This window comes from Vreelandella azerica, from assembly GCF_013112225.1.
GTDB lineage: Bacteria > Pseudomonadota > Gammaproteobacteria > Pseudomonadales > Halomonadaceae > Vreelandella > Vreelandella azerica.
In genome coordinates, this window is record NZ_JABFHI010000004.1 from 288,357 (window position 1) to 403,699 (window position 115,343).

86 protein-coding genes, 4 tRNA genes, 3 rRNA genes and 18 pseudogenes (2 of these 111 cut by a window edge) are annotated in these 115,343 nt (G+C 55.0%); 58 read left to right on the top strand and 53 right to left on the bottom strand.

Annotated elements, in window-relative coordinates; translation table 11 throughout:
- A protein-coding gene (locus HLB35_RS11445; RefSeq protein ID WP_171702672.1) for a glutamate-5-semialdehyde dehydrogenase crosses the window boundary here: on the bottom strand, positions 1-361 show its 5' end (the start). The gene continues 941 nt to the left of window position 1, outside the view; 361 of the gene's 1,302 nt are visible here — the first part of the coding sequence; its start codon is at positions 359-361; the stop codon falls past the left edge of the window.
- 512 nt (positions 362-873) lie between these two features.
- On the opposite strand from HLB35_RS11445, the gene HLB35_RS11450 reads away from it, so the two are divergent.
- The 3 genes from HLB35_RS11450 to HLB35_RS11460 all read left to right on the top strand — a co-directional run bounded on the left by HLB35_RS11450 (position 874) and on the right by HLB35_RS11460 (position 3,882).
- The gene (locus HLB35_RS11450) at positions 874-1,485 is read left to right on the top strand and encodes a hypothetical protein (protein ID WP_235937144.1); all 612 of its coding nucleotides are present in this window, start codon (positions 874-876) and stop codon (positions 1,483-1,485) included.
- A 113-nt stretch (positions 1,486-1,598) separates the two neighbouring features.
- Positions 1,599-2,426 (top strand): diguanylate cyclase domain-containing protein, encoded by an 828-nt coding sequence (locus HLB35_RS11455; RefSeq protein WP_235937145.1) that lies wholly within the window; start codon positions 1,599-1,601, stop codon positions 2,424-2,426.
- Between the two features lie 70 nt (positions 2,427-2,496).
- On the top strand, positions 2,497-3,882 hold the full coding sequence (locus HLB35_RS11460) for a bifunctional DedA family/phosphatase PAP2 family protein (protein ID WP_171702674.1): 1,386 nt from the start codon (positions 2,497-2,499) through the stop codon (positions 3,880-3,882).
- Between the two features lie 2 nt (positions 3,883-3,884).
- Here the strand turns inward: HLB35_RS11460 and HLB35_RS11465 are convergent.
- From HLB35_RS11465 to mpl, 3 genes and pseudogenes are all read right to left on the bottom strand, one after another.
- Positions 3,885-4,507 (bottom strand): annotated as a pseudogene (locus HLB35_RS11465) (LysE family translocator).
- 42 nt (positions 4,508-4,549) lie between these two features.
- Entirely contained in the window at positions 4,550-5,179 is a 630-nt protein-coding gene (locus HLB35_RS11470) for a flavin prenyltransferase UbiX (protein WP_171702675.1), read from the bottom strand.
- 42 nt (positions 5,180-5,221) lie between these two features.
- Positions 5,222-6,603: pseudogene (gene mpl, locus HLB35_RS11475) on the bottom strand (UDP-N-acetylmuramate:L-alanyl-gamma-D-glutamyl-meso-diaminopimelate ligase).
- A 286-nt stretch (positions 6,604-6,889) separates the two neighbouring features.
- On the opposite strand from mpl, the gene HLB35_RS11480 reads away from it, so the two are divergent.
- From HLB35_RS11480 to HLB35_RS11530, 11 genes and pseudogenes are all read left to right on the top strand, one after another.
- Complete coding sequence (locus HLB35_RS11480) at positions 6,890-7,276, top strand: glutaredoxin family protein (protein WP_171702676.1); 387 nt, start codon at positions 6,890-6,892, stop codon at positions 7,274-7,276.
- Between the two features lie 309 nt (positions 7,277-7,585).
- Positions 7,586-9,190, top strand: coding sequence for an ABC transporter substrate-binding protein (locus tag HLB35_RS11485; protein WP_171702677.1), 1,605 nt, complete (start codon positions 7,586-7,588; stop codon positions 9,188-9,190).
- A gap of 92 nt (positions 9,191-9,282) precedes the next feature.
- Positions 9,283-10,329 carry an ABC transporter permease gene (locus HLB35_RS11490; protein ID WP_171702678.1) on the top strand — a complete coding sequence of 349 codons (1,047 nt, stop codon included), beginning with the start codon at positions 9,283-9,285 and terminating at the stop codon, positions 10,327-10,329.
- Positions 10,326-11,266 (top strand): annotated as a pseudogene (locus HLB35_RS11495) (ABC transporter permease). The gene HLB35_RS11490 and the pseudogene HLB35_RS11495 overlap by 4 nt, the downstream one beginning before the upstream one ends.
- 5 nt (positions 11,267-11,271) lie before the next feature.
- Positions 11,272-12,287, top strand: a pseudogene (locus tag HLB35_RS19115) (ABC transporter ATP-binding protein).
- Positions 12,284-13,351 (top strand): ABC transporter ATP-binding protein, encoded by a 1,068-nt coding sequence (locus tag HLB35_RS11505; RefSeq protein ID WP_171702679.1) that lies wholly within the window; start codon positions 12,284-12,286, stop codon positions 13,349-13,351. The pseudogene HLB35_RS19115 and the gene HLB35_RS11505 overlap by 4 nt, the downstream one beginning before the upstream one ends.
- Positions 13,352-13,388: 37 nt before the next feature.
- On the top strand, positions 13,389-14,309 hold the full coding sequence (locus HLB35_RS11510) for a LysR family transcriptional regulator (RefSeq protein ID WP_171702680.1): 921 nt from the start codon (positions 13,389-13,391) through the stop codon (positions 14,307-14,309).
- A gap of 43 nt (positions 14,310-14,352) precedes the next feature.
- Positions 14,353-15,651, top strand: a complete 1,299-nt coding sequence (gene pepQ / locus HLB35_RS11515) for a Xaa-Pro dipeptidase (protein ID WP_171702681.1) — start codon at positions 14,353-14,355, stop codon at positions 15,649-15,651.
- A 413-nt stretch (positions 15,652-16,064) separates the two neighbouring features.
- On the top strand, positions 16,065-16,919 hold the full coding sequence (locus tag HLB35_RS11520) for an AAA family ATPase (RefSeq protein WP_171702682.1): 855 nt from the start codon (positions 16,065-16,067) through the stop codon (positions 16,917-16,919).
- A gap of 3 nt (positions 16,920-16,922) precedes the next feature.
- Positions 16,923-18,100 (top strand): annotated as a pseudogene (locus tag HLB35_RS11525) (vWA domain-containing protein).
- A 151-nt stretch (positions 18,101-18,251) separates the two neighbouring features.
- Positions 18,252-19,433 carry an acetyl-CoA C-acyltransferase family protein gene (locus HLB35_RS11530; protein ID WP_171702683.1) on the top strand — a complete coding sequence of 394 codons (1,182 nt, stop codon included), beginning with the start codon at positions 18,252-18,254 and terminating at the stop codon, positions 19,431-19,433.
- Positions 19,434-19,551: 118 nt separating this feature from the next.
- On the opposite strand, the gene HLB35_RS11535 is transcribed toward HLB35_RS11530, so the two are convergent.
- Entirely contained in the window at positions 19,552-20,955 is a 1,404-nt protein-coding gene (locus tag HLB35_RS11535) for a xanthine/uracil/vitamin C permease (protein ID WP_171702684.1), read from the bottom strand.
- Positions 20,956-21,250: 295 nt separating this feature from the next.
- Positions 21,251-21,940 (bottom strand): aspartate/glutamate racemase family protein, encoded by a 690-nt coding sequence (locus HLB35_RS11540; protein WP_171702685.1) that lies wholly within the window; start codon positions 21,938-21,940, stop codon positions 21,251-21,253.
- Positions 21,941-22,069: 129 nt separating this feature from the next.
- Between HLB35_RS11540 and HLB35_RS11545 the strand changes: the two genes are divergently transcribed.
- The gene (locus HLB35_RS11545) at positions 22,070-23,788 is read left to right on the top strand and encodes a chloride channel protein (protein ID WP_171702686.1); all 1,719 of its coding nucleotides are present in this window, start codon (positions 22,070-22,072) and stop codon (positions 23,786-23,788) included.
- Positions 23,775-24,854 (top strand): extracellular solute-binding protein, encoded by a 1,080-nt coding sequence (locus tag HLB35_RS11550; RefSeq protein WP_171702687.1) that lies wholly within the window; start codon positions 23,775-23,777, stop codon positions 24,852-24,854. Before HLB35_RS11545 ends, HLB35_RS11550 begins: the two co-directional genes overlap by 14 nt.
- On the opposite strand, the gene HLB35_RS11555 is transcribed toward HLB35_RS11550, so the two are convergent.
- A complete protein-coding gene (locus HLB35_RS11555) occupies positions 24,851-25,759 on the bottom strand; it encodes a DNA-binding protein (protein ID WP_171702688.1) in 909 nt (302 codons plus the stop codon). The genes HLB35_RS11550 and HLB35_RS11555 overlap by 4 nt on opposite strands.
- Positions 25,760-26,287: 528 nt before the next feature.
- Here HLB35_RS11555 and HLB35_RS11560 point away from each other — a divergent pair.
- The 8 genes from HLB35_RS11560 to HLB35_RS17905 all read left to right on the top strand — a co-directional run bounded on the left by HLB35_RS11560 (position 26,288) and on the right by HLB35_RS17905 (position 32,272).
- Positions 26,288-27,214, top strand: a complete 927-nt coding sequence (locus HLB35_RS11560; protein ID WP_328731688.1) for an FAD-dependent oxidoreductase — start codon at positions 26,288-26,290, stop codon at positions 27,212-27,214.
- The gene (locus HLB35_RS17900; RefSeq protein ID WP_268895911.1) at positions 27,177-27,434 is read left to right on the top strand and encodes an FAD-dependent oxidoreductase; all 258 of its coding nucleotides are present in this window, start codon (positions 27,177-27,179) and stop codon (positions 27,432-27,434) included. The genes HLB35_RS11560 and HLB35_RS17900 overlap by 38 nt, the downstream gene beginning before the upstream one ends.
- A gap of 15 nt (positions 27,435-27,449) precedes the next feature.
- Positions 27,450-27,740: a sarcosine oxidase subunit delta gene (locus tag HLB35_RS11565; RefSeq protein WP_171702689.1), complete on the top strand. Its 291-nt coding sequence runs from the start codon at positions 27,450-27,452 to the stop codon at positions 27,738-27,740.
- Positions 27,737-29,731, top strand: coding sequence for a 2Fe-2S iron-sulfur cluster-binding protein (locus HLB35_RS11570; RefSeq protein WP_479694265.1), 1,995 nt, complete (start codon positions 27,737-27,739; stop codon positions 29,729-29,731). Before HLB35_RS11565 ends, HLB35_RS11570 begins: the two co-directional genes overlap by 4 nt.
- The gene (locus HLB35_RS19120) at positions 29,694-30,752 is read left to right on the top strand and encodes an aminomethyl transferase family protein (protein ID WP_479694266.1); all 1,059 of its coding nucleotides are present in this window, start codon (positions 29,694-29,696) and stop codon (positions 30,750-30,752) included. Before HLB35_RS11570 ends, HLB35_RS19120 begins: the two co-directional genes overlap by 38 nt.
- Positions 30,676-31,377 carry a sarcosine oxidase gene (locus HLB35_RS11575; protein WP_171702690.1) on the top strand — a complete coding sequence of 234 codons (702 nt, stop codon included), beginning with the start codon at positions 30,676-30,678 and terminating at the stop codon, positions 31,375-31,377. Before HLB35_RS19120 ends, HLB35_RS11575 begins: the two co-directional genes overlap by 77 nt.
- Positions 31,378-31,502: 125 nt before the next feature.
- A complete protein-coding gene (locus HLB35_RS11580) occupies positions 31,503-32,090 on the top strand; it encodes an IclR family transcriptional regulator (protein WP_268895912.1) in 588 nt (195 codons plus the stop codon).
- Complete coding sequence (locus tag HLB35_RS17905; protein ID WP_268895913.1) at positions 32,090-32,272, top strand: IclR family transcriptional regulator; 183 nt, start codon at positions 32,090-32,092, stop codon at positions 32,270-32,272. Before HLB35_RS11580 ends, HLB35_RS17905 begins: the two co-directional genes overlap by 1 nt.
- A 148-nt stretch (positions 32,273-32,420) precedes the next feature.
- Here HLB35_RS17905 and fadA read toward each other — a convergent pair whose 3' ends face one another.
- Positions 32,421-33,599, bottom strand: coding sequence for an acetyl-CoA C-acyltransferase FadA (gene fadA, locus HLB35_RS11585; RefSeq protein ID WP_171702691.1), 1,179 nt, complete (start codon positions 33,597-33,599; stop codon positions 32,421-32,423).
- Positions 33,600-33,626: 27 nt separating this feature from the next.
- A pseudogene (gene fadB / locus HLB35_RS11590) lies at positions 33,627-35,785 on the bottom strand (fatty acid oxidation complex subunit alpha FadB).
- Positions 35,786-35,996: 211 nt separating this feature from the next.
- Between fadB and slyA the strand changes: the two are divergent.
- Entirely contained in the window at positions 35,997-36,458 is a 462-nt protein-coding gene (slyA, locus tag HLB35_RS11595) for a transcriptional regulator SlyA (RefSeq protein WP_171702692.1), read from the top strand.
- Here slyA and HLB35_RS11600 read toward each other — a convergent pair.
- The gene (locus tag HLB35_RS11600; RefSeq protein WP_171702693.1) at positions 36,428-36,982 is read right to left on the bottom strand and encodes a preprotein translocase subunit YajC; all 555 of its coding nucleotides are present in this window, start codon (positions 36,980-36,982) and stop codon (positions 36,428-36,430) included. The two genes, slyA and HLB35_RS11600, sit on opposite strands and share 31 nt — an antisense overlap.
- Positions 36,983-37,149: 167 nt before the next feature.
- Here HLB35_RS11600 and HLB35_RS11605 point away from each other — a divergent pair, with 167 nt between their 5' ends.
- Positions 37,150-37,602 carry a universal stress protein gene (locus tag HLB35_RS11605; protein WP_171702694.1) on the top strand — a complete coding sequence of 151 codons (453 nt, stop codon included), beginning with the start codon at positions 37,150-37,152 and terminating at the stop codon, positions 37,600-37,602.
- 107 nt (positions 37,603-37,709) lie between these two features.
- On the opposite strand, the gene HLB35_RS11610 is transcribed toward HLB35_RS11605, so the two are convergent.
- The gene (locus tag HLB35_RS11610; protein ID WP_171702695.1) at positions 37,710-39,632 is read right to left on the bottom strand and encodes an ATP-binding cassette domain-containing protein; all 1,923 of its coding nucleotides are present in this window, start codon (positions 39,630-39,632) and stop codon (positions 37,710-37,712) included.
- A 159-nt stretch (positions 39,633-39,791) separates the two neighbouring features.
- On the opposite strand from HLB35_RS11610, the gene HLB35_RS11615 reads away from it, so the two are divergent.
- A complete protein-coding gene (locus HLB35_RS11615; RefSeq protein ID WP_171702696.1) occupies positions 39,792-40,670 on the top strand; it encodes a TatD family hydrolase in 879 nt (292 codons plus the stop codon).
- A gap of 18 nt (positions 40,671-40,688) precedes the next feature.
- Positions 40,689-41,174, top strand: a complete 486-nt coding sequence (locus tag HLB35_RS11620) for a hypothetical protein (protein WP_171702697.1) — start codon at positions 40,689-40,691, stop codon at positions 41,172-41,174.
- On the opposite strand, the pseudogene HLB35_RS11625 reads toward HLB35_RS11620, so the two are convergent.
- Positions 41,144-41,727, bottom strand: a pseudogene (locus tag HLB35_RS11625) (elongation factor P hydroxylase). The gene HLB35_RS11620 and the pseudogene HLB35_RS11625 sit on opposite strands and share 31 nt — an antisense overlap.
- A gap of 155 nt (positions 41,728-41,882) precedes the next feature.
- On the opposite strand from HLB35_RS11625, the gene HLB35_RS11630 reads away from it, so the two are divergent.
- From HLB35_RS11630 to HLB35_RS11640, 4 genes are all read left to right on the top strand, one after another.
- On the top strand, positions 41,883-43,298 hold the full coding sequence (locus HLB35_RS11630; protein WP_171702698.1) for an MATE family efflux transporter: 1,416 nt from the start codon (positions 41,883-41,885) through the stop codon (positions 43,296-43,298).
- A gap of 5 nt (positions 43,299-43,303) precedes the next feature.
- Complete coding sequence (locus HLB35_RS18940; protein ID WP_422822445.1) at positions 43,304-43,906, top strand: DUF3080 family protein; 603 nt, start codon at positions 43,304-43,306, stop codon at positions 43,904-43,906.
- Positions 43,885-44,310, top strand: a complete 426-nt coding sequence (locus HLB35_RS18945) for a hypothetical protein (protein ID WP_422822446.1) — start codon at positions 43,885-43,887, stop codon at positions 44,308-44,310. Before HLB35_RS18940 ends, HLB35_RS18945 begins: the two co-directional genes overlap by 22 nt.
- 150 nt (positions 44,311-44,460) lie before the next feature.
- Positions 44,461-45,159 (top strand): hypothetical protein, encoded by a 699-nt coding sequence (locus tag HLB35_RS11640; RefSeq protein ID WP_171702699.1) that lies wholly within the window; start codon positions 44,461-44,463, stop codon positions 45,157-45,159.
- A 75-nt stretch (positions 45,160-45,234) separates the two neighbouring features.
- Here HLB35_RS11640 and tusA read toward each other — a convergent pair whose 3' ends face one another.
- A complete protein-coding gene (tusA, locus tag HLB35_RS11645; protein ID WP_171702700.1) occupies positions 45,235-45,480 on the bottom strand; it encodes a sulfurtransferase TusA in 246 nt (81 codons plus the stop codon).
- A gap of 29 nt (positions 45,481-45,509) precedes the next feature.
- On the opposite strand from tusA, the gene HLB35_RS11650 reads away from it, so the two are divergent.
- Positions 45,510-45,797: an antibiotic biosynthesis monooxygenase family protein gene (locus HLB35_RS11650; RefSeq protein ID WP_171702701.1), complete on the top strand. Its 288-nt coding sequence runs from the start codon at positions 45,510-45,512 to the stop codon at positions 45,795-45,797.
- Between the two features lies 1 nt (position 45,798).
- Here the strand turns inward: HLB35_RS11650 and rlmM are convergent.
- Positions 45,799-46,862: pseudogene (rlmM, locus tag HLB35_RS11655) on the bottom strand (23S rRNA (cytidine(2498)-2'-O)-methyltransferase RlmM).
- A gap of 325 nt (positions 46,863-47,187) precedes the next feature.
- On the opposite strand from rlmM, the gene gdhA reads away from it, so the two are divergent.
- Entirely contained in the window at positions 47,188-48,540 is a 1,353-nt protein-coding gene (gdhA, locus tag HLB35_RS11660; RefSeq protein ID WP_171702702.1) for an NADP-specific glutamate dehydrogenase, read from the top strand.
- 136 nt (positions 48,541-48,676) lie between these two features.
- The gene (gene rnk / locus HLB35_RS11665) at positions 48,677-49,090 is read left to right on the top strand and encodes a nucleoside diphosphate kinase regulator (protein WP_171702703.1); all 414 of its coding nucleotides are present in this window, start codon (positions 48,677-48,679) and stop codon (positions 49,088-49,090) included.
- Between the two features lie 326 nt (positions 49,091-49,416).
- Here rnk and rrf read toward each other — a convergent pair.
- The 7 genes and pseudogenes from rrf to HLB35_RS11700 all read right to left on the bottom strand — a co-directional run bounded on the left by rrf (position 49,417) and on the right by HLB35_RS11700 (position 60,179).
- Positions 49,417-49,532, bottom strand: a 5S ribosomal RNA gene (rrf, locus tag HLB35_RS11670).
- 176 nt (positions 49,533-49,708) lie between these two features.
- A 23S ribosomal RNA gene (locus tag HLB35_RS11675) occupies positions 49,709-52,594 on the bottom strand.
- A 334-nt stretch (positions 52,595-52,928) separates the two neighbouring features.
- Positions 52,929-54,461 (bottom strand): 16S ribosomal RNA (locus HLB35_RS11680).
- Together the 16S, 23S and 5S rRNA genes form the textbook arrangement of a ribosomal RNA operon.
- Before the next feature lie 533 nt (positions 54,462-54,994).
- Positions 54,995-56,802: pseudogene (locus tag HLB35_RS11685) on the bottom strand (acyl-CoA dehydrogenase C-terminal domain-containing protein).
- 189 nt (positions 56,803-56,991) lie between these two features.
- Complete coding sequence (locus HLB35_RS11690; protein WP_171702704.1) at positions 56,992-57,759, bottom strand: SDR family NAD(P)-dependent oxidoreductase; 768 nt, start codon at positions 57,757-57,759, stop codon at positions 56,992-56,994.
- A gap of 27 nt (positions 57,760-57,786) precedes the next feature.
- Positions 57,787-59,452, bottom strand: a pseudogene (locus tag HLB35_RS11695) (AMP-binding protein).
- A 160-nt stretch (positions 59,453-59,612) separates the two neighbouring features.
- Positions 59,613-60,179, bottom strand: coding sequence for a TetR/AcrR family transcriptional regulator (locus HLB35_RS11700; protein ID WP_171702705.1), 567 nt, complete (start codon positions 60,177-60,179; stop codon positions 59,613-59,615).
- A gap of 119 nt (positions 60,180-60,298) precedes the next feature.
- Here HLB35_RS11700 and HLB35_RS11705 point away from each other — a divergent pair, with 119 nt between their 5' ends.
- The gene (locus HLB35_RS11705) at positions 60,299-61,486 is read left to right on the top strand and encodes an acetyl-CoA C-acyltransferase (RefSeq protein WP_171702706.1); all 1,188 of its coding nucleotides are present in this window, start codon (positions 60,299-60,301) and stop codon (positions 61,484-61,486) included.
- 40 nt (positions 61,487-61,526) lie between these two features.
- Positions 61,527-62,330 carry a universal stress protein gene (locus tag HLB35_RS11710; protein ID WP_171702707.1) on the top strand — a complete coding sequence of 268 codons (804 nt, stop codon included), beginning with the start codon at positions 61,527-61,529 and terminating at the stop codon, positions 62,328-62,330.
- A gap of 20 nt (positions 62,331-62,350) precedes the next feature.
- On the opposite strand, the gene HLB35_RS11715 is transcribed toward HLB35_RS11710, so the two are convergent.
- Entirely contained in the window at positions 62,351-62,695 is a 345-nt protein-coding gene (locus HLB35_RS11715; protein WP_328731704.1) for an arsenate reductase/protein-tyrosine-phosphatase family protein, read from the bottom strand.
- A gap of 203 nt (positions 62,696-62,898) precedes the next feature.
- On the opposite strand from HLB35_RS11715, the gene arsB reads away from it, so the two are divergent.
- The 6 genes from arsB to HLB35_RS11745 all read left to right on the top strand — a co-directional run bounded on the left by arsB (position 62,899) and on the right by HLB35_RS11745 (position 67,109).
- On the top strand, positions 62,899-63,978 hold the full coding sequence (gene arsB / locus HLB35_RS11720; RefSeq protein ID WP_171702708.1) for an ACR3 family arsenite efflux transporter: 1,080 nt from the start codon (positions 62,899-62,901) through the stop codon (positions 63,976-63,978).
- Between the two features lie 60 nt (positions 63,979-64,038).
- Positions 64,039-64,563 carry an RNA polymerase sigma factor gene (locus HLB35_RS11725; RefSeq protein ID WP_171702788.1) on the top strand — a complete coding sequence of 175 codons (525 nt, stop codon included), beginning with the start codon at positions 64,039-64,041 and terminating at the stop codon, positions 64,561-64,563.
- 85 nt (positions 64,564-64,648) lie between these two features.
- Entirely contained in the window at positions 64,649-65,659 is a 1,011-nt protein-coding gene (locus HLB35_RS11730; protein ID WP_171702709.1) for a permease, read from the top strand.
- A 27-nt stretch (positions 65,660-65,686) separates the two neighbouring features.
- On the top strand, positions 65,687-65,923 hold the full coding sequence (locus tag HLB35_RS11735; RefSeq protein WP_171702710.1) for a thioredoxin family protein: 237 nt from the start codon (positions 65,687-65,689) through the stop codon (positions 65,921-65,923).
- A 136-nt stretch (positions 65,924-66,059) separates the two neighbouring features.
- Positions 66,060-66,788 (top strand): arsenical resistance protein ArsH, encoded by a 729-nt coding sequence (gene arsH / locus HLB35_RS11740; protein WP_171702711.1) that lies wholly within the window; start codon positions 66,060-66,062, stop codon positions 66,786-66,788.
- A 15-nt stretch (positions 66,789-66,803) separates the two neighbouring features.
- On the top strand, positions 66,804-67,109 hold the full coding sequence (locus HLB35_RS11745) for a CC/Se motif family (seleno)protein (RefSeq protein WP_171702712.1): 306 nt from the start codon (positions 66,804-66,806) through the stop codon (positions 67,107-67,109).
- A 2-nt stretch (positions 67,110-67,111) separates the two neighbouring features.
- On the opposite strand, the pseudogene arsJ reads toward HLB35_RS11745, so the two are convergent.
- The 7 genes and pseudogenes from arsJ to HLB35_RS11780 form a co-directional block, all read right to left on the bottom strand.
- A pseudogene (gene arsJ / locus HLB35_RS11750) lies at positions 67,112-68,298 on the bottom strand (organoarsenical effux MFS transporter ArsJ).
- Positions 68,299-68,351: 53 nt separating this feature from the next.
- On the bottom strand, positions 68,352-69,377 hold the full coding sequence (locus HLB35_RS11755; RefSeq protein ID WP_171702713.1) for an ArsJ-associated glyceraldehyde-3-phosphate dehydrogenase: 1,026 nt from the start codon (positions 69,375-69,377) through the stop codon (positions 68,352-68,354).
- A gap of 94 nt (positions 69,378-69,471) precedes the next feature.
- Positions 69,472-70,335 (bottom strand): phosphate ABC transporter ATP-binding protein PstB, encoded by an 864-nt coding sequence (gene pstB / locus HLB35_RS11760; protein ID WP_171702789.1) that lies wholly within the window; start codon positions 70,333-70,335, stop codon positions 69,472-69,474.
- Between the two features lie 34 nt (positions 70,336-70,369).
- The gene (gene pstA, locus HLB35_RS11765; protein WP_171702714.1) at positions 70,370-71,536 is read right to left on the bottom strand and encodes a phosphate ABC transporter permease PstA; all 1,167 of its coding nucleotides are present in this window, start codon (positions 71,534-71,536) and stop codon (positions 70,370-70,372) included.
- A gap of 18 nt (positions 71,537-71,554) precedes the next feature.
- Positions 71,555-72,805 carry a phosphate ABC transporter permease subunit PstC gene (gene pstC / locus HLB35_RS11770; RefSeq protein WP_171702790.1) on the bottom strand — a complete coding sequence of 417 codons (1,251 nt, stop codon included), beginning with the start codon at positions 72,803-72,805 and terminating at the stop codon, positions 71,555-71,557.
- 138 nt (positions 72,806-72,943) lie between these two features.
- Positions 72,944-73,957, bottom strand: coding sequence for a substrate-binding domain-containing protein (locus tag HLB35_RS11775; RefSeq protein ID WP_171702715.1), 1,014 nt, complete (start codon positions 73,955-73,957; stop codon positions 72,944-72,946).
- Between the two features lie 120 nt (positions 73,958-74,077).
- On the bottom strand, positions 74,078-75,271 hold the full coding sequence (locus tag HLB35_RS11780) for a Bcr/CflA family multidrug efflux MFS transporter (RefSeq protein WP_171702716.1): 1,194 nt from the start codon (positions 75,269-75,271) through the stop codon (positions 74,078-74,080).
- A 125-nt stretch (positions 75,272-75,396) separates the two neighbouring features.
- Here HLB35_RS11780 and tal point away from each other — a divergent pair, with 125 nt between their 5' ends.
- The gene (gene tal, locus HLB35_RS11785; RefSeq protein WP_171702717.1) at positions 75,397-76,335 is read left to right on the top strand and encodes a transaldolase; all 939 of its coding nucleotides are present in this window, start codon (positions 75,397-75,399) and stop codon (positions 76,333-76,335) included.
- 64 nt (positions 76,336-76,399) lie between these two features.
- Here tal and HLB35_RS11790 read toward each other — a convergent pair whose 3' ends face one another.
- The 8 genes and pseudogenes from HLB35_RS11790 to HLB35_RS11825 form a co-directional block, all read right to left on the bottom strand.
- Positions 76,400-76,909 (bottom strand): STAS domain-containing protein, encoded by a 510-nt coding sequence (locus HLB35_RS11790; RefSeq protein WP_171702718.1) that lies wholly within the window; start codon positions 76,907-76,909, stop codon positions 76,400-76,402.
- Positions 76,899-78,095: a PP2C family protein-serine/threonine phosphatase gene (locus HLB35_RS11795; protein WP_171702719.1), complete on the bottom strand. Its 1,197-nt coding sequence runs from the start codon at positions 78,093-78,095 to the stop codon at positions 76,899-76,901. The genes HLB35_RS11790 and HLB35_RS11795 overlap by 11 nt, the downstream gene beginning before the upstream one ends.
- A gap of 100 nt (positions 78,096-78,195) precedes the next feature.
- Positions 78,196-78,918 (bottom strand): MlaA family lipoprotein, encoded by a 723-nt coding sequence (locus HLB35_RS11800; RefSeq protein ID WP_422822447.1) that lies wholly within the window; start codon positions 78,916-78,918, stop codon positions 78,196-78,198.
- A gap of 108 nt (positions 78,919-79,026) precedes the next feature.
- Positions 79,027-80,151, bottom strand: coding sequence for a beta-ketoacyl-ACP synthase III (locus tag HLB35_RS11805; RefSeq protein ID WP_171702720.1), 1,125 nt, complete (start codon positions 80,149-80,151; stop codon positions 79,027-79,029).
- Between the two features lie 156 nt (positions 80,152-80,307).
- Positions 80,308-84,294 (bottom strand): ATP-dependent RNA helicase HrpA, encoded by a 3,987-nt coding sequence (hrpA, locus tag HLB35_RS11810; RefSeq protein ID WP_328731714.1) that lies wholly within the window; start codon positions 84,292-84,294, stop codon positions 80,308-80,310.
- Between the two features lie 139 nt (positions 84,295-84,433).
- A pseudogene (locus HLB35_RS11815) lies at positions 84,434-86,089 on the bottom strand (AMP-binding protein).
- Positions 86,090-86,299: 210 nt separating this feature from the next.
- Positions 86,300-87,085: a class II glutamine amidotransferase gene (locus HLB35_RS11820; protein ID WP_171702721.1), complete on the bottom strand. Its 786-nt coding sequence runs from the start codon at positions 87,083-87,085 to the stop codon at positions 86,300-86,302.
- A 73-nt stretch (positions 87,086-87,158) separates the two neighbouring features.
- Positions 87,159-87,593 (bottom strand): hypothetical protein, encoded by a 435-nt coding sequence (locus HLB35_RS11825; protein ID WP_171702722.1) that lies wholly within the window; start codon positions 87,591-87,593, stop codon positions 87,159-87,161.
- Position 87,594: 1 nt separating this feature from the next.
- On the opposite strand from HLB35_RS11825, the gene HLB35_RS11830 reads away from it, so the two are divergent.
- Positions 87,595-89,754, top strand: a complete 2,160-nt coding sequence (locus HLB35_RS11830; RefSeq protein ID WP_171702723.1) for a S9 family peptidase — start codon at positions 87,595-87,597, stop codon at positions 89,752-89,754.
- Between the two features lie 56 nt (positions 89,755-89,810).
- Here HLB35_RS11830 and HLB35_RS11835 read toward each other — a convergent pair whose 3' ends face one another.
- The 7 genes and pseudogenes from HLB35_RS11835 to grxD all read right to left on the bottom strand — a co-directional run bounded on the left by HLB35_RS11835 (position 89,811) and on the right by grxD (position 95,282).
- Positions 89,811-90,272 (bottom strand): YcgN family cysteine cluster protein, encoded by a 462-nt coding sequence (locus HLB35_RS11835; protein WP_171702724.1) that lies wholly within the window; start codon positions 90,270-90,272, stop codon positions 89,811-89,813.
- A gap of 31 nt (positions 90,273-90,303) precedes the next feature.
- The gene (locus HLB35_RS11840) at positions 90,304-90,657 is read right to left on the bottom strand and encodes a YcgL domain-containing protein (RefSeq protein ID WP_171702725.1); all 354 of its coding nucleotides are present in this window, start codon (positions 90,655-90,657) and stop codon (positions 90,304-90,306) included.
- A pseudogene (rnd, locus tag HLB35_RS11845) lies at positions 90,654-91,776 on the bottom strand (ribonuclease D). The gene HLB35_RS11840 and the pseudogene rnd overlap by 4 nt, the downstream one beginning before the upstream one ends.
- Before the next feature lie 54 nt (positions 91,777-91,830).
- Positions 91,831-92,433 carry a recombination mediator RecR gene (recR, locus tag HLB35_RS11850; RefSeq protein WP_171702726.1) on the bottom strand — a complete coding sequence of 201 codons (603 nt, stop codon included), beginning with the start codon at positions 92,431-92,433 and terminating at the stop codon, positions 91,831-91,833.
- Between the two features lie 3 nt (positions 92,434-92,436).
- Positions 92,437-92,763, bottom strand: a complete 327-nt coding sequence (locus tag HLB35_RS11855; RefSeq protein ID WP_171702727.1) for a YbaB/EbfC family nucleoid-associated protein — start codon at positions 92,761-92,763, stop codon at positions 92,437-92,439.
- A 73-nt stretch (positions 92,764-92,836) separates the two neighbouring features.
- Positions 92,837-94,817 (bottom strand): annotated as a pseudogene (dnaX, locus tag HLB35_RS18950) (DNA polymerase III subunit gamma/tau).
- Between the two features lie 114 nt (positions 94,818-94,931).
- Complete coding sequence (gene grxD / locus HLB35_RS11865; RefSeq protein WP_171702728.1) at positions 94,932-95,282, bottom strand: Grx4 family monothiol glutaredoxin; 351 nt, start codon at positions 95,280-95,282, stop codon at positions 94,932-94,934.
- Positions 95,283-95,493: 211 nt separating this feature from the next.
- Here grxD and argF point away from each other — a divergent pair, with 211 nt between their 5' ends.
- Positions 95,494-96,411, top strand: coding sequence for an ornithine carbamoyltransferase (gene argF, locus HLB35_RS11870; protein WP_171702729.1), 918 nt, complete (start codon positions 95,494-95,496; stop codon positions 96,409-96,411).
- 94 nt (positions 96,412-96,505) lie between these two features.
- Here the strand turns inward: argF and HLB35_RS11875 are convergent.
- Positions 96,506-96,581: transfer RNA gene (locus HLB35_RS11875), tRNA-Ala, on the bottom strand.
- 175 nt (positions 96,582-96,756) lie between these two features.
- On the opposite strand from HLB35_RS11875, the gene uvrY reads away from it, so the two are divergent.
- The 7 genes and pseudogenes from uvrY (at position 96,757) to nadB (ending at position 102,215) form a co-directional block, all read left to right on the top strand.
- Entirely contained in the window at positions 96,757-97,407 is a 651-nt protein-coding gene (gene uvrY / locus HLB35_RS11880; RefSeq protein WP_171702730.1) for a UvrY/SirA/GacA family response regulator transcription factor, read from the top strand.
- Positions 97,408-97,458: 51 nt separating this feature from the next.
- Positions 97,459-99,272 (top strand): annotated as a pseudogene (uvrC, locus tag HLB35_RS11885) (excinuclease ABC subunit UvrC).
- A gap of 90 nt (positions 99,273-99,362) precedes the next feature.
- Positions 99,363-99,909, top strand: a pseudogene (pgsA, locus tag HLB35_RS11890) (CDP-diacylglycerol--glycerol-3-phosphate 3-phosphatidyltransferase).
- Between the two features lie 74 nt (positions 99,910-99,983).
- Positions 99,984-100,058: transfer RNA gene (locus tag HLB35_RS11895), tRNA-Gly, on the top strand.
- A 112-nt stretch (positions 100,059-100,170) separates the two neighbouring features.
- Positions 100,171-100,244, top strand: a tRNA-Cys gene (locus HLB35_RS11900).
- A gap of 47 nt (positions 100,245-100,291) precedes the next feature.
- Positions 100,292-100,378: transfer RNA gene (locus HLB35_RS11905), tRNA-Leu, on the top strand.
- Between the two features lie 244 nt (positions 100,379-100,622).
- Positions 100,623-102,215 (top strand): L-aspartate oxidase, encoded by a 1,593-nt coding sequence (nadB, locus tag HLB35_RS11910; RefSeq protein WP_171702731.1) that lies wholly within the window; start codon positions 100,623-100,625, stop codon positions 102,213-102,215.
- A gap of 512 nt (positions 102,216-102,727) precedes the next feature.
- Here nadB and HLB35_RS11915 read toward each other — a convergent pair.
- Complete coding sequence (locus HLB35_RS11915) at positions 102,728-103,021, bottom strand: FAD assembly factor SdhE (RefSeq protein ID WP_171702732.1); 294 nt, start codon at positions 103,019-103,021, stop codon at positions 102,728-102,730.
- Positions 103,022-103,275: 254 nt separating this feature from the next.
- Between HLB35_RS11915 and HLB35_RS11920 the strand changes: the two genes are divergently transcribed.
- The 3 genes from HLB35_RS11920 (at position 103,276) to lapB (ending at position 105,191) form a co-directional block, all read left to right on the top strand.
- A complete protein-coding gene (locus HLB35_RS11920; RefSeq protein WP_171702733.1) occupies positions 103,276-103,572 on the top strand; it encodes an integration host factor subunit beta in 297 nt (98 codons plus the stop codon).
- Positions 103,573-103,685: 113 nt separating this feature from the next.
- On the top strand, positions 103,686-103,991 hold the full coding sequence (locus tag HLB35_RS11925) for a lipopolysaccharide assembly protein LapA domain-containing protein (RefSeq protein ID WP_171702734.1): 306 nt from the start codon (positions 103,686-103,688) through the stop codon (positions 103,989-103,991).
- Positions 103,992-105,191 (top strand): lipopolysaccharide assembly protein LapB, encoded by a 1,200-nt coding sequence (lapB, locus tag HLB35_RS11930; RefSeq protein ID WP_171702735.1) that lies wholly within the window; start codon positions 103,992-103,994, stop codon positions 105,189-105,191.
- Positions 105,192-105,222: 31 nt separating this feature from the next.
- On the opposite strand, the gene pyrF is transcribed toward lapB, so the two are convergent.
- A complete protein-coding gene (pyrF, locus tag HLB35_RS11935) occupies positions 105,223-105,918 on the bottom strand; it encodes an orotidine-5'-phosphate decarboxylase (protein WP_171702736.1) in 696 nt (231 codons plus the stop codon).
- A 217-nt stretch (positions 105,919-106,135) separates the two neighbouring features.
- Here pyrF and HLB35_RS11940 point away from each other — a divergent pair, with 217 nt between their 5' ends.
- Positions 106,136-106,414, top strand: a complete 279-nt coding sequence (locus HLB35_RS11940; protein ID WP_171702737.1) for a ComEA family DNA-binding protein — start codon at positions 106,136-106,138, stop codon at positions 106,412-106,414.
- A 102-nt stretch (positions 106,415-106,516) separates the two neighbouring features.
- Here HLB35_RS11940 and prpF read toward each other — a convergent pair.
- The 5 genes and pseudogenes from prpF to HLB35_RS11965 all read right to left on the bottom strand — a co-directional run bounded on the left by prpF (position 106,517) and on the right by HLB35_RS11965 (position 113,429).
- Positions 106,517-107,694: pseudogene (prpF, locus tag HLB35_RS11945) on the bottom strand (2-methylaconitate cis-trans isomerase PrpF).
- Positions 107,695-107,799: 105 nt separating this feature from the next.
- Positions 107,800-110,411, bottom strand: a pseudogene (gene acnD, locus HLB35_RS11950) (Fe/S-dependent 2-methylisocitrate dehydratase AcnD).
- A gap of 103 nt (positions 110,412-110,514) precedes the next feature.
- The gene (gene prpC, locus HLB35_RS11955) at positions 110,515-111,642 is read right to left on the bottom strand and encodes a bifunctional 2-methylcitrate synthase/citrate synthase (protein WP_171702738.1); all 1,128 of its coding nucleotides are present in this window, start codon (positions 111,640-111,642) and stop codon (positions 110,515-110,517) included.
- A 75-nt stretch (positions 111,643-111,717) separates the two neighbouring features.
- Positions 111,718-112,620, bottom strand: coding sequence for a methylisocitrate lyase (prpB, locus tag HLB35_RS11960; protein WP_171702739.1), 903 nt, complete (start codon positions 112,618-112,620; stop codon positions 111,718-111,720).
- A 68-nt stretch (positions 112,621-112,688) separates the two neighbouring features.
- A complete protein-coding gene (locus HLB35_RS11965) occupies positions 112,689-113,429 on the bottom strand; it encodes a GntR family transcriptional regulator (RefSeq protein ID WP_171702740.1) in 741 nt (246 codons plus the stop codon).
- Positions 113,430-113,734: 305 nt separating this feature from the next.
- Between HLB35_RS11965 and pabB the strand changes: the two genes are divergently transcribed.
- A complete protein-coding gene (gene pabB, locus HLB35_RS11970; RefSeq protein ID WP_171702741.1) occupies positions 113,735-115,099 on the top strand; it encodes an aminodeoxychorismate synthase component I in 1,365 nt (454 codons plus the stop codon).
- Position 115,100: 1 nt separating this feature from the next.
- Here the strand turns inward: pabB and cysB are convergent, their stop codons facing one another.
- On the bottom strand, positions 115,101-115,343 hold the 3' portion of the coding sequence (cysB, locus tag HLB35_RS11975; protein ID WP_171702742.1) for an HTH-type transcriptional regulator CysB. The gene runs 732 nt beyond the window's last position; the window shows 243 of its 975 coding nt (coding positions 733-975); its start codon lies beyond the right edge, outside the window; the stop codon is at positions 115,101-115,103.

Genomic DNA, 115,343 nt, shown 5'->3' on the forward strand with positions numbered 1-115,343 from the left:
TGGGTCGCGCGCGTAGACCGTCGATTTCGCCGACGGGGTCAGGCAAGGCAGCCACCTGACGCAGACCTTCGATCATGGCATCCACACGCGCATTGTTAAGTGCCAGCCGGTCAAGTAAGGCAGCATCCAGGCCGTTTTCCTGGCCGCGGCGCAGATCGTCTGCGTTGGCTTCCAGCACACGGCTACGGCCACTTTCTAGGTGCTGAGCCATTGCCAGCAAGGCGCTGTTTTTCTGCTGCGTATCAGCACGACGCGTGATACGGGCGGCATCACGCGCAGCGACGCCCACTGCCTGCATATAAGCGCTGATATCCTCGCCAGCGGCTGACATTCTTTCCGGGCTGAGGGTGATATCGTTCATGGTGTCTCCAATGTTACCTATTTTAAATTCTCTGCTTAAATGCCGTTTAAAGTTGGCATATCATGTGCTTTGATCGCATCAGACGGCACGACGTTATGTCATGCTCACAATACACTGACAATATACTGGCTTGAAACAATGACAGATCATTGTACAAGGCGTATCATAATCAAAGAAAACTTAGACTGGCCTGCCATTAAAACAGCTTTAATAAGATTCTTACATTACACATACGTAAAGATGATATGTACAAATATTAAGGCACCATGCGAAACAAATACAAAGTAAACATGCTGCGCGCCAACCTGCTAGCAGCAGCAGTTGGGCTAGCGTTATTTACGCCAGAGTCTACACTTGACGCACTAGTAGTTGTCTGGGTGGCTATAGGCTGGCTGTTTACAACTGCCCTGCTGCTTGATTTTAGCCACAGGCGAACCATTAACATTCCCTGGCAGCTGATTCCGGGTGCATTAATTACAGCATTGTTGGCGACAATGCCCGAAAGCAGCAGCATGCTAATATGGGCCTGGGTCGCAGTCTTCATGTTGCCACAAAGCAATTATGTAATTGCACTGAATGCCTTACTTGCTGCCATCAGCCTGTTTTTGCTCGCACCTTATCTGCCCTTTCCTGATCAATGGCTGATGTTTGCAGCTCTGTTGATGATGTGCGTACTGTCTGTGGCTCGTGCCCGCCAATTGAATACCATCAATGGCGCCATTCGCCAGCGTGCTCAGTTGGTGCCCGGGATGAGAATCTGGGCCAAAGAGCAACTTGCACGGGATTTGTCACGTGAACAGACCCGCTGCAAACGCGAAGGCATCCACGCTGAACTGATTATCTTGCAGGTCAAGCGCCATCAGCTTTGGCATACCGCCCATCGACTTTGTCAGACAACCTACCATTTCGAAAATGTCTACCGCCTTAACAGCAGGATGCTAGCGACGTTGACTTTATCACGCAGTTCCAGTGAAGGCCTTAAACGACGTCAGCACCTGATTCAGACAATTTCCGACAAAAGCGCCTGCCATTATATTGAGATATCAGATATTGAAATTACAGAGCTGAACCTGGATAACTTTATCAAGGAAAAACAAGCCTTGTTCCCATTGGAGTCCTCGTGATCGATCCTCATATCTCTCATCGGTTGATGACGATTACCCATGTCTCTAGCCTGTTTTTAATGATCACTTACACCACATGGTTGTATGTAATTGGCTATTATAGCTTTTTTTTCATGCCGGCTTTTCTGACACTGCTAGCACTCTCTGCTTTGCTAATGCATATCGGGCAAGGGATCAACCCCTATATACCTCGACTACTATTGCTTGGCTGCCTCTACCTGGTAGTTGGCCAGGCGGCTTTCCAGTCCTCCAGCGACACCTCACCTCTATGGTTCGGGCTGCCCATTGCGGTATCGATGATTTTCCTACCGCTTATTCCAGCACTGGCCCTGAATATACTCCTATTGCCTATCTGGTGGTGGCTGTTGACACAATCGGGCGACATGGAAGATTGGAAGAATATCCTCACGCTCCTACTGTTACTTGCATTACCGCGCTGGGAGCACCTGCGTCGTCAGGCTTTGCTGTTTGCCACAGACCCTAACGACAGCGAGTGTAACGCCTACCAGAGTGATGCTTTGAAAGAGCGTCTACGCAATGAATACCAAAGATCCAGCATCCTCGGTAATCGTCTGGCGGTATTGGTGATACATCTGCCGCAATTTGATATGGCAGGAGAACAGTTTGGACGCAAAGCCCAGCTCACTTTGCTGGAAACATTATGCAATGAAGTGAATGATAGCTGCCGCGACCACGACTTATTGGGGCGAGCCAGCCAGGCGACCTTCTGGCTGGTACTGCCAGACACCTCAGAGAGCGGCGCCTTACTGGTACGTGAGCGCTTAAAGCACAGCCTGTCCTGCTGCGTGCTGGTTGAAACAGGCCAGTTGGTTGCCGATATCGTCGCTTATTTACCCAGACACCAGGAGGTTTTCCATTTGTTTATACAGCGTCTGGAAGAACGCAGCCACGCCATTGCCAAGTCATTGCCAGAGACGTAAGCCAGTTCTCCTTTTTTACGAGTGTTAGCGTTATCATCCTCAACCTCAATGGCTGAGGAACTATCCAGATATGGATTTTATACAGCAGTTAAATCCGTCACCTATGATGCTGATGTTATTGGTTGGCATTATTGCGCTGCTGGAATCCTTGGCGCTGGTAGGGCTCTTGGTACCTGGCGTCGTACTGATCACCGCAGCAAGCTCGCTGGCAGGCCATCAGGAAGTTGCCATTTCCTGGATGTTGGCGACGGCTTTTATCGGTGCCATAAGCGGCGACATGATCAGTTTCAGGCTCGGTTACTGGGAAAACGGTCGTGTACTCAAGCGCTGGCCGCTTTCACAGCACCCTGATTGGGTGATACGCGGCCAGCGGTTTTTTGACCGCTATGGCGTTTATTCGGTTTTTATTGGCCGCTTCATCGGCCCCATCAGACCCATTATTCCTTTGGTTGCAGGCATGATGCGTATGCCACCCGTCGCTTTTCTGGGTGCAAATGTCAGTTCCGCACTGCTTTGGGCGCCCGCCTACACACTACCTGGTTACTGGCTGGGCCATACCTGGCAACAGCGCCTGGCGATGCCCGCTGGGCTGGAAATGGCGCTGTTCACACTGGCAGCCAGCATTGTGCTGCTTGCAGTATTTTTCTCCTGGGGCCGCCTGCAGGCAGGCCGGCAAGGGGCTGTGTACCGCTGGTTATTACTCGCTGTAAGACGCCTCCCGCTGCTCAGACGCCCCTGGTTGGCCATGAGCCAGTATGGCGAGGTGCCGGTGGCCACCTTGTTGCTGCTGGTACTCAGTGTAGGCGGGCTATCCGCCTGGACACTCTGGGTCATGATGCAACAAGGCCCTACCCCGCTGGATGTGTCTGCACAACGGCTTTTCAACTGGCTACGTAATGATACCCTTACGGCACTGTCATCCATCCTGGCACGAGTTGGCGATTTGTATGGACTTTGCGCCCTGTTAGCGCCTTGGGGCATCTGGATGCTGGTCAAACGCTATTGGGCGTTGCTGGGCCACTGGTTGGCCGCCATCTTGGGCATTGCGCTACTGAATATTTTTGGCAAGGCATTGATAGGGCGTGAGCGGCCATTTACCAATGAACAGTTGGCAGATTCCATGGCCTACCCCAGCGCCCATACATCCAGCACTGTGGTGATCGTCGGGTTGGCAGCAGCGTTTGGTGCCGCCCGACTTGGACGCTCCCAGCGGGTATGGGTGTACTGGGCCGCGATAGCAACAGTGCTACCTATGGCGCTTTCACGCCTGGTACTGGGCGTTCACTGGTTGACGGATCTGGTCGGCGGCGCTCTCTTGGGTTTGATGGTATGCGCCCTGGTACGGTTAAACTGGCAGCAGCGACCACATGCAGAAGTCTGGTTGCCTTGGCAATGGTTAATCCTTGCCTCTGGTGTCCTGCTGTTAGCGCGTATGATCTGGCTGCCCGCCGCCTGACATCAGCCAAGAGCCAGCCATAACCCAACCCCCACCATCAAGGTGCCCGCAATGCGGTTCATCAAACGCACATTGCCGCTCTTGCCCAGCACTCGGCGCAGGGTTTTACCGCCGGTGGCGTAAATCAGCATACTGGCGAGCTCAATGCTCAGAATCACACTGATCAAGACGCTTAACTGAACTATCAGAGGGCGACTGCTATCCAGAAACGGTGGCAGTAACACCATAAAAAACGCCCACCCCTTGGGGTTGGCCACCGCGGTTAAAAGCCCTGAACAGCAAGCTGTAAGCGACCTACCGGCGGCCCCGCCTCAAGCTCGGAAGGAATTGCCATACGCCCACGAGAGCGCCACATCATTATCCCTAGATACCCCAGGTAAGCGCCGCCTAGCCACTTGAACAAGGCAAACATCTCGGGATGCTTGAGCATCAGTGCCGCCACGCCAGCGCCCGCCGCCACGGCGACCAGGCCGACACCAAGCAGCTCTCCCGCCATCATCCATAAGGCTCGCTTCACCCCCTGGGTCATCCCCAGCACCATGGCAAGGGTCATGCACATGCCCGGCGTTAGCGAGACAAACAGAAAAGTCGGCACAAACACAGACAGCGTTGCCCATGAAAGCATGAGTGGGGTTCCTTGCATCAATAGCGAATGGTTCGCAAGCAGTCAGGCTGACGGCTCGCCCCAGCGCGGCATCAGATTATGGCTGATTTGCAGCTGATTAAGGATTCGCGCAACGATAAAGTCAATCAGGTCGTCAATACAGGTTGGCTGATGATAAAAGCCAGGTGCCGCCGGTAGTATCACTACGCCCATGCGGCTCAGGGTCAGCATATGTTCAAGATGAATCGGGGAGAACGGCGTTTCCCGGGGCACCATGACCAAGGTGCGGCGCTCCTTGATGGCCACGTCTGCAGCCCGCTCAATCAGGTTATTACTCGCGCCGGTAGCCACTGAGGAAAGTGTTCCCGTGGAGCACGGGCAGATTACCATGGCCGATGGCGCGCCAGACCCAGAGGCAACCGGCGCCATCCAGTCCTCGCGACCAAAGCAGCGAATCTGGCCGGGCTGGGCACCGCTGCGCTCGATTAGCGCCTCAGCCAGACGCTGGGGTTGTGCCGGTAATGAAATCTCCGTTTCGGTGGCAATCACCATATGTGCCGCCTTGGAAATCATCACCCAGACTTCATGCCCAGCAGCGGCCAGCACGTCAATCAGCCGCAGGCCATACTGCGCGCCTGACGCGCCGGTCAGTGCCACCGTTATCGGCGGTTTAAAACTTGTTGCCTGATTCAAGAAAACACTCCTGCAAGAAATAGATTCAGCACAGTGATAGTTTCAGGTTGACCAACGAGCCTTCAAGGCTTTCAGCAAGCGCTCATGAATGCCGCCAAAACCACCGTTAGACATCACCACAATTCGATCCAGCGGGGCGGCTTCAGACACTACCGCCTGTACCAGCTCATCCATATGATCACACAGGGTTGTGCGTTCGCCCTGAGGTTCAATCAATGCCTGCATAGACCAGTCAATACTGGCTGGCTGATACCAGAAGACATGATCTGCTGCGGCAACGCTGTCATTCAAATGCGCCTTCAAGGCCCCCAGACGCATGGTATTGGAGCGCGGCTCAATCACCGCCAAGAGACGCCCTCTGGGGGTCGCTGCGCGTAACCCGCCAAGCGTCGCCGCTATAGCTGTCGGGTGATGGGCAAAATCGTCGATGACCTGAATGCCATTGACCTCGCCACGCACCTCCTGGCGACGCTTGGGGCTTTCAAAGCGTGAAAGTGCGGCACAACTGCGCGCCAGATCAGCCCCGCAGGCGTGAGCGGCTGCCAGAGCACCCAGTGCATTGCGAGCGTTATATTCACCATTCAGCAGCCAATCGACAATCGCATCTTCATCGCCACCGGACGTGCGGTGAATCACCTGAAAACGGCTGGCATCGTCGCGCTCCAGCACCAGCTGCCAGTCACTTTGCGCATGAGTACCGAAATGCACCACCGGCGTCCAGGCTCCATGCTCTAACACACGCTGCAGCGCGGGCTGGTCATCCGCCACCAACAGTTTTCCCTTACCGGGCACGGTTCTTACCAGATGGTGAAACTGCCGTTCAATCGCTGCCAGATCAGGGAAGATATCGGCATGATCAAACTCAAGATTATTCAGCAGCGCAATATCCGGACGGTAATGGACAAACTTGGAGCGCTTGTCGAAAAACGCCGTATCGTATTCGTCTGCTTCCACTACAAAGGGCGCATCAGCTTCACCCAGCCGAGCGGAAACACCGAAGTTACGCGGCACACCGCCAATCAGAAAGCCTGGTTTCAGCCCGCTGCTTTCCAGCAACCAGGCCAGCAGGCTGGCGGTTGTGGTCTTGCCGTGAGTACCCGCGACGGCAATCACCTTACGCCCCTGGAGAACATACTCAGCCAGCCATTGGGCGCCTGATGTATAGGGCAGGCCACTATTCAGAAGCGCCTCCACCTCAGCATTGCCGCGTGAGAGTGCGTTGCCTACCACCACCAGGTCAGGCGCAGGTGACAGGTTCTCTGCTCGGTAGCCTTCCTGTAACGCAATACCCGCCGCTTCCAGCTGTGTACTCATGGGGGATACACATTGGCATCCGAGCCACTCACTGTGTAGCCAAGCTCTCGCGCCAACAGCGCCAGGCTACCCATGAAAGTCCCGCAAATCCCTATAATATGCAGATGCATCGCGCCTTGTTTCCTCTGATAATGGCTCTGGTAAGATAATATGCCAGTAGCTGCCCACAGGGCTGGCGGAATACCATAGGGCTGGCGGAACAACCCAGCGGCAACGCCTGCCAATGCCTTGTGTGACAACCACATAACAACGTTCAGCCTAGCATGGAAGCGGGCGAGTCTCACCTGGATTAGGCGCATCAATGTGACAATACACAAGGATTGATGCAGGATGCGCCTGGAGCGTTTATCCACTCCTGATCATTCAACCCCTGAACACCTACCCTGGAGTTAAATCATGCGTATCGTCTTGCGCTATTTTTTCCGTACTCTGCGTATTCTGCTGGCGCCTTTCATGATCGTGGCTGAAAAGCTATCGACCCCGAAATCCGTTGAGCGCAGCCCTGAAGCACAGGCCGAGGTGGACAAGGCGTGTGAAAAACTCGCGCTCTATCAGTTTCGCACCTGCCCTTTCTGCATCAAGGTACGCAAGCAAATAGCGCGCCTGGGGCTGAACATTGAGGTACGTGACTCGCAGCTTGATCCTCAGCACAAGCAGGATCTGTTAGAGGGTGGTGGCAAGGTCAAGGTACCCTGCCTGCAGATCCAGCAGAATGACGGCAGCGTAAAGTGGCTGTATGAATCCGATGATATTAATGCCTATTTGCAGGAACGGTTTGGCTAGCACTTCACTTGATAGCATTGGATCAAAAAGTTATCACCACCTCCTTAATAATCAAACATGCGTTGGGTCACAAGGCTCGTCTTTAGTCTAATGTGCAAGAGCAGCGGCACCCGAACTATCGGGTCTATTCATAAGTTGAATAAGCCCTGTCATTATTTCGATTGTGAACGCGGGGTGCCGCTCTCTAATGTTAAGTTCATCGCTCGCAATGAGTGGACAGTATTAATAACAAGCTCCAGGGAGCTCATGGCAACAGTGAGAGACGCACAACACCCTGGAAATTATTGGCTAGACAATTCGGGAACGACTATGACGCTCAATGCTGTTTCGACAAAGAAGACCTTCAAAAAAACGCTACTGGCTTCTCTGGTAGGCGCTTCCATGGCGGGAGCGGCACTGCTGCCAATGACCGCCAGCGCTGAAACATTGCGTATGGCTTACGATGCTGACCCGGTGTCTCTGGATATTCATGAGCAGCTTTCCGGCGGTATCCTCCAGCTTTCGCATATGACACATGATCCTCTGGTACGCTGGACGCAATCATTGGATTTCGAGCCTCGCCTGGCGACCGAATGGGAGCAGGTGGATGACACCACTATGCGCATGTCACTGCGTGAGGGCGTCGAGTTCCATAGCGGCAACCCCTTCACTGCCAACGATGTCGCCTGGACCATTGAACGATTGAAACAGAGCCCTGATTTTAAAGCGATTTTTGAGCCTATCGAAAGCGTTGAGGTCATCGACGATTACACTGTCGAAATCAATACAAAAGAGCCGTACCCGCTGTTGTTGAATCTGGCGACCTATGTCTTTCCCATGGATAGCGAGTTCTATTCCGGCAACGATGAAGACGGCGATCCGAAAGATGAAATCGTCAAAAACGGCAACTCCTATGCCTCACGCAATGTATCGGGCACTGGCCCCTACACCGTCACCGACCGCCAACAGGGCGTGCGTACCCAGTTCACTCGCAACCCCAATTACTGGGATAGCGAATCGCCTGGTAACGTTGACAACATCATACTGACGCCGATCAGCGAGAATGCCACGCGTGTTGCCGCGCTGCTTTCCGGCGATGTCGACTTCATTGCGCCGGTACCGCCCAATGATCTGGATAGGGTTCGTGAGAGCGACGACACCCAGCTGGTGACAATGTCCGGCACACGCATCATCTTTTTCCACATGAACCAGGAGCGTGTCGAGGCTTTCCAAGATCAGCGTGTGCGTGAAGCATTTGCCTATGCCGTTAACCAAGAAGGGATTGCCGATCGCTTGATGAAAGGCTTCGCCACACCGGCGGCACAGTTCTCTCCAGAAGGTTATGCCGGGCATGTCGCCGATCTGGAACCCCGCTATGACCTTGAGCGTGCGCAAGAACTCATGGCGGAAGCAGGCTATGCCGACGGTTTCGATATCACCATGATGGCGCCTAACAACCGCTACGTGAATGATGCCAAAATTGCCCAGGCAGTCGCGGCCATGCTGGCCCGCATCAACGTCAACGTTGACCTGAAAACCATGCCTAAGGCGCAGTACTGGGGCGAGTTTGACGACCGCGCCGCCGACATGATGATGATTGGCTGGCATGCTGATACCGAAGATAGCGCTAACTTCCACGAATATCTGACAGCCTGCCAGGACGCGGACAGCGGTGCCGGCCAGTACAACGCGGGTAACTTCTGTAATCCCGAACTGGATGCACTGATTGCTGCCGCGAACGTTGAAGTTGATCGCGAGCAGCGTGCTGAAATGCTTCAGCAGGTTGAACAGACGCTTTATGATCAAGCCGCTATCCTTCCGCTCCACTGGCAGGATCTGGCCTGGGCATCGTCAAACCGGGTCGACATTGAGCCTGTTCTCAATGTGATGAACTTCCCCTATCTGGGTGATCTGGTCGTAGAGCCTTCCGAGTAACGCTAACAGCGAGTTAATCGGCTTACTCAACGCGTGCGCGCTGAAACGGAAGTTTCAGCGCGCTGTTCACCTGTTTCCACGGAACCATCCCCATGATCGCCTTCCTGGTCAAGCGCCTTTTCCATGCGCTGCTGGTGATGTTTGTCATCAGCATTATCGCCTTTGCCATACAAGATAACCTCGGCGACCCGATCCAACAAATGGTCGGTCAGTCGGTACCAGAAAGTGAACGCGAGGCCCTACGCGAAGAGCTTGGGCTCAACGATCCCATGCTGGTTCAGTACGCCCGCTTTGCCGTGAATGCGGCACAGTTTGACTTTGGTTATTCGTATGTCTTCAACCAACCCACTACAGAAGTTATTGCACGTCACCTTCCGGCAACCCTGGAGCTTGTTGCTGCCTCAACGTTTCTGATTATCGTCTTCTCGGTGCCTATCGGCGTTTATAGCGCAATCAAGCCGCGCGCCCTGCTCACACGGTTTTTCATGAGCATATCTATTGTGGGTATTTCAATTCCGGTCTTCCTGACCGCCATCATGCTTATACAGCTATTTGCCATTGGTGTTAGTTGGACGCCTTTTCCCGTCGACACCTCTTGGGGCAACTGGCTTAACGAGCTGATTTCCACCGAGGGTGGCATGCCCGCCTATGGGCGCGGTGACCCGGTCACTGTGTTTGGCACCTGGGATACCAACTTTGCCAGTTTTAAAGGGCTGAGCTATCTCGTCCTGCCCGCCATTTCACTGGCGTCCATCATGCTACCGCTGTTTATTCGCCTGATTCGTGCCGAGATGCTAGAAGTCCTGCAATCAGATTACGTCAAGTTTGCACGGGCCAAAGGCATTTCCATGCGCCGCATCTATTTTCTGCATGCCCTGAAAAACACCATGCTTCCTGTGATCACCGTGGGTGGGGTTCAGATCGGCACCCTTGTGGCTTACACCATTCTGACCGAAACCGTTTTTCAATGGCCAGGGATGGGATTGATGTTTCTTGATGCCATTGAGCGCTCCGACATTCCACTGATTGTGACCTATCTGATGATCGTGGGTCTTATTTTCGTTATCACCAACACGATTGTCGACTTGATCTACGGACTGGTGAATCCCACCGTTAAACTGACTGGAAAGCCCTCATGAATGAAACATCCACAAGGCTTCCCAGCCGCTGGGAACGCTTCCGCGACTCTTATCTGTTTTACAGTTTCAAGCGTGATGTCATCGCTCAAGTCAGTCTCGCGGTCTTTATTTTGCTGGTCGCCGTGGCCTTGCTGGCTCCCTGGCTTTCGCCGATGAACCCTTACGACCTGGCGCAGATCGATATTCTGGCCTCGGAACTCCCCCCTTCTGGGTATCAGGAAGTGATGCCCAGTACCTACTCGGCACTGATGCTCAGGGTCGTGACATGCTTTCCACCATTCTTTATGGTGCCCGCGTATCACTGATCATCGGGTTTGGCGCTGTCGCCCTGCAGGCCCTGCTTGGGGTGGTATTTGGCCTGATGGCCGGCTACCTGGGCGGACGCATTGATGCCTTCCTGATGCGTCTGGCGGATATCCAACTGTCGTTTTCCACCCTTATGGTCGCCATCATTGTCGGTGCGCTGGTGAAAGCCGTTTTCGGTAGCGCGACGTTCAGTGCTTACGCCGTGCCGCTGCTGGTATTGATTATCGGCCTGGCAGAATGGCCGCAATATGCACGTACCGTGCGCGCCTCGGTGCTGGCTGAAAAAAACAAGGAATACGTGGATGCCGCCCGCGTCATGGGACTATCCAGCAAACGCATCATGTTCCGCCATGTGCTGCCCAACACGCTGTCACCGATTTTCGTTATTTCCACGGTGCAGATTGCCAATGCAATTATTTCCGAGGCGGCTCTGTCGTTTCTGGGTCTGGGGATGCCAGAAACCCACCCGTCACTCGGTTCGCTGATCAAGGCAGGCTTTGATTATATCCAGTCCGGTTCCTGGTGGATCACCCTGATTCCCGGTGCTGTGCTGGTCATACTGGTGCTGTCGATCAATCTACTCGGTGACTGGCTGCGCGATGTCATGAATCCACGACTCTATAAAGGCTGAAGACCATGGCACTGCTGGAAGTCAATCAATTGGATGTGCGTTTCGCTTTGCGTCAGGGGGATGTTCACGCCCTGCGCGATGTTAACTTAACTCTCGAACGCGGTGAGCGTCTGGGGATCGTCGGTGAATCCGGCGCGGGCAAATCCGTCGCGGCCTTTTCGCTGCTTAATCTGATTGCCAAACCTGGCTACATCGCTGGTGGCAGCATCAATTTCGATGGCAAGCCGCTGAATACCATGTCCGAGCGCGCTTTACGCAAAGTGCGCGGCAACCGTATTTCGATGATTTTTCAGGACCCGATGATGACCCTGAACCCGGTGCTGTCGATCGGGAGCAGATGGTCGAATGTCTGAAGGCTCATCGGCGTATTTCCTCCCGGGAAGCCCGCGATATTTGCCTGGACAAACTCCGTCAGGTACAGATTCCCTCACCGGAAACGAGGCTTGATCAGTACCCTCATGAACTGTCGGGCGGTATGCGTCAGCGCATTATCATTGCCATCGCCCTGCTGCTTGACCCGGACATCATCGTTGCCGACGAGCCCACCACCGCGCTGGATGTCACCATTCAGGCGGAGATCATGGCGCTGCTGCTGGAGCTTTGTGAAAAGCACAATGTCGGCCTGATCCTGATTACCCATGATCTGGGTGTGGTCAGTCAGGTGACCCAGCGCATGCTGGTAATGTACGCTGGGCGCGTGATTGAGCAAGGGCCAACCCGCGAAATCATCAATGATCCGCAGCACCCCTATACCCAGGGGCTGATCAACGCCTTGCCGCAGATGGCCACACCGGGCGAGCGGCTCAATCAGATTCGCGGCAGCATGCCGTCCCTGTCTAACCTGCCCAGTGGCTGCGCCTTTCATCCGCGCTGCGATTTCATCAACCGTGCCGACGGCCAGCCAAGGCCAGCATGTATGCAGCAAGTACCTGAATTCGTTGAATCCGGCAACTGTCGTGTCGCCTGCCATATGGTGGCTGAATTGCTGGAAGATCGCCGACTTAAGGAGGAAACCTCATGAGCGCACAGGCAAAGGCGATGCGGGATCCAACGATTCCGACCCAAAATGAAGAAAGTGCAGATTCACTGTTGCAGATTCGCAACCTGAAAAAACGCTTTTCGCTGTCCGGTGATTTTCTCGACCAGCTGAAGTTCAAAGGCGGCAAGCTGGTGCGTCACCAGGAGCATGTGCATGCCATCAACGGCGTGAACCTGGATATCAAACGCGGTGAAGCGCTTTGCGTTGTGGGTGAGTCCGGCTGCGGCAAATCCACCGTGGCACGCACTGTTATGGGGCTGCTCAACCCGTCAGAAGGCGAGATCCACTATGACGGCCAGCGGATTGATAACCTGAGCTCACGCCAGCTTTTGCCCTATCGCAAACGCATGCAGATGATCTTTCAGAACCCCTACGCCTCGCTGAACCCGCGCATGACCATTCAGCAGACACTGGAAGAACCGCTGCGTCTTCACCACCCGGACTGGAACCGCGCACGCATCATCGAGAAGGTCGAAGACGTTATGCATTCCGTCGGTATTGACCCTGACTGGGGCAAGCGCTTCGGCCATGAGTTTTCCGGTGGCCAGCGCCAGCGCATCGCCATTGCCCGAGCCCTGGCAGTAGACCCTGAGTTTATCGTCGCCGACGAGCCGATTTCGGCACTTGATGTGTCGATTCAGGCTCAGGTGCTGAACCTGCTGATGGAGGCTCAAAGCCAGCATAACCTGACTTACCTGTTCATCACCCATGACCTGGCGGTGGTCGAACATTTCGGCACCCGCGTTGCCGTGATGTATCTGGGGACGGTGTGTGAAGTCGCCAGCACGGCCACCCTGTTTGCCAAGCCACGCCATCCTTATACTCAGGCCCTACTATCGGCTATTCCACGCCTGGAAGACGATCGCCCACAGCATATTCGTCTGGAAGGCGAAGTCCCCACGCCGGTGAATTTGCCCAGCGGCTGCGTTTTCCATGGACGCTGCCCTTACGCCAATGCGCGCTGCAAGCAGGAAATCCCTGTTCTGCAAACGCAGAATGACGGAACCCGAGTGGCGTGCCATGCCGTAGAGGAAGACCGGTTATAATCATTACCATTAATAGTCCTACCAACCAGGAAGACCCATGGAAATTCGCTGGCTAGAAGATTTTATTGCCCTGGCCAGAACTCGGCACTTCTCACGGGCGGCGGATGAACAGAATGTCACCCAGCCTACTTTTTCACGGCGCATCAAGCTTCTCGAAGAAGAAATGGGGGTAACACTGATCAACCGCCAGACCCTACCCTTATCCCTCACACCAGCCGGTGAGGAGTTTCTAACACTGTGTCAACAGGTCACCGAACGAGTGCGGCTGACCCGTGACAGAGTGCGCGAAATCAGCGCCGGTCAGCAGCGCCGGATTATGCTGGCCGCGCCGCAGAGCCTACTAGCACATTTTATGCCTGAATGGCTTGCGGCACAGGGCGGACAAGACAGCATTCAACCCTACCTGCGGGCAACTGCCTGGGTCGCAGGTGACTATTTTCAGGCGTTGGCACGGGCAGAGTGTGACCTGGCTTTGTGTTATTGGCCGATAGAGCGCTGCGACCTGGATATCGATACGTCCAAGTGTCGCTACCGGGTCGTAGGTGAAGAACGGCTAATTCCAGTCACCGCCTGTGATAACAATGGCGCGCCGCGTAACCTGTTACCCGGTAAGCGAAGCGCCCCTTTGCCGTGGCTTGCCTACCCTGAACGCGGGTTGCTGGGATCGGCGCTCAAAGCGCACCTGACGCGCATGCCCATAAACACCTATTTAAATACCCAAAGTGAAAACCTGTTTGCCGCCAATATCAAGGAACTAGTGGTTCTTGGCTATGGCATGAGCTGGCTGCCTGAGCGCTGTGTTCAGGCTGAACTATCTAACGGTGCGCTGATTAGAGCGGGTGATAAGCGCTGGGACGTACCCCTGGAAATACGCTTATACCGTCATCAAGTACAACAGCATACCGACCTTGACGCTTTCTGGAACGCGCTTCCAACATACTCATTGCCACATCGCTAGTGCTTTCTTTATAGCCTCCCCATATTCTGAAAGGTCAACCACAATGCCCGAATCGCTCCACCAACAGCAATCTGACCACCTGCAGCATTTGCTTAACGCCTACCGCTCATTGATGAGCCAGTTCAACCTGGATGCCATTGCCATCTACAGCGGGCATCCGAGCGCACATTATGCGGATGACCAGCTGGCCAACTTCCAGGCTTACGGCCATTTCGTGCATTGGGTGCCGCTGGTGGATGCTGCGCATAGCTGGCTGGTGATTCACCCGGATGCAAGGCCCACCCTCCACCTGCACGCACCGGCTGATTTCTGGCATCAGCCCACTACCCTGCCAGAAGAGCCCTGGGTCGGTGAGTTTGAAGTGGTGTTGTGCAACGACATCCAGACACCCCAGCTGAGCCAGAACAGCGCCTGGATCGGCGATGCGGCAGCGCTTGAGCAGGCCGGCTTGGCAGTGCCTGAGGGCGCTGCCAACCCCCATTCCCTGTTACTGGCTCTGGATGAGCTGAGGGTGATCAAAAGCGACTATGAAATCAGCTGCATCCGTGAAGCCAACCGTCTGGCCATGGCCGGCCATCAGGCAGCGCATGCCGCCTTTGCCGGGGCTGCCAGCGAGCTGGATATTCAGCTCGCCTACCTCGCGGCCAGCCGTCAGCGTGAATCCCAGCTGCCTTACGCCAGCATCGTGGGCATGAATGAACATGCGGGCATTCTGCATTACCAACACTACAACGCCCAGACGACCCATCAGCGGTTCAGCCTGCTGGTAGATGCAGGGAGCCGCTATCGCGGTTACAGCGCCGATATCACCCGCACCCATCTGGGCCCGGATGCCCCTGCCCTGTTTGAGGCCCTGATTGACGCCCTGCATGATCTGAAAGATCAGCTGATCGAAAAAGCCAAACCCGGCCAACGCTTCACTGCCCTGCAGGAAGAAATGCATCAGTCCCTGGCGGACATTCTTATTCACCATGACCTGTATCGCGGCAGCGCCGAGTCGGCGGTTAGTGAAGGCGTCACCCGCGCCTTCTGCCCCCACGGCTTGGGGCATCTGCTGGGCATTCAGGTTCACGATGTGGCTGGGCTACGCACCCCCGCTGGCGAGCCAGCACCCGCACCGTCTGAACACCCGGCTCTGCGCCTGACCCGGGAACTGGAAGTGGGCATGGTCATTACCATCGAGCCGGGGCTTTACTTCATTCCCATGCTATTGGCGCCCTTGCGTCAACAATCACTGCCCATCAACTGGATTCTGGTCGAGCAACTTACGCCCTGCGGCGGTATTCGCATCGAAGACAATATTGTGATTACAGAAAATGGCCACGAGAATCTGACGCCCTGACCCGTTGTCATAGCGTCCATAAGGCATAAAAGGCAGGTATAAAAAAGGCCCCCGAAGGGGACCAGGTGGAGCACGCCAGCTCACTCGGTGTATCGTTGCCAGAGCAAATACAGGTTAGTCTGAAATGACGCTGTATGTTGCGTGGCAGCGATGTAGACGGCGACTTATCCGCCTTGTACTTTATATACTGCGACTTACGTGCCAAAAAATAATTATCTTTTTATTTTTATATAGTTAAAAATAAATCTATTTCTTCAAGCCAGCTACTGGGTGTTGATGCACTGCAACACGCACTCTGGCAGTGCAAAAAATTGCTGCACTGCCACATGGCAGTGCAGCGCTTCTGTCAAGACATCCTTATTCTCCTCACGTACACTTGTTTGAATTCAGTTCTCACTCGTTAAGGAACCGCCATGGCGTTTGAATCCACGTCCTCCTACATTGCTACCGATGCCCTCAAGCAAGCCGTCAATGCTGCCGTTGTGCTGGAGCGGCCGCTTTTGATCAAGGGTGAGCCGGGCACCGGTAAGACCCTGCTGGCCGAGGAGCTGGCCGAATCCTTGGGTACCCGCCTGATCACCTGGCATATCAAGTCCAGCACCAAGGCGGCCCAGGGGCTTTATGAGTACGACGCCGTCAGCCGCCTGCGCGATTCGCAGCTCGGGGTAGAAGGGGTGGAAAATGTCGGCAACTACATCAAGCCCGGCAAGCTGTGGGAAGCCTTCAGCGCCGGTGAGCGCGTGGTGTTGCTGATTGATGAAATCGACAAGGCGGACATCGAGTTCCCCAACGATCTGCTGCAAGAGCTCGACCGTATGGAGTTTCACGTCTATGAGACCGGCGAAACCATTCGTGCCGAGCAGCGTCCGATCATCGTGATCACCTCGAATAACGAAAAAGAGCTGCCGGATGCGTTTCTGCGCCGCTGTTTCTTCCACTACATCGAATTCCCTGACCGCGAGACCATGCAGGCGATTGTGGACGTTCACTTCCCCGATATTGCGCCCCGTCTGGTCAGCGAAGCGCTGGAAGTCTTCTTTGATTTACGCGGCGCACCAGGGCTTAAGAAAAAGCCTTCGACCTCCGAACTGGTTGATTGGCTGAAACTGCTGATGGCCGACGAGCTGGCCCAGCAAGCCCTTTATCACCGCGACCCGGTCAAGGCCCTCCCGCCGATGGCAGGTGCGCTGGTCAAGAACGAGCAGGATACCCAACTGCTTGAACGGCTAGCCTTCATGCTGCGTCGCCAGAAGAACACGGGGCGCTAAGCCATGTTTATCGGCCTGTTTGAAACGCTGAAACGTGCTGGCGTGCCGGTGTCGCTGCGCGAGCTGCTGGACTTACACGCTGTCGTTGAACGTGGCGTGGTGTTTGCCGATATGGAAGCTTTCTATCAGGTGGCACGCACCGTCATGGTCAAGGATGAGCGTCATTTCGACCGTTTTGATCGCGCCTTTGCGGCCTGGTTCAAGGGCATTGAGGATATGGATGCCGCCATTGACGCCCTGATCCCCGATGAATGGCTGCGCCGTGAGTTCGAAAAACAGCTCAGTGATGAAGAAAAGGCCAAAATCGAATCCCTGGGCGGGCTGGAACAACTGATCGACACCTTCAAAAAACGCCTTGAAGAGCAGAAAGAGCGCCATGCGGGGGCAATAAGTGGATTGGTACCGGCGGCACCAGCCCATTTGGTGCCTATGGCTACAACCCGGAAGGCATTCGCATCGGCCAGGATGGCTCCCGCCATCGGCGCGCGGTCAAGGTGTGGGATGAGCGTCGCTTTCGCGATTACGATGATTCTCTGGAGCTTGGCACCCGCAATATCAAGATGGCACTGCGCCGCTTGCGCAAGTTTGCCCGTCAAGGGGCGCTCGAAGAATTTGATATCGACAGCACCATTCGTGAAACCGCCCGGGATGCGGGTCTGCTGAATATCCAGATGCGCCCAGAGCGCCACAACGCCGTCAAGATTCTGCTGTTTCTCGATGTTGGTGGTTCCATGGATGACCATATCCGCGTCTGCGAGGAGCTGTTTTCCGCCGCACGCTCGGAGTTCAAACATCTTGAGCACTATTACTTTCATAACTGCCTGTATGAAGGCGTCTGGAAAAACAATCGCCGTCGTGGCAATGAACGACTTCCGACCATGGACGTTTTGCATACCTACGGGGATGACTATCAGGTCGTGGTGGTCGGCGATGCTGCGATGTCGCCCTATGAAATCACCCACCCGGGTGGCAGTGTCGAACACTTCAACGAGGAAGCCGGCGGCATCTGGTTAAAGCGCCTGACGGAAACGTTTCCACGCCTGGCGTGGCTCAACCCCATGCCACCACGGGCCTGGGAAACTACCTATTCTACCCAACTGATTCGCGAGCTGATTGACGGCCGCATGTACCCGATGACATTGGAGGGCCTGGAAGCGGCGATGAGCCAACTGGCCCGCTAAAACGCTGAATCAATGCCTGTAATAGCATTTTGATCATGTAAAACCGCTGCCATGTGCTACCCTCATAAATGAGTTTGTTAAGCATTTGTAAGTTTTAATATGTCAGTTTTTAAACAGTAGACAACAACAGATAACAATAGGAACGCCCGTAATGAGTCGAGAAGTCGTTGTATTAAGTGCCGTACGTTCTGCCATTGGCGCCTTTGGTGGCGGATTAAGCTCCATAGAACCCCATGAGCTGGCAGGCCAGGTCATGAAAGAGGCGGTCAACCGTTCCCAGGTGGATGCCGCCTTGATCAACTATGTCACTGTGGGCAACTGCATCCCTACCGATTCCCGCTTTGCCTATGTTGCACGCGTTGCCTCCATTCAGGCCGGGCTGCCGATGGATTCCGTCGCCATGGCGGTTAACCGCCTGTGCAGCTCTGGTTTGCAGGCCATCGTGACCACTGCCCAGAACATCATGCTGGGTGATTGCGACTATGGCGTCGGGGGCGGCGTTGAAGTGATGTCGCGGGGTGGTTACCTGTCACCCGCCATGCGCTCAGGGGCACGGATGGGCGATACCAGCATGGTTGACATGATGGTGGCTACTCTGAATGACCCATTCGGGGTTGGGCACATGGGTATAACTGCTGAGAATCTGGCCGAAAAGTGGGATATCAGCCGCGAGGAGCAGGACGCCTTTGCAGTCGAGTCCCACGCCCGCGCAACCCGCGCCATTGAGGAAGGACGCTTCAAGTCACAGATCGTCCCGATCACCTTTGAGACCCGCAAGGGCACCGTCGTCGTCGATACCGATGAGCATGTAAAACCGGGCACCAGCATGGAAAGCCTGGGGAAAATGCGCCCGGCCTTCAAGAAAGACGGCACCGTCACTGCCGGTAATGCCTCAGGCATTAACGATGGCGCCGCTTTTATGGTGCTGGCGTCTGCAGAGGCGGCCGAAAGTGCCGGACACAAGCCGATTGCCCGCGTGGTGTCATACGCGGTGGCCGGGGTGCCGAATGAGATCATGGGTGAAGGGCCCATCCCTGCCTCGCGTCTGGCACTGGAAAAAGCTGGCCTGTCGCTTGACGATATGGATGTGATTGAATCTAACGAAGCCTTTGCCGCTCAGGCACTGGCCGTCGCCAAGGGGCTGGGGCTGGACATGCAGAAAACCAATCCGAATGGCGGCGCCATTGCATTGGGGCACCCGGTGGGTTGTTCCGGGGCCTTTATCGCCACCAAGGCGCTCTATGAGCTTGAGCGTACCGGTGGACACTATGCGCTGGTTACCATGTGTATTGGCGGCGGCCAGGGGATTGCGACCATTTTTGAGCGCCTGTAAAAGTTAGTTCTACTGTGTCATAGAACAAGTCACTGGCAATACAAATCAAAAAAAAAAACCGGCGGGCTTTATTGAGCCTGCCGGTTTTTTGTTTAGCTAGGTCTGTCGACATAGCAGCTTAGTTAGCCGGTTTTTCCTCTGCTTCTTCTACCGCCATATCATCTTCAACATGGATCGGCTCATCGGCTTCATCCTCAGCGTGGCGACGTGAACGGTGCTCGATCATCAGATACAGCACCACGCCAACGCCCAGCCCCCAGGCGGCGCCATGGGTTGCCAACACCACACCCATGATACCGGCAACGCCCATGGCGGTAGCGTTCTTGATCTGCTCAACGGCCACGGCAATACACAGGTAACCGGTAATCAACAGGGTAATTGACAGCGCAATCGGCAATACCGGGCGGAAAAGGGTAACCAGCGGCAGCAGGAACAGCGCCAAAAAGCCGACAATCCAGAAAACCGAAGCCCCTGAGTAGATGGTATCCATGGCACCACGCCCGTAACGGTAGCGCTCGGCAATGGTGGCCATGGCACCGGTAAACAGTGGCCCTGCAAGACCCGGGTAAGGGGCAAGGAAGGAATGCATCAGGTTACGCAGGCCGGTAATCAGGTGAACGCGATCAACATTCACTTCGATTTTTTCATCCGGACGCAGGTGATCAACGCGCTTGATCAGGCTCTGGCCGACGATGATGTCACCAAAGGCAATGATATAGGCAATGATAGCCGTTGGAATCGCCGCCAACAAAAGCTCTATGCCCGGCAGGCCAATATTGAAGGGCAGATACGCCCAGATGCCGCCAAAATCAGGTATCGCAATGCCCCACTCAACGCTTGGCATCGGGTATTCACCTACGCCCCAACCAATCGCCATAGTCACCAGCATGCCCGGCACCATGCCATAGGCAGCGATGTTACGCGCCCAGCGGAATTTTTCAGTCAGGTCACGAAACGATAGAGAAAACAGCACATAAAGTGTTATCAGGCCACCGATACCCAGGGAAATAGGCGTTTCATACAGACGCCCGCCTTCACTGATCTCACCGCTGATAGCAGCAATACCCGCGCCAAGCAGAATGCCCGCCTTGATTGAATCCGGTACGCTGTTAACCAGCTTTGTTCCCAGCCGGGTCACCGCCATAAACAGAAAAATCAGAGTGACCATCAGCTGCAGGGCTACCATGGCACGAATGGCTTCAGGCCCCGGTTCAAACTGGCCAATAAACAACAAAACCACGGGAATTGCCGGGGTAATCCAGCCCGCTACAAAGGGCACCCCTAAAAGCGGTGGCAGGATAAAGCCGATGCCGCATACGACCACGTAGGCAAGTGCTACCTCATAAGGAAGCCCAAGATACTGCTCCAGCAGCGGTATCATGCCCAGACCGATGACAAACATGACCAGCGCCTGGATGGTCTCGGGAATTTCCCAACGGAAATGGATAAAGGGCAGGCGAAGCTTGAAAGGGCCAAGCGGCCAGTAGGGATGTTCTTCCCCGTATTTACGTTTAAGCAGCACGACGTTTCCTCACGGTGTCTGGTTGTTCATTATCGAATCCTCATGGCTATTGTTATTATTGGTTGGAGCTGTTTTACGTGGCTGAAAGCCAGGAGAACATTCGACCTTTCGTGCATTGCAGCACGAACACCCCACCAGCGAGTGTCGACAATCACAGTGAGAAAAAAGCTAAAAGTGTCTAAATAACGCCAAAATCGCTATATAAAACTCGAAAACCGGCTTATCTGTCGACAAGCGAAAATTCCTCACAGCGCCTTTACGTAAACGTCATTCTTTGGTCTTAACCCCTGATTTATCATGTAAGCGCCCATTCAACGCCGTTTTTTGCATGCAGGAAGGTGGTGTCATACAGCGCAACAGTGGTGTCATGCTGATTGATCAATAAACCGATCTCCGTACAGCCCAGAATAACCCCTCCAACACCGCGTCGATGCAGATCTTCCACTACGTCCAGATACGCCGCGCGGGAGTTATTATCCAGCACACCCCGGCATAGTTCCTGGTAGATAATCCGGTGAACCTCCTCACGCTGAGCATCATTCGGCACCAGCACGGTAATCCCCTGGGCTTCCAGGCGCTCGCGGTAAAATGCCTGTTCCATAGTAAATCGGGTGCCTAAAAGCCCAACGGTTTGAACGCCATCCTCCAGCAACGCCTGTGCTGTGGCATCGGCAATATGTAACAGCGGAATGGACAGCGCAGCTTCTACCTTTGGTGCAACACGGTGCATGGTGTTGGTGCCAATTATCAGGCCGTCAGCGCCAGCGGCTTCGACCCGAAGGGCATGCTTGACCAGTAAATCCGCCAGAGCATCCCACTGCCCTGCCCGCTGCAAGACTTCAACGTCGGCAAAATCCAGACTATCGAGAATTACCTTTGCCGAGTGCAGGCCGCCCAGACGCTGTGCAACCTGCTGATTAAGCAATCGATAATAGGTCTGAGTAGATTCCCAGCTCATGCCACCCAAAAGGCCAAGAGTTTTCATCATCCGATCCTTGCTAGTCCATGTATTAACGTATGTTGTTATTCAACTATTCAGGCACGAGGATATTCTGGCTACACTCATAATAATGCAAGCAAACATAACCACTCAAAAAAGCGTCCGGGAATGCGGATGAAGGCAACGCTAAACACGCTGCTGCGAACCAGCTATGTCGCCGGCCTGGGTATCCTGATTGGCTTGTCTGCGGCGGTGATTGCCAATTTCTTTGTGGCCGGCATCTTGTGGATGAACGATAGCCTCTTGATCTCACCGCGCAGCCGCATGATGGCAAGCAGCGAATGGCTGTTATTGATAGCCACCGTGATGGTGCCCGCACTAGGTGGGCTGGCCGTGGGCATTATCCGACACTTTATTGATGAAAAACGCTTTCATGGCCCACCGGATATCATTGCGACCGTACAGACTCGCCAAGGAGTGCCCGCTACCCAGCCAGGGCTTTTATCGGGTATTGCCAGCCTGCTCTCATTGGGAAGTGGCGCTTCAGTGGGCCAATACGGCCCGCTGGTGCATCTTGGCGGCTTGCTAGGCTCACTATGGTCACGGCTTTTCCGCATGGACATTTCCATGGGTAATATCGCGATTGCCTGCGGCGTGGCCGCCGCTATCTCGACCATTTTCCATGCCCCGATTGCGGGAATCCTGTTTGCTCAGGAAGTTATCTTGCGCCATTTTTCGCTGCGCGCTCTGGCGCCTATCGCCGTTGCCTCGATTGTTGGCTATGTGGCTGCCAATACCATTCTTCCTCAACCGCCTCTTTTGCAGATCGAATCCGCCGAAATCCTGCATTTCTGGGAATTCGGGCTTTTTCTGTTGCTTGGTATGGCCAGCGCGTTGGTGGCCGTAGCTTATATGCAATCCATCCTCTGGGTTGGGCGTTGCGCCAGCGCCATGCCGATTCCAGCCATCACCCGGCCGGCATTTGCTGGCGCAGCGCTGGGGGTTGTGGCGCTATGGTTTCCTGAAATTCTCGGCACAGGTGGTGAAAATCTGCGCTTTGCACTGATTGATGAAGCTTTTAGCCGCTGGGAGCTGGCGATATTGCTGATACTGAAAATACTGGCCACCGCCTGGTGCCTCGGCATGGGCTTTGCAGGCGGTGTATTCAGCCCCGCCCTGCTGATTGGCAGTCTGTTCGGGGCCTTGTTCGGCAGCCTGGTTGCCACGTTAAGCGGAGTCAACAGCTCAGCGGTGGTGGTGTATGCCGTGTGCGGCATGGTGGCGGTGACCGCACCGGTAATTGGCGCGCCCATGACCACAGTGGTCATCGTATTCGAGATGACCGGCCACTATCCCTTGACCATTGCCGCATTGAGCAGCGTGGCGCTTGCCAGCCTGACCACGTCACGCCTGTTTGGGCGCTCTCTGTTTGATCGCCAGCTTCATCAACGCGGCATCGACCTATCCGGCGGGCGCAGTAAGGCGCTATTGACAGCCCATACGCTGCAAGCACTGATCAACCCGAGCTGTCTGCAACTCAGCCCGCGCGCCAGCGTCAATGACGCCATGCTGGCAATGAGCCAGGCGCAGGTCGCAGAAGCCTATCTGGTAGACGCTGCTGGCCGCTACCTTGGCACCGTGCACCTGCACGCGCTAATCAGCGCAGCGCCACAGGATGAAGCCCGCCAATACGCCCCGCCGGACGACCTCTACCTGTACAGCGATACCCCTCTATGGGAAAGCATGCAGGCCCTGCGTGAATTTGTGGGCGAGCGGGTACCGGTTGTCGACAGGCAATATCGCCTGATTGGGGCTGTTGTTGAATCGGATGTGATTCGCGCCTATCTGGATATTCTGGCTGATATGCGCCGGGAGGAATATGCGCCTAATTAATATTTGGCTGATATGCGTTTCAACCAGCTTGCCTGTGCTGGCAGCCGCTTCTCCAGAGCCCCAGCCAACACCTCTGGTAGTGGCTTCATGGGGCGGTGCCTACCAGGCGGTACTTGAAGAAGTATTGTTTGAACCCTTTACGGCCGCTACCGGCACTCAAGTAAAAACAGTGCCGTATAGCGGTGGACTGGAAATACTTGAGGCTACGCCGCCCGATCTGATCGACATGACCAAAAACGCTGCCATGGCCGCATGCGAACAAGGGCAGCTTATCCCTCTGACGTTTGATGACCTGCCTGATGGCGCTGATGGCACGCCCGCCAGGCGCGACTTTATTGACAGCGCTTTTAGTGAATGTGCGCTGACCCATCTTCTGTACGCCACCGTGATTGCCTACGATACCCGAGCGTTCAAAGGCTTTATTCCCAGCCGCGTACATGACCTGTTCAATTTACAGGATTTTCCGGGCAAGCGCGCCCTCCAGGACATCCCCGATGCCAATATTGAGTGGGCTTTGCGTTCTTTTGATGTACCCCGCGAATCCCTTTACCCACTGCTGAGTACGCCTCGGGGCATGGGATTGGTATTTGAACGCCTTGACACGCTCAGGTCACACACACTGTGGTGGCAGGCTGGTAACGAACCAGTGGAATTACTGGAAAGCGGTGAGGCAGTCATGGCATCTGGCTATAACGGACGTTTTTTTGCCGCCATTGCCGAGGGCAGCCCGATTCAGATTATATGGGACAGCCAGATACAAGAGCATCAGACCTGGGCAATTCCAACGTCGGCTACCAATCAAGCGGCCGCTCAGCAATTTATTCGCTTTGCCACCAGCACCCAACGACTGGCCGCCGTCGCAGAGCGTATTGCCTATGGCCCCGCCCGCCACTCTGCCTCGGCGCTGCTGCATAAACACCCTGACGGCTTTGATATTCGCCCACACATACCTACACACCCCTATAACAACCAGACGGCCATCACCAAGGATGTTGGCTGGTACGCACGGGTGCGAGACCATTTACATAAGCGATTCGAACAGTGGCAATCAGGATGCAGCCCCTAACCGTCTTTGCTCATCAAACGCCGCTTACCCGGCGGCCTGACACCATCCTGGCTCTTGAGCGCTTTTAGCTGTATCTCCACTTTGGAGCGTGCCCGTTCAGCGGCGATGGCGCGCTGCTCGGCGCTGTGAACGCCTTGCTCCAGAACCGTCAGGCGCTCTTTCCACTCGTTGCGCATCTGGGCGATCTCCTTACGCACAGCGTCAGCATCTTGCTTGCGGGCTTGGCGTTCTGCTTTCAGGGCCTCGCGTTGATCAATTGCATTGTGTTCTGCAGCGGCCTGCTTGGCTTCAGCAGCCGCCTTGGCACGCTCGGTGGTACGTTGAAGACGCTCAATCGCCTGAAGCTTGCGCTGGTTTTCCATGCTTGTATGATAATATTCGTCACGTTGCTCGCTAAGCAGTTTGATACGCGCTTGAGCCTGGGTGAGAGCCTCTCGCGTTTTCTCGACGTCCAGGCGTTCTTCATTCAGTGCTTTACCCAGGCGCTCAACCTCTGTTTGTGCGGTATCACGATCTTCAATGACATCATCACGCTCGCCTTCCAGACGGCTGACCTGAGACAGCAACTGCTCAACCTGAGCCTCCAGTTCTTCACCGATTTCTGCCAGTGTATCAGCGGTTTGCTGTGACTCCTGGGCCTGTGCTTCCACTTCAGCCCGCGTTACCGACACCTGGCGCTCTATTTCATCGGCTATTGTGCGGATCAAGGCGTCAGGCAGCTGAATAGGGTTACGTTCGACGGGGGCCCGGGTTAATTTCCAGTCGCGCAGGTGGCGATGAATAGTGTTCAGGCTGCCCGCTCCCAATTCATCTCTAATGCGCTGTATGGTGGGTTTATTGCCTTGCTCGACTAATATGCTGGCCGCCTGGGCGACCTGTTCATAAGTGATACCGGGGCGAGGCATGAGACGTCTCCGTGATAGCCATATTCGTAAAGGCTTAATAGTATTTCATATCGTATTAAATACAATACGAAATGTTATTTTGAATTTACCTGATTCTTCATAAGTCATTATAACACCGCCCTTCAACTGCCCCCTCTTTATAAGCCTGACTACTCGTCCAACCCAGAATTGCTGATGAAGATCATCCATCGACGCATGCTGATCTCTCAACGACGCTGGACAATTTTCGGCTCGACAAACGTCTAAATATAAAGATAATCTTCTTCATGAATAAAATTACGAACAAAATATAAAATTAACCCATTTTAAATACATATATGAATTTAAATACTCATATAAAAAAATAACGGCACCTACAACAATGAACTGGCTAGATTACCACTGCTGACGTTAACGCTGGGCCAGTCCTTAATCGATGCACTACAGGAGGGCTCTCATGCCTTTTGGATTATTGAAGTACGGCTTGTCCTCGGACTACCCGGTCGATGTGGATCTGCCTCCCCTAAAGAGCTCAAGCCCTCCTACGATGTGGTGATCATCGGTGGTGGAGGTCACGGCCTGGCCATCGCTTATTACCTGGCGAAATATCACAACATCACCAAGGTAGCCGTACTTGAGAAGGCCTACCTTGGCGGCGGCAACACGGCGCGTAATACGGCCGTGATCCGCTCCAACTACCTAACATCGGAAGGGGTCAGGTTCTATAGCGAGTCGGTCAAGCTGTTCCAGAACCTCTCAAACGAATTTGACTTCAACATCATGTATTCCGAGCGCGGCCAGCTGACCCTGGCGCACACCGATGCGACCGTGCGCGCCTTCCGTCAGCGGGCTGAAGTCAACAAGCATTTCGGCGGCCACACCGAGATGATCGATCGCCAGCAGATTCAGGAACTGGTGCCGACACTCAACCTCGACCCGGGACACCTGCCGGTGTTGGCAGGCCTTTGGCACCGCGACGGCGCGACCGCCCGCCACGATGCCGTGGCCTGGGGCTATGCCAAGGAAGCCGCCAAGCGTGGCGTGGAAATCCATCAGTTGACCGACGTTCAGGATCTGATCATCGAGGGCGGGCAAATTACCGGCGTCAAAACCAATCGTGGCACCGTCCAGTGTGGTTGCGCCGTCCAGGCCGTGGCCGGTTACAGCTCGGTGCTGGCCCAGAAGGCGGGCTTTCGCCTACCTATCGTCAGCTATCCGCTGCAAGCCATGGTCACCCAGCCAGTAAAGCCCTTTCTCGACCCCTTGGTCAGCTCCTCTGCCCTGCACTGCTATGTGCAGCAGACCAGCCGAGGGGAAGTAGTTTTCGGCGGCGGTTCAGACCCTTACCCGCTCTACAACACCCGCTCCACACTGGAAATGAAAGAAAGCCTGATTGCCAGTGGCATCGAGATTTCCCTTCCTGGCCAAGGCCAAACTGATGCGCCAATGGGGCGGGATTACAGACATGACCCCTGATTACAGCCCGATCATGGGCGAAAGTCCGGTCGAGAACTATTACCTGGATGCCGGCTGGGGCACCTGGGGCTTCAAGGCCACGCCTATCTGCGGCAAGACCATGGCCGAACTGGTCGCCAGTGGAGGCAAGGTGCCCACACTGATAAAGCCGTTCCAGCTGGAACGTTTTGCCAACTTCCAGCAAGTCAACGAAATGGGCGCGACAGCGGCCAGCCACTAACGGGAGGCAGGTTCCATGAAAGTCATGCATTGCCCGCTCAACGGGCCGCGTAATATCAGTGAGTTCATCTATGGCGGCGAGCTAAAGCCAATGCCCGACGCCTGTAGCGACCGGGAATGGGCAGGCTATGTGTTTTACAGCGACAACACCGCAGGCGTTGTCACCGAGTGGTGGATGCATGCGGCGTCCAGCTACTGGTTTCTGGCCGAACGGCATACCGTTACGGACGATATTCTGCGCACCTTTGACCCTCAGGAAATCTTCCGGGAGCGGGTTGAATTTTCCACACAGGAGGCCGACGCATGAGCCACCAAGACGCCACGGACTCCCAGACGGCTTCAACGCGCCTACCCGCCCCCATGGGCAGCCATATCGACCGTCAGGCAGCGGTTGAAATATGCTTTGAAGGGGTGCGCTACCAAGGTTTTGCGGGCGACAGCATCGCCAGCGCCCTGGCGGCGGATGGCCGCTACCTGCTGTCGCGCTCGTTCAAGTACCATCGCCCGCGCGGCCCCTTGACCATGGCCGGCCAGGATGCCAATACCCTGGTGCAGCTGCCCGATGAACCCAACGTGCTGGCCGATACCTACCCTATTTCTGAGGGGTTGAACGCCACAGGTCAGAACTACAACGGCAGCCTCGACCATGACCGTGACATGCGGCTTGGCAAGTTCTCGAAATTCATGCCGGTGGGTTTTTATTACCGCTCGTTTTATAAGCCCAAGGGTGCCTGGAAAGTCTGGGAGCCGCTGATTCGCAAAAAAGCCGGACTAGGACGCTTTGACCTCAAGGCAAGCGGTGATTATCACGACAAGGCCTACCTGTTTACCGACATCATGGTAGTGGGCAGTGGCCCTGCCGGGCTCAACGCGGCCTTGACCGCTGCCGAGGCAGGCGCTCAGGTACTGCTGGTCGAACAATCCCCCTTGCTCGGCGGTGCGCTGACGTATGCCCGTTTCGATGCGCAGGGCCATCGCGCCTCACAGGTGCGTCAGGAACAGGTCGCGGCTGTGGAAGCCCACCCCAATATCCGGGTGCTCGTTGATGCCACCTGCAATGGCTGGTTTACCGACAACTACCTGCCGGTCATTCAGGGCAAGCGGATGTACAAGGTGCGTGCCAAGGAATGCATCGTCGCCAGCGGCGCCTTCGACCAGCCCGTCATCTTTCGTAACAACGATTTGCCAGGGGTCATGCTGGCCAGCGCCGCCCAGCGCCTGATGCGCCATTACGCCGTTCGCCCAGGGCAATGCGCGGTGGTACTCACCGGCAATGATGATGGCTATTTTGCGGCTCTTGATCTGCACGAGCAAGGCGTCAAGGTGGCCGCTCTGGTCGATATGCGCTCTGGCCCGACGGATGCGTCGCTGGTGGAAACGCTCAAGCAACACGCCATTGCGCTGTATCATGAACACACGGTGTTTGAAGCGCTGAGCGATAAGCACCTGCACCGGGTGACAGGCGTTGATATACGCCGTATAAGCCAGCGTGGTGAGGTTGCAGCCGAGAGCATTACCCTTGACTGTGATCTGCTGTGCATGACCGCAGGCTACATGCCGGTCTATCAGCTGGTGTGCCAGGCAGGCGGCAAGCTCAGCTATAACTACGCTGCCGCTGAGTTCTCACTGTCCAACCTGCCCCAGCATTTATACGTGGCTGGTTCGGTTAATGGCCTGCATGATCTGGATCAGGTGATTCAGGACGGCGCCTACGCGGCTACTCAGGCACTGTTAAGCCTCGGCTTGCCAACACCGGGCACGGCGCCCATAGGGCCGCCCGCTAAACAGGTCAACTTTCCCTGGCCTATTTTCGCCCACCCCAAGGGCAAGGAATTTGTCGATTTTGACGAAGACCTGCAGATCCGCGATATCGTCAACGCCACTCGCCACGGTTACCGAGATGTGCAACTGGTCAAACGCTTTTCCACCGTTGGCATGGGCCCTTCCCAGGGCCGCCACTCGGCGCTGCCAACTGCGCGGCTGGTGGCTGATGCCACCCAGCGCTCTGTCAGTGAAACCGGCGTCACCACGGCGCGCCCGCCCTTTAGCGCCGAAACCCTGGCGCACCTTGCCGGGCGAAGCTTTGATCCCTACCGGATGACCACCATGCACCAGCGCCATGTGCAACTGGGGGCGAAAATGATGCCCGCCGGCGACTGGCAACGCCCGGCGTACTACCCCTGCGCAGATGGCCGCCTTGACCGTCATCAGTGCATGCAGGAAGAGGCCCAGCAGGTCCGGCAGCGCGTCGGGCTGATTGATGTCTCGACCCTGGGGGATCGAGATTCGCGGGCCTGATGCGGCAGAGTTTATTAACCGCATTTTCACATTCGGCTTTCTCAAACAGCCGGTCGGCCGAACGCGTTATGCGGCCATGACCAACGAACAGGGCGTGGTCATTGATGACGGCGTCTCCTGCCGCCTCGCTAACGATCATTTTTACGTGACCGCGACTACCAGTGGTGTCGGCCGCGTCTTCCAGAGTATGTTGCAGTGGAATGCCCAGTGGCGGCTGGACGTTGATATTGCCAATGTCACCTCGGCATATGCCGCAGTGAACATTGCTGGCCCATTATCACGCCAGGTGCTTGAAAAGGTGTGCACCGGCGTTGACCTCAGTGCAGAGGCGCTACCCTATCTGGAGTTGCGTGAAGGTCATATCGGTGAAGCGCCAACGCGCATAATGCGCACTGGCTTTGTCGGTGAACTCAGCTATGAGCTGCACGTACCCTCGCGTTACGGCGAGTACCTTTGGGACCTCTTGATGGAAGCCGGTGCCGAACTGGGTATCCGCCCCTTCGGCGTTGAGGCCCAACGCCTGTTACGCCTTGAAAAAGGCCATGTCATCATCGGCCAGGATACCGACGGCATGAGCCACCCTGGCGAGATTGGCATGAGCTGGGCCGTCAACCGTAAGAAACCGTTTTTCGTTGGCCGCCGCGCCGTGGATATCCTCGAAAGCCAGCCTGCCAAGCGCCGCCTGGTGGCTTTCCAGCTGCCCGCTTCCAGCGCCCAACCGTTGGAAGGCCATCTGGTACTCGACGGGCCGGATATCACCGGTAATGTCACTTCCTGTGAATACTCGGCCACCCTGGAGAGCATTATTGGCTTGGCCTATGCCAACCCTGATAAATCCCCGGCAGCCAGATTACCATCCGTGTCGAAGGTGGTTCAGAAGTCAACGCCGAGGTCGTCAAGCGACCTTTCTACGATGCCCAGAACAGCCGACAGGAGATGTAACCATGGCGACTCTACAAGAGGCTCTTGCTCCCAAGCGCACGCCGCTTTACCACCTTCATCAGGCCCGCTCAGGAAATGACCACTGGCAACCGCTGAATGGCTATGCCGTTGAGGGAGCGCCGGATGATAGCAAGGAGGCAAATGTTGCACGGCTCACCCAGTGCAGCCTGTCAGATCTGTCTGCGCTGGCTCGCCTTGGGGTGCGTGGCCAGAAGGCGGCAGGTTTTCTCACTCAGCATGGCTATCAGCTGCCATCAGCCCCGAACCAGGCGGTAAAGCAGCCGGATGGCAGCCTGGTGGCACGGCTTTCCGCCAGCGAATATCTGCTCCTGGGCAGCCTTGCGGATGCAGGCCAGCGAATCAGCCAGCATGAAACACAATGGCCTTCTCACCAGAGCGGCGTGTACTGCCTGCCCCGCCAGGACACCCACGCCTGGCTGGCCTTGAGCGGCCCACACATCAGCGCAGTGATGGCCAAACTGTGCGGTGTTGATATGCGCCCGAACGTCTTTGCGCCGGGCCAGGTGGCGCAAACTGCGGTTGCCCGCGCCAACGCCATCGTCATTAATGCCGGTGCCTGCTTCTATCTGCTGGTCGACACGGCTTTGGCCTGTTATTTCTGGTCGGTGATGCTGGATGCAATGCAGGAATTTGACGGCCAGCCCTTGAGCGTGACGGCCTTGCAGCACGCGCTGGAAAGCTGATGCGGTGGTGCGCCATGCTAGTCAGCCAACCAAGCGCCCCTTAAAATAGCGCGCAATCAAAACGGTCTGGAACAATACCCGGCCGTTTTAATCTCCCTACCCTTCAGCTGAGCCTCATCACGCTTATGGCGAAACATTCCAGCAAAGAGAACGACTATACGGTTCCCGCCCTCTATCGCGGTCTTAGAATTCTTGAGCTGTTCGACAGCCAGCATCGGGTTCTTACGACCCAGGAGTTTGCTGACGCCCTTGATGTCACTACAGCCTCCATCTACCGCATCGTGTCGACTCTGACCGAGATGCATTATCTTGAAAAGGTCGCCAAGAACACCTATCAGCTGGGCCCTCAGGTAATCTCCCAGGGCTTTAGCTACCTGGCCAGTCGGGATATTGTCGATATCGTCATGCCGCACCTGAATAACCTGCGCAATCAGGTATCCATGTCTTGTCATCTCAGCGTACGCGAGGGCCGTGAAGCGGTGTATATCTACCGCTCCTTTGCGTCTCAGCGGCTATCGGTGAACATCCCGGTGGGCACCCGCATTGCCTGCCATAGCTGCGCCATGGGGCGAGTGCTGCTTACCGCTCTAGACGAAGCAGAGCTGGATGCGCTCTATCAACACGTACGTCTGGACGGCTATCCGGCGCCAGCCCCCGCACCCTGCCTGAACTCAAACAGACGGTTATCCAGGATAGCGCCAACGGCTGGGTGATGCACCGCTCTGACTATGCCACCGCCATTGCCACCGGGCTGAAGGACTATCAAGGGAATATCGTCGCCGCGATCAATATTTCAGGCCCTGACGCCCTGATGAGTAGCGATGACCACATCAGCGCGCTGAAGGGACAGCTGCTCGATACTGCAGGGCGTATTTCCTTTGAACTGGGTTGTTAAAAAACGGGTATTACAAAAGCTGTTCAAAACGGCCGTTAAAAACGCCTGCTCCTGACGCAAAAATGGCGGCATCTTTTGTCAAGATACCGCCACATTAGATGGCTGGCTTATGCTGCGTTCAAAGCGCCACCATAGCGCTCTGGCGCGTTTATTTCAGGCGTTCAAACACAGTAGCGACGCCCTGCCCCATACCAATACACATGGTGGCCAGGCCAAGTGACGTGTCCTGCTGATTCATCACGTTCAGCAAGGTGGTGCAGATACGCGAGCCCGAACAGCCCAAGGGGTGCCCCAAGGCAATCGCGCCACCGTGCAGGTTGACCTTTTCATCCATGGCATCGAGGAAGCCAAGATCTTTCAATACGGGTAGGCCTTGCGCAGCAAAGGCTTCATTAAGCTCAACGGTGTCGATATCGTCAGCTTTGAGTCCAGCAGCTTTCAGCGCCTTTTTGGAGGCAGGCACCGGGCCATAGCCCATGATAGACGCATCGCAACCAGCTACACCGGTTGACAGAACCCTGGCCATGGGTGTCAGGCCCAATGCCTGGGCACGCTCATAGCTCATTACCGCCATGGCAGAAGCCCCGACCGAAAGGGCCGATGAGGTGCCAGCGGTCACGGTGCCGCTGCGCGGATCAAACACCGGCTTCAGAGCCGCCATGGATTCCAGGGTGCTTTCCGGGCGAATCACTTCGTCGTTTTTCACCAGCACCTTGAAGCCCTTGGCATCATGCCCTTCCACACCAACAATTTCGTTATCAAAGTAGCCGTTTTCCATCGCCGCCTGAGCGCGCTGGTGGGAACGCACGCCAAACTTGTCCTGATCTTCGCGACTGATGCCGTGCATCTTGCCCAGCAGTTCTGCCGTCAGGCCCATCATCATGGCGGCCTTGGCGGCATGCTTGCTGGCAGCCGGGTTAACATCCACGCCGTGGGTCATGGGCACATGCTCCATGTGCTCAACGCCGCCGATAATAAAGAAGTCTCCCATACCCGCCTTGATGTTCGCCGCTGCAATATGCAGGGCGCTCATGGAGGACCCACACAGCCGATTGACCGTCTGCGCAGGCACAGAGCGGGGAATGCCGGTCATGATCGCCGCGTTGCGGGCGATGTTCATGGCCTGTTCCAGAGTCTGGTTGACACACCCCCAGATCACATCATCCACTTCTGACGGATCAAGGTTGGGGTTGCGATCAAACAGAGACTGCATGACAGCGGCTGACAGGTTTTCAGCGCGAACATGGCGAAAGGCACCCTGCTTGGCTTTGGCCATGGCGGTACGGGTTGCATCAACCACCACGATATCTCTCGGGTTCAAACTCATTTTCAATCTCCTCTGTGCGGTGGTTGATCAGGCATTAGCAGGATAAAAGCGTGAATGATCACGCGCCATTTCACGTAGTTTCGGGGTCGGGGCATAGAGTGCGCCCAGCTCCTCGGCCAGCGCATCCGCCTGGGCGACAAACTCAGCGACACCTATGGCATCGATATAGCGCAGCGCGCCCCCACGGAAAGGCGGGAAACCAATCCCATAGATCAAGGCCATATCTGCCTCTGCGGCAGAATCAACAATGCCGTCTTCCAGGCAACGCACCGTTTCAAGGCATAGCGGCACCATCATGCGGGCGATAATATCGTCATCGGAAAACTCCTTGGTTTCCTTGACCACGCTGCTGACCAGCGAATGCGCCTGCTCATCGCTTACCTTGACGGGTTTACCTTTCTTATCTTCTTCGTAAGCGTAAAAACCCTTGGCGTTTTTCTGCCCCAGGCGGTCATTGTCAAACATCACCTGAATGGCCGTTTTCGTCTCACGCGCCATACGATCCGGGAAACCCTCGGCCATCACTTCATTGGCATGCACGGCGGTATCCAGCCCGACCACATCCAGCAGATAGGCAGGCCCCATCGGCCAGCCGAATTTTTCCATGACCTTATCGACTCGCTGGAAATCAGCGCCTTGCTCCATCAGGAAGCTGAAACCGCCAAAGTAGGGAAACAGCACCCGGTTGACTAGAAAGCCTGGGCAATCGTTGACGACAATCGGCGTCTTGCCCATGGCACGGGCATAGGCAACGGTCGCGGAAACGGCGGCGTCCGAAGTCTTTTCACCACGGATGACTTCCACCAGCGGCATACGATGTACCGGGTTAAAAAAGTGCATGCCGCAGAAATTTTCCGGGCGTTTAAGGTTTTTCGCCAGGCGGTTAATCGAAATCGTTGACGTGTTGGAGGTCAGGATGGTGCTGTCACTGACCTTGTCTTCTACCTCGGTCAGAACGGCGTCTTTCACCTTGGGGTTTTCAACTACGGCTTCGACCACCAGATCGACGTTACCAAAATCACCATAGGAAAGCGTGGGTCGAATATTGGAAAGCCGGGCTGCCATCTGGTCAACGCTGAGTTTCTTGCGGTCAACCTGTTTGGCAAACAGCTTGCGCGCTTCCTTGAGGCCCAGCTCAATGGCATCGTCCTTGATGTCCTTCATCAGGATGGGAGTGCCCTTGGAGGCACTTTGATAGGCAATACCGCCCCCATGATGCCTGCGCCCAGCACGGCAGTCTGCTTAACCGGTTGAGACTGCTTTTCGTAACCGCTGCCCTTTTTCTTGACCAGCTGGTCATTCATGAACAGGCCAACAAGGTTAAAGGCCACATCCGTCAGGGCCATGCGTGCAAAGGTGTTGGCTTCAATCTGCTGAGCACGTTCGCGCTCTTCTCCGGCGCCTTTCTGGATCACCTTGATGGCTTCAATCGGTGCCGGATAATGCGGCCCCGCCTTACCTGCAACGTAACCTTTGGCCGTTTCAAATACCATCATCTGTTCAATGGCATTGAGTTTCAGCGCTGATTTCTTTTCATTACGACGTGCTTCAATATCCAGCTCACCGGCATTGGCGCGGTGCAGAATATCAGCGGCGGCATCCAGCAGGTCGTCCTGCGGCACTACCGCATCAACGGCACCGACTTTTAAAGCGGCATCGGCTCGGTTTTCCGTTCCTCCGGCGATCCATTCAATGGCATTATCTGCACCTATCATGCGCGGCAGGCGCACACAGCCACCCCAGCCGGGAATAATTCCCAGCTTGGTTTCCGGCAAGCCAATCTTGGCTTTTTCGCTCATCACGCGAAAATCGGTGGTCAGCAGTACTTCACAGCCACCGCCCAGCGCTAGCCCATTGATGGCCGTGACGGTGGGGAAAGGCAGATCTTCGATGGCATTGAAAATCTCATGCACCTTGAGGTTCATCTCAACAAGGTAATCCTGGCCTTTATCGAAGAGTTGATGAAACTCGGTAATATCCGCGCCGACAATAAATGCCTCTTTCCCGCTGGCGATAATCAGGCCATTCAGGCCATGCTCGGCATTCAGAGCCTGGGCGGCCTCACCAAGCTCTTTGATCACCGCGCTGGAAAGCTTATTGACAGATTCACCCTGCAGGTCAAAAGTGAGGGTTGCGATATCATCATCGCTGCGCGCCATCGAAATGGCATTACCTTGATAGATCATCCGCCTTACTCCATTGGACTGGTGACAGAAACAAATTCATACGACCGTTTGATTGCCTTAGCTTGGTCGAGATTATTTCAGACGTCAAGCCTTGAATGACATCTGTCCAGTGGATGGTGCTCTCAACCAGGACTTGCATTCAACTCATTGCCTATCGACACTTGGTAATGAACATGGGTATTGAACATAGCCACCATCTGCAGGTTGATTTATGGCGTCTACTATTGGCTTCCGCATTGCTCGGCTCCCACATTTATGGCGCTCGATCATTGATCGTCGTCTGGCGCCGCTAGGCCTCACTCAGACCCGCTGGGTCACCTTGTACCACCTCTGGCGCATGGGAAATGGGCAAACCCAATGCGAGCTTGCCCGTAATATCGGCGTTGAAGCACCTTCGCTGGTACGCACGCTGAGTCAGTTGGAATCCCAGGGGCTGATTACACGCCAGGCCTGTGGCAATGATCGGCGGGCCAAACGTATCTATCTGACCGATGAAGCATTGCCTCTGCTTGAACAGATTGATGCGATTGCCTCAAAGGCCCGTCAGGAAATGCTTGCTGGCTTAAGTGACCAGCAAATACAACAGCTTGAGGACTGGCTTGCGCATATCGAGGCTAACGGCCTGGCGATTCAGGCACAGGATCAGGAGGCAGAGGCGTCGTCCGTGCCATGAGTCAAGGCCGATGCTTTATGCTGTTTTTTCGGGCGGTCCGCGTGGCCTTTCAGGCAATCACGCAGCGTGACAAAATCTTCGATATAGCTGGAAAAGCGCTCGGCATTCTGCGACTCCCACCACCATAAGGTCAGTGAGGATTCGCTGGACTCCAGCACCAAGGCATCCTGGGGCAAACGCTCCAGTAAGGCCTTTAAAACGCTATCCGCCGGTTCCGGCCAGGCGCGTAACGGTGCTATCCGCCAGCGCCAGCCTGCATGGTAGGGGGTCAGGGCATCACTGGCATCGCTGTCTCGAACGAGAAGAAAATCCGGCCCGGGGGCTTGCTGCGGGTAACGCCATTGGTAGCCAGGCATTGCCTGTTTGACATCATGAAGTGGCGGCACAGCCATTTTCACCTCAACGCCCTGCTTGCGCACACTGTTGCGCAGCGACGCCTGACGCTGCTGACGTGGGCTAGGCTTCAGCCACATCACCGGTGCCGCCACAAGCATCACCACGATAATAATAAAAAACCATTCCATTGCTTGCCTCTCTGGGTATAGGGATGACGACATGGACGATCTGCCCGAAAATCTAGCAGATATTCAAAATAATGATCCAGGTCGTTGTTACTTAACGAAAACCCGCCTAAAGTAAAGAGTACACACTTTATTGTTCTCAGCTGACTGTCTTATTTTGAGGAGCACCCATGAGCTACCATCATATTCTGGTCGCGGTGGATTTGACCAAAGATTCCCATAAAGTCCTTGAACGCGCCGTGGCGATTGCCGAACGTAACAACGACGCCAAGATCTCCATCATGCATACCCTGGAACCCCTGGGTTTTGCCTATGGCGGTGATATTCCCATGGATCTCACCAGCATCCAGGATCAACTGGATGATCACGCCAAAAAGCGCCTGGCAGAAATTGCCGAAACGCATATTCCCAGCGAAGACCAGCACGTGCTGGTGGGCATGCCGGATACTGAAATCCATCGTTTTGCCCAGGAAAACGACGTGGATCTGATTGTCGTTGGCTCCCATGGTCGTCATGGTTTCGCATTGCTGCTAGGTTCCACGTCAACCGGCGTTTTGCACGGCGCTCAGTGCGATGTGCTAGCTGTACGCGTTGGTAAGAAAGGCGAAGAAAGCGCCGAGTAACAGCTCGTTCAATAAAAACCAGTAGCGAATCTGACAAGGCACCCGTTCGGGTGCCTTGTTGTTCTGACTGGGTCGCTACTGACAGAACTGCCTTGCCAAGCCGCTAATTACTGCTCACCGTTAGCCATTGCTTCAAGCTCCATCCAACGCTCCATGGCGGCTTCCAATGATTGCTGGACGTTTTCCAGCGCCTGCAGCCTGGCGGTGACAACACTGGCGTCCTGCTGGTAAAACGCTGGATCACCCACTTCCTGCTCCAAGGTTTCTATTTCGCCTTCAAGGCGCTCGATATCAGCCGGCAACCCATCCAATTCACGCTGCAGCTTGTAGGAAAGCTTGACGGTTTTACGCGCAGGCTCGGCCGCCGGTTTATCCTGAGCTTTCTCGGCCACCTCGCTGGTTGGCTCAGTGTGTTGGCGAGCCGCACCGTCCCAGGGCGCCGGGGGCAATTTGCCACCCTGACGAATCCAGTCGGTATAGCCGCCCACATACTCACGCACGCAGCCTTGACCTTCAAACGCCAACATACTGGTGACCACGTTATCCATAAAGGTACGGTCGTGAGAGACCAGCAATAGGGTTCCGTCGAAATCCAGTAGCAGCTCTTCAAGCAGCTCCAGGGTTTCCATATCCAGATCGTTGGTCGGCTCATCAAGCACCAGGACATTGGCAGGCTGGGTAAACAGTTTGGCCAGCAGAAGACGATTGGATTCACCGCCAGACAGCGCCTTGACCGGCTGACGCACCCGATCAGGCGTAAACAGGAAGTCCTGCAGATAGCTCATGACATGGCGATCCTTGCCCCCTACGCTGACACGGTCACTGCCTTGGGCCACGTTATCATAGACGGTTTTGTTCAACTCAAGCCCAGCCCGCAGCTGATCGAAATAGGCTACCTGCAGGTTAATACCCAGCTGTACGCTGCCTTCTGTGGGAGCCAACTCTCCCAGCAGAATTTTAAGCAGGGTTGTCTTACCGGCGCCGTTACGGCCCAGAAAACCAATCCGGTCGCCGCGCATGACTTCCAGATTGACATCGCGCAGGATGACCTCATCACCAAAGCGTTGGGTCACGCCTTTCAGCTTGACGACCCGCTTACCGGTGCGCTCGCCGCTATCCACCGACAGATTGGCCGTGCCCTGACGCTCGCGACGCTGACTGCGCTCCATGCGCATCTGCTCAAGCTCGCGTACACGGCCTTCATTACGGGTGCGACGTGCCTTGACGCCTTGACGAATCCAGGCTTCCTCTTGCGCCAGTTTTTTGTCAAAAAGCGCATTCTCGCGGGCTTCAACTTCCAGTTCGTGCTGCTTGCGTTCCTGGTACTCAGCGTATTTCCCGGGGTAGCGGCCTAATTTGCCACGGTCCAGTTCAAGAATATGGGTGGCCAGCTTGGACAGGAAGGCACGGTCGTGGGTAATCAGTAACACAGCGCCGTTAAATGCCAGCAGCTGCTCTTCCAGCCAGGCGATGGTGTCGAGATCCAGGTGGTTGGTCGGCTCGTCCAGCAACAGCAGATCAGGCTCGGCTACCAGGGCCCGTGCCAGCGCTACGCGCCGTCGCCAGCCGCCGGAAAGCGCACTCATTTCAGCTTCAGGCGGCAATCCCAGGCGAGTAAGCACCACATCAATACGCTGATGGAATGACCAGCCATCAATCGCCTCGATCCGGGTTTGCAACACCGCCATGCGGTTCATGTCAGGGTCAGAATCGTTGATCAGATGGTGATACTCGGAAAGCAAGTCACCAGCTTCAGGCAGCCCCTGGGCAACCATATCGAAGATGGTCATACCGGAAGACTCCGGCAACTCCTGAGACAGAACACCAATTTTCAGCCCAGGCGCACGCCAGATGGTGCCATCATCGGGTTTGATATCGCCAGCCACCAGCTTTAAAAGCGTTGATTTACCGGTGCCGTTGCGCCCGACCAGCGCCAGCCGCTCGCCTTTTTCGACCGTCAGGTCAGCGCGGTCAAGCAATACTTGGGTGCCGTAAGCGAGTTGCAGCTGTTCAAGTCGTAACAAGGTCACTCAGTGTTCTCCATCATCATGAAACGCATAATAAAGGCCATAGTGTAACGCATGCTGCCTTGATAATGTTTACCTTGCAGACGTCTCGTGGAAGCTTTCTTGGCAAGGTAGACTGAGCGCTGCAAATTCGCTGTGGCTAAATTCCTGAAGGAGCCTTGTGTGACCACTCTGCGTGACAATTCCACACTACCCGAAGCCTTGCGCTTTCAATCACCTGCCCCGCTGGTGGACATTGGCGCCAACCTGACTCACGAGAGCTTTCAGCGTGATCTCCCAGAGGTCATTGAACGCGCCCATGCTGCCAACGTCACCACCCTGATCCTGACCGGCACCGACCTGCTTCATGCTCGTCAGGCAGCCAGCCTCAGCGAGCAGTACAGCGGTGTGTTTGCTACGGCGGGCATTCATCCTCACGATGCCAGCCAGTGGACAGACACGCTCGGCCAACAACTGGCTGAACTGCATCAGCATCCGGGCGTTGTCGCGGTGGGCGAATGCGGGCTGGATTTCAACCGCAACTTTTCAACTCCGCAGGAGCAGGAACGCGCCTTTGAAGCACAGCTTGCGCTGGCCGCCAGCAGCGGCTTGCCCCTTTTTCTGCATGAGCGTGATGCGGGGCCACGCATGCGCGATATGCTGCATCACTGGCGCGGGGATATCAGCGACGCTGTTATTCATTGCTTTACCGCCGACAAAGATACCCTTCACGGCTATCTGGACCTAGACTTGCACATAGGGCTCACCGGCTGGATTTGCGACGAGCGACGCGGTCACCACCTGCAGCCACTGGTCAAGGATATCCCTCTTGATCGGCTTATGGTAGAAACCGACTGCCCGTATCTTTTACCGCGCAATTTACCGGCCAAGTTGAAGGGGCGGCGCCATGAACCTGCACTGCTGCCGTGGATAGTGCGTGAAATTGCCCATTGGCACGGCGTCAGTGAAGCTCGGCTGGCAGCCGCCAGCAGCGCGACGGCGCAGCGCTTTTTCCGGTTACCATCGCTGGTCAATGAGTCAGCCGATGCTAGGCACCTGTAACACCTAAAAGGAACCCTAATGAGTGAATTACCCGGCTTTATTGCCATTGAAACCGGCGACGAGGAAGGCTTGCCGCTTTCGGTTGCCTGGTCTTTGGCGGATGGGCGTATCAAGCACACCCTGATTCAGCCAGATGACAGCTGGATTGCAGAATCCGACCATGTCACCAACGAATATAGCGCAGAGGAGCTGGAGAGCTTTGGCGTCAGCCCGCTGGATGTCATTCGTGAGCTGGAAACCGATTATTTCAACGAGACTCTCTACACCAGTGGCAGCGGCGAAGATGAGCTCGCCCTGGCGCGCCTGTTTGACACCTACGGCATTGACCCCTTCGTTGAGCTTGCCCCTGCAGAAAGCCTGTACCCAGGCTTGAACGACGCAGAATGGCAGCGTCAACGCCGCGAGGTGTTTGATCAACTGGGCCTGGAGCCAATGCGCCCTGAAGATGAGGTAAGCGCCATGCTGGCGTTACATCAACGACTGGAAGGTGATGACACCGAGTGATCCAGCACCGCCAGCCCGGCCCTGCACGCCTGATCCAGTGAAGCTGCCTGTTGATAATAACGCTGCAAGGCCATCTGGAAAGCAGCTGCACGGCGTGGTAACCCTTCAGCCCGATAGCGCTGCGCCCGCGATAACACCTTGTTAGCAAAACTTTCCCGGTCTACTTCTGCCTCGCCCCCAGATTATCCACACTGACATGAAAGGGGCGCTGGCTGGCCTCACAGAACAGTGATTCAAGTGCCTGTGGGGCAATTTCTGCGGCTTCAAAGGCACCTTGCTGTTGGGCATCACGACCGTCGGGCAGGTACCAGTAGCCGTAATCCTCAAGCTGTCTTCGCTGCTCGCCAGCGATGCACCAGTGGCTGATTTCATGCAATGCGCTGGCATAGAACCCATGGGCAAAAATTACCTGATGGTAGTCATCGTCGCCGCTGGCTGGCTGATACAAAGGTTCATCGCCACCACGCGTCAGCCGGGTCCGGTAACGCTCGGCAAACACACCATCAAACAGAGCGATAATATCGGCAAGCGTCCAGCGGGTCTCGTCGTGCATAAATTCTATCCGGTTGAATATTGATCACAAAAAAATGGCATATGATGATTATAAAGACCGACACCCTATGACGTCATGTGGTGTGATCAACGAACAGCAATAGCTGCTAGAATCGTTTTTTTAAACAGGAATATCCACTATCTAGGAAGCCCACCTTGGAAAGCCTGAGCAAGCAAGTCAGAACACTTTATTGGCCGGAGACCCGGTTACTTGTGCGCCTGGCACTGCCAATTTGCGGTGCCCAGCTGGCTCAGGCCGGCATGAGCGTGGTCGACGTCATGATGACCGGACGCCAAAGCCCGACGGCATTGGCAGCCGTCTCCGTTGGCTCAAGCCTGTGGATGCCATTGATGCTGTTCATGACCGGCACCCTGATGGGGTTAACGCCGATAGTCGCCCATATGCTAGGCGGCAAACGCCATGCAGGCATCCGGCCTGCCGTGCATCAGGCATTATGGATAGCCCTTCTGCTGGGGGCTATTTCAGCGGGCTTGCTGTGGTTTCTGGTGACACCGGTTTTTCAGCTGATGGCAGTGCCTGAGCATGTTGCTCGCAGTTCAGCCGCCTATCTGTCGGCAGTTGCCTTCGGTATGCCCGGTATTGCGTTGTTCCAGGCACTGCGCGCCTTTTCTGATGGCATGAATCATACCCGCCCTGCCCTGTGGATCAGCCTGGTAGGGCTGGGCGTCAACATCCCCGCTAACTATCTATTGATTTACGGTGGGGACGGCCTGGTCGAGCTGTTCGGCACCTGGGTTCCCGCATCGTTGCAGCAACTACCTACGCTGGGTGCGCTGGGTTGTGGCATCGCCACGGCCATCTCAATGTGGACAATGGCATTAGCCATGATACTCTACACCCAGAAGGGCCGAGCCTACCGTGAGGTATCCTTGTGGCAGCAAATTGCTCTGCCTAAATGGATTGGCATACGAGAACTGCTGGTTGTCGGGATTCCTATCGGGGTGGCGATTTTTGTTGAAGTCACTCTGTTCACCCTGATTGCGCTGTTTATTGCCAGCCTGGGTGAAATTACGGTGGCAGCCCACCAGATTGCCCTGAGTTTCACCACCATACTGTTCATGCTCCCCATGTCGCTAAGCATGGCACTCACCGTCAGAGTGGGTAATACCCTTGGGCAACAACGCCCTGAACGCGCCCGCCAGGTTGCCTGGAACGGCATTGCCATCAGTCTGCTAACAGCGGCAATCAATAGTTCTCTTCTCTGGTTAACAGGCCGTTGGGTGATCTCGCTCTATACACCGGACCCAGACGTTCAGGCACTTGCCGCCTCCCTATTGACCCTGGCCGTCTTTTTTCAGGTCTCGGATTCCTTGCAGGCAAATCTGGCAGGGGCTCTGCGCGGCTACAAGGACACCCGGGTCGTCATGCTGATTACCGTGGTTTCTTATTGGAGTGTCGGCCTAGGCGGCGGCCATTGGTTGGGCCGCCATGGTTTCGGTGAAATTTCCGCACTCGGGGTACACGGTTATTGGATCGGTTTGATTGCAGGCCTTAGCACCGCCGCACTATTATTGGCCTGGCGATTACATGTGATAAGCCGACCGGAGTAGCTGCTATGCCGTTTGTTCCCGAGTTCATTCCCGGATTGCGTCATGTTTTAAATGCTGCGTTATGGGCATTCCCTTTGATGGTATTGCAAGGCTGTGGCAACAATGGCGACGATAACTGGCAGCAGTATCACCAACAGCTTGGCGATGCTCTCAGCAGTACGCCGATTGAAACCACTGAACCTGATAATATTCCCTCTTTTCCGGAGATACAGAGCCTGGTTTTTGAGATTGAAGAAATGCGCGAGGGAATGCTCAATATCTACGCCCTGCGTGGGTGCCAGATTACCTCGCTTATCGCAGCACGTAACAACCAGCTAGGCAAGGTAGCGCCACCCAGCCAGCAATGGTTATACGAACGCGAGCTCTGGCAACAGCTAAGCAGCTGCTGGAACACCGATACGCCCGAGCAGCTCTCCGAAGAGAATCGTGAACGCCTACTCAATATGACGATGAACAAGACGGCTCAGCTTCCCTACGTCAGCTGGAATGCCATCTTCGAGTCAACAGAGTGGCAAAAAGCTTTTCCCGCGCGAGCACTCCTTTATCTTCCACAACGCTGCAAGATATCGACGCCGCACTGGAGGCTGTGGACTATCTGCAACGCATGACGCTGCATCAGTTTGACCGCCAGTGGGAACAGGACTCAAGCCGTTTGGAAAACCACCTTAAAGAATTAAATCAGCGCCCTCTCAGCGCTGAAATACTGCGTGCTTTGCTTCTAGCCTCTCAACGGCTTGACGAGGCCAGCCTGATGCTCGAACAGGCCAGCGCTGAGTGTCTGCCGGATTGGGACATGACAGAAGTGCAACAGTTGGAAAACGTTGCTCATGAATGGCTCAAGACGGTCAATCAACTTGTTGATAGCCACCCGATTGACCCACCTGAAGCATGGCAAGACTATCAGCAGAACTGGCTTTCGCTGACCAATGACGAGGCGCCATGGCGTGTTTTCAATAGCGCCTTGAACCGCCACCAGGCTATTCGTAGCCAGTTCGCAGCCTGCCCAGGGTAAGCTGAAGAAGGCGCGAAGCGAGTACCCGACTATAAAAAATCATCCAATAGGCTTAACCTTCGGCTAAAGCTGTGCTATTGGTGACATATGTGGCGGGCATAAATCTCTGCTTTGCCAACGTCGAAACCACGCAGCACCAGGAGGGACACCATGGGCGCCACCTTGTCACCCCGTTCTGCCCAGGTTATCGACCTGGAAACCGCACGTCAGCGGCATGAAGCGCAAAAATGTCTGGTACGTCTTTCTCCAGAGCTTGATGGGCTGGAAATGGTCTACCAGCTGGATGCTGACCCTGAAAGCTTTTACAGCATGCCTGTGCTTGCCTGGGGGTTACGTGAAGATGGCCATGTTGTCGGCCTGATTCCATGGATGGAAAAACTGACCCCTTGCCACCTGCTCAATAGCTGGGAACAGGGGTGTTTCGTTGGCTATCGCGATCCAGAAACAGAAGAAATATTTACTGACCCTCCCGAACACAAATGGCATGAACTCTCCGCGTCCGCAGAGTATTTTGATTACGAAGCCTCTCAGGAACTCACCCTTATCCAGCAGATCCCCGATCATCAGGGCACCCATGCCCTGTGCATGGAGGGCCACCATCAACCTTGGCAGATGAAGCTTGTCTACGGCTGGAATCTATACAGCGATGGCAGTGTCGATGCCTTGGTTGCTGATGAAAGTAAAGCCACAATGACACCCATACTGTTGAAAGATGCCTGCCTCTACAGTACTCGTTCACGTCATCCCAAGGTTTACTTCTTTCAACGCCATATTGCCAATCAGATCGTTGAGGAAGATCCGGATACGCTGGAAAGTCTTGCGCTTATGGTGGTCCCACCTGCGCATTGAAATGAGTTTTTTGCAGCAAGGGGAAGCAATTAAAACCTGCTTCCCTTGTACACTCTTCCTTTGCTCTGAAAACGGTTAATCACAAACTCGTACATAGTAATACAGCTCGTCGCCAACGGCTGTCTGTGCCACCAAATCGTGGTTTAAAAACTGACAGAACTTGGGAACATCTCGGGTAGTCGCCGGGTCCGTGGCGACAACTTGCAACACCTGCCCTGGCTTTAACTCAGCCACTTTATTATGAAGCATCATGATTGGCTCTGGACAAAATAGCCCTCGGGTATCCAATTGTTCATCATATTCAGGTAAAGTTTCACTCATTCAGATTCTCGATTCAGGAAGTGTAAGGTATGATCAAAATCATCATTGAACGACGTATTATGCCTGGTTTGGAAGAAGATTATGAACAGGCAGCACGCCAGGCAATGCGTGTTTCCCTGGGTGCCAGAGGCTTTGTCGGCGGAGAGACACTGGTTGAGATGGGTCATTCGGATAGGCGCTTGATGATAACCAAATGGCGTGATCTACGCGCCTGGAAAGAATGGTATACCAGTGAAGCTCGGTCCAATGCGATGCAACATATTTTACCTCTACTTACCGAGGAAGAAACCATTCGCATCTATGAACCCAGCTTCTGATCTATTGCAAGCGGATATGCACTGTCACCTCTTCCCTGTCGTGGTAGAGGTGACGGCAGCGTAACGTGTATTTCACGCCAGCTTCATGCAAAACATCCTCAAGGTGTGACAGGCACTTGGTAACTTCTTCCCAGCGCTTTTTCATCGGTAATTTCAAATTGAATACTGCTTCCCTGCACCAGCGCCCTACCAGCCAGCGCTCCATCATGGCGATGACCCTTATTGGTTTATCGACAATATCACAGACCAGCCAGTCCAGACGATAAGGAGGCTCCCAGGTAAACCCATCTTCCTTCAAATGTTCAACCTGCCCTGACGCCATCAGCTCAGCTGCCATTGGCCCATTATCAATAGCGTAGACATACATCCCTTTTTGAACCAACTGCCACGTCCAACCACCCGGTGCCGCTCCCAGGTCCGCCGCCGTCAGATGCCCTTCCAGGCGCTCTTCCCACTGCGATCGAGGAATGAACTCATGCCAGGCTTCTTCAAGTTTAAGCGTCGAACGACTTGGCGCTCGGGAAGGCACACGCAACCTGCGAATCCCATTAGGCAGATCACTGCGATTGCCCGGAAATGAAAGACCCACCTGCAGTGAAGAGCCGCTGACCCATAACAGGTGTAGCCTGCGTCCACCCGCCTTACGTCGCAAAGCCCCTCTTTTTTCAGTAGACTTTCCAATGGCCGAGACAGTGTCTTTATCAGGCGACTAAGCGCTTTACCTTCGTTAGTATCTGGCGTTTCATGCCAGATGTCTTCAAAACTCCAACCTGCATCAACAACCTGAGCAACCAGGGATGTCAGACGGTCTTCACGTCCAACGTCCAGCAGCGGCAACGCGATCAGCGTCTGGCGAGCGAAAATCAACAAGTCAAAATGAACAAGACGATGAAGCTCGTTGATAGGCTCGTTATCCAAACGGGTGACACTCGCCCACCCTTCACCACTATCACCTTCACAGGCCACGTCATGTCTTTGGGCATGGTGCAGCAACTCTGCCAATGCATCCCTTTCAAAACCAGGTCGGCAATAAACCAGCCAGGTTGCCGGAAAAATCTGGGGCACTTAGCTCACCTTAAAACGATGGATAATTTAACAACAAACAGTGGAGTTTCGGATTATCGGCCAACAATGGCCAACACTTGGACATCATAGCATGTTGGCCAATAGACAAGCAGATTCGAACCTATCGTTTAAACAACATAGATGTGATTTTCCATATGTTCATTTTTGGTGCATAAAATAATTCGCCTTTAGTCTAATTTTTCCCTCTCATAGAGCATAGCAGCGCTGTAATGGGGTATGCATCTGCCGCATAACGCACGTTTAATAGGGCAAGTTAATCACAGAACTTTCAATATCAAATAAACAAGGATTGAACAGATAAACAATGCCCTACGTCCACAACACCTTAGAATGCTTGCGTAAAAGCAGCCCAGCGCAAACAGAATTTTATCAGGCCGCTGAAGAAGTACTTGAGTGCTTGCGCCCGCTGTTTGAGCGCTATCCAGAATACCTTGAGCACAGCATTATCGAGCGAATCGTTGAGCCCGAACGCCAAATCATGTTTCGCATCTGCTGGGTAGACGACAAGGGGACAGTGCAAGTCAACAAAGGCTACAGAGTTCAATTCAACTCTGCACTGGGACCCTATAAAGGAGGGTTACGCTTCCATCCGAGTGTTACCTCAGGCACGATAAAATTTCTGGGGTTTGAACAGATTTTTAAAAATGCGCTTACCGGACTGCCTATTGGCGGAGGTAAAGGCGGTTCTGACTTTAACCCCAAGGGAAAGTCCGATGGGGAAATCATGCGCTTTTGTCAGGCATTCATGTCAGAACTTTACCGTCATATCGGGCCAAACACAGATGTACCGGCAGGTGATATTGGGGTAGGTAAGCGTGAAATCGGTTACTTGTTTGGCCAATATAAACGTATCACTGGGCTATATGAAGGTGTATTGACCGGCAAAGGCCTGGATTGGGGCGGCTCTATTGGAAGAAAAGAGGCAACCGGCTACGGTGCCGTTTATTTTGCTCAGAATATGCTAAAAGCCCGCGGTCAGGAGATCAGCAATAAAACATGCCTTATTTCCGGTGCCGGCAATGTGGCAATTTATACGATAGAAAAACTATACGAATTAGGTGCCAAACCTATTACCTGCTCAGATTCATCTGGCACTATCGTTGATGAGAATGGTATTGACCTTGATTTGTTAAAAGAACTGAAGGAAACCAGGCGCGTCTCACTGAAACATTATTTGGAAAAGCATACACAGGCAAATTATATACCTAACTCAGAATACCCAGATGATGGCCATAGTGTTTGGCGACTCAAGGCCGACCTGGCTTTCCCTTGTGCTACCCAGAATGAACTGACGGGTGCAGATGCTGATGCGTTGCTGGAGAACGGCATTTATTGCATCAGCGAAGGCGCCAACATGCCCTCCACGGCTGATGCCGTCGATAAGTTCCTCGTTGCCAAAATAGCTTATGGTCCCGGCAAGGCTGCAAATGCCGGCGGCGTTGCAACCAGTCAGCTGGAAATGGCTCAAAACAGCAGCATGGAGAAATGGTCGCTGGATAAGGTAGATAGTAAGCTTAAGGCCATTATGGAAAATATACATACCCAATGTGCAGAAACAGCTGAAGAATTTGGCGAACCGACAAATCTGGTCTTAGGTGCCAATATTGCTGGATTCAGAAAAGTGGCTAACGCCATGATCGAGCAAGGAGTAACATGACCCTATATATTTGCTGATCGGCACCGCCTGCTTGATCTTATCGGGTCCTTTCTTGCTTGCAAGAAAGGACTGTTTTTATTTTAAGATATGATTTTTGCGCATATAAAATACGTCCTTACCATGGAGCATAAATAAGATGGGATTCCGTCCCCCTATCCTGATAAACCGTTTGGATGCCGAACGTCTCCAACGCCTGATCGATAACGCAGAGAGTAAAGATCATGCAGTGGCCAAATTACTTGAAGTAGAGTTGGCGCGCGGTGAGGTAGTGGATCCTGAAGATATTCCTGAAGACGTGGTCAGTATGAATAGTCAGATTCAGTTCACTGATCTATCGCGCGGAAGACAAATGGTACGCACACTGGTCTACCCTCACTCACTGGCTAACATAGAAGATGCCATATCTGTTATGGCCCCTATAGGTGCTGGTCTGATTGGTCTCAAAATAGGCGATGTTATCGATTGGCCAGTACCTAATCATGGAGATGTTCGCTTACGTATTGACGCAATCTTCTGGCAACCTGAACGGGAAAAGCAGTTCCACCGGTGATTTGCTGTGAATCGTGAATCGTGAATCGTGAATCGTGAATCGTGAATCGTGAATCGTGAATCGTGAATCGTGAATCGTGAATCGTGAATCGTGAATCGTGAATCGTGAACAGAAAAGCAAAGCCCTCTGCCGGAGGGAAAGGTTTTTTAACACGCGCACAGCAAAACGCCCCATGAACAGTGTGCATGGGGCGTTTCTATATAAGTGCCTGACGAGGACTGCGCCGGGCTGCCGAGCCTCTCCATGGGGGATCCTTGTTTTCCTTTCGCTATTCGCCACACAAACAAAAAACCCAGCCGATTGGCTGGGTTTTTTGCGGTATAAGTGCCTGACGATGACCTACTCTCGCATGGGGAGACCCCACACTACCATCGGCGCTAAGCGGTTTCACTGCTGAGTTCGGCAAGGGATCAGGTGGTTCCCACTCGCTATGGTCGTCAGGCGTAACAGGTAATACATCAAGCTGATGCGCAGGCAGTTAATTGATAGCCTGCGCTGTACGTGTTTGTAAACTGTCCGCGCTCCTGCTTTCGCTTTTGCGCGTGTGATGCGTCTCTGCGTATCCGACTGGCTTATTCAGCCATCGTTATCACTGCTACCAGACCCCTTGGGTGTTATAGGGTCAAGCCTCACGGGCCATTAGTACACGTTAGCTCAACGCCTTGCAGCGCTTCCACACCGTGCCTATCAACCAGCTGGTCTCGCTGGGCCCTTCAGGAGGCTCTAGGCCTCAGGGATGTCTCATCTTGAAGGGGGCTTCCCGCTTAGATGCTTTCAGCGGTTATCCCGTCCGCACTTAGCTACCCGGCAATGCCACTGGCGTGACAACCGGAACACCAGAGGTGCGTCCACTCCGGTCCTCTCGTACTAGGAGCAGCCCTTCTCAAACATCCTACGCCCACGGCAGATAGGGACCGAACTGTCTCACGACGTTCTAAACCCAGCTCGCGTACCACTTTAAATGGCGAACAGCCATACCCTTGGGACCGACTTCAGCCCCAGGATGTGATGAGCCGACATCGAGGTGCCAAACACCGCCGTCGATGTGAACTCTTGGGCGGTATCAGCCTGTTATCCCCGGAGTACCTTTTATCCGTTGAGCGATGGCCCTTCCATACAGAACCACCGGATCACTAGAACCTGCTTTCGCACCTGCTCGACGTGTCTGTCTCGCAGTCAAGCACCCTTATGCTCTTGCACTCATTGCACGATGTCCGACCGTGCTGAGGGTACCTTCGTGCTCCTCCGTTACGCTTTGGGAGGAGACCGCCCCAGTCAAACTACCCACCACACACTGTCCTCGATCCGGATAACGGACCTGAGTGAGAACGCCAATGATGCCAGGCTGGTATTTCAAGGGTGGCTCCGCTCGAACTGGCGTCCGAGGTTCAAAGCCTCCCAGCTATCCTACACAGGCAACATCAGCGTCCAGTGTGAAGCTATAGTAAAGGTTCACGGGGTCTTTCCGTCTAGCCGCGGGTACACCGCATCTTCACGGCGATTTCAATTTCACTGAGTCTCGGGTGGAGACAGCGTGGCCATCATTACGCCATTCGTGCAGGTCGGAACTTACCCGACAAGGAATTTCGCTACCTTAGGACCGTTATAGTTACGGCCGCCGTTTACCGGGGCTTCGATCAAGAGCTTCTCCGAAGATAACACCATCACTTAACCTTCCGGCACCGGGCAGGCGTCACACCCTATACGTCGTCTTACGACTTGGCAGAGTGCTGTGTTTTTACTAAACAGTTGCAGCCACCTGGTATCTTCGACCGGTTCGGGCTTGGAGAGCAAGTCTCGTCACCCTACGCCGGCGTGCCTTCTCCCGAAGTTACGGCACCATTTTGCCTAGTTCCTTCACCCGAGTTCTCTCAAGCGCCTTGGGATTCTCACCCTGACCACCTGTGTCGGTTTGGGGTACGGTCGCACATGATCTGAAGCTTAGAGGCTTTTCCTGGAAGCGTGGCATCGATGACTTCCTGACCGTGGTCAGTTCGTTTCGCATCTCGGCTTTAAGCGCCCGGATTTACCTGAGCGCTCGGCCTACTTGCTTTCACCAGGACAACCAACGCCTGGCTCACCTAGCCTTCTCCGTCCCCCATCGCAATCATGTCCGGTACGGGAATATTGACCCGTTTCCCATCGACTACGCCTTTCGGCCTCGCCTTAGGGGCCGACTCACTCTGCTCCGATTAGCGTCGAACAGAAACCCTTGGTCTTCCGGCGAGGGCGTTTTTCACGCCCTTTATCGTTACTCATGTCAGCATTCGCACTCGTGATACCTCCAGCGAACTTCTCAATTCACCTTCATTGGCTTACACGACGCTCCTCTACCGCTCACACCTAAGTGTGAACCCGTAGCTTCGGTACCTGATTTAGCCCCGTTACATCTTCCGCGCAGGCCGACTCGACTAGTGAGCTATTACGCTTTCTTTAAAGGATGGCTGCTTCTAAGCCAACCTCCTAGCTGTCTGAGCCTTCCCACATCGTTTCCCACTTAATCAGGATTTCGGGACCTTAGCTGACGGTCTGGGTTGTTTCCCTTTTCACAACGGACGTTAGCACCCGCTGTGTGTCTCCCACGCGTCACTCACCGGTATTCGGAGTTTGCCTCGGGTTGGTAAGTCGGGATGACCCCCTAGCCGAAACAGTGCTCTACCCCGGTGGTGCTGCATGAGGCGCTACCTAAATAGCTTTCGAGGAGAACCAGCTATCTCCGAGCTTGATTAGCCTTTCACTCCGATCCACAAGTCATCCAAATCTTTTTCAACAGATCCTGGTTCGGGCCTCCAATTGATGTTACTCAATCTTCACCCTGCTCATGGATAGATCGCTCGGTTTCGGGTCTATATCCTGCGACTGGTGCGCCCAGTTAAGACTCGCTTTCGCTACGGCTCCCCTAATCGGTTAACCTCGCCACAGAATATAAGTCGCTGACCCATTATACAAAAGGTACGCCGTCACGGAACAAGTCCGCTCCGACTGCTTGTACGCACACGGTTTCAGGGTCTATTTCACTCCCCTCTCCGGGGTTCTTTTCGCCTTTCCCTCACGGTACTGGTTCACTATCGGTCAGCCAGGAGTATTTAGCCTTGGAGGATGGTCCCCGTCTTCAGTCAAGGTTTCTCGTGCCCCGACCTACTCGATTTCACAGGATCAGATTTTCGACTACGGGGCTATCACCCGCTATGGCCGCGCTTCCCAGCGCATTCGTCTAATCAGTCACCTGCTTAAGGGCTGGTCCCCGTTCGCTCGCCGCTACTAGGGGAATCTCGGTTGATTTCTTTTCCTCAGGGTACTTAGATGTTTCAGTTCCCCTGGTTCGCCTCCTGTCACCTATGTATTCAGTGCAGGATACTCATCTTGTGATGAGTGGGTTTCCCCATTCAGAGATGCCCGGGTCACAGGTTGTTTGCCACCTCGCCGAGCCTTATCGCAGGCTTCCACGTCTTTCATCGCCTCTGGCTGCCTAGGCATCCACCGTGTGCGCTTCATTGCTTGACCCTATAACCCGAAGGAGTCTGGGGTTCGCAATGATAACGATTGCCGGATACGCTTGAGACGTATCACACAACAATTTACTACGTACAAACCTCTCAGAGTGTTGTTAGTCACACAGAATGTGATTAACCACCCTCTTAAGAAGGTTTTTATCAGCTTGATATATTATTAAAGAGCGACTGCTATAAGCAGTGATAAACGCATGCTTTTTCACATTAAAAATAAAAAAGAGCTTTCTCTTTTTTCAACGTAAAGGAGACGCTTATCACTGCATATCAACAGCTATCTGATCAGGTAATTCATTGTGAGCGCTTACCGCGAGGGATGATGCATCGTTTAAGGAGGTGATCCAGCCGCAGGTTCCCCTACGGCTACCTTGTTACGACTTCACCCCAGTCATGAACCACACCGTGGTGATCGCCCTCTTGCGTTAGGCTAACCACTTCTGGTGCAGTCCACTCCCATGGTGTGACGGGCGGTGTGTACAAGGCCCGGGAACGTATTCACCGTGACATTCTGATTCACGATTACTAGCGATTCCGACTTCACGGAGTCGAGTTGCAGACTCCGATCCGGACTGAGACCGGCTTTAAGGGATTCGCTGACTCTCGCGAGTTCGCAGCCCTTTGTACCGGCCATTGTAGCACGTGTGTAGCCCTACTCGTAAGGGCCATGATGACTTGACGTCGTCCCCACCTTCCTCCGGTTTGTCACCGGCAGTCTCCTTAGAGTTCCCACCATTACGTGCTGGCAAATAAGGACAAGGGTTGCGCTCGTTACGGGACTTAACCCAACATTTCACAACACGAGCTGACGACAGCCATGCAGCACCTGTCTCTGCGTTCCCGAAGGCACCCAGTGATCTCTCACCGATTCGCAGGATGTCAAGAGTAGGTAAGGTTCTTCGCGTTGCATCGAATTAAACCACATGCTCCACCGCTTGTGCGGGCCCCCGTCAATTCATTTGAGTTTTAACCTTGCGGCCGTACTCCCCAGGCGGTCGACTTATCGCGTTAACTTCGCCACAAAGTGCGCTAGGCACCCAACGGCTGGTCGACATCGTTTACGGCGTGGACTACCAGGGTATCTAATCCTGTTTGCTACCCACGCTTTCGCACCTCAGTGTCAGTGTCAGTCCAGAAGGCCGCCTTCGCCACTGGTATTCCTCCCGATCTCTACGCATTTCACCGCTACACCGGGAATTCTACCTTCCTCTCCTGCACTCTAGCCTGACAGTTCCGGATGCCGTTCCCAGGTTGAGCCCGGGGCTTTCACAACCGGCTTATCAAGCCACCTACGCGCGCTTTACGCCCAGTAATTCCGATTAACGCTTGCACCCTCCGTATTACCGCGGCTGCTGGCACGGAGTTAGCCGGTGCTTCTTCTGCGAGTGATGTCTTTCCTGGCGGGTATTAACCGCCAGGCGTTCTTCCTCGCTGAAAGTGCTTTACAACCCGAGGGCCTTCTTCACACACGCGGCATGGCTGGATCAGGCTTGCGCCCATTGTCCAATATTCCCCACTGCTGCCTCCCGTAGGAGTTCGGGCCGTGTCTCAGTCCCGATGTGGCTGATCATCCTCTCAGACCAGCTACGGATCGTCGCCTTGGTGAGCCATTACCTCACCAACCAGCTAATCCGGCATAGGCTCATCCGATAGCGGGAGCCAAAGCCCCCTTTCTCCCGTAGGACGTATGCGGTATTAGCCTGAGTTTCCCCAGGTTATCCCCCACTATCGGGTAAATTCCTATGCGTTACTCACCCGTCCGCCGCTCGTCAGCATCTAGCAAGCTAGATCTGTTACCGCTCGACTTGCATGTGTTAGGCCTGCCGCCAGCGTTCAATCTGAGCCATGATCAAACTCTTCAGTTTAAAATCATTGTGATGCTTACTTGTCACCCGAAGGTAACAAAAGCGCATCAAACTTGGCTCAAGGTTCAAACGAATTCATTCAATACACAATCGAAGGCCGAGGCTTAAGATTGTCTTGCTGAGTCGCTTGCCTTGATATTTGGTGATTTATCACCCTCATCGGCAAGCGCCCACATGAATTACCTGATCAAATTTTTAAAGAGCTTTTCGCGAGGCGGTTATCAAACCTTGTCATTCGTTGACCTGAATGACTTGCCTCAGCGAGGAAGGCGTATTCTACGCATTCCTGTGTGTTTGTCAACCGCTGATTCGATTCCGTGTTTCGATCGATTTCAGCGAGGAAGTTAGATGCGGCAACTTCTCGCCAACGTTTTCTCTAACTTTCTGACAAACTGAAGGTTTTCACCTCCGAACTTACGAAAAAGCACCGCTGGTAACGCTGTGCGTCCCCGGCAGCGGATGCGTACTCTACGGATTTGATACCGAGGATGCAAGGACTATTTGAAAAAATCACTATACCAACGTCTTATTTTTCAAATCTCAAAACCTAACCCCATATTTTCACTGGAAATTGCCATCAGGCTAGCGGCTCCTGCCTGAACCATGGCTGCATGGCCACGAGTGCGTGGCAAGATACGCTGATAGTAGAATCGCGCAGTATCCAGCTTGGCGGCATAGAATGCACTATCGTTTTCCTTTTCAGGCGCCAGGGCTTTTTTGGCAGCCAGGGCAAACATATAGGCCAGTGATACGTAGCCCGCATACATCAGATAGTCAACGCTGGCCGCACCTACTTCGTCACGATCCTGCATGGCCTTCATGCCTACCCCCATGGTCAGCTCACCCCATTCGGCATTTAACGTTGCCAGCGGCTCAACAAATTCTTTCATCAATGGATTGTCAGCTTCTGTCTTACAGAAGACATGGATTTCCTTGGTCAATACTTTCAGCGACTCGCCCTGACTCATCAGCACTTTGCGACCCAGCAGGTCTAGCGCCTGAATGCCCGTTGTGCCTTCATAGAGTCGAGTAATACGTGCATCGCGGACCAGCTGCTCCATACCCCACTCTTTAATAAAGCCGTGCCCACCAAAAATCTGCACACCTTCATTAGTGCATTCGAAAGCTACTTCGGTCAGAAACGCCTTAACAATCGGCGTTAGTAGCCCCAGCAGAGTCTCTGCGCGTTGCTTTTCATCACCGGCTTCAACATGATCAGCAATATCCAGCATTTTTGCCGTATACAGCACCAGCATGCGACCACCTTCGGCAAAGGCTTTCTGGGTAAGCAGCATACGACGCACATCAGGGTGAACAATAATCGGGTCTGCCACTTTTTCCGGTGCTTTGGCGCCCGACAGCGCCCGCATCTGCAATCGGTCACGGGCATAGCTCAGCGAGTTCTGAAAACTGGTTTCGATCAACCCAAGCCCCTGGATTCCAACGCCAAGACGGGCGGCATTCATCATGGTAAACATGCAGGCCAGGCCTTTATGCGGCGCACCGACCAGATAACCTACGGCATCATCGAAATTCATTACACAGGTGGCATTACCGTGAATGCCCATTTTATGTTCGAGCGACCCACAGCTGACGCCATTTGGCTCCCCGGGTTCCCTTCAGCATCCGGCAAAAACTTGGGAACTACAAATAGCGAAATACCTTTTGAGCCCTCAGGCGCATCGGGCAGCTTGGCCAACACCAAATGCACAATGTTGTCTGCCAGATCATGATCACCGGCTGAAATAAAGATCTTGGTTCCGGTCAGTGTGTAGCCATCACTATTCTCGACAGGTACTGCACGCGTCTTGATCAACCCAAGGTCTGTACCGCAATGCGGCTCGGTAAGGCACATGGTGCCTGTCCAGACACCTTCTGTCAGTTTGCTAAGGTAAATAGACTTCTGCTCCTGGGTGCCGTGATGACTTAACGCATCCGCTGCTCCATGGGAAAGCCCAGGATACATGCCCCACGCCAGGTTAGCGGAGCTGATCATTTCCGAAAACACCATGGACAAGGAATGTGGCAACCCCTGACCACCAAACGCAGGGTCTGCCGCCAGACTCGGCCAGCCACCATCCACATATTGCTGATAAGCCTCTCTGAAACCATCCGGGGCGGTTACCTTGCCGCTGTCCAACGAGCACCCTTGGGTGTCACCACTCTGGTTCAGTGGAAGAAGCACTTCACGACTGAAACGTCCACCCTCTTCAAGAATGGCATTAACCACATCTACCGTTGCATCTTCACCCGCAGGCAAACGCGCATAATGAGCTGGGTAATCAAACATTTCTTCCATAACAAAACGCAGATCACGCAAAGGTGCTTGATAGGTAGGCATGGTGGAACTCCCGATCAGTGACAAAAGCAAGGTTTTCAAACATACGTTTGAATTTATCCCTCGTCGGTCACTGCGTCAAGGCGTTCCTGACCATCAAGCAAAAACCTGACCCCCGACATTAGTCGCACATATGAAAAAACCCGCGCACGGCGCGGGTTTTCAACAAGGATTGGCGAATTAACTTGTTGGCTACTGCATGCGAATACCACCATCCAGGCGGATCACCTCGCCATTGAGCATAGTATTTACAATGATCTGCTCGACCATGAGTGCAAATTCGTCCGGCTTACCCAAACGCTTAGGAAATGGCACAGCCGCAGAAAGCGCCTTAACGGCATCTTCAGGAATGTCACTCATCATGGGCGTTTCAAAAACACCTGGGGCAATGGCCATGACGCGAATACCGTGGCGCGAAAGCTCCCGGGCGGCGGGTAAACTCATACCTGCAACGCCGGCCTTGGAAGCGCTATAGGCACACTGGCCAACCTGACCATCAAAGGCAGCAACAGAGGCTGTATTGATAATAACGCCCCGCTCACCGTCTTCGCCCGGCGTATTGGCTGCCATCGCCGCCGCCGCCAATCGCATGATGTTAAACGTGCCCACCAGGTTGATATTGATGGTTTTACTATAGGCTTCCAGGCTGGCCGGATGACCGTTGCGATCCACCAATTTGCCAACGCTGACAATGCCCGCACAGTGCACCACACCTGCCAGACCGCGCCCTTGGCTGTGCGCCACACAGGTATCAATGACCTGCTGCATATCAGTATCGGAGGTAATATCCCCCAGGCAAAAAGTAGCGACCTCGCCCAATTCCTTTGCCTGCTCCGCGACACCTTCCTGCAGGTCGCATAAAACGACCCGCCCGCCCGCATTGACAATCCGCCGGGCAGACGCGGCGCCAAGCCCCGATGCTGCACCGGTAATCAAAAAGGTGTTTTCAGTCAGCTGCATTTACATATCCTCGTTTGAACCAGTGCATCATTGACTATCTGACGTGGCTTCTTGCGCCGCCTGGGCACGTAGTTTGAAACGCTGAATCTTACCACTGGGCGTCTTGGGCAGCTCATCGACAAATTCAATGACACGTGGGAAAGCATGAGTAGAAAGGCGCTCACGTACCTGCTGGCGAATTTCTTCTGCAAGATCATCACTGGCTTCATAGCCGTCACGCAGCACAATATAGGATTTGATCACCTCACCGCGAATATCATCCGGTTGGCCCACGGCTGCAGATTCCGCAACGGCTGGATGCGTCATCACGCTATTCTCAACGTCAGTAGGTCCTACCCGATAGCCCGCTGTGGTAATGATGTCATCATCACGCCCGGCAAACTGGAAGGTACCATCTTCATTACGAATTACCACATCGCCGGTCAGGTAATAGCCTTCCGCGAACGGATGTTTTTCCTGCCAGGTATAGCCCTGGAAGAAATGCGCGGGTGAATTCTTGATATCAACCGCCAGCACACCAGGTTGGCCAGCCGGCAGCTCCTTGTATTCCGCATCCAGAATCGCCAGCCGATAGCCCGGCATGGGCACCCCATGGCACCGACATGCTTGGGGTGGTCAAGGGCGTGATGATTATTACAGGTCATGCCTGTTTCGGTCTGGCCGTAATGATCCATCACCGGGCAACCCAATGATTTCTCAACCCAGGTGACCACCTCTGTGTTAAGCGGCTCGCCTGCTGAACTGGCTGCACGCAGTTCCAGGGTCTGATGGGCATCATCAAACAGACCGGATGCTTTCATCAGACGATAAGCTGTGGGCGCTGCGGCAAAATTGGTAATCCGATGGCGCTTCATAAAGGCCAGCGCGCCTTCAGCACTGAAACCGGCTTCGCAGAAATGCGTGGTAACACCCAGCAGAAGCGGCCCGGCAATGGCGTAATAAAGGCCATAGGCCCAGCCAGGGTCAGCCATGTTCCAGAAACGATCGTCTTCACGCAGATCAATCGCCAGCTCCATATACAGCGCAAAGGCCGTCATCCCCGCCAAGGGCACAGCCACCCCTTTTGGCTTACCGACAGTACCTGAGGTAAACATTTGCAGAAACGGTTGATCAGCCGGCAAGCGTGGCGGCTTGTCGGTCATCGCGGCATGCCCCAGGGCATCTTGCCAGTCAAGATCATCAGAGTGCTCGCTGGTCGCCCCACCGTGCGCCAGCACCGGTGGGCACTGAGTCAAACCGTCGAACTTATAACGATTGGCATGGTCGGTGATCACCAGCTTGGTATCAGCACGGCCCAGGCGATAATCCACCGCATCTGGCCCGAAAGCGGTAAACAAAGGCTGATATACCGCCCCGATACGCCAGGTGGCCACCACCGCAATCAACAGTTCCGGTGTGCGTGGCAACATGCAAGCGATACGGTCACCTGCCCCTAAGCCTTGCAACTGAAACCAGCCAGCAAGCCGAGCGCTGGCCTGGTCAAGTTCCGTATACGTCAACTTGTGCGTATTACCTTGGGTATCTTCCTGAACCAGAGCTAGCACATCCCCCGCCCTGCTCTCACATGGCGACCACAGCACGCCTCATAGGCGTTGAAGCACCCATCTTGATGGTCGTCGAGACGACTGATGACGTCATCAACAGAAAAATCGTCAAGATAGTCCTGATAAGCTGGCAATGAAGTTGCAGTCATGATGGCTCTCTTGTGTTGTGATTATGATGGTGAGCGTTAAATAACCAATATTATCCGTTTACGTTAACGGAAACTTACTCACAAGCTAAAAGGAATCGGCGGGAAGCGCAAGTCTTCGCGGGAAGGGAATAATTAGACAATAGTCAAAAGAAGGGTTGAGTTAACGGGCTGGCATGATCATGGCAATCAACTCGTCGGCCAGCTCATCCGGCGTTCGTGGGCCCGCCGGGTCATACCAACGCACTGTCCAGTTAAGAGCACCCAGTACAAAACGCGAGATCAGAAAGCGGTCGCCGTGGATCAGGCCTGCCGCCAGCGCTTCTTCAATCACCTGCACCCAGAGTGCCTCATAGGCATCGCGTAAATGACTCAGGTGCGCCTTTGCTGAATCGTCCAGGCGGCGCCATTCGAACAGGGCTACCACATGGGCATTGCGATCAGTGAACAGGGTTTCCAGATGCGCTCTGGCCATCGCCCGCAGGCGGGCCTCCGGTGAAGGCGGACTTTCATCCAGAGAGCGTTTGGCGATAGCCAGGGCGTTATGTGTGCCCTCTTCTATCACCGCCGCCAGAATTTCCTGCTTATCCTTGAAGTGGTGAAACAAGCTTCCCGACTTGATCCCCATCTCTTGGGCGAGCATACGCACCGTTGTGCGATCAAAGCCCTCCTGAACAAACAACTGGGCAGCCAGGCGGGTTAACTCCTTGCGACGGGGCGATGCATTCATTACATTCATAGTGTTTACACTAGCGCTTGCTTGGTTACTATCAAGAAGACCATAGCACTGCCTTGGGGTCAACGACCCATGAACAATCATAACAAGCCAATTCATTGCAGGAGAAACGTATGAGCCAACGTGACGATGTTGTATTTCTTTCCGCTACACGCACGCCAATGGGCGGCATGATGGGTAGCCTTTCCAGCATGACAGCTCCCGAGCTAGCGGCAGTGGCCATCAGCGCTGCGGTTGAGCGTGCAGGTGTTCAAGGCGAGGATATCAATGAAGGCATCATGGGCTGTGTGCTTCCCGCGGGCGTCAAGCAGGGCCCGGCTCGACAAGCCATGCGCCAGGCCGGTATTCCTGATGCCAACGGTGCCACCACCATCAACAAGCTGTGCGGCTCAGGCATGAAAGCCGCCATGCTGGCTCACGATATTATCAAGGCGGGCAGTGGCGACTTTGTTCTGGCGGGCGGCATGGAGTCCATGTCTAACGCTCCCCACCTGATGACCAAGGCGCGTGCCGGTTATCGTCTGGGTCATGGCGAACTCAAAGACCATATGTTCCTGGACGGGTTGGAAGATGCCGAAACCGGCAAGCTGATGGGGATTTTTGCTCAGGAGATTGCCACCCAGCGCGGCTACAGCCGAGAGCGCCTGGATGACTTTGCTATCGCCTCCCTGGAACGTGCCATGGAGGCTACCAATGCTGGCCACCTGGACGCAGAAATGGCCCCTGTCACAGTCAAAAGCCGCAAAGGCGAAAGCGTGGTTTCCCACGATGAACAGCCGTTTCAGGCCAAGCTGGACAAGATCCGTGAATTACGCCCAGCGTTTGCCAAAGACGGTACCCTGACTGCTGCTAACTCAAGTTCTATCTCGGACGGTGCTTCCGCGCTGATCATGACGCGCCAGAGCCTCGCGGATCAGAGAGGCCTGCAACCGCTCGCACGCATGCTCGGGCACAGCACAAATTCGCGCCATCCCAGTGAGTTCACCATCGCCCCGGTTGGCGCCATTGAAAAGCTGATGACCAAGCTTGACTGGACGGTTGACGATGTAGATCTGTTTGAAATCAACGAAGCCTTTTCTGTGGTTACCCTGATGGCGATGGATGATCTGGGCCTGCCCCATGAGAAAGTGAACATCTATGGCGGTGCCTGTGCCCAAGGCCATCCGATTGGCTCTACCGGTTCACGGATCATTGTTACTCTGATGCATGCCTTGCGCACCCAGGGAGGCAAACGCGGTATTGCCAGCCTGTGCATTGGCGGCGGTGAAGCCACAGCGGTTGCCATTGAGCTGATCGACTAGACTTACCTGGCAACCGGAACGTTTAACAGGAGCCTGACTGATGTTCGCTCACGTATTGATTGGCGTTGATTTTTCTGCCGCCTGGCCAGTCCTTCAGCAGCGTGTGATGCGCCTGCGCAGCAAAGGGGTTAACACCATTACGCTGGCGAGCATCATCAGTCCAAGAGAGGTTACCAATCCCACCTTGAACGACAGACAACAGTTACAGCAACGTATGGAAGATGAAGCGCAGTCGTTCAGGGATATCGGCTTGGCAGTCACCTGTCTGGTTGATGTAGGCAAACCCAGTGAATGCCTGGCGGAAATGGCAATAGCACAGCAAGTCGACGTCATTCTGTGCGGCAGCAAAGGTAGCGGCGGCTTTACTGAAAGGCTGCTGGGCAGCACTGTCCAGCGGCTTTCCCATTTGAGCCAGACACCTTTATGGATGGAACCTATCAACGTTGGGCATGAGCTTCGTCATAACTACACAACACTGGTACTGGCGACAGATGCTTCATCTTCTGCAGTACCTGCCGAGCGGCTCTTTGAACAGCTTGCGGAACATTTCCGCAACCGGGTGGCGCTGATCTCCGAGGCTTTACTTTACGCGGACGGCCGTGGCCGCGAAGTGGCTGAACTTCATCTCATTGCCCTGGCCACTCGCATTCCCAAGCTAGATAGTGTGATTGTCTCAGGCCAGGCTCGCAAAGCCTTGATCGACGAAGCCAAGCGCTGGGAGGCCGATCTGCTGATCATTGGCCAACAAGGCCACAGCAGGTTCAAAGAGCGCCTGCTGGGCAGTACCGCAGAAGCGCTTCTTGAAGGAATTAACTGCCCCGTGCTGGTGGTTCCCCACCCATAGCCAGCGCCTGTTGAAGGCTGTTATTTATGTAGAGGAATCCACAGCTGCAAGCGGCGGCGAATTTCTAACAGCGCCTGTTCATAGGCATCAGGCTTACCGATCAGTCTCGGGTCACGGATATCCCAGTGCAGAATTTCACCTGCTCCGCCTTCAAATTCGCGACATGCCTGGCGTGCTTTATCGCAAAGCACAATCACGCAATCAAAGTGTTCGCCTTCAAACAGATCCAGTGACTTGCTTTTAAGATCAGTCACCGGCAACCCCTGCTTTTCAAGCGCTTCCAGCGTAAAGGCATGCGGCTGATCCGGCTCGGAACCCGCACTGAACGCCTCAAACCGGTCACCCGCCATGGAGTGCAGAAGCACTTCCCCATCAGGGAGCGGGCAGAGTTAGCGTTGCACAAAAACAGAACGCGGCGTTTAGACATAGCGGTAACACTCTTCAGGTTGATGTGTTACTAACGCTACACCTGCAAAATGACATTTCTGTGGCAATTATTAAAAATATACGCAATAACGTATATGATAGCACTGACGATCAGCACGTTGCTCAAAACCGAGGGAATGTCATGACCACTGATAAAGACAATAGCGCCCCCAGCACATCCTCAGGCATGGGGCTCTTCGAACGCTTTTTATCCCTTTGGGTGGCCTTGGCAATTATTGCCGGCATTGCCTTGGGGCAATGGGCGCCTGCCGTGCCGGAAACCTTATCGCGCTTTGAGTATGCGCAGGTATCTATTCCGGTGGCGATACTGATCTGGGCGATGATCTTCCCCATGATGGCGCAGATAGATTTCACTGCCATCCTCGGCGTTCGGCGCCAGCCCAAGGGGCTGATTATCACCACTACTGTGAACTGGCTGATCAAGCCCTTCAGCATGTTCGCCATTGCCTGGTTCTTTCTAACCGTGGTGTTCAGCCCCTTTATCGCCCCTGAACTGGCTAATCAATACCTGGCCGGTGCCATTTTATTAGGCGCTGCGCCTTGCACGGCTATGGTCTTTGTGTGGAGTTACCTGACCCGCGGCGATGCGGCCTATACCCTAGTTCAGGTCTCCCTGAATGACCTCATCATGCTGTTTGCCTTTGCGCCGATTGTTGTCTTTCTGCTGGGTATTTCGAATATTCAGGTGCCTTGGAACACCGTTGCCCTTTCGGTGCTTTTGTATATCGTCATACCGCTGACAGCGGGCTATATCACTCGCCAGTCGCTGATCAAGAGACACGGCAGCGAATGGTACGACAACGTCTTTATGAAACGCGTTGGGCCCATTACGCCCGCCGCTCTGATTATTACCCTGGTACTACTGTTTGCTTTTCAGGGTGAAGTGATCCTCAATAACCCGCTGCATATTGTCTTGATTGCCATCCCGCTGATTCTGCAAACCTTCCTGATCTTCTTTATCGCTTACGGTTGGGCCAAAGCCTGGCAGGTACCGCATAACATCGCAGCACCTGGTTCCATGATAGGAGCCAGCAACTTTTTTGAGCTGGCCGTTGCGGCAGCCATTGCACTGTTTGGCCTTCAATCCGGTGCGGCGCTGGCCACCGTTGTCGGCGTACTGGTAGAAGTCCCGCTGATGCTCGCGCTGGTGCGGATTGCCAATAAGACACGCCAGCATTTTCCGACACCTGCGAAAGGATAATCTCCTCACCTTGAGCCACGCTGACGGAGGCCACCTGAACATGCACAAAAAGCTTCCTGCATTGAAGCCGCATGGCAGTCGCATCATCAGGAACTCTACCGTTTTCTGATCAAACACTGCGGTGACAAGGATGCCGCCGACGAGCTGCTCCAGCGTGTCTATATGCAAGCGCTCACCCATAAAACCGAGTTTTGTGAACTGGCAACGCCAAGAGCCTGGCTTTATACCGTCGCTAAACGTCAATGGATTGATGAACAGCGTCGCCGTAAACCCTGGGTCGATGTTGATGATATTGACATTGCCGACGAACCCGCCGCCGGCATGCCGGTAGATAGCCTGGCGGCCTGTATTGCCAAAGCCTTGCCCCACTGTGAGGCCGACGATGCCCACATTCTGAGCGAATGTGACCTTAGCGGCGTAAAGCAGGCCGATTATGCCCAGCGTCATGGTTTGACGTTAGCCGCGACCAAGGCGCGCCTGCGGCGTGCCCGTCAGCGTCTACGTGAGCGCTTGATCCAGCAGTGCCAGATCACCTTTGATGCCAACGGGCGTATCTGCTGCCATCGTGCCCTGGCTGAGAATTAATGAGCCTTGCAGAAGTATCCTTTTCCTGTCTGGTGCGTCTTCTCTATAGATATTCTTCTATAGACACTCAACGAGGTTGACTACCATGCTGGACGTATTTACCTGGTTCGCCAACTGGCTGGTCTACGAACTTGGCGGACTCGACCCCGCCAGCAAGCTGGGAACATCGGTGCATTTTTTCGTCGAGGACACCACCAAGATTTTTGCCCTTCTGGTGGTGATGATCTACATCATCGCGCTGATGCGCGCCTCCCTGAATCTTGAGCGTGTGCGTCATTACATCCAGCAGAAAAACCGCCTGGCAGGCTATGGCTTTGGTGCAGGCTTCGGCGCTATTACACCGTTTTGCTCCTGTTCCAGCATTCCATTGTTTCTGGGGTTTACCAGCGCGGGCATTCCGCTAGGCATCACCATGGCCTTTCTGTTCACCTCGCCGATCATTAATGAAGTCGCGGTGATCATGCTGTGGAGCCTGCTGGGCTGGGAATTCACTCTGGTGTATATCACCATCGGCATGGCAGTGGGCATTGGCGGCGGTATGCTCCTGGATGCTGTACGTGGTGAACGCTGGCTAAAAGACTTCGCTGCCAAGGCCTACCAGCAGGCGGCAGAAAACCCCGCCGACAATCAGCCCCAGGGGGAAACACCCAAGTTAACCCTTAAAGACCGCCACGAATTTGCACGCGATGAACTCAAGGAAATCGTCGGACGCATCTGGAAGTGGGTGATTATCGGTGTCGGCCTCGGCGCTGCCCTACATGGCTTTGTGCCGGACGGCTGGTTTGCCGACAACCTTGGCAGCGGCCAGTGGTGGAACGTACCGGTAGCGGTACTCGCTGGCCTGCCCCTGTATTCCAACGCCACTGGGGTTATTCCCATCATGGAAAGCCTGATTCTGAAAGGGCTTCCTGTTGGTACTACGCTGGCCTTCTGCATGAGCACGGTCGCCGCCAGTTTCCCGGAATTCATCATGCTCAAGCAAGTCATGCAGTGGCGTTTACTCGCCATCATTTTTGTCATCCTGTTAGCCAACTTCATGGTGGTTGGCTGGCTGATCAACCTGCTGAGCCCCTGGCTTTTCAGCGGCAGGTTCTAAACGTTAATCCACGCAAGGAGAAGTAAGATGAAAAAGATCGAAGTATTAGGTACAGGCTGCAAGAAATGCACCACCACCGCCGAACAGATTGAGACCATTGCGCAAGAGCTTGGCGTCGAGGTTGACGTGGCAAAAGTGACCGACCCTGCGGCCATCATGGGTTATCAGGTCATGTCAACGCCAGCAGTCGCCATCGACGGCAAACTCGCCCACAGCGGCAGCGTGCCGGATCGCCACAAGATTGAGAGCATGCTGCAGGGCTGAAGCCCTAACCAGCGCCCCTTGTCCGCTGACTGTTAACAAGTGACCGCTAGGGGCGTTGTTGTTGTCAGTTGTTCTGTGACCCACATGATGCAGATATAATTTCCCATGGATATTCTAGCCGAGGATAGCGCTCAGTATGGTTACCCCTTCTTCCCTTGATGATCTGCCCAATATTGATCAAGCTCTTCTCAACCCACCCATTGCCGAGGCGCTAGGTTCCTTGACTGCAGCTGCACACCCTCCGCGTATCCTGCTGCTTTACGGCTCACTGCGTGAACGTTCCTTCAGTCGGCTCGCCGTGGAAGAGGCCGCACGCCTGTTGCAGGCAATGGGCGCTGAAACGCGTATTTTCAATCCGCGGGGACTGCCCCTGGCGGATGCAGAAGAAACATCGCATCCCAAAGTAACCGAGCTACGTGACCTTGCTGAATGGGCAGAAGGCATGGTGTGGTGCTCGCCTGAACGCCATGGCGCCATGACCGGCATCATGAAAACCCAGATTGACTGGATACCTTTATCACTGGGTGCCGTGCGTCCCACTCAGGGTAAGACACTGGCCGTCATGCAGGTGAATGGTGGTTCCCAGTCGTTCAACACGGTCAACCAGCTGCGCGTTCTGGGCCGCTGGATGCGCATGCTGACGATCCCTAACCAGTCCTCGGTACCCAAGGCATTTATGGAATTCGACGACAACGGCCGTATGAAGCCCTCGGCATACTACGACCGTATCGTGGATGTGATGGAGGAGCTGGTTAAGTTCACTTATCTTACCCGGGATAAAGCAGACTGGCTGACGGATCGCTACTCGGAGCGCAAGGAAAGTGCCGATGAACTGTCGGCCAGGGTAAACCAGCGTTCTATTTAGGCGGAGACACTGATCATGTCCGAAAACCCCATAGAGATTACACCGGCTGCTGCCGCGCATATCAAAGACAATGGCGGCGTCGTCACTGTCCGGCTGGCACCGCGCCATGGTTGCTGTGGTGGCGTCGCCAGCCTGGCGATTGCTGAACCCCGTGCACCCGACGTGCCTGCAGACTATGCCAACTTTGACCTTGGCGGTATCCGGCTTTTTATAGCCCATGAACTGGTAGGTGAAGGTTTGCGAATTGATTGCGAAGGCTGGTGGAAGCTGCGCCGCCTATACGTGGATGGCGCGGCAGTTCAAACGCCGCGCCAGCACTAAGCTCAGGCCAGAGATGAGCCAGCGCTACTATTATCTGCGGGCAATGCCAGTGCCATTATGGCACTCGCCGCCACCAGAGCCGCTGCAAACCACAGGCAGGCGCTCAAGCCATAGGCCATATACAGCCAGCCGGACAGCAAGGTGCCAATCAGGCGACCCATGGCGTTGGCCATATAATAAAATCCGACATCCATGGAAACACCATCCGCACGGGCATAATGCACAATCAGATAGCTATGCCAGCTGGAATTGATGGCAAACAGCACACCAAATGCCAAAAGCCCCACTACCAACCAGCCGACCTGCGCCAACGGCAACAGCGCCAGGGCAATCGCCAGCACGGCAAGCGCTGCCGCCCAACTGGCGGTTAGCACGCGGGCGTCGCCCTTGATCAGCCGAGTCAGCTTGGGCGCCTGGGTTTGCACGCCGCCATAGCCGATAATCCATACGGCCAACAGGCCGCCCACCGTCCAGTGGGTCCAGCCATGCTGGTCATACAGAAATACCGGCAGGGCCACGACAAACCACACATCCCGAGAGGCGAACAGACACAGGCGCGCGGCAGAAAGCACATTGATGGCGCGGGATTTGGAAAATATCTCGGAGAATTTAGGCTTGCGCTTCTGGCGCCCCAGATCGGCTTTCAGGCGCCATAATGACAGCATCAGAACTACGCACAGCATCAGCGCCATCACCAATACCGCCCCACGAAAACCAATCAGCGTCAGCAGGACACCGCCAACGAAAAACCCAGCCCCTTCAAGGCATTCTTGGAGCCGGTAAGCATCGCCACCCAACGGTAAAGCGCGCTGTTGGCATTGGCGCTATCGCTGGGCACCAACACCTTGACAGCACTTTTGGCGCTCATCTTGTTCAGATCCTTGGCAATCCCTGACAGCGCCTGGGCGATCATCACCCACACCACGGTCAACATGCCGGCTGGCACCAGCAGCATACTCAGAGCCACAATCTGGATCGCCAGCCCCATATTCATGGTGCGGTTCAAACCCATCCGTGCGCCCAGCCAGCCGCCGACCAGATTGGTCACCACGCCAAAAGCTTCATAGAACAGAAACAGCATGGCAATTTCAAACGGTGAATAGCCAAGCTGATGAAAATGCAGCACGACCAGCATGCGCAGGGCGCCATCAGTGATGGTGAACGCCCAATAGTTGCCGGTAATCAGCATATACTGGCGCACCTCGAAAGGCAGCGCCCGCACGCGGCTCAGTATTGATTCACTCACAGCCCATCTGCTCCACCCACTTTCAGCGCGAGTTCAGCGGTACGGTTGGCATAGCCCCACTCGTTGTCATACCAGGCGTAAAGCTTGAGCTGGGTACCGTTAATCACCATGGTAGAGGGCGCGTCGACGATGGTACTGCGTGGGTCGGTGCGGTAATCAATCGATACCAGCGGGCGCTCTTCGTAGCCCAGAATTCCCGCCAGCTCACCTTCTGCCGCCGCTTTCAATGCCGCATTGACCTCTTCCACCGTCACGCTGCGCTCCAACTCGAACACCATATCGGTCAAGGACGCGTTAGCCAGCGGCACCCGCACGGCGTGACCGTTGATCTTGCCTTCCAGCTCCGGGAAGATGGCGGTAATCGCCTTGGCTGAACCGGTTGTGGTCGGAATCAGGCTCATTCCGCAGGCACGGGCCCGGCGCAAGTCTTTATGCGGCGCATCCAGAATCGTCTGGGTATTGGTGATATCGTGAACCGTGGTCATCGAGCCATGGCGAATGCCAAAGGTTTCCTGAATCACCTTGACGATAGGCGCCAGACAGTTAGTGGTACAGCTGGCGGCCGTCACAATCGCGTGTTGAGCAGGATCGTAGAAGTGATCATTAACCCCCATCACCAAATTCAGCACGCCCTCTTCCTTGACCGGTGCGCTAACCACAACGCGCTTGACGCCCTGATCCAGATAGCCCTGCAGCACCGCCGCCGTTTTATGCTTGCCAGAACACTCGATAACCACATCACAGCCTGACCAGTCGCACGCCTCAAGTTGACGGTTCGCGCTGAACGCAATGGCATGACCGTCTATGCGGATCTGTTCTGACGTGGATTCAAGCCCCTGCCCTGGCGACCAATGACCGTGTACGGAATCAAATTCCAGCAGATGGGCAAAAGTGGCCGCATTGCCGCCGGGGTCATTCACCCGCACCAGCTCAACGCGCCCTTGTGTGACCGCCGCCCACAGGCAACGCAGGGTCAAACGTCCGATCCGCCCCAGGCCATTGATGCCGATTTTGATTGCCATGCTGTTACCCTCCTGATCAGAATGCCTTGAATATACAATTTTCCATATATGTAAAGATCAAAAAAAACCCGTGGTGCTCACGGGCTTGGAACGATTAACCGTAGCGACCGGAAATATAGTCTTCGGTTTTTTTCTGGGCCGGTGTCGAGAACATCACCTTGGTGTCGTTGTACTCGATAACCTCACCCAGGTGGAAGAAAGCGGTGTAATCTGCCACACGGGCCGCCTGCTGCATATTGTGCGTCACCGTTACAATTGTGAACTGCTCTTTGAGCTTGTCCATCAGGTCTTCGATGGTTGCCGTCGATATGGGGTCAAGCGCCGAGGTTGGCTCATCCATCAGAATCACATCCGGCTGAACCGCAATAGCGCGGGCAATACACAGGCGCTGCTGCTGACCACCGGATAGCGAGGTGCCCGGTTCCTGCAGCTTATCTTTTACTTCATTCCACAAACCGGAATCACGCAGCGCCTTTTCAACCAGCTCATCCTGATCGGCTTTGCGGCTGACCATGTCATGCATGCGCGGTGCGTAGGCGATATTCTCATAGATCGACTTGGGAAACGGATTAGGTTTCTGGAACACCATGCCAACACGACGGCGCAGCGCCACTTCATCCATTTTGGCGGCATTAACATCACGGCCGTCCATTTCCACCAACCCTGAGATACTAACGCTGGGAATCAGGTCATTCATGCGATTAAGGCAACGTAAGAAAGTTGATTTACCACAGCCCGACGGGCCAATCAGAGCGGTCACGTTTTTCTGAAAAAGATCAATACTGATGTTGCTCAGCGCCTGTGATTTGCCGTACCAAAGGTTCAAATCACGCACACGAATGCTTAGCTCATGGCTGGCCTCGCTGTTGCGGGTATAAGGTTGCCCAACCGCTGGTGTTTGCTGCTCAACCCTTTCAGCTGATTGCCCAGGTGTTTGTACAGTTGCTTGAGTGCTCATGCTGTTCATAGTGAGTTCCTTGATAACGGCCGGCTTACCAGCGACGTTCAAATTTCTTGCGTAATACAACCGCAGAGGCATTGAGTGAAATCAAAATAGTCAGCAGTACCAGAATTCCGCCGGCCGTCTTTTCTACAAAGGCTTTTTCAGGTTCGCTGGCCCAGGTAAATATCTGGGCAGGCATCACGGTTGCCGCCTCTGTAAAGGAGGCCCCGACATCGGGAATAAACGCCACCATACCGACAATAATCAAAGGGGCCGTTTCGCCCATGGCTTGAGCCAGGCCGATAATAGAACCGGTCATGATACCCGGCATGGCTAGCGGCAAAACGTGGTCTTTCACCACCTGCCAACGTGAACATCCTAATCCAAAGGCCGCGTGTCGAATGGATTCTGGCACGCTGCGGAGTGCAGTCCGCGTCGAAATAATAATCACAGGTAGCGTCATTAGCGCCAGCGTCATACCACCCACAAGTGGTGAGGAGCGAGGTACACCGAAGAAGTTGATGAATATTGCCAACCCCAACAGACCAAATAGAATGGAAGGTATCGCCGCCAGGTTGTTGATATTGATTTCAATCAGCTGGGTAAAACGGTTATCCGGTGCGAATTCTTCAAGATATATAGCCGTCATCACGCCAATCGGAAAGGCAATCGCCAAGGTCACAATCATGGTCATGATGGTGCCGACAACCGCCGAAAGGATACCTGCACTTTCGGCCGTTTTTGAATCGCCCTGGGTAAAGAAAGTCGAGTTGAATTTTTGTTCAACCTGTCCAGAGGCTACCAAGCGTTCTACCGTGGCGATCTCTTTATCACTCAACTTACTGCGATGGCCTTTGAGGTACTGGTCCACTTCACTGTTCGCTAGCAGCCAGCGGGTTTCTCGACTACCAATCCTATCCGGCTCGTTGCGTAGCAAGAGTGGAATGCTGCGAATCTCGGTACGGCTCACGATAGGGATCAGGTCTGAGTCTATGGCCTGTCGCGCGTCCTTGGCAGCTTCCTCGGAATAACTTATCTCGGTTTCAACGTAGGCTTGCTGAAACGCAGGCAGCCCTTTTATTAACATATCGGTAAAGAACCACAGCAAGAACAACCCGGCTAGCCCAAGTGCCCCCATGGATAGCCACTTCAAACGTGCTGATTTGCGGTGACGACGCTTGAGTTGCTGACTGATTTGATCGAATGAATCACTCATTGATGTATATCCCGAGCGTTACAGGTTATTAACACGGTATTTTTCACGGAAGCGACGGATCATGATCACTGATACCAAGTTCAGCGTCAGGGTCACTGCAAACAACACAAGCCCCAGAGCAAACGCGGAGAGCGTTTCGGCACTTTCAAATTCCTGGTCGCCGGTCAGTGCCGCCACAATACGTACGGTAACTGTGGTCATATCCTCTAGAGGGTTGGCCGTTAGATTAGGACGCATACCCGCCGCCATCACCACTATCATGGTTTCACCCAAAGCCCGAGACATACCCAGCAGAGAAGCAGAAATAACCCCGGGAAGTGCTGCTGGCACCACCACATCGCGTATCGTCTCGCCCTTGGTCATGCCCAAGGCTAGAGATCCCTGACGCATGCTGTCCGGCACGGCGTTGATAACATCATCAGACAGAGAAGAAATAAATGGGATTATCATGATGCCCATCACAACCCCTGGCGCCACGGCATTGTTGTAGGACGCATCCAGACCAAAAAAACCGGCGATATTGACAATGATGGGCGCCACGGTAATGGCGGCAAAAAAGCCATACACCACAGTTGGGATACCGGCCAGCACTTCGAGTAGTGGCTTGGCAATCGTGCGCACCTTGGTAGGCGCATATTCCGACATGTAGATGGCTGAAGCCAGACCGATGGGAACCGCCACCAGCATGGCAATCAGAGTGATCATGAAGGTGCCAGCAAACAGCGGCACAGAACCAAACTGTGCACCGCTACCATCACCACGACCGGCAGCCGCCAGGAAGCTGGCGCCTGGATTCCAGGTAGTCCCGGTTATAAATTCCCAAAAGCTGTGCATCTCGAAGAAACGCAGCGACTCGAAAATAATCGAAATCAAAATCCCAAAGGTAGTGAAGATCGATATCAATGCAGCGCCTGCAAGCACCCAGCGAATGACGCGCTCAATGGCTTTGCGAGCATGAAAATCAGCTCTTACTTGTACGACACCGACAGCCAAACCCGCCGCAGCCACCACCAGACTTGCTGATAAGAGATAAAGCGGATGAATTTCAGCACCCAAGAGCAGTAAAACAAAGGCCCCTAACACACCCACCAATACTGCAGGACCGGCGGTAGAAAGCACCGCAAACCAGGCATATTGATCTGGCTGGGCATACATGGAGGTGCCTGAAGCACGCAGGCGAGCTGCTTTTGAACGACCGGCGAAGAAAGCAATTAGGCCCAGAATTAAGAGGACACTACAAAATATTAAGAGTAGCTGGTTGGTCTGCATCATTGATATCTCAGGTTAACCATCGGAGCTATTTCAAGTGATACTAAGTCATAAACATGACACTTAAATGACAACACCCCATTAAAACAAAAGCCGGCAACCCAAGTTGCCGGCTTTTAACTTACTTAGCTTTGCAGCTTACTTCAGGACGTCAACCGTCATCGCAGTGCGGTTAGCAACGCTTTCACGCCACTCAGCACGCTCAGCTTCCGGCAGCGGAATCAAACCGATTTCAGCCAGGTAACCAGAATCGCTGATCATTTGCTCTTCCATGAACATATCAACGTACTCATACATGGGCGGTACAGCGTCAGCGTGCTGGTTCTTGACGTAGAACCACAGTGAACGGGCAACCGGGTAATCACCCGAGCTGATGGCTTCAGCTTCAGGCTCTACACCGCCAATGCTGGCGCCTTGAATAGTGTTTGTATTCTCAACCAGGAAGGAATAACCAAAGATACCGAAGGCTTCTGTATCTTCAGAAAGACGCTGGACGATCAGATTGTCGTTTTCGCCGGCGTCAATGTAGGGGCCGTCATCACGAACAGTGGTGTAGCCTTCACCGCCGTAAACATCCATTTCTTCAGAGACTGCTTCCATGACCAGCTCTTCGAAAGCGTCACGTGTACCTGACGTGGAGGGCGGGCCGTAGATGGAAATTTCACGATCCGGCAAGGAGGAATCGATTTCGCTCCAGTTAGTATAGGGGTTGTCAACTAGCTCACCGTCAACCGGCACCTGGGCAGCAACCGCCATGAAAATCTGTTCAAGGGTAAAGTCAGCTTCGTCGTTTTCAGTTGACTGACCAATAACGATACCGTCAGAACCAATCTTGGCTTCAGTGATATCGGTTACGCCGTTCTCTTCACAGCGCTCAAATTCAGATACCTTCATGCGACGTGAGGCGTTGGTAATATCAGGGGTACCATCGCCAACACCGTTACAGAACAGACGCATACCACCACCAGAACCCGTGGATTCAATCACCGGTGTTGGGTAGTTGGTAGTGGCGCCAAATTCTTCAGTCACAAAACTGGCAAAAGGATAAACCGTGCTTGAACCCACGATGTTGATCTGGTCGCGGGCTTGAGCAACACCGGCAACGCTCATTACGGCAGCGGCGATTACGGTCGTCTTGAGAATACGGTTCATGCGAAATACTCCTGTTCATGTAGGGGGTCTAGCCTTCGCAATACACACAATGCCCACCTTCCATGACAGCTTCATGACAACCGCTAAAACGATTTTGTTAATTTGTGTAACTAATTTCCTTTAGCTGGCGCCTTCGACTATGGCTGTTGGGGTGAGCAAGCGCACGCCGATATTACCCAGCAGCGAGGCGGCCAACATGGTCAGCACCATGGGCGCGATATGCTCGACCTCGAACAGCCCCACCATCATGCCTGCCAGCGCTCCACAGCCAAACTGGATACCACCGAGCAGCGCTGTGGCCGTGGCGCTTATATGCCCAAAATGATCCAGCAATGACGAAATGGCATTAGGCGTAATCAGGCCAATCATTCCGGTAAACATCATCACCAGCACCACCACCACGGGCAGACTGGCCAGGTCCAGCAGCATGACAGTCACTAACGCCGAAGCGGCAAATAACTGCACCGTTAAACCAAGCCGTAGGTTCTGCTGGGGCGTGCGCTTTTTAAGCAGATAGATATTGACCCGGTTAGAAAGCGCAATCACCACCACATTCACCCCGAACACAAAGGGGTACACCGCTGGAGAAAGCGAAAAATGTTCCAGGTACAAAAACGGCGAGGCGGTCACGAAAGCAAACAGGCCTGCAAATGACGCCGCGGCCGCACAGATATAGCCCATGCCTTCGCGATGCTTGAGCACGCTGGCATAGTTACGGATAACCTGGCGCGGTGAAGCCACCGGCTGAGTCATATCGCGGGTTTCCGGCAAACGCGTGCCTAAAAGCCAGGCAAGAAAAGCCGCGTAAGCCGCCAGAAATACAAAGATCAACCACCAGCCCGCCACAAACAGCAGCACACTCCCCACGGCAGGCGCTACCAGCGGCGCCAGCATCATGATCATCGCCATGGTCGACATCACCTTGGCAGCTTCGCGGCCCTGGAAGCAGTCGCGCACAATGGCCGCAGAGTTGACCACACAGGCCCCGCCGCCCAGCGCTTGAATAAAACGCCAGACCAGTAGCGATGTCAGGCTATCCACCTGGGTAATCACCAGACTGGCCAAGGCAAACGCCAAAAGGCCACCCAGAAGCACCGGTTTACGCCCCAAGCGGTCAGAGAGTGGTCCAAAGCACAGCTGGCCAAACGCAAACCCAAACAGAAACACACTGATTGAAAGCTCGGTATGGTGAATACTGGCATCCACATCGGCTGCTAGTGCCGACATGGCGGGCAGGTAAGCATCAATAGCAAAGGGCGCCAATGCCGTATTTGCAGCAACGAGTATCGCTACACGGCGTGCATTAAGTTGCATGAGTTTCCTTTTTCAGCAAAGTTATTAGCATGCTAATTATATCGCCTTTTATCAACAATGTCGGCAGCTGTTCGAAGCGCCAACACCTTGGTAAAGTAGCCGCAACAACTACCCAGGAGTGTTATATGGCGACGAGCTTGCTTTCTCAACTTAAAACGATGACCACAGTGGTTGCTGATACCGGCGACCTTGAAGCGATTCGCCGTTTTCAACCGCAGGACGCCACTACCAATCCCTCGCTGATTCTGCAGGCTTCACAGCAGGAAGCTCGGCGCGAGCGGTTAGCGCAGATTGCCAGAGACAGCGCTGATATCAACGAAGCCGTTGACCGAGTCGCAGTGGAAATCGGTCGTGAAATCAGCGAACTGGTGCCAGGCTATGTATCAACGGAAGTCAGTGCCCGGCTATCATTTGACCGCGAAGCCACCATCAGCAGAGCATACTCTCTGATCGAGCGCTACCAGCGCGAAGGCGTTGGCGCCGAACGCATACTGATCAAGGTTGCCTCCACCTGGGAAGGCATTCAGGCCGCGCGGGAACTGGAACGTAATGGAATTCGTACCAACCTGACCCTGCTGTTCGGTTTCGCTCAGGCACAGGCCTGCGCAGACGCGGGTGCTACCCTGATCTCCCCTTTCGTCGGGCGTATTCTCGACTGGCACAAGGCCCGCCAGCCGGAAGCTGATTTCAGCGGCAGCAAGGATCCCGGCGTACAATCGGTCAAGCGTATCTATGATTATTACAAGGCAGCCGGTTACAGCACCATCGTGATGGGTGCCAGCTTTCGTAACATAGGGGAAATTCAAGCCCTGGCAGGCTGTGACCGTTTGACCATTTCACCCAAGCTGCTGGATGAGCTCGACCAACAGACAGGTGACCTGTCTCAGCAGCTGACTGCCAACCTGGACAGCATTACAGCTGACGCACCACTTGACGAGGCCAGCTTTCGCTGGGAGATGAACGAGGACGAAATGGCCAATGACAAGCTAGCTGAAGGCATTCGCAAGTTCATGGCTGATCAATACCAGTTGGAAAAACTGCTTGGCGAACTGAGCCGCCGCTAGGCGACATAACCTCCCAGGCACCGATATTCATCGGCGCCTGGCTAACCTGAGTTTTACTGCCCGTTTATTCGGGTGGTTTATCCTGGTCTTCAAGCATTTCCACCAGCGGCTGAAACTGTTCGCGATTGTGCTCATTCATATGCATCAGGATGCGATGTGCTTCCAGAATACGCTGGCGCATCCCTTGCTCATCGGCAGGCACTTCCGCAACCGTTTCAGCGGTTTCAGGCAACGGCTGCACCAGGGGCATTTTCATCAAGGTAAAGAAGTGCGAAAAGCCCATAACATCGAGCATTTTCCGCACGTCCGGGTTATCCACAATAATGGTGGGTGGTTGCTCCAGTCGCCCCTTGACCGCAATTGCCACCTTGGCCAGAAACCCCAATGCGGTCGAATCCACGTTAGTGGCTTCACGCAGGTCAATCATGACGGCCTCAAGGCCAGGGGTTTTCGCCAGGCGCTGCGCTTGCGAATCCAGGGTAGCACACAGTGTCAGGCGCACATCTCCACATAACTTGAGAACAAATACGCCAGACTCGAATGCGGCTTTAATACGGCCTTCTTCAATCAACATGACCAAATCCGCTCACCATCATGATTGTCAGATCGTCGGGCAGAGCATTACGATCAGGCGTTATGTCGCTATCGAATGCTTCATCATCACTGATCAGCTGACTGGTAAACGCCAGCTGGTCTCTTAGTTGTTCCAGGGTAGTGCTTTGGCTGATCAATAGTTCCAGTTCCGCGAGTCTTTCATCCAGCGTTGCGCCGGCAAGACATTCAAGGACGCCATCGGAACATAGCCACAGTGAGAACTGTTCGGGTAAATCCAGGCTGAACGAGGGATACTCCACATCAGGAAATAGCCCAACCGGCATGCCTTCACCTTCAAGGCGTGTTATCTGGCCGTTAATATTCAAAAACGGCATAGGTAATTGAGCGCCAAGCGAATAGTGAAGCCTGTGTTCAAGATGGTCAATAACCGCCACAAATAGAGTGGCATGTTTGCCAATATCAGTGCCTTGCAGCTCACGATTCAGTCCCAGTAGCCAGTCAGCGGGTAGCCGCTCTGGGTGCTGGCCATCCCACTCGTGCAGCCAGCGGTTGCAAAGGTATTTTAGCAACACAGTGACAAATGCCGACGAGGCCCCATGACCGGACACATCGGCAAAATAAAAGGTACTAAAACGCTCATCAAAACCTTGATAGTCAAGAAAATCGCCTGACAGATACAGCGAAGGTGCAAACCAGTAATCAAAGTAGGCATTATTGATGGTCGTGGCATGCGCTGGCAGCAATCGTCGCTGAATATGACCACCACTTTGCTGATCCATACGCAGCAATGCCAGATGCGTTTCAAGGCTTTCGTTAAGCTCAGCCAGACGCAGACGGTCACGCTCGCGCTCCTGGGCTAACTGATGCAGCTCAATGGCTTTGCGAATCATTCTGCGCAACAGTTCTGCATGACGTAAAGGATGGACAATATAATCCACCAGACCAACATCAATCGCCTTGATCAGGTCAGCATCCTGGCGGGATTCACTGACCACCAGGGTAGGCAGGCGATGCGACAGGCCCGACCAATGCTGACGTGGCACGGCTCGCGCATGAGCGACAATCAATGCCGTTTCCGCAGGCAGGTGCTCAACGCTATCAGCGGCAAACACCCCCAGGCCATTACAGGTGATCGCTTCCGCCAGAGCATCTCTTTCTTCACCTGGCTCGTCAATGACCGCAATTAACTGCTTCGAACGCTGCATGAGAAGCCTCAATCGGCAAACGCGTCGTCGTCAAAGTCCGCGTCATCAAATTCAAAGTCGTCTGACGCAAACGGGTCTTCACCCAGTTCACCATCATTGATCACGAAGTTACGCCTCTGCAGATAAGCATCACGCACAAAGCGGTAGCGCTCCCCTGAATCATGGATTCCTGATCAAGAATGCCGGCACGCGCATGGACTATCCTCAGGATCTGTAAAGGGATTTCGACATCGCCATCCAGGTAGGTAATCGGATAAAGCTCACGATCCGGAAGCAGGCCTGCCGTGTCACGCAGGGTGCTTGGGCCCCACAGGGGCAGCACCAAATAGCGAGAATCTTCCCAGCCCCATACGCCGAGAGTCTGGCCAAAGTCTTCCTTGTCGGCGGTAATTTCCATCAGAGTGGCGTAATCCAGCAAACCACCGATGCCCACCGTCGAGTTGATCAGGAAACGCGAGGTAGCCAGACCAGCGTTGCTCGGTTTGCCTTGCAGAAGACTGTTGACTGCCGTGCGCACCTCACCCAGGTTGGAAAAGACGTTACCCACACCCGTTCGAACCGGGCCGGGAATTACCTTGACATAGGTTTGTGAAATGGGCTTAAGGGTATAACGATCCAAGACGTCATTAAACGCAAAAACGCGGCGGTTGAAGCCTTCCCAAGGGTCTTCCGGATGGGCACTGAAGGACTCCTCCTCAGACTCGGATGGTTGTGTCGTGGCACAGCCTCCCAGCACCATAATCAGGCTTAACATCAAGGGAACGACAAGCCGCCTTGGGTTGTACCCGGTGACCTTATTACGCTTAGCCGACGGCGTTAGCATTGCATTGTCTCTCAAAGCATTCACTCTCAAAATGTCACTATCAGAAGCGGGGGCAAACCCCATTAATTACTCGCAAGCGACCATGGGTATGGCAAGGCTCAGCTGAGGCTAGGCCACTTTCTCCAACACCACGCATCCGGCACTGTAGCCGGCGCCAAAAGAACAGATGACGCCGACATCACCCTCTTCAATCCCTTCACGATGCAGGTGAAACGCAATGATTGACCCTGCTGAGCTGGTGTTGGCATAACGATCCAGAATAATCGGCGCCTGTGATGCATCGGGTTCGTGGCCCAGAACCTTACGGGCAATCAGATCATTCATATGGCGATTTGCCTGGTGTAACCACATACGCTTCAGATCACCACCTGCCAGCTGAAGCGACGCCAGATGCTCAGTGATCAAGCGGGCCACCAGCGGGCAGACTTCCTTGAAGACGCGCCGCCCTTCCTGCACAAACAGTTTATCCAGTGCCAAAGGGTCGCTGTCGGTCACTCTGTTCAAAAAACCCGCGTTGTTGCGTATGGCGTTGGAAAAGCGTGTCGTCAACCGTGTGCCCAGCAGTAAAAACTGTTCGGGAGCTATCGCATCGGCTCGGTTTTCCAGTACCACCGCTGTACAAGCATCGCCGAAAATAAAGTGGCTGTCACGGTCTCTGAAGTTCAAGTGAGCAGAACATATTTCCGGATTGACCACTAAAGCGCGTTTTACGCTGCCTGAGGCAATGGCATTGGTGGCCGTCTGGATCGCAAAGGTGGCTGAACTGCAGGCCACATTCATATCAAACCCATAGCCTTGGGCACCCAGCGCTTGCTGTACTTCGATGGCTACCGCCGGATAGGCGCGCTCGAGGTTTGAGCAGCCAACAATCACAAGCTCAATATCAGCGCCATCTACCCTGGCAGCCGTTAACGCTTGCCTCGCTGCTGCCAACGCCATTTCAGCCTGAATCGACAGCTCATCGTTAGCGCGCTGTGGCAGCCTGGGGCGCATTCGCTGAGGATCAAGAATCCCATCAGCATCCAGCACATAGCGGCTTTTGATGCCCGAGGCCTTGTCGATAAAGTCGCTGCTCGAAAATGCTAGCGGCTGGCAATCACCGGCGGCAATGGCCTCGGCGTTACGCGCATTTTCCTGTTCTACCCAGGCGTTGAACGTCGCCACCAGAGCGTCGTTATCAATGGCGTGTTCCGGCGTGTACAACCCCGTACCGGTAATCACCACATCTGTCATAGACCTCTCCTTTAGGCGACACAGCGCCTCTTTAATGCCACCTAGCCACTCATATTACGGTTTGCTTGCATAATGGGTGGATAGCGTACCGAGTTAGTTATCTACTTTGTGCTTTTCTGTACCGCTTAACTAGCGTTTTAACAAAGATTCATCGCATTACTGTCGAGTAATGGTTTCCCAGTGTTTTTCCAGACGCTTCACCGAAACCGGCATATGAGTGCCTAGCTGCTGGGCAAACAGAGAAACCCGCAACTCCTGCAACCACCAGCCAAACGCCACTAGTTCTGGCGCTTCAACCTGGCCACGCCGCTCAGCGGCTCGGCGCGCTTCCCAGCGCTCTTCAAGGGCCTGGACTTCGGCCATCATCATCTGGTCGCGCCCCCGTTCGCGTGGTGCCTTTTCAAGGCGGATCAAGGCAGCCTCCATGTAGCGTGGGTATTCCGCCAGCCATTCACCCGCATCAGTGATAAAGCCGGGATAGACAAGGCGCTGCATCTGCGCCTTGATGTCACTGTAGGTCAATGCCAGCGCAAAGTTAAGCTTACCTTTAAGCAACTTGGCGACCTCAAGATGGGCTTTCAACGCAGCTTCTGTCTGTGCCAGCAGGGTTTCTGCATGCGCCAGCAGCGCGTCTTCGCAACCTGCCAGGCGTTGTTCAAGCTCTGCAACAGAGCGCGGCAGCGGTTCTACCGCCACGACCTGGGAGAAAACCGCCTTGACCAGATCATCAACCAGCGCCTGCTTGCTGCCTACTTTGGCAAACAGGAGCGCACAGGTTTCCAGACCTTTTAGCTGCTTGATGGCCTTAACCGCTTCTGGCCGCTGGGTAATCGCCAACTGGGTGACGCCATCCCGGTGTGCTGCTTCAGCCTTGGCAGGATGGTCAAACAAAACGATATTGAACTGAGCGCCTTCGTTGACCAGCGCGGGATACGCCTCTACCCGGATGCCGGCCTGCTCGGTGACCTTGGAGGCTGGCAGTGGCTCATCCGGTAAATTGCTGACAGCCGGTGCCTGGCTGGCCTGATCTGCCATGGCTCTAGCGCCTGCGCTAGCCGCTTCTTCAAAGCGCTTCTCAAGGGCACGCACATCGCGCCCCTGGCCAATCACCTCACCGGCATGATCGACCACCCTAAGGTTCATGAACAGGTGCGGCGCCATCTGATCCAGCCGCCAGTCATCGGGATGAACGCGCGTCGCCGTGCGACGGCGGATAAATTCACCCAACGCTTCGGTCAGCGGGCGCTCGTCCGGCACCAGGGTTTCAAGAGCGGCATCGACCCAGTCGGGAATCGGCACCACCTGGCGACGTATCGCTTTGGGCAGCGATTTCATCAGGGCGATGCACTTTTCCCGTAGCAGCCCAGGCACCAGCCATTCCAGCGCGTGTACCGGCAGCTGCGGCAGCATGGCAGCGGGCACCGTCAGCGTGACCCCATCATCCTCGGCTTCAGGGTCAAAATGATAGCTCAACGGATAAGCATTACCGTTGAGAATCAGATGATCCGGATAGTCCGCTTGGGTCACTTCAGCGGCATCCCGCGCCTTGAGGGTTTCGATATCAAACTTGAGGCAGTCAGGATCGTGACGCTCGGCTTTTTTACGCCAGTGTTCAAACCCTTTGCCGTTAACGATATTTTCCGGCAGACGCTGATCATAAAAAGCGAACAGGGTTTCTTCGTCCACCAGAATATCCCGACGCCGCGCACGATTCTCAAGGTCGGTGACTTCATCAATCAGCGCCCGATTATGGGCAAAGAACTCACCCCGCGTCTGGAACTCGCCTTCGACCAGAGCACGCCGAATGAAGAGTTCACGGGATTCCTGCGGCGCAATCGGCCCATAGTGCACCCGGCGCCCGGCCACAATTGGCAGGCCGAACAGAGTGACCTGCTCTTTGGCCACGACCTGGGCACGCTTCATCTCCCAGTGCGGGTCAGCGTAGCTGCGCTTGACCAGATGCAGCGCCTGAGGCTCAATCCATGCTGGGTCGATCTTGGCCACGGTGCGCGCAAACAGCCGCGAGGTTTCCACCAGCTCAAACGCCATCAGCCACTTGGGCGACTTCTTGGCCAGCCCCGAGCCTGGGTGAATCATCAACTTACGATTGCGTGCTCCAAGGTATTCGCGGTTTTCACTGAGCATGCCCAGATGCGACAGCAAGCCGGAAAGCAGCGCCTGATGGAGCTTGGCAGACGTTTTGCGCCGCAACTGACGGGCCTGCTCTTCACTTTGTTCTGGGTCCAGCGGTAGCGGGGGCGGCACTTCAATCGCCATATCACGCAGCAGCTGACGCAGCTGGCGGAAGGTATCATGCCATTCGCGCACCCGCAGGTAGTTGATATAATGCTCGCGACACCAGCGGCGCAGCTGGTTGCCCGAGAGCGCTTCTCGGGCGTTTTCTATGCCATGCCAGAGATTAAGAATGGCGACAAAGTCCGAATCCGGGTCGTGCCAGCGCAAATGCGCCTGATCGGCGGCCTGGCGTTTATCTGCCGGGCGATCGCGAGGATCCTGAATGGCCAGCGCTGAGACGACAATCAGCACATCTCGCAGGCTGCCGCGTTCAGCGCCTTCCAGCACCATCCGCGCCAGACGAGGGTCGATAGGTAGCCGTGCCAGTTTGCGTCCAAGGGGCGTCAGCTGCTGTTGTTCAGTCACCGCGCCCAGCTCGAAAAGCAGCCGAAAACCATCGGTAACAAAGCGGCTATCTGGCGGGTCAACAAACGGAAATGCCTCGATATTACCCAGCTTCAGCGCCAGCATGGAGAGAATCACCGAGGCCAGATTGGTGCGCTGGATCTCCGGGTCAGTAAAAGCAGGCCGTGAGAGAAAATCCTCTTCACCATACAGGCGAATACAGACCCCTTCTGCCACTCGTCCACAGCGCCCTTTGCGCTGGTTGGCGCTCGCTTGACTGATCGGCTCCACCGGCAGACGCTGAATTTTCGAGCGGTAGCTGTAGCGGCTGATGCGCACCAACCCAGGGTCAATCACGTAGCGAATGCCCGGCACGGTCAGCGAGGTTTCCGCCACATTGGTAGCGAGCACAATGCGCCGCCCGCTATGGGAAGAAAACACACGGTTCTGTTCAGCATTGGAAAGACGTGCATACAGCGGCAGAATTTCCGTACCTCTCAGCTCTGCACGGCGCAAGGAGTCTGCTGTTTCACGAATCTCGCGCTCACCAGGCAGAAAGATGAGCACGTCTCGCGGGCCGTGTAGCCAGCCTTTTTCGCGTTCTATCTGCTCGATTTCTTCTACTGCGTGCACAATCCCTTCCTGCAGGGTGCGATCTTCTTCATCGTCGGTATCGCGTACCAGTGGCCGGTAGTGCACCTCGACCGGATAGGTGCGTCCGGATACTTCCACAACAGGAGCAGGTGTATTCGTGCTGCCAAAGTGTGCAGCAAAGCGCTCAACGTCAATGGTCGCCGAGGTAATAATAATTTTCAGGTCTGGCCGTTTGGGCAACAGACGCTTGAGGTAGCCCAACAGGAAATCAATATTGAGGCTACGCTCGTGGGCCTCGTCAATAATGATGGTGTCGTAGCGTAACAGCAGAGGATCATGCTGGGTTTCTGCCAGCAGGATGCCGTCGGTCATCAGCTTGACCAAGGTGGTAACACTGCTCTGGTCATGAAAACGCACCTGATAACCGACCTGATCGCCCAGCGGCACTTCCAGCTCTTCCGCCAGGCGAGTGGCAACACTGCGCGCTGCCAGACGGCGCGGCTGGGTATGGCCAATCAAGCCGCGCCGCCCGCGCCCCAGCTCCAGGCATATCTTGGGCAGCTGGGTGGTTTTACCTGACCCGGTTTCCCCGGCCACTACCACTACCTGATGCGCTTCAAGCGCCTGCATGATGTCTTCGCGGCGCTCGACAACCGGCAGTTCATCTGGGTAATTCAACGCCACCTTGAGCGCTTCACGCTTGGCCAGCGTTGCCTGAGCGTGCTGTAATTCGTGCTCGACCTTATCAAGCCCACGGTCAATCGGCTGGCGGTTGTGCAGCCGACGCTGCAAACCAGCCAGACGCTTTTCCAGCTGTTCAGCCTCGCGCACCATCACGCGGGAGCTTGCTTGACGCAGCTGCTCAAGACGCTGCGCATCACTACTGCTTACCGGCGTTTCTGAAGTCACAATCAGCGTATTTTCCTGTCAGGTCGGGCCATGGTGGTTTACAACTTATACCAAGATGGCCCGCTCTATATGAACGGGCCATCTATTGTAACGCCTTTGTGCAAAAGACGGCTAACGGCGTGCGGCTTTGCACAATAAATTATGGCTCATCACGTAGCTGGCGTCTCAGCACCTTGCCCACATTGGTCTTGGGCAGCTCATCACGAAACTCCACATATCTCGGCACCTTGTAGCCTGTCAGATCTTTCTTGCACCATTTACGCACGTCTTCAACGCTTAACTGGTCATTTTTGGAGACAACAAACAGTTTGATGGCCTCCCCACTCTCTTCATCTGCGACACCCACGGCGGCCGCTTCCAGAACATCCGGATGGCCGGAAATCACATCTTCCACTTCGTTGGGATAAACGTTGAAACCCGACACCAGAATCATATCCTTTTTACGATCAACGATGCGGATGTAGCCATCATCGTCAATCACCGCGATATCCCCGGTGTGGAACCAGCCATCGGCATCAATGGCGTTGGCCGTTTCTTCTTCACGCTGCCAGTAGCCTTTCATGACCTGCGGCCCTTGCACACAAAGCTCGCCCGGCTGGCCGAATTCAAGGTCGTTGCCATCACCGTCGACCACCTTGACCGCCGTGCCAGCCACCGGCTTGCCAATACTGCCCAACTTGCTGGCGTCAACCGGGTTGAAGCTTACGATGGGCGATGTCTCAGTGAGCCCATAACCTTCGGCCACATCGCAACCGGTCACCTCTTTCCAGCGTTTGGCTGAGGCGCTGGTCAATGCCATCCCGCCTGAAATCGTCAATCGCAGCTTGGAAAAATCCAACTGCTTGAAATCTTCGCGGTTACATAGTGCATTGAAAAGCGTGTTCAGACCGATAAAACCAGTGAACGGCAGGCCCTTGAGTTCCTTGACAAAGGCATCCAGGTCACGCGGGTTGGTAATCAGCAATGAGTGATTACCGGTTTCCATCAAGAACAGGCAGTTAACCGTAAAGGTATAAATGTGGTACACCGGCAATGGAGCAATAATCAGTTCTTCACCATCTGTGAGAGTACTGCCAATCGCCTCTCGGGCCTGCAGCATATTCGCTACCAGGTTGCGGTGGGTCAGCATGGCCCCTTTTGGCTTGCCGGTGGTTCCCCCGTGTATTGCAGAGCTGCCAGGTCATCCAGGTCGCGGTGGACATCCTGATGCGACAGCTTAGAACCTTTTGCAAAGCGCTGCGAAAGCTCAATGCCCCGGGAAGCGAATAGGCAGGCACCATTTTTTCACGTGCTTGACCACGGTGTTGATCAGCCAGCGCTTGGGTGCCCCATGCAGGTCGGCCAGCTGGGTCACCAAGACGTGCTTGATCTCGGTTTTACCGAGCACCTTTTCAAGCTTGCTGGCCATATTGGCCAGAATCACAATGGCCTTGGCGTTGGAATCCTTGAACTGGTGGGCCATTTCCCGCTCGGTATACAGCGGATTGGTATTAACCACCACAAGGCCCGCCCGCAGCGCACCAAACACCGCAACGGGGAACTGCAGCAGGTTAGGCAACTGTATGGCGATGCGATCCCCGGGTTCCAGATCGGTTTCGTGCTGCAGCCAGGCGGCAAAGTCGCCTGACAGGCGGTCAAGGTCAGCAAAGCTTAGCGTCTGCCCCATACAGGTAAAGGCAGGCTTGGGGGCGAAGCGCTTGACCGCAGCATGAAAGATATCGGTGACCGAGCTGTATTGATCGAGACCTTCCAGCGCTGGCCCTGTAAGAATCGGGGCATTGGCATGTTCACTCATCGGCAATCTCCACTGTCAGAGTCGATGCTGGACACCGACGTTATTATTGTTGACGGTGACTTTGGCGCCACCGATGTATTAACAATATACGATGCTGAACAAGCTGTAAAACGAGTGATTGAAACTATCGTTTAAAAACCACCGCTTCAACCGCACCCACTTAACCATCTATCCAGCACAGTGATGAGTACACCGACATCAGTCATATATTCAGTTGGACACGTAACGTGCGCAAATTTCTCCCGACTTCCAGACAACTAATTCACCTGGCTGCAGCCGTTGCCAACACTCATTATGGGTGAGCGGCTCGGTCGCAATAACAGACACAATGTCATCCGGTGTGGTGTGCTCCACAAAATTGACGGTCATTTCCGCGTCAGACAGTTCCGCTTCGCCAAAGGGCGCGCGGCGGGTGATATGCGCCAGCTTCGTTGAGCAGTAGGTATACAGATAGTCACCATCGGAGAGCAGCATGTTGAATACCCCCAATTCGCGCAGCTGCTCACACAGGCGATGTAAAAGCGCCCAGAGCCTTTCAGGGTCATCTGGCGGCTGCGGAAAATGCTCACGCAACTGCCCCATTATGAAGCAGAAAGCATGTTCACTGTCGGTGGTGCCGACCGGCGTAAAGCCATTGAGAGGCAGGCTTTTCCAATCACTGCTGAGCTGGCCGTTGTGAGCGTAACACCAGGGTCTGCCCCACATTTCACGGGTAAAGGGGTGGGTATTGGCCAGCTTGACCCCACCCACATTAGCCTGGCGTATATGGCTAATGACCACATTGGATTTGATCGGGTAATCGCAGATCAGGCGCGCAATCGGAGAATCCACTGACGGATGAGGGTCGCGGAATTCCCGATAGCCACCTTCTTCATAGAAGGCGATTCCCCAGCCATCTCGATGAGGGCCTGTCCCACCCCCACGGTGTAGAAACCCGGCAAAACTGAAGCAGATATCGGTTGGCACATTGGCACTCATGCCCATGAGCTCACACATGCGGCGGCATCCTGTTTTCCCTTACTGACTCAAGGTGTGTACAAACTGACGTTTCTTAAAAAATTCAACGAAATTATAAGACCGGCTCCTGACGTTGGGCCCCTTTGGTATCTTCCGCGGCCTGGGTGGATGTTTGTGAGGCAGCATCCGCCCTGGCGTCAGGCGACGGGCGGCGCAGCCACCAGATGGCAAGCCCGATCAAGGCGCCTAGCGTCACTCCCAACAATAACCACAAAAGGCCTTCCTTGAATGCCGAGGTGTTATTTTCCAGAAACCCGACCGCCGCGACCATGGCCGCAGGTGCCCAGCCGGTGTAAAACTCGCCCTCTTCTACCAGCGGCAGGCTGAAACGTGCAGGCGCCCACATGGCGCCCGCAATTATCCAGGTCAGCAGCAGGCGCAAAAAGCGCGGCAGAATGATAAAGGTCAGGTAGACCGCAACAAAAACCAGCAGCGAGATTGCATAGTAACTCGCCCAAAGCAGTGACATTGATTCTTCAACCAGCATAATGCTCCTTATCAGGGTGCTCTCACCCAACATTCACTTTTTCTATGGTACCTATCAATTGACCAAAGCACAGCCGCAACACAAACCCAGTTCAGCGATCAACCACAATTTTAACCATTATTATCACCCAGATGACCCAGACTGGCACTGGCTTGAGGATGCCAAGGACCCCAAGGTGAGTGATTTCCTGTTGGCTGCCAACGCACAACACGCCGAATGGTTTAGGCCGCTGGAGCCTCTGGCCGAAAAACTCTACGAAGGCCATCTGGCCCGCAGGGAGCTGGCCGTTACAGGGCTTGAGACAGCGCTTGATCACTTTACGTTCTGGACGGTAACCGACGCTGATCAGGATTACCCCTGCTGGTGGCGTTACCCCAACGGCCAACCCGAGCAGCGCGAGTGTTTTTTCAATCTACCGGAACGTGCTGCTCAGCATGAATTCTTCGATATTGGCGATATGGCCCTGCCCGCTGATGAACAGTGGCTGGCATGGACTGAAGATACCCAGGGCGATGAGCGCTTTTCGCTATGGATCAAACGTTTACCCAAGGGTTCAGCACACTGCCTGCTCAAGGATATTGGCCCTGGCCTTTGCTGGGCAGAAGACCAGACTGACACCGGCGCCACCCTGCTGTTTACCCGCTTTGATGCCACCCAGCGGCCAGACAGCGTATGGCGGCTACCGCTGGCCTTTGATCAGGACACGGCCACGGCGCTGCCGGAAGCACTGGTCTACCGGGAAGCTGATCCGGAGTTCTGGGTGGGCGTCGGCAAGACCCGCTCACGCCAGTGGCTACTGATTGAATCGGCCTCCAAGGACACCAGCGAAGTGCTGCTACTGGCTGCCGAGGCTCCGGATTCGCCGCTTGATTGCCTGCACCCGCGCCAGCCAGGCGTTGAAGCCAGCATTGAGCATCGTCCTGGTTTCTTCTACCGCCTGCATAATCAGCAAAGCGCGCATTTCCAGCTGGATGTTATCGAAGAATCCCGCATCAGCCAGGCAGATGCCTGGCAGACGCTGATTGAACACAACAATGACACCACCCTGGAAGGTGTCGACGCCTTTAGCTGGGGGCTGGTGATCGCTGAACGTGACCACCAGCAGGCGCAGGTCTATCTCCGCCGCCTGGTGTTAGATCAGCAGCACAAGGCGACAGTGGATGAACGCCTTGCTCTGCCGGAAACGCCCTGCTCACAGTTACTTGAAGATGCTCCGCATTTTGATACCACTCAGCTGCGCTTACGTGAAGAATCCTTCACTCAGCTACCGCGTTGGGTCGAACTGGACCTCGCCACCCTTGAGCGCCGCGTGATCAAGACACAGCCACTTCACGGTGACCTCCAGCCGGAGCATCTGATCAGCCAGCGCATCTGGGCCACCAGCCATGATGGCGAAAAAGTGCCAGTGTCCATCGTGATGCGCGCTGACCTGGCAGGGCAAGCCCTACCCACCTTGCTGTACGGCTATGGGGCCTACGGCGAACCGCTTGACCCCTGGTTTTCGATTGCCCGACTGGAGTTGCTGTCGCGCGGCATCGCCTTTGCGGTTGCCCATGTACGTGGTGGCGGCGAACGCGGCGAGCCCTGGTATCTGGATGGCAAAATGGCCAACAAGGAAAACAGCTTTCATGATTTTCTGGCTGCCCGAAACGCCTTGGTCAGCGAAGGGGTGAGCTTGGCGGATCGCATCCTGGCTTGCGGCGCCAGCGCAGGTGGCTTGCTGGTAGGCACCTGCCTGAACCGCGCCCCTCAAGCGTTCTGTGGCGCCGTACTTGATGTGCCGTTTGTCGATGTGCTGCGCACCATGCAAAACCCCGAGTTACCGCTGACCACCGCAGAATATAGCGAATGGGGCAACCCGGCTGACGCAAGCGTCGCCGAACGCATTCAGGGCTACTCACCGATTGATAATATTGCGCCTCGCCATTATCCCGCCATCTGGATCGAAGGCAGCTGGTTCGATACGCGGGTCAGCTACTGGGAGCCCGCCAAGTATTACGCCAGATTGCGCCAATGCCAGCAGGGCGAAGCCCCCATAATGCTACATACCGATATGAGCAGCGGCCATGGCGGCGCTTCGGGTCGCTTCAAGGCATGGCGAGAAGCCGCCCGACAGGATGCGTTTATTCTGTGGGCATTAGGTCGCACCGAAACTGAATGACCGGAGACTGGTTAAAGCACCCTTATTGCTGAATGGCAAACCTTTAGAGTATTCACTCAAGGTGATATAGGCAGGATGGCAATAATATGCTCTTCCAGCTTTTTCTCGGGGACATCGTCCTGGGAAACCGCAAAATGACGAACGCTGACGCCTTTACGGTGAACGCGTTCGGCATCATTACTCAGCAAAGGATGCCAACCGGCCAGCTTGCGCCCTTCGGCAACCCGCCGATAGGCACAGCTATGTGGCAGCCAGGTAAACTCTTTCACCCGTTCAGGCGTTAGTTGAGTGCAGTCCGGCACGCTATCAAAGCGGTTTTCATAATCGCTACACTGGCAACTGTGGGTATCCAGCAGGCGGCAGGCCACATTCAGCACCGCCACTTCCTGAGTGTCATCATCATGGAGCTTCAGCAGGCAACACTGCCCGCAACCGTCGCACAGCGCTTCCCACTCTGGCTGGGTGAGCGCTTCCAGCGGATAGCGCTCCCAGAAGCGTTCACGTAGTTGTTCAGACACTCAGGCCCTCCTTTTTTCGGCTGCGTATGGCTCAATAACGTGCTTCTGTGGGTGCCCGGTAAAGATCCAGCAAGTAATCATCTTTGGCTGGCGGCATCTGGAAGTAGAAGCCCTTATCGCGGATAGCGGCCAACACATCGGCGCTATTGGCGCGCGCCAGTGGTTTATCCGGTGTCAGCATCAAGGTCATGATCGATATCGGCTTGCCAAAACGCTCCAACAAGACCTCCGGAACGTCGGCCAGCCCGTTGCGTTTATCGACGTAAAGATACATTTCTTCCTTACGCGGGCTTCTGAAAACTTCACAGATCAGGCGTTTGGCATTGAGATAGTTGTTTGAACTGTCACTGGAACGGGCATGGGAACTGCGGGCGTTATCACTCATTGGTTCGTTTCCTGTAGCGCTTCCTGGATAGGTGCATTGAGATATTCACCGCGCCAGCCCTGGGGCAGTGTCAAAGGCTCGCCAGCCATTGACTGCATTACCAGGCGTTCAATATCGCGGCGGCGCATCAGCATCTCTGGTGCCACGCCCAGTACGTCTGCCTGGGCAACCACCGCTTTCTTAAGTGCCTTGAAGAGCGGTTTGAAGGGGGTCTGGCCGGGTCTGGCCAGGCGAGAGGTAACGCCTCAGGCGCCGTTTCGTAGGCCTGCTTGACCAACGCCAGCAGGGCATCCCCTTCCTTCTTGACCAGCACAGGTTTGACGCCTTCTACCGCCGCCAGCTCATAGCGATTTTTAGGCATGGCATCGGCAATCGCAAACAGCAGCTTATCGCCTACCAGCCAGTTGCGGGGCAGATTACGTCGACGGGTTTCAGCTTCACGCCAGAGAGTCATCAGGCGATAGGCTTCAATCTGGCGCGGCGTCAACCGCCACAGCAAGCGCTGGCGGGTAAACCACTGACCTGCGTTCTCAGTGTGCGCCTGATCGACGACCGCCTGGCATTCCTGTTCAACCCACCCCAGCCGGCCGAGTGATTCTAACTGGGCCTTCTGCTGGGCCCAGACCTTGAGCAGATAAATCACATCCAGGGCCGCATAATCACACTGCGCTGGGCTTAGCGGGCGCTCAAGCCAGTTCGAGCGGGTTTCTTCCTTGGGCAACACTTCCTGGGTCCAGTGCTCTACCAGCTTCTGATAGCCCATTCCCGGGTTGTCGCCCAGAAATCCCTGAGCCACCTGGGTATCAATCAGTGGCGTTGGCAAAACTCCGGCCCAGCGCTGGAACACATCCAGGTCTTCACTGCTGGCATGCAACAGTTTAACCGCTGGCCCTATCAGCAAGGCCTGAAACGCTGGCGTGCATTCAACCGCCAGCGGGTCGACCAGATAGGCGGTGTCATCACAGGCGAATTGCACCAGGGCGGGCACCGGGTAAAAGAGTTCTCGCGGAAGAACTCCGTATCCAGCGCAATCACGCTGGCATGAGCGACATCAGCGCAGGCATCATCCAACGCCTGGGGTGTATCAATCCAGCGGTAAGACGGTGAGGCAATAGACAAAGGCTTGATTCCCAGTTAATAAATAACGTGCAGTAGGGTACGGCTTGACAGCGTCTAGTCGCTGCTGAAAGGCAGGCGACCGTTGAAAGCGCGGCTCAGGGTGCCACCATCGACGTACTCAAGCTCCCCCATCGGCACGCCATAGGCGAGGCGTGAGAAGCGTACGCCATAGTCACCCAGCTGCGATGCAATGTAGTGGGCGGTCGCCTCGCCTTCCACGGTAGGGTTGGTGGCCAGCACCACCTCGGCCACCTCGCCTTGAGCCACCCGCTGTTCAAGCAGATCCAGCCCAATCGTTTCAGGGCCAATGCCATCAATGGGAGACAGGTGCCCATGCAGGACAAAATATCGTCCACTGAACCCGCCAGCTTCTTCAATTGCCAGCTGATCTGCGGGGGATTCAACCACACACAAGAGGGTGTCATCGCGGCGCGGGCTTTCGCACAGCGCGCATAGCGGCGCTTCCGTGAGGGTTCTGCAGCGCTGACAATAGCCAACTTCATCAATCGCTTGGGCAATTGAAGCTGCCAGGCGCTTGCCTCCTTCACGCTCCCGCTCCAGTAGATGCAGCGCCATGCGCTGGGCCGTTTTAGGCCCAACGCCGGGCAGCACCCGAAACGCTTCCATCAGTTGTTCAATAAGGGGTGAAAAGCGCATGGACTAGAACGGCATCTTGAAACCAGGCGGCAGGTTAAGCCCGGCAGTGGCTTCTTCCATCATAGCCTTGGAACTGGCTTCTACCTTACGCACGGCGTCGTTGACGGCGGCGGCCAGAAGATCCTCAAGCAGCTCTTTATCTTCTTCCAGCACGCTGGGGTCAACGTCTACATTGATCACGTCGTGGCGACCGTTCATGGTGACTTTCACCATGCCTGCACCGGCTTCGCCATGCACTTCCGCCTTGGCGACTTCTTCCTGAGCCTGCTGCATCTTTTCCTGCATTTCCTGGGCCTGCTTCATCAGGTTACCCATTCCGCCTTTCATCATGGTATTTCTCCCGTTTAACGAACCAGCCAACGTTGCTGGTAAAAAGATTGTTAGGGTCTGTTAACCTAGCTAATTATCGGCTAGCCGACGCCGGTTTGACACTGGATTCTAATAGTGTGGCACCAAAAGCCTGCTGGAGTTTCTGTATGTTGGGGTCGCGGTTCAGGGTATCAATGGCCTCTGCATGGCGCTGCTGGGCAATCCGCTGGTCTCGCTGCTGGGGTGTTTCCAGTGCGGGATCAAGGGCCTGCACTTCAAACACCACCTGGCGCTCAACGCCTTGGGCTTGCAGCGCTTTAGCAATGCGCTGCTGATGGATCTCCGCGCGCATCGCCGCCTGGCTGGGTGCCAACAACAGCACCAGGGTATGACCGTCATCATGACCGCACTGACAGTGCGCTGCCAGATTGCGCGTCAGTCCGCCCAGGCCTAAAGAGTCGAAAAGCGCCAGCCAGCGACTGTGATCCAGATAAGAAGAATCTTCAGAGCCAGCTTGCTCAGAAGCGCTCTGTTCAGCAGTTTCCGTACCAGCAGTTCCAGTTTCAGCAGCTTCGTCAGGCTCAGCAGATGCCCGTTCAGCAAGGTCCGACTCAACAATGTCAGTCTTAGCAACGCCCGCCTCAATGATGGGCTGCGCGAGATTTGGCTCTGAGGGAGCGCCTGACTCAGCGGCTTCTTCTGCTTTTTCGCCAGCATCCCAGGGTGGAGCCGATTCAACAGCCACACGCTCCGCAGGCGCTGGCTCACTGGACGCCGATTCAACGGGCATTGGCTCAACAGGCGCTGGCTCAACAGCGGCCTGCTCACTGGCCGGTTGCCCCTCAACCTGCGGCGTTGGCCGGTCAGCCGTTGCCGATGTAACAGGTTCAGCGGAGGGGTGCCCGTATCCTCATGAGGTTCAGAATGAGGTTCAGGTTTGAGCGGCAAAGGCGTCTGCGGCGGTCTGGGAACCCCTGAGGGCGAAACGCCAGCATACGCAGCAGCGTCATTTCCAGTGCGCTGCGCAGATCCGGCGCGTGGGCCATATCGCCTCGGCCCTGAATCCCAATCTGATAGTAAAGTTGCACGTCTTCAGCGGTAAAGCGCGCGGCCAGAGCCAGTATAAGGTCACGGTCGCCATGGCTATTGTCCACCGCATCCGGCACCATCTGGGCAACAGCCAGACGATGCAGAATCGCGCTGATATCATCCAGTACGGCTGCGAAGTCCGGCCCCTGCTCTGCCAGAATCGTCACCTCGCCCAGCAGCTTGGCCACATCGACTTCCGCCAGCGCCTCCACCAGCGCCAGCACATGGCGATGGTCCAGAGTGCCCAGCATGGCCGCCACATCCGCATAGCGCACCTCGCCCTGGCCAAAGGCAATGGCCTGATCGGTCAGGCTCATGGCATCGCGCATGGAGCCTTCCGCCGCCTTCCCCAATAACCACAGAGCACGCTCTTCAAAGCTTACCTGCTCGGCACTCAGCACATGTTGGAGGTGCTCAACCACCCGCTCAGGCGGCATATGCTTGAGCGTAAACTGCAAACAGCGGGACAGCACCGTGGCGGGCAATTTATGTGGATCGGTCGTGGCCAGCAGGAACTTGACGTGAGGCGGCGGCTCTTCCAGCGTTTTCAACAGAGCATTGAAACTGCTGGTGGATAGCATGTGTACCTCATCAATCAGGTACACCTTATAGCGCCCCTGAGTGGGAGCGTACTGGACGTTATCAAGGAGTTCGCGGGTGTCTTCAACCTTGGTGCGAGAGGCTGCGTCAACTTCAATGAGGTCAACAAAGCGCCCTTCATCAATGGCGCGGCAGCTATCACATTCGCCGCAAGGGTTCGAGGTGACGCCTTCATCGCCTCGCCCACCGGCCGTGCAGTTAAGGCACTTGGCCAGAATTCTTGCCAGGGTGGTCTTACCCACGCCTCGCGTGCCAGTAAACAGGTAGGCGTGATGGAGTCGCCCTTGATCAAGCGCATTGACCAGTGCGCGCTGCACATGGGCCTGACCGACTAACTCATGGAATGTACGTGGCCGCCATTTACGGGCCAGAACCTGATAGCTCATGGAGCAGGATTTCCTTTGGCGGGCTGAGGTGCCTTGATGAAACGGCTAATGCGCCATTCTAGCGGCTGAGCCTCAGCCCGCCAACCGCAGAAACTGCGGCTATACAAAGCTGAATCAGGCGTTGTCGCTGCTTTCGGCGCTGTTAGCGCGCTCTGCAGCGGCTTTTACCAGCTTCTCAAGCTCGCCGCTTTCGTGCATTTCGATCACAATATCGCAACCGCCTACCAGTTCGCCTTCTACCCAAAGCTGCGGGAAGGTTGGCCAGTTAGCGAACTTGGGCAGTTCAGTGCGAATATCCGGATTGTCCAGCACGTTGACAAACGCAAAACGCTCACCGCAGTTCATCAGCGCCTGTACCGTCTGCGCAGAAAAACCACACTGGGGCAGCTGCGGCGTGCCTTTCATGTAAATCAGGATCGGGTTTTCGCCGATTTGCTGTTGAATGTTTTCCAGCGTTGAACTCATAGGACCTCCTGAGGAATAAAAAAATAAACGTCGTTATGTTGACCACGCACTGACGCCTGCCAATAGGCTAGCTAAAATTGATAATGCCACACACCTGCAATACCTGACTATAGCACTAGGCTTTAGGCATATCGGCTATTCTACGCTGAGCATTGCCATTGCGCATCCCCTAAGGCCTCGCTAGGATAAAGGTTTTACGCGGAGAGCGACCATGGCGACACGCCATTTCCTGACCTTACTGGATCTGACACCTGATGAGTTGAGCTACCTGATTCAGCGTGCCATTACGATCAAAAGCAACCTGAAAACCCAGGGACCAAGCTACACTCCGCTGCCTAACCGCACCATGGCGATGATTTTCGAAAAATCATCCACGCGCACCCGGGTATCCTTTGAGACAGCCATGGCCCACTTTGGTGGTCACGCCCTGTTTCTGTCTCCCCGAGACACCCAGCTGGGCCGCGGCGAACCCATCGAAGACACCGCGCGCGTGCTGTCCGAAATGGTCGATGCCGTCATGGTGCGTACGTTCTCGCACTCAGGGCTTGAAACCTTTGCATCCGCAAGCTCTGTGCCGGTGATCAATGCGCTGACGGATGATTACCACCCCTGCCAGCTGTTGGCCGACGTCATGACCTGGACAGAATTGCGCGGTAGCGTGAAAGGCCGCACCGCTGTGTGGATTGGTGACGGCAACAACATGTGCCACTCATGGATCAATGCCGCCCGGCAGTTTGGTTTTAATCTGCGTATCTGCTGCCCGAAAGGCTATGAGCCGCGTGAAGATATCATGGCCGCTGCCGGTAGCCGGGTCGAGGTTCTACATGACCCGCAGGCAGCGGTTCAGGACGTTGACCTGGTGACCACCGATGTCTGGGCCTCCATGGGCCAGGAAGAGGAACAGGCCAAACGCGAAGCTGACTTTGCAGGCTTTCAGGTGACTGAAGCGATGCTCGATCAGGCTGCCAGGGATGTTGTTTTCCTGCACTGTTTGCCGGCTCATCGCGGCGAGGAAATCAGCACCACTCTGCTGGATGACTCGCGTGCCGCTGTCTGGCAGGAAGCCGGTAACCGTCTGCATGCCCAAAAAGCACTGATTGAATTCTTGCTGCTTGGCAAGGTGGCCTGACAGCCATCTGCCGACTATCAGTGACTACTACGTTCAAGTCAGTAGCCACAAAAAAACCGCTCAGGAGAATATCCTAGAGCGGTTTTTTAAAATCTGGTGGAGCCTAGCGGGATCGAACCGCTGACCTCAACACTGCCAGTGTTGCGCTCTCCCAGCTGAGCTAAGGCCCCAAATACTAGTCATTTACAGAAAACACTCTGCTTTAGAGTGCGCTGATAGTACTCACACCGCTGCTGCGCGTCAAGTCGTTAAGACGTCGCCTTAACGCTAATGCGAAGTGAATAATAACTGTGGCAATATACGCCTGACAGTGTCGTTAGCGAGCTAAAAAACAGGAGCTTCCCCTTGATCAATGTGTTGGTTGCCGATGATCACCATCTGGTAAGAAGCAGCATTGCACTTCTGCTTGAGAACGAGGGTGATATCCATGTAGTAGGTGAAGCCAACGACGGCGAAAGCGCTGTCTCCCAGTGCCGCCAGCTCAGGCCGGATATCGTGTTGATGGATATCCGAATGCCCGGCATTGGTGGTCTTGAGGCAACGCGGAGAATTCAGCGCGGCCTGTCTGATATCCGTGTCCTGATCCTGACCGCTCACCTGGATGACAACATCGCCAAAAAGATGTATGAAGCTGGTGCGGCTGGGTTCCTGAGCAAGGGCGCTGACCCCAGCGAAATGACCAACGCCATTCGCCAAGTATTTCATGGCAGCCACTATATCAGTCAGGAAATTGCCCAGCGCTTGGCACTTTCCAATATCTCTGATCAGGAAAACCCGTTTGCAGATCTCTCCCATCGCGAGCTGCAGATTGCCATCATGATCGTCAACTGCCAGCGGGTGCAGGAGATATCCGACCGCCTGCACCTCAGCCCGAAGACCGTCAACACCTATCGCTACCGCCTGTTTGAAAAGCTCAAGGTTGCAAGCGACGTAGAACTCACTCATCTGGCGCTGCGCCACGGCCTGGTTGAAGGCTACGAGGCGTCCACTGGCTGAAGCATCAACACCCACACATTTCAGCGCGCCGTCAGGATTTAACGCCATTCTATGAGTTTTAATGCGAAACAGTTTCTGGCCTCTGTCAGTACCGCCCCTGGTGTCTATCGTATGCTCGATGAACAGGGCAACACCCTGTATATCGGCAAGGCCAAACGGCTGCATGCGCGTCTTTCCAGTTATTTTCGTGGCCAGCTGAATGCCAAGACCCAGGCCATGGTCAGCCGCATTGCGGATATCCAGATCACGGTCACCCGTACCGAAACGGAAGCCCTGCTGCTTGAACAGACGCTGATCAAGGAGCTGCGCCCGCCCTATAACATCCTGCTGCGCGATGACAAATCCTATCCGTTCATTTTTGTCAGCGACCGCCATGCCTACCCGGCACTCGAATATAAGCGTGTTCGCCAGCGGCGTAACGACGGACGCTATCTGGGCCCCTACCCCAGCAGCGGCGCAGTGCGCGAAAGCCTGGCGCTGATGCAGAAGATTTTTCGTATCCGCAACTGCGAGGACAGTGTCTTTGCCCATCGTTCACGCCCCTGCCTGCAATACCAGATTGAACGCTGCAGCGCACCTTGCGTTGGTTATATCTCCGCAGAGGAATATCGGCGTGATGTTGAGCATGCGGTGATGTGCCTGGAAGGCAAAAGCGAGAACGTCACCCAGGCACTGACAGATTCGATGGAAGCAGCCAGCCAGGCGCTCAACTTTGAAGAAGCGGCCCGCTTCAGGGACCAGATCCAGCAGCTGCGCCAACTTCAGCAGCGCCAGTTTGTGGATAATGAACAGGGCAACGCCGATGTCTTTGCACTCGCCCAGCGCCCGGGCGGGCTTGCGGTATCCATCATCAGCGTGCGCGATGGCCGCATGCTGGGTGCCCGCCATCATAACCCGACCAACGACCTGGATCTTGACCCGGCGACTCTGCTAACCAACGTCGTCAGCCAGTTTTACCTTGGCCAACCGCATGACTTGCCAGCTGAAATCATCACCAGCCTGCCGCTGGAAGACAGCCAGCTACTGGCCGAGGCATTTTCTCAGCAAGCCGGCAAGCGTGTTCGCGTGACGCATCAAGTGCGCGGGCAGCGCGCCCAATGGCAGCAACTGGCAATCACCAATGCAGAGCAGCAGCTGGCCTCTCGTCTTGCCAGCCACCAACAGATGGAAGCGCGCTTCAAGGCGCTCCAGGAGGCGCTTAGGCTTAGCGAGATGCCTCAACGCATGGAATGCTTTGATATCAGCCACAGCCATGGCGAAGCCACCGTGGCCTCCTGCGTGGTGTTTGATCAGAACGGGCCACGCAAGGGCGACTATCGCCATTTCAGGATTGAAGGCGTCGCAGCGGGCGATGACTATGCCGCCATGCAGCAGGCACTGACCCGGCGCTTGAAAAGAGTCAAAAGCGGTGAGGCCATTGCCCCGGATGTGCTGATTGTGGATGGCGGCAAAGGCCAATTAAACATGGCCCGCGCCGTATTGGATGAAATGCAGCTCAACGCCATCACCCTGCTGGGGGTTGCCAAGGGCACGACCCGCAAGGCCGGTCTGGAAAGCCTGTTTCTTGATTCGCCAGAACATCCTCTACCGCTAGACAGCACCTCACCGGCTTTGCACCTGATCCAGCATATCCGCGATGAGTCCCACCGCTTTGCAATCGCCGGGCACCGAGCACAGCGCGACAAGGCCCGGCGCACCTCCACCCTTCAGGAAATCGCTGGCATTGGGCCCAAGCGGCGGCGTGAGCTGCTGCGCTTTTTGGCGGCTTGCAAGGCGTACAGAAAGCCAGCAAGGCCGAACTCGCCCGCGTGCCAGGCATTAGCGCGGCATTGGCAGAGACAATTTATCAATCTTTACACGGATAAAAGCTCCTCGGCATGGATGCCATTGCCTAAGGGGGATAGAATAAACAAAATCAATTTACCGCTTTTACTTGGCAAGGATCGCAGCCCGCGATGAATATACCTAATATCCTGACGCTCATCAGAATAGCCTTTATTCCTTTATTGGTGGTGCTATTCTATCTTCCTTATGCATGGAGCATGCCCACCGCTGCCGTGCTGTTTGGATTAGCCTCAATCACAGATTGGCTCGATGGCTATCTGGCACGCCGCTGGGATCAATCGACTCCCTTTGGCGCCTTTCTTGACCCGGTGGCTGACAAACTGATGGTGGCCATTGCCCTGGCCCTGTTGATCGAACGCTTTGATTCCTGGCTGCTAACCTTGCCTGCGCTGGTTATTATCGCGTGAAATCGTGATTTCAGCGCTGCGCGAGTGGATGGCGGAGATGGGGAACCGGGGCATGGTGGCCGTTTCATGGATTGGCAAGATAAAAACCACTTTGCAGATGGTGTCAATTTTTATCCTGATTGCCTTCCCGCCCGGTCATGCCATTGCCTCAGTGGGTATTATTACCCTGTTTGTGGCAGCCGGGTTGACGCTATGGTCGATGATCCAGTATCTGCAGGCTGCCTGGCCGCATCTGACCCGCTCGATGTGAGCTTTTATCGCTCGGCGTAAAAATTTATGCGTTGACAAACCCTTAACAGCGCGTATAATTCGCATCCGAGTCAAGCGGGAATAGCTCAGTGGTAGAGCATCGCCTTGCCAAGGCGAGGGTCGGGAGTTCGAATCTCCTTTCCCGCTCCAACTCAGAAAAAGAGTATGTAGTTGGTAATGAGAGGGTCGTGAGCTGGAACGCCAGTCCGATCAAATCTCCTTTCCCGCTCCAACTCAGAAAAAGTCTCTCAACAGACTTAAAGGCTGGATGGCAGAGTGGTTATGCAGCGGACTGCAACTCCGTGTACGCCGGTTCGATTCCGACTCCAGCCTCCATATCCCTTGCGGCGATTATCACTATTTCGGTGTTTGACTCCCGCCCAGCCCGGATGGCGAAATTGGTAGACGCAAGAGACTTAAAATCTCTCGGAGGCAACTCCGTGCCGGTTCAAGTCCGGCTCCGGGCACCATAAGTACTTTCCCTCCTCACAATAATCTCGGCACTAACTCTTCAATTTTTTAATCACCCCTCCCTATATTTGAATTCTTTGATGACTGAAACCAACCTCTTGGCCGATTTTTGACGTCTGTGCATCGTCAAACCATCCCTTGCGCGCTATTATGTTTTCTTTGTTTTAAGACGATCTATGCAGACCGATTCAGCAGCGTTTGCAGGAATACCTTAAAAATCATCTGGCGCAACAGGAGCGGCTAATGAGCGTGTCTCATAGCGACGTTTTGATTATCGGTGGCGGTGTCGCCGGCCTTACCCTCGCCTTGACGCTGGCCAGTCGTTACGAGGTAACCTTGATTCGCCCAGCCCAAGATGATCAGGGCGCCAGCCGTTGGGCACAAGGCGGCATTGCTGCAGTACTCTCCCCCGCTGACAACCTGGATGCCCACATTCAGGATACCCTGATAGCAGGCGATGGCCTGTGCGATGAAGACGCCGTGCGTTTTACCGTGGAAAATGGCCCTGCGGCCATACAATGGCTGATTGACAGCGGCGTTCCTTTTACCCCGGATACCTCACCTGATGCTCCGTTCCCTTATCATCTGACGCGGGAAGGTGGCCATAATGCGCGGCGTATCATCCATGCCGATGACGCCACCGGCAAGGCGGTGGTGGAAACTCTCCACCATAACGCCCAGCAGCACCCCAGTATTACCCAGCGCGACAACCTGACCGTGGTTGACCTGTTCGCCAACCAGACTGGGGAATGCAACGGCGCTCTGGCCGTCGATAGCGATGGCCAGAGCCACACCCTGTATGCCCATTACACCGTGCTGGCAACCGGCGGCGCGAGCGGTCTGTTTCAGCACACCACTACCCCCTCACCCAATAGCGGCGAAGGCATGATGATGGCAGCCAATCTGGGCGCCTCCCTGATGAATCTTGAATTCCAACAGTTTCATCCGACCTGCTTATACGACCCAGATGGCCCGGCATTCCTGATCAGTGAAGCGGTCAGAGGCGAAGGTGGAAAACTGCTCAACCAGCAGGGTGAACGCTTTATGCCGAGCATTGATGCCCGCGCCGAACTGGCACCACGCGACGTGGTCGCCAGAGCCATCGACGCACAGATTCAGGCAGGCACCTTGGGCCATGTATGGCTGGATATCAGCCATCTGGGCGAAGAGGCCCTACGCCACCACTTCCCGACCATTCTGGCGCACTGCGCATCACGGGGTATCGATATCACCCAGGCGCCAATTCCTGTAGTTCCGGCCGCCCATTACAGTTGCGGCGGAGTTGCTACCGACCTGAACGGCGCCACTGAGGTCAGTCATCTTTATGCGATTGGGGAAGTTGCCTACACCGGCTTGCACGGTGCCAACCGAATGGCCAGCAACTCACTATTGGAGTGCCTGGTATTTGCCCGCAGTTGCGCCCAGAACTTACTGGCGCGCCCCACCGCCCCACCTGCTCAATCGCTGGGCACAGCACCATTGATGCCCAGCACCACCACAACACCAGACCCAGCTGCCTTGCATGCACTGCGTCAATCAATGCGCGCCAGTATGAGCCAGCATCTGGCAATAGTCCGTCATCAGGAAGGAATGGCAGCGCTTGCCCAGCAGCTTATCGACCTGACGCATCAGCTGCACACCCTCGACCCTGATATGACCCACCCGGATAGTCGGCGGTTGCTGCATAGCCTTAAGCTGGCGCGTATGAGTGTATTGGCTGCCCAACAGCGCCATGAGTCACGCGGGCTACACTACTCACCTGACTGGCCCGAAAAACTGCCCGGCGCACGCCCTTCACGGCTGCGACTTGCCGATTTACCCAGCTTGGCAAGCTGATTTCTGAACGGAACGTTTGAGTGCTATTCTGAGAGAGAGGGCATCCTGCGAGAAAAGCCATAGCGAGCCATAGCGAGCCATAGATAGTGTGCAGCTAGCGGCTGAATAGAAGAGTGGAGATTCAGGAGCGATATAGCAGCAGATACCGGCGCAGTTCACGCTGCGCCTGTGGCGAGGCACTATCAGGCCACAACCAGAGGCTTCTTCCACCCACCTTAAGGCATATCAGGTAAGGCCCAAGGTAGCGGCATGTCAGTACATGAGGGTGACTCAATTCCCCGTTACTCTGCAGCCAACGCCCCTTTAAGACGTTGGCAGCTGGCTCAACCCACAGGGTTTTCGTTTGCCTTTGTTGCTGATGGGCGCTAAATGGCCAAGCACGGCTGAAAAATACGCTTAACAGTATCAACCCTACCAGCCACAACAGTAGCAATAGGCCCCAGCCTGCCAACTGCCAGGCGAGCAGGCTCAGCCCAGCGACATACAGACAGCCATGACAACCGACCTGCCATCTAGAGGGTACGATAGACAGCGTTATCGACGGTTTCAGCATGTTCCACGATCATCTGGACGATTCGGCGCAGGTGCGGAGTTTCGGGCCATTCGCGACGCATCAACCAGCCAAAAAGATCCTGATCCTCTTCTGTGATCAGCTGCTGGAACGCCTCTTGGTCGTCGCTGGCCAGCGTATCGTAACGCTGCTCAAGGAAAGGAATCAGTAGCAGATCCAATTCCCACATCCCCCGACGAGAGTGCCAGTATAGCCGCTTGCGTAGAACCGCCTGTGCAGAAGTGTCGTCGCTCAACGTCAGCCTCACTGAATCAATGAAATGAAGCCTCAGTATACCTGAGCAAACAGGGCAAGGCAGCCATGCCACTTGCCTACCCAGCAAAGAAACAGTTATTTTTGCTAGAAGGTTGTTTTACCTCAATTGTTTTATGCACTATTGCACAGTATGCTGAACTGCCTGTGACTACTTTAATAACGGTACCCATAACGGCACCTGAGACGATGCCGCCAAGGCACTTAAGGCCTAACGAGTTCGCATGGAGCCTACTGATGACTAAATCAGAACTGATTGAACAGATTGCAATGCGACAGCCCGAGCTGTCTGCCAAAGACGTTGAGACCGCCGTTCGGCTGATCCTTGATGATATTACCGACACCCTGGCAGAAGGAGGACGGGTGGAAATTCGCGGTTTCGGCAGTTTTTCACTTCATTATCGCGAACCACGCACCGGGCGAAACCCTAAGACAGGTGATCCGGTGAAGCTGGAAGGTAAATACGTTCCTCACTTCAAACCTGGCAAGGAACTCCGCGAGCAGGTAGATGCCAGCCGCACACTTGGCTACTGAATCACAAAAAATACCACCAAACGCGGTCTCTGCGACCTTATGCGGGATGACGTGAGTCAAAGAGTCATACACAATAGCGTTATTGCATTCGTCATAAATCAGGAAACCTAAACATGCGTTGGATTAAAGGGCTGATTCTAGCCGTCATCTTACTAGTAGTGCTTTTGGTTGGCATTCTATTTGCTGTTAACAACCAGCAGACAATTGGCCTCAACCTGATCTGGTTGGAGCTGCCACCCATATCGCTCTCCGTCTGGCTGCTGGCCACTCTGACTGCTGGCGTCATTCTGGGTATGGTCGCCATGCTGGGTGTCTATGCGCGCCTTAAGGCACATCTGGCACGCGCTCAGCGTCGCAACAAGCAGCAACAGAAAGAACTTGATCGCCTGCGTACCCAGGAGCTAAAGGAACTGGCTTAAATGCTCGATGTCCTGCTGCTGATTGTATTAATGGCAGCGATTGCCATCGGTTACGGCCTGGGGTACCGGCAAGCCAGCAGGCGTGCGTCTTTCAACGCCAGGTCATCGTATCAGACACCCAGGCGGGAATACTTTGTTGGGCTTAATTATCTGCTTAACGAGCAGCCCGATGAAGCTATTCACACCTTTATCCAGGCACTTGAAGTCAACAGTGAAAACGTTGATACCCATATTGCCCTGGGTAAGTTGTTCCGAACTCGGGGAGAGGCCGATAAAGCGGCGCGCATCCATCAGAACCTGCTTGCCCGTCCCGCTTTAAGTCCGCAGCAAAATGAACAAGTACAACTTGAGCTGGCCCGTGACTTTATTGCCCTCGGCGTTCACGACCGCGCCCAACGGTTGCTCCGCGGCATCATTGAAACCCCTCAACAGGATGCCCAGCGCATCAGTGCCAAGCACCTGCTGGTTGACCTTCTTGAGCGCGAGAAGGCTTGGCAAGAGGCGTTGGACATCCTTTTACCGGTGCTCAAACAGCAACCCCGAATGGCGCGCCCTGCTGCCCACTGGCTATGTGAAATTGCTCAACAGGAGATCCAGCAGTCCAGCCGCTCACTAGCCAAACGCCACCTGAAAAAGGCTCTACAGCTAGACTCTGCCTGTGCGCGGGCCTACCTGCTACTGGCAGAGCTGGAGATAGACAATGGCCATCATTACCCTGCTATCGCTCATCTGAGGGCGCTCGCACAACACGCCCCAGCGCATATCCCCAGCATGTTGCCGACCCTTGAGCGTGCCTACTGGCTTGGCAATGACATAGACGACTACAGGCAACATCTATCGTCACTGGTTGAGCAAGCGCCCCTTACCAGTGTGATCATTCGGTTAAGCGAACAGATACGTCAGCAGGACGGTGTCGAAGAGGCGATCAGGATCACCGGAAACTTACTCGCCAGGGCTCCAAGCCTGGGTGGCCTGGATCACCTGATTGATCTTTACATCGAAAGCCAGCAGTTAGAAGGCCGCACACAGCCGGATGAGCGCTTACTACTGCTCAAACACCATACCCGCGCCTTGCTCAACAACCGCACCCGCCACCGCTGCGGTCACTGCGGTTTCAGCTGTGATACCTTGGAATGGCAATGCCCTAGCTGCCGCCGCTGGGGCACCATCGAACCCGTTACCGGCGTAGAAGGCGAATAACCGACAGCCTGGCTTTCTACCCAGTAGACATTCAGGATAATTCCGCCACAATCGCTGCCAGTGCTGCCATGGGGTCTTCAGCTTGGGTAACCGGCCTGCCCACCACCAAGTGCGTGCTGCCTGCCTGCATGGCTGCAGCAGGCGTCATGATACGCTGCTGATCATCCACTGTGGCAAAAGCTGGACGGATACCCGGTGTCACTTTCAGAAAATCATCGCCACAAGATTGCCGGATAGCCGCCGATTCCTGCGCCGAACAGACAACCCCATGCAAACCACTCTGTCTAGCCAGGCGCGCCAAATGCTCCACCTGCTCACCCGGTGACGCTGATACGCCCGTTTCATGCAGTTCCTCAGCGCTCAGGCTAGTCAGCACAGTGACCGCAATCAAATGCGTGCTCAGGCGGTGCGACTGCAAACGCTCAACGGCGGCCTCCATCATCCGGCGTCCACCGCTGGCATGTACATTGACCATCCACACACCCTGCTCGGCCGCCGCCTGAACGGCGCCTGCCAAGGTGTTGGGAATATCGTGAAATTTCAGATCCAGAAATACCTCAAAGCCTCGGCCATGCAAGGCTTCCAACACAGCGGGCCCGCTGCGGGTAAACAGCTCTTTGCCTACCTTGACACGGCACTGAGCCGGGTCGAGCTGATCAGCCATGCACAGGGCCGCATCCAGTGAGGGATAATCCAAGGCAATAATAAGAGGAGAGTTGACTGCCACAGAAGTACTCCATTTACCCGTCAATAAAAGCCAGGAGTATATCAGTCTGATGGTCAGCGTAATCCCTGCATGACAAAAAATTGCGAGATCTCTTACAAGCAAACAAGCCGATGTCTTACAGCAATTATGACAGCTTTAACTAATTTAGAAGAGTGACAAGCCAGAAGGCTCGGCACGCCCCACACCAAAAGATCTAACATCGCAAAGGAGAAAGACGATGAAAATCACCACAAAAGGATGGCTGGCAGCACTTTTGATCACCACGTGCCTGGGCCTGTCTTCGCCCCTGCTGGCACAGCAGGTTGCCCCAATCAATATCAACACCGCCGATGCAGCCTTGCTGGAAGAACTTCCCGGCATCGGGCCTTCCCGCGCTGAAGCCATCATTCAGGAGCGTGAAACCAACGGAGAGTTTACCAGCGCTGACGACCTTACCCGGGTAAGCGGTATCGGCAATGCTACAGTAGAAGGCCTCAAAGACCAGATTGAATTCTGATTCGTAGCTTCAAACACATTCACTCATACTCACGTTTCAGCTACCCGAATATTACCGGGTAGCTGAAGTCGTGAGCAATACTTAGGGCTGAGGCGTCCAGCTCTAAAAGCTATCGCCGGGAACCCGCACCCAGCCTTCCATCAGTATGCGGGCACTACGGCTCATCACCGCCTGATCGATCTGCCAGCGCCCGTCTATCAGGCTGGCTTCAGCACCTACCTGTAAACTGCCGGAAGGATGACCAAAGGTAACGGCATTAAGCTTGCCACCCCCGCTGCCAGGTTCACCAGAGTGCCTTCAATCGCCGCCGCTGCGCCAATCGCCACGGCAGCCGTGCCCATCATGGCATGGTGCAGTTTGCCCATGGAAAGCGCGCGAACCAGAAGGTCGACATCCTCGGCCTTGACCGCCTTGCCACTTGAAGCCGTATAGCTGGCGGGCGGGGCAACAAAGGCCACCTTGGGAGTATGCTGGCGATTGGCTGCCTCGGCGAGATCGCTGATCAGCCCCATCTTGAGTGCCCCATAGGCACGGATGGTCTCGAACTTTTCAAGCGCTACCGGATCACCATTGATGGCTTCCTGCAGCTCAGCGCCGGTATAGCCAATCTCGTCGGCGTTGACAAACACCGTCGGGATTCCAGCATTGATCATGGTCGCCTTAAGTGTGCCAACGCCAGGGACTTCAAGATCATCCACCAGGTTACCAGTCGGGAAGATGGCGCCCTCTCCGTCTGCAGGATCCATAAAGGCTACGGGCACTTCGGCGGCAGGGAAGGTCACCCCATCCAGCTCGAAATCGCCGGTTTCCTGCACTTCGCCGTTAGTGATGGTTACCTTGGCAACAATGGTTTTTTGGATATTCACCTGCCAGATACGTACCTCAAGCACCCCGTTCTCGGGTATCCGCGCAGGATCCACCAAGCCGTTGTTCACCGCAAAAGGCCCCACCGCCGCTGACAGGTTGCCGCAGTTGCCGCTCCAGTCGACAAAGGGTTTATCAATAGACACCTGGCCAAACAGGTAATCCACGTCATGCTCGGCGGATTCACTTTTTGACAGGATCACGGTTTTGCTGGTGCTCGACGTAGCACCGCCCATACCATCAATCTGCTTCTGGTACGGGTCAGGGCTGCCGATCACTCGCAGCAGTAGTTTATCCCGAGCTTCGCCGGGCACCTGCGCGGCTTCAGGCAAGTCGGCCAGGTTAAAAAACACACCTTTACTGGTGCCGCCACGCATATAGGTGGCCGGAATTCTGATTTGTGGCACTGAACTCATGGTCTTGCTCCACAGCTAACATCTCATAAAAAGCCCGGCACACCAGGGTGCCGGGCCTATTCTGATCATCAAAAGATGATACGTCTTTGCAACCCGGTATCGGGCTCAGGCCGTTTCGGTGGATTCGAGGAAATCCTGAGCGAAACGCTGCAGTACGCCACCTGCGGTGTAGATGGTGACTTCTTCAGCGGTATCCAGACGGCAGATGACCGGCACACGTTCAACCTCGCCGCTCGCGCGATGAATAACCAGGGTCAGCTCGGTACCCGGCGACAGCTCGCCTTCAACGTCATAGATTTCAGTACCGTCCAGTGCCAGCGTATGACGCGTCGTGCCCGACTGGAATTGCAGCGGCATCACCCCCATACCAATCAGGTTGGTACGGTGAATACGCTCAAAGCCTTCCGCTACAATCGCTTCAACGCCAGCCAGCGCCACACCCTTGGCAGCCCAGTCACGTGATGACCCCTGGCCATAATCATCACCGGCAATAATGATCAGCGGTTGCTTACGCTCCATGTAGGTTTCAATGGCTTCCCACATCCGCGTCACCTTACCTTCCGGCTCGATACGCGCCAGCGAGCCCTGCTTCACCTCACCGTTTTCATCGCGCACCATTTCATTGAACAGCTTGGGGTTGGCAAGCGTGGCACGCTGAGCAGTCAGGTGATCACCACGGTGGGTGGCGTAGGAGTTAAAATCCTCTTCCGGCAGGCCCATCTTGTGCAGGTATTCGCCTGCAGCGCTGTTCATCATGATGGCGTTGGACGGCGACAGGTGATCGGTGGTGATATTGTCAGGCAGAATCGCCAGCGGGCGCATGTTCTTGAGGTTACGCTCGCCAGACATCTTGCCTTCCCAGTACGGCGGACGACGGATGTAGGTACTCTGCGGACGCCATTCGTACAGCGGCTCAATCTGCGCCTTGGCGCTCTTGTCCAGATCAAACATCGGGATATAGGTCTGGCGGAACTGCTCGGGTTTAACTGCGGTTTTGACGATAGCATCAATTTCCGCGTCGTCAGGCCAGATATCCTTCAGAGTGACCGGGTTGCCCTCGGCATCATGGCCCAGCACATCCTTTTCAATATCAAAACGGATGGTACCGGCAATCGCGTAGGCCACTACCAGCGGCGGCGAAGCAAGAAATGCCTGCTGGGCATGGGGATGAATACGCCCATCAAAATTGCGGTTACCTGACAGAACCGCGGTGGCATAGAGATCACGCTCAATGATTTCCTGCTGGATTTTCGGGTCCAGAGCGCCAGACATGCCGTTACAGGTGGTACAGGCATAAGCCACAACACCAAAACCAAGCTGCTCCAGCTCGTCCATCAGACCTGCATCTTCCAGATACATCTTGACCGTCTTGGAGCCCGGCGCCAGCGAAGACTTGACCCAGGGTTTACGGATCAATCCGAGTTTATTGGCGTTACGTGCAATCAGGCCTGCCGCTACCATGTTGCGCGGATTGGAGGTATTGGTGCAGCTGGTAATGGCGGCAATAATCACAGCGCCATCCGGCATCTTACCTTCCGCCTCTTCAGCACGCGCCGCCTCCAGACCAACGGCAATCCCTCGCTGGGCAAGTTCAGAGGTGGGCAGCTTGGCATGCGGCTTTGAAGGCCCTGCCAGGGTGCGGTAAACCGATGACAGGTCAAACTCCAACACACGCTCGTAAGTGACGCCCTTGAGGTCATCCGCCCACAGGCCCGTCTGCTTGGCATAGGTTTCCACCAGTGCCACCTGATCGTCATCACGCCCGGTTAGCTTGAGATAATCAATGGTCTGACCATCAATGTAGAACATGGCCGCCGTGGCGCCATATTCCGGGGTCATGTTGGAGATGGTGGCACGGTCGCCTACAGTCAGGCTATCAGCGCCTTCACCGAAGAACTCCAGGTAGGCACCGACCACCTTGGATTCACGCAGAAACTCAGTAATTGCCAGCACCATATCGGTACCCGTGACGCCCGGCTGCAGCTTGCCAGTCAGCTTGACGCCGACAATGTCCGGCAGGCGCATCATCGAGGCACGGCCCAACATAACACTTTCCGCTTCAAGGCCACCGACACCCACGGAAATGACCCCAGAGCATCGACCATCGGCGTGTGGCTGTCAGTGCCGACACAGGTATCCGGGAAAGCCACGCCGTTTTGCTTCTGAACCACCGGCGACATTTTCTCCAGATTGATCTGGTGCATGATGCCGTTACCCGGCGGAATCACATCGACGTTTTCGAACGCGGTTTTGGTCCAGTTGATGAAGTGGAAGCGGTCATCGTTGCGACGATCTTCCACCTGACGATTCTTCTCAAAGGCATCCTTTTCAAAACCGGCATGCTCGACCGCCAGAGAGTGGTCAACAATCAGCTGGGTGGGCACCACAGGGTTGACCTTGGCCGGGTCGCCACCCTTTTCTGCAATAGCATCACGCAGACCCGCCAGATCCACAAGCGCCGTCTGGCCAAGAATGTCGTGACACACCACGCGAGCAGGATACCAGGGGAAATCCAGGTCGCTGCGGCGCTCAATCAGCTGCTTGAGCGCATCGGTCAACATGGCTGGGTCGCAGCGGCGCACCAGCTGCTCGGCCAACACGCGGGAGGTGTAAGGAAGCTCGGCATAGGCACCTGGCTGGATATCTTCAACGGCCTGGCGGGTGTCAAAGTAATCCAGGTCAGTACCTGGTAAGGGTTTGCGGTAATCGGTATTCATGGCGGCAACTCACGGCGAGAGATCAAAAGACGGGATCAGAAAAGCGGGGTACCAGCTCCCGACGGCATGACCGCCGGGAGAATGATCAGAACAGACGCTGCTATCAGTCGCGCTGCTCGATCGGCACCCATTCGCTCTTCTCGGGGCCGGTATAATCGGCACTCGGGCGAATAATGCGGTTGTTGGCGCGCTGCTCAAACACGTGAGCGGCCCAGCCAGTCACCCGCGAGCAAACAAAGATCGGTGTGAACAGCTTGGTCGGAATGCCCATGAAGTGATAGGCACTGGCATGGAAGAAGTCAGCGTTACAGAACAGCTTCTTCTCGCGCCACATCACTTCTTCACAGCGCACGGAAACCGGGTACAGTACAGTGTCGCCGACATCCTGGGAAAGCTTCTCGGACCAATGCTTGATGATCTCGTTACGCGGGTCGGAGGTGCGGTAGATGGCATGGCCAAAGCCCATGATCTTTTCCTTGCGCTCCAGCATCCCCATCATTTCGCGCTCGGCTTCTTCCGGCGAGGTCCAGTCCTCGATCATTTCCATGGCCGCTTCATTGGCACCGCCGTGCAGCGGGCCACGCAGAGAGCCAATCGCACCGGTCACGCAGGAATGCAGGTCAGACAGCGTCGACGCACAAACGCGAGCGGTGAAAGTAGAGGCGTTGAATTCGTGCTCGGCGTACAGAATCAAGGACACATTCATCACATCCGCATGCAGCTTGCTGGGCACTTCATCACGCAGCAGATGCAGGAAGTGAGCGCCGACAGAATCATCGTCGGTTTCAGTTTCAATACGCACGCCGTCATGGGAGAAACGGTACCAATAGCAGATGATTGACGGCAGCACAGCGACCAGACGGTCCGTCGCATCCTGCTGCTCGTCAAAGCTCTGTTCGGTTTCCAGGTTACCCAGCATGGAGGTGCCGGTGCGCATCACATCCATTGGATGCGCATCCTTGGGAATCTGCTCCAGTACGGCCTTGAGCGCGTCTGGCAAGCCACGCAGGGTTTTCATCTTGGCGATGTAGGCAGAAAGCTCAGCCTGATTGGGCAATTTGCCTTTCAACAGCAGGTAAGCCACTTCTTCAAAGGTCGCTTTTTCGGCCAACTCTTTGATATCGAACCCTCGATACGTCAGGCCCGAACCGGTTTTACCTACCGTACATAGCGCCGTTTCACCTGCGCTTTGCCCACGAAGACCTGCACCACTGTTCTTTGCATCTGCCATTTTACGTACTCCTGAAAGCGTTATTTCGTCATCACGCCGTTAGGCATGACGCCTTTATAGGGGTCAATCTGCGGCTTAGTTGCCGCCCTGCTCGGCAAACAGCTTATCCAGCTTCTGCTCAAAGTCGTGATAGTTGAGAAAGTCATACAGCTCATCGCGGGTCTGCATGATATCGACTACTTCACGCTGATGGCCGTTATCCAGAATGCTTTGATAAACCTTGAGCGCAGCAGCGTTCATGGCACGGAAAGCTGACAACGGATACAGCACCATACGGCAGCCCACCTCGCCCAGCTCTTGCTGGCTGAACAGCGGCGTGGCGCCAAATTCAGTAATATTGGCCAGAATCGGCGCGTCAACGCGCTCGCAGAAGGCCTGGTAATCTTCCAGGGTGTGTACCGCTTCGGCGAAAATGGCATCAGCACCGGCTTCAATACACGCCTGAGAGCGCTCAATGGCCGCATCCAGACCATCTTTCTGGAAGGCATCAGTACGTGCGATCAGATAGAAATCCGGGTCAATCCGTGCATCGGCAGCAGCCTTGATGCGGTCAACCATTTCTTCCTGGGAGACAATCGCCTTGTTCGGGCGATGGCCACAGCGCTTCTGGGCAACCTGATCTTCAATATGAACTGCCGCAACGCCTGCGCGCTGCATTTCCTTGACGGTACGCTCAATGTTGAATGCACCACCCCAACCGGTATCAATATCCACCAGCAGCGGTAAGTCTGTGGCGCCGCAGATACGATGGGCATCTTCAACCACATCGTTCATCATCGTCATGCCAAGGTCTGGCAGACCGAAGGAAGCGTTGGCAACGCCGCCACCCGAAAGATAGATCGCCTGATGGCCCACACGCTCCGCCATCATGGCGGTGTAAGCGTTGATAGTGCCCAGAATCGGCAGCGGGCGATTGGCTTCCAGCGCGGCACGAAAGCGTGCGCCAGGGGTACGTGGTGAGGAAGCTGATGATGGCATGGAGTGTCTCCTTATAAATCCGGTTGGGTAGCCGGCTGGTTGGCCAGCGTCTATAGCTAACTGATCCGCTAGCCTATTGTTTGTGCTTTTTGTTCAAGTGCTGCCGCATAGCGGTCAGCCACGTTTTCCCGCGAGGCGCTAACGTGACGACGCATCAACAGCTCTGCCAACTCGGCATCTCCTGCTTCAATGGCATCCACGATGCGATGATGCTCGACAAAGGCGCGATGAGGCCGCGAACCGCTGGCGCTGAACTGGGTGCGATACAGCCGCACCAGGTAATAAAGGTCATCGCATAACAGATTCATCAACATCTTGTTATGGCTGCCCAATACAATGCGGTAGTGAAAATCCAGATCCCCTTCACGCTGGTAATAGGCCTCACCGCGTTTAAGGTCATCCTGGCTTTCATGCACGGCCAATACGTTGCGCAGACCGGCAATTTCATCCTTGGTCATGTGCTCGGCGGCCAGGCGCGCTGCCATGCTTTCCAACGCCTCGCGTACATCGAAGAGCTCCAGCAGTTCCTGCATGGATAGCTGCACCACGCGTGCGCCAACATGGGGAACCCGCTCGATCAGGCGATGAGCTTCCAGACGACGCATGGCTTCACGCAGCGGCCCACGGGAAATGCCATAGGTTTTTGAAAGCCCCGGCTCGGTAATCTTGCTGCCTGGCGCAATCTCTCCACGTACAATCGCATCCTGCAACTGATGGAAGACCCGCTCTGCCAGAGTACGTACTTCCGGTGATGCGTCTTCAGCCGTTTCGGCCGATGTAAGTAGTGAACGCGTAGCAAGTGATGTCATGGCTGATTGTCGACAATTATGGTATGAATGAACTTTATCCTCGTCTGATACTGGCGTCAACTAGCCAATATAGCCGATATTATGCATCTTTCGTTGTACTCTTGCCTTTCGTCTACTACTTAGTGTCAACAATCTACCTGAAACCAGCGTTAGCATTGCCTTTGTCAATGCTATTTACTTCATCGGCTGGCAAAACCGCTGGCAGGTGGTGGATAAAACGTGGAAACCGCGTCGACTGGCGACACTGGCTTAACACTCATTGCCCCCTAAACTATGCAGCCATTCACTCGCCTGGTTGATGGTGCATGAACGTAGCGCTGACACTGACGTCTCTTCCTTATGTAATGGACCCTATTGCTGTGTTTGCACGCTTGCGCAAACGGCCTGGGGCTGTCTTGCTCGATAGCGGCCGACCTGACGCCAACGGCCGCTATGACATTATCAGCAGCGACCCGCTGGCAACACTGTCCATTGGCCCTACCGGCGAGGCAGCTTTCAACTCCCGTGCGTTACCCAAGCCACCGGATACGTTGCACAAAGCGCCTTTTGCGCTGCAGGAATGGTTACTGGCGCAGCTTGACATCACGATGCCAGAGAACGATCTGCCGTTTAGCGGCGGCCTGATCGGGTACTGGAGCTATGATCTGGGGCGTTATACCCAGCAGCTCGATAGCCAACGCCCTGCCCCTACGTCGCTGCCACTGGCGCGCCTGGGCCTGTATGACTGGGCACTGGTGATTGACCACCTGAAGCAGGAAGTCACCCTGCTGGCCTCCCAGGCCCGGCGTGCGCAGGTTCTGCAATGGCTGGACGCCGCCGCTGCACCTGATGAGCCTTTTGCCTTGACGACAGCTTTCCGAGCGCAAATGACCCGCGAAGGCTATAGCCAGCGATTTGCTCAGGTGCAGCGTTATATCCGTTCCGGTGATTGCTACCAGATCAACCTGGCCCAGCGCTTTTCCGCACACTATGAAGGGGATGTCTGGGCGGCCTATCTTCGCCTGCGCCGTGCTACCCCTACGCCGTTTTCGGGCTTTATGGCCTGGCAGGACAAGGCGGTATTGTCCCTATCGCCCGAACGTTTCATACAGGCGCACCAGGGCAAGGTCGAAACGCGACCTATCAAAGGTACCCGCCCACGGGGCGCCAGCAGGGAACACGATGAGCAACTTGCTCAGCAGCTGTTGAGCAGCACTAAGGATCGTGCTGAAAATGTCATGATTGTGGATTTGTTGCGCAATGATCTGGGGCGGGTGTGCCAGTTCGGCAGCATCCATGTGCCCCAGCTATGTGAACTGGAAAGCTACCCGAATGTGCATCATCTGGTGAGTGTGGTGAGAGGCCAGCTGGACAAGGCAAACACGCCGCTGGCACTGCTTGAAGCTGCCTCACCGGGCGGGTCGATCACCGGCGCGCCGAAGATTCGCGCCATGCAGATCATCGATGAGCTGGAACCCTGCCAGCGCAGCGTTTACTGCGGCAGCCTGGGCTATATTGATCACACTGGCAGTATGGATACATCGATTGCCATTCGTACCGTGGTGGCTGACGCCGGTCAGCTACACGTGTGGGGCGGCGGCGGCCTGGTGGCAGATTCCCAACCGGATGCCGAGTACGATGAAACCCTCGACAAGATCCGTCACCTGATCAATGCGCTGACCTCAAGGTGAATCAATATTCTGGCAGCGTGACGTCCTTGAACAGTTCCTGATCATTACGCGGGCCCGCGGTTAGTGCCGCGTCGACCCGCTCGCGGGTCAGGTGCGGCGCAAAGCGCTGCAGGAAGTCATACATATAGCCGCGCATAAAGGTGCCGCGCCGAATGCCGATCTTGGTGGTGGAGCTTGCAAACAGATGCCCAGCCTCCAGCGCTACCAAGTCATTGTCATGCTCAGGGTCAACCGCCATATGGGC

Excerpts from the sequence above, each read along its gene's own strand:
- HLB35_RS11450 (WP_235937144.1), top strand. The coding sequence starts at position 874 with ATGCTAATATGGGCCTGGGTCGCAGTCTTCATGTTGCCACAAAGCAAT.
- HLB35_RS11455 (WP_235937145.1), top strand. The coding sequence starts at position 1,599 with ATGCCGGCTTTTCTGACACTGCTAGCACTCTCTGCTTTGCTAATGCAT.
- HLB35_RS11460 (WP_171702674.1), top strand. The coding sequence starts at position 2,497 with ATGGATTTTATACAGCAGTTAAATCCGTCACCTATGATGCTGATGTTA.
- HLB35_RS11480 (WP_171702676.1), top strand. The coding sequence starts at position 6,890 with ATGCGTATCGTCTTGCGCTATTTTTTCCGTACTCTGCGTATTCTGCTG.
- HLB35_RS11485 (WP_171702677.1), top strand. The coding sequence starts at position 7,586 with ATGACGCTCAATGCTGTTTCGACAAAGAAGACCTTCAAAAAAACGCTA.
- HLB35_RS11490 (WP_171702678.1), top strand. The coding sequence starts at position 9,283 with ATGATCGCCTTCCTGGTCAAGCGCCTTTTCCATGCGCTGCTGGTGATG.
- HLB35_RS11505 (WP_171702679.1), top strand. The coding sequence starts at position 12,284 with ATGAGCGCACAGGCAAAGGCGATGCGGGATCCAACGATTCCGACCCAA.
- HLB35_RS11510 (WP_171702680.1), top strand. The coding sequence starts at position 13,389 with ATGGAAATTCGCTGGCTAGAAGATTTTATTGCCCTGGCCAGAACTCGG.
- pepQ (WP_171702681.1), top strand. The coding sequence starts at position 14,353 with ATGCCCGAATCGCTCCACCAACAGCAATCTGACCACCTGCAGCATTTG.
- HLB35_RS11520 (WP_171702682.1), top strand. The coding sequence starts at position 16,065 with ATGGCGTTTGAATCCACGTCCTCCTACATTGCTACCGATGCCCTCAAG.
- HLB35_RS11530 (WP_171702683.1), top strand. The coding sequence starts at position 18,252 with ATGAGTCGAGAAGTCGTTGTATTAAGTGCCGTACGTTCTGCCATTGGC.
- HLB35_RS11540 (WP_171702685.1), bottom strand. The coding sequence starts at position 21,940 with ATGAAAACTCTTGGCCTTTTGGGTGGCATGAGCTGGGAATCTACTCAG.
- HLB35_RS11545 (WP_171702686.1), top strand. The coding sequence starts at position 22,070 with ATGAAGGCAACGCTAAACACGCTGCTGCGAACCAGCTATGTCGCCGGC.
- HLB35_RS11550 (WP_171702687.1), top strand. The coding sequence starts at position 23,775 with ATGCGCCTAATTAATATTTGGCTGATATGCGTTTCAACCAGCTTGCCT.
- HLB35_RS11555 (WP_171702688.1), bottom strand. The coding sequence starts at position 25,759 with ATGCCTCGCCCCGGTATCACTTATGAACAGGTCGCCCAGGCGGCCAGC.
- HLB35_RS17900 (WP_268895911.1), top strand. The coding sequence starts at position 27,177 with ATGCGCCAATGGGGCGGGATTACAGACATGACCCCTGATTACAGCCCG.
- HLB35_RS11565 (WP_171702689.1), top strand. The coding sequence starts at position 27,450 with ATGAAAGTCATGCATTGCCCGCTCAACGGGCCGCGTAATATCAGTGAG.
- HLB35_RS11570 (WP_479694265.1), top strand. The coding sequence starts at position 27,737 with ATGAGCCACCAAGACGCCACGGACTCCCAGACGGCTTCAACGCGCCTA.
- HLB35_RS19120 (WP_479694266.1), top strand. The coding sequence starts at position 29,694 with ATGTCTCGACCCTGGGGGATCGAGATTCGCGGGCCTGATGCGGCAGAG.
- HLB35_RS11575 (WP_171702690.1), top strand. The coding sequence starts at position 30,676 with ATGGCGACTCTACAAGAGGCTCTTGCTCCCAAGCGCACGCCGCTTTAC.
- HLB35_RS11580 (WP_268895912.1), top strand. The coding sequence starts at position 31,503 with ATGGCGAAACATTCCAGCAAAGAGAACGACTATACGGTTCCCGCCCTC.
- HLB35_RS17905 (WP_268895913.1), top strand. The coding sequence starts at position 32,090 with ATGCACCGCTCTGACTATGCCACCGCCATTGCCACCGGGCTGAAGGAC.
- fadA (WP_171702691.1), bottom strand. The coding sequence starts at position 33,599 with ATGAGTTTGAACCCGAGAGATATCGTGGTGGTTGATGCAACCCGTACC.
- slyA (WP_171702692.1), top strand. The coding sequence starts at position 35,997 with ATGGCGTCTACTATTGGCTTCCGCATTGCTCGGCTCCCACATTTATGG.
- HLB35_RS11600 (WP_171702693.1), bottom strand. The coding sequence starts at position 36,982 with ATGGAATGGTTTTTTATTATTATCGTGGTGATGCTTGTGGCGGCACCG.
- HLB35_RS11605 (WP_171702694.1), top strand. The coding sequence starts at position 37,150 with ATGAGCTACCATCATATTCTGGTCGCGGTGGATTTGACCAAAGATTCC.
- HLB35_RS11620 (WP_171702697.1), top strand. The coding sequence starts at position 40,689 with ATGAGTGAATTACCCGGCTTTATTGCCATTGAAACCGGCGACGAGGAA.
- HLB35_RS18940 (WP_422822445.1), top strand. The coding sequence starts at position 43,304 with ATGCCGTTTGTTCCCGAGTTCATTCCCGGATTGCGTCATGTTTTAAAT.
- HLB35_RS11640 (WP_171702699.1), top strand. The coding sequence starts at position 44,461 with ATGGGCGCCACCTTGTCACCCCGTTCTGCCCAGGTTATCGACCTGGAA.
- tusA (WP_171702700.1), bottom strand. The coding sequence starts at position 45,480 with ATGAGTGAAACTTTACCTGAATATGATGAACAATTGGATACCCGAGGG.
- HLB35_RS11650 (WP_171702701.1), top strand. The coding sequence starts at position 45,510 with ATGATCAAAATCATCATTGAACGACGTATTATGCCTGGTTTGGAAGAA.
- gdhA (WP_171702702.1), top strand. The coding sequence starts at position 47,188 with ATGCCCTACGTCCACAACACCTTAGAATGCTTGCGTAAAAGCAGCCCA.
- rnk (WP_171702703.1), top strand. The coding sequence starts at position 48,677 with ATGGGATTCCGTCCCCCTATCCTGATAAACCGTTTGGATGCCGAACGT.
- HLB35_RS11690 (WP_171702704.1), bottom strand. The coding sequence starts at position 57,759 with ATGCAGCTGACTGAAAACACCTTTTTGATTACCGGTGCAGCATCGGGG.
- HLB35_RS11700 (WP_171702705.1), bottom strand. The coding sequence starts at position 60,179 with ATGAATGCATCGCCCCGTCGCAAGGAGTTAACCCGCCTGGCTGCCCAG.
- HLB35_RS11705 (WP_171702706.1), top strand. The coding sequence starts at position 60,299 with ATGAGCCAACGTGACGATGTTGTATTTCTTTCCGCTACACGCACGCCA.
- HLB35_RS11710 (WP_171702707.1), top strand. The coding sequence starts at position 61,527 with ATGTTCGCTCACGTATTGATTGGCGTTGATTTTTCTGCCGCCTGGCCA.
- arsB (WP_171702708.1), top strand. The coding sequence starts at position 62,899 with ATGACCACTGATAAAGACAATAGCGCCCCCAGCACATCCTCAGGCATG.
- HLB35_RS11730 (WP_171702709.1), top strand. The coding sequence starts at position 64,649 with ATGCTGGACGTATTTACCTGGTTCGCCAACTGGCTGGTCTACGAACTT.
- HLB35_RS11735 (WP_171702710.1), top strand. The coding sequence starts at position 65,687 with ATGAAAAAGATCGAAGTATTAGGTACAGGCTGCAAGAAATGCACCACC.
- arsH (WP_171702711.1), top strand. The coding sequence starts at position 66,060 with ATGGTTACCCCTTCTTCCCTTGATGATCTGCCCAATATTGATCAAGCT.
- HLB35_RS11745 (WP_171702712.1), top strand. The coding sequence starts at position 66,804 with ATGTCCGAAAACCCCATAGAGATTACACCGGCTGCTGCCGCGCATATC.
- HLB35_RS11755 (WP_171702713.1), bottom strand. The coding sequence starts at position 69,377 with ATGGCAATCAAAATCGGCATCAATGGCCTGGGGCGGATCGGACGTTTG.
- pstB (WP_171702789.1), bottom strand. The coding sequence starts at position 70,335 with ATGAGCACTCAAGCAACTGTACAAACACCTGGGCAATCAGCTGAAAGG.
- pstA (WP_171702714.1), bottom strand. The coding sequence starts at position 71,536 with ATGAGTGATTCATTCGATCAAATCAGTCAGCAACTCAAGCGTCGTCAC.
- pstC (WP_171702790.1), bottom strand. The coding sequence starts at position 72,805 with ATGCAGACCAACCAGCTACTCTTAATATTTTGTAGTGTCCTCTTAATT.
- HLB35_RS11775 (WP_171702715.1), bottom strand. The coding sequence starts at position 73,957 with ATGAACCGTATTCTCAAGACGACCGTAATCGCCGCTGCCGTAATGAGC.
- HLB35_RS11780 (WP_171702716.1), bottom strand. The coding sequence starts at position 75,271 with ATGCAACTTAATGCACGCCGTGTAGCGATACTCGTTGCTGCAAATACG.
- tal (WP_171702717.1), top strand. The coding sequence starts at position 75,397 with ATGGCGACGAGCTTGCTTTCTCAACTTAAAACGATGACCACAGTGGTT.
- HLB35_RS11790 (WP_171702718.1), bottom strand. The coding sequence starts at position 76,909 with ATGTTGATTGAAGAAGGCCGTATTAAAGCCGCATTCGAGTCTGGCGTA.
- HLB35_RS11795 (WP_171702719.1), bottom strand. The coding sequence starts at position 78,095 with ATGCAGCGTTCGAAGCAGTTAATTGCGGTCATTGACGAGCCAGGTGAA.
- HLB35_RS11800 (WP_422822447.1), bottom strand. The coding sequence starts at position 78,918 with ATGCTAACGCCGTCGGCTAAGCGTAATAAGGTCACCGGGTACAACCCA.
- HLB35_RS11805 (WP_171702720.1), bottom strand. The coding sequence starts at position 80,151 with ATGACAGATGTGGTGATTACCGGTACGGGGTTGTACACGCCGGAACAC.
- HLB35_RS11820 (WP_171702721.1), bottom strand. The coding sequence starts at position 87,085 with ATGTGTGAGCTCATGGGCATGAGTGCCAATGTGCCAACCGATATCTGC.
- HLB35_RS11825 (WP_171702722.1), bottom strand. The coding sequence starts at position 87,593 with ATGCTGGTTGAAGAATCAATGTCACTGCTTTGGGCGAGTTACTATGCA.
- HLB35_RS11830 (WP_171702723.1), top strand. The coding sequence starts at position 87,595 with ATGCTCCTTATCAGGGTGCTCTCACCCAACATTCACTTTTTCTATGGT.
- HLB35_RS11840 (WP_171702725.1), bottom strand. The coding sequence starts at position 90,657 with ATGAGTGATAACGCCCGCAGTTCCCATGCCCGTTCCAGTGACAGTTCA.
- recR (WP_171702726.1), bottom strand. The coding sequence starts at position 92,433 with ATGCGCTTTTCACCCCTTATTGAACAACTGATGGAAGCGTTTCGGGTG.
- HLB35_RS11855 (WP_171702727.1), bottom strand. The coding sequence starts at position 92,763 with ATGATGAAAGGCGGAATGGGTAACCTGATGAAGCAGGCCCAGGAAATG.
- grxD (WP_171702728.1), bottom strand. The coding sequence starts at position 95,282 with ATGAGTTCAACGCTGGAAAACATTCAACAGCAAATCGGCGAAAACCCG.
- argF (WP_171702729.1), top strand. The coding sequence starts at position 95,494 with ATGGCGACACGCCATTTCCTGACCTTACTGGATCTGACACCTGATGAG.
- nadB (WP_171702731.1), top strand. The coding sequence starts at position 100,623 with ATGAGCGTGTCTCATAGCGACGTTTTGATTATCGGTGGCGGTGTCGCC.
- HLB35_RS11920 (WP_171702733.1), top strand. The coding sequence starts at position 103,276 with ATGACTAAATCAGAACTGATTGAACAGATTGCAATGCGACAGCCCGAG.
- HLB35_RS11925 (WP_171702734.1), top strand. The coding sequence starts at position 103,686 with ATGCGTTGGATTAAAGGGCTGATTCTAGCCGTCATCTTACTAGTAGTG.
- lapB (WP_171702735.1), top strand. The coding sequence starts at position 103,992 with ATGCTCGATGTCCTGCTGCTGATTGTATTAATGGCAGCGATTGCCATC.
- HLB35_RS11940 (WP_171702737.1), top strand. The coding sequence starts at position 106,136 with ATGAAAATCACCACAAAAGGATGGCTGGCAGCACTTTTGATCACCACG.
- prpC (WP_171702738.1), bottom strand. The coding sequence starts at position 111,642 with ATGGCAGATGCAAAGAACAGTGGTGCAGGTCTTCGTGGGCAAAGCGCA.
- prpB (WP_171702739.1), bottom strand. The coding sequence starts at position 112,620 with ATGCCATCATCAGCTTCCTCACCACGTACCCCTGGCGCACGCTTTCGT.
- HLB35_RS11965 (WP_171702740.1), bottom strand. The coding sequence starts at position 113,429 with ATGACATCACTTGCTACGCGTTCACTACTTACATCGGCCGAAACGGCT.
- pabB (WP_171702741.1), top strand. The coding sequence starts at position 113,735 with ATGAACGTAGCGCTGACACTGACGTCTCTTCCTTATGTAATGGACCCT.